Source organism: Nitrospiraceae bacterium (assembly GCA_035623075.1).
Taxonomy (GTDB): domain Bacteria; phylum Nitrospirota; class Nitrospiria; order Nitrospirales; family Nitrospiraceae; genus DASPUC01.
This window is the reverse complement of sequence record DASPUC010000027.1, coordinates 57,672-140,861: the sequence shown is the minus strand read 5'-3', so window position 1 is coordinate 140,861 and position 83,190 is coordinate 57,672. Positions and strand designations below refer to the sequence as shown.

Genomic DNA, 83,190 nt, shown 5'->3' with positions numbered 1-83,190 from the left:
CCGGCATTGCGGCCATCACCTCGGCCATTCCTGCGCTGTTTCCCCATCGGACCGCGCTCGGAGTCTTTGCCATTTTGATCGTGTTGCTCGTCAACTTACGGGGAGTTCGTGAGTCGGGAAAGGTGTTTGCTGTACCAACTTATCTGTTTATCGGCTCGCTCCTAGTGATGCTGGGGGTCGGAGCCTATCAATTCCTGTCCGGCCGGGTGAATCCGGTCACTCCACAGAATGTCGTGACGCAGGCCGGAGTTGAAACCGTCTCGTTGTTTCTCCTGCTGAGGGCGTTCTCCTCCGGTTGTACGGCGCTCACTGGGGTAGAGGTCATCTCGAACGGAGTCACGGCCTTCCGTCCACCGGAATCGAAGAACGCCGCTCTCACGATGGCCGGCATGGCAACCATCTTGGCGACCCTCTTCCTAGGCATCAGCATCATGGCGTACTCTCTGGGTGTCATCCCGAAAGAAGATGAAACCGTCGTCTCACAGATTGCTCGAGCCACTTTTGGGGAAGGATTCCTCTACTACTTGGTGCAGGGATCGACCATGTTGATCTTGATCCTGGCCGCCAATAGCGCATTTGCCGGATTTCCCCGGCTTGCGTCCTTGCTCGCCCGCGACGGCTTCATGCCCCATCAGATGGCCATGATGGGCGACCGGCTCGTGTTCTCGAACGGGATCATTATCCTGGGAGCGTCATCGGGTCTCCTGATTGTGCTCTTCGAAAGCGACACCCATGCCCTCATTCCACTGTATGCCGTCGGGGTGTTCCTTTCGTTCACCCTTTCCCAAGCCGGCATGGTGAGGCGCTGGCTGGTCAAGCGCGGGCCCCATTGGAGGGAGAAACTTGTGATTAACGGGATCGGCGCGGTCACCACGGCCATTGCGACGACAATCATCGCCAGCACGAAATTCGTGCATGGCGCCTGGATCGTGGTCGTCCTTATCCCGTTCTTCATCATGATGTTCCGAGGGGTCCGTTCTCACTATCAGGCGGTGACCGAACAAGTCACTCTTAGCCGCGGCCACCGCCCCCCCCTCCCTAGGCGAAACATCGTCCTCATCCCCATCGGTGGCGTGAACCGAGCCGTGATCCGCGCCGTGGACTATGCGCGCAGCCGGCCTGGTGAGATTCGCGCCGTCCTCGTAGATACCGAATCGGAAGAGACGGCCAAGCTGGAGATGCAGTGGGCGCAATGGGGTTGCGGAGTTAATTTGGTTGTCCTTCCTTCGCCCTATCGGTCGATTCTCGGGTCCCTCCTCGACTACATCGAAGAGATACTAGAGAAGGAACCCGAGAGTTGGATCACCGTCGTGATCCCGGAAATTCTGCCGGCCCGCTGGTGGCAGAACATCTTGCACAATCAGCGCGCGCTAATGTTAAAGGCGGCGCTCCTGTTCAAAGATCGCGTAATTCTCACGGACGTGCCGTTCCACCTGACGAGGTGACCATGAAAAGCAACCACAGGTTGCAAGTCGAAACGACAAAGCTCGCGGTCCACCGAATCTCGCTCGCACTTGCAAACCTTCTCACTTTCGCTCTTGTCACAAGCTTGCCCGTAGAAAAGGCGTTCGCATTCAAAATTACGGAACCGGTAACCGGAGCCAAACTCACGGCGGGACAAACCGTCACCGCCCATGTGGACTTGGGCAACGACATCGGCATCGTCACGGTGCGGTACTACTGGTATCGGGAGCAGGACGAAACCCTGGTACAGCAGGAGGAAAGCGAGTCGGGCCCGTCGAAATCAGGAGCCAAGATCTCTGTGGACAAGTTTCTCCACAAGGACACCGTGGTGGGAGGCTCGGTCGTCTCGTCGCCGGTGCTTGTCTCGACGGGAGAGCAGGATCCCGCGTTCGGCGGCCCCCTGAAGGTTCCGTTGGAAGCGATCGGCCCCATGCGGCTGCTCGCTGTGGCCGAAATCTCACGAGGGCGACTGGGAACCAGAACTGTCTTCGATGAGATCGTTGTCAATGCGGAGCCTCAGGCAGAGCTCCAGAACATTGACTTCGAAACCGATAAGCCCTTGCTGCTGGGACGAGAGGGTCAGCTGGCCACCTATGGCCAGGTGGATGTGTTGGGCAAGATCTTTGAACTTCCTGTTGTTGGTGATTTCGCTGACGGCGTTTCGAGACCTCTGACGGCCCCAACGAGCGGCACCAACTACCAGTCATCGAATGAGAAGGTCATTCAGGTGCTGTCGGATGGGATGCTCAAGATCGTGGGGAACGGGAAAACCGTGATCACGGTGAAGAACAGAGGGAAACAGGCTTCGCTGGACGTGAACGTCGCCGTCGGTGACGAACCGAATGAACCGCCGGTCGCCGTGGCCGGAGCCAATCGTACCGTCAGCTCCGGCACCAAGGTTGAGTTGAATGGACTGAGCAGCCGGGATCCGGAGGGAGAAGCGCTTTTCTATTCTTGGAGCCAGGTTCGTGGCGCGAAGGTGCCGCTCTTGGATCTCAACATGCCGAAAGCCTCGTTCGTGGCCCCGTCCGTGTCGGAGCCAAAACTCTTCCGCTTTAAGCTGCGGGTAACGGACAAAAAAGGAGCAGATTCGTTGCCGGCGTTTGTGGATGTTGTTGTTGAACCCTAGCACGTTTCACATGATGTCATGCTCGACTCAATCGCACCGGTCCGTAGGTTTGGCGGGCCTTCTTCAATTCCTCGACATGCCGGCGGAGGGAGGGGCCGAACTTCGATCGAAGAACCGCCTTTCTATGGGGCATGATCTTGCCTCCAACCTTCGTGATCGCTTGTGCCAGTTGCCCAACCAGTCGCCGGCCTGAGCCGGTGAGCCAGCCTAAATGTCGGTCGGCATATTCCAAGTCTTGAATCGAATAGCGAACTGATTCCAACTCTTCAAGACAGCGAAAATGGGCGCGCAAGACCTGCGCTTTCGTCAGTGGGATTAGACTCTCCTTTCGATTTGACCTCTTCTTACCTCTCGCCCCTCGCCTCACGCCTCTCGCCCCCCACGTTGACAGCCGTTCAAAGAGTATCGCTCCCATTGTGAAGGTAAAGGTCGCGTGGAGAATGCCTCTCAGCGGGCGCAGGCTTCGCCGCCAGGGTGAATAAAATATCTGTTGATTATGGTCGCCAAGAAATAAGACATGCTTCCTCAGGAGCAGATTCAAATGGTGATGGCTGTTTTCATGGATGAGGTCGTCGATGAGGTCCAGATCGTCCCGATCAAAACAGTTGATGAAGGACAGACCGGGCCGATGCCGATAACTGAAACTCACGACGCCTTTCGCCCTGAGCGGAATGATTCGGGAGGTGAACAGTGTGAGGATCCACTGTTCCTCGGGCCAGGCCTGCCGGATGGTTCCCCATGCTCGATTGATTCGTTGCACCTGTTTGAGATCAGTTCGATCGACGCTCTGTGGTTGCCTGTCTTTTCCATAGACCAGTGTCGGTCCTACCGTCACAGGCTTTGTCCTCCGCTGTGTGAGAATGATCGTTGGTCGATAGGCCCAGTGCCACATCACTTCACGATTTCTCATGACATATAAAGGTTCACGAGTGCGCCTCACCAGAATGGACATGCCGTCCGGTTCGACAACAAAGATGCATCGCCCCTTCGATTCGGCCAATCGTTTCTTGGAGGCTGCTGACCCTTCGACCCAATCGCCGGCGATCCCCACTGCAATGGCGCCTTCCGGTTCCGCCCGCTCATAGTTGCAGCCGAGGTTTCCCTCGACGCACCATGCCGATCGTTTCTGCTTGCTGACCCACTCGCTCGGCAGCCCCGGCACTAAGAACAGCGCTTCCTGCCTGACTTCTTGGGAAAGCCGCACGCACAGTCGATGAAGCCGGCTCTCCAGTCCTGCAAGCTGGGGTACGCCACGGGGAAAGAGCTCGTCGATGTAGCTGTTTTCGAAGAATTTATTCTGACATTCGACCAATAGCTGCTCGGCGAATTCTCGGCGATCGAATTCGACCCGATATTGCTGGAGCAGATCGACAAAGTAGACAAGATCGTTGAGCGCTTCGACCCAGCCGACTACTTTCCAGTGATCATACTGGTCTTGTTCGATCACTTGCCCGAGAAATCGGAAGTAGCCTACCGGCAATGATAATGATTGAGCGATCTTCGTATATTGCTGATCCAGATCCTGACAGAGCGCGGCCAAGAGCGCCTTCATCGAAAGACGAAATTCAGCCTGCACGCGAGCCAAGGCTGCGGAATCAAACAACGACATTGCGCGATGCCCTATGCGTTCAGGCCGCGACTGTACCGGAGGAAGGAGGAGGCTGCAAGCAGACGACTACGAGGATTTCATCGGCAGGTATCCGAGTTCGTCTAGCCCGAGCTCTTGAACGTGGTCTCTCAGATGGTTCGCGAGGCTGGTCTGCACGGTCGCTTCGAGGGGAGGCTTTGTACCCTTCGTGACTGTAAATGGCAATTCATCTTTCCAGAGCAGATGGCCGTCGTGGTCGAGCAGATACAAGAAGAGACGCCGTCGTTCTTCCTCCTTCCATCCCCAGTCGCTCGGATGCGAAGGAGCCTCGGCAACACGACCGATCAAGACGGTATCGACGTTGAGCTCCTGTGTCACGGCTTTCGCGAGAGATGTGCGAGCCGCGTCATCGGTCCTAGAAATGAGAGAACCGGTCGAGGACATGTCAACTGGTGTTCGATCCGGCCCCTCGACACGGAGCGAGGTCTCTTGTTGCAGGACCTCCGCAAGGCGGGTTCCCATTTCAGCATCTCCCTCAAACGGGAGGACCGCCACACTGCTGACTTTGACATGAGGTTCAGAGACGGCTCCCGTCTCCTGTGGCGCAACCCACGATTGTTCAAACGGCCAGAACGTCAAGTCGCTTGTCCTGAGTGAGTCGAATCCGACAACCGCAACCCACGCCACGGCAAGACAGCCCTGTAGTGACACCATTCCGCCGGCAAGGACACATAGCATACCGGCCTGTAGCCAGCGCGAACGATCGCCTATCCAGCATAACTTCATTTTCATCTCCGGAATTGTGTTGGGCTAATCCTGCTTCTCTTTACCAATAGACCAGCAAGAGGAGTGCCCTTGGACTAAGCCTCCCATGGAATCCGTAACTAGTCGAGTTTCTTAGCGAAATGAACAAGAGTGTGCGAAGGATGTCGGGCGAGTGTAGGAAACTGTTCCAGCCCTGCACAGTCACGAACAGTGCACAGAGGCTAGCTAGGCAACTGCTTTAAGGGGCTTTCGGGAGGTCAGCCCTGACGGGTGCGCTTTCAACAACCGTGTCGACCCGGCACGTTGAATCATCCGATGACGGAGAATCAGGCGATCGACGATGTTGCCGCAGGCTATACATCGCCATCCTTTCATCCACATGGGGATGCTGCTTTCCTTTATATCAATGAGATGATCGCTCACCATAAGACCTTCACACTTGGTACATCGCATCGGACCCTCCCCGATCGGAGTTGGATATCCCCTGCCCACTACTGAATAAAGCAAGGGCAATGCCATCGCGTTTACTGCTCGTCTTGCAGGTTTTTGCAGTGAATCGTAGAGTGTCTCCGCCTGCACGATAAACAGGAATGAGCGCTGTGTGACCGAATTGGTCCCGTGCGGCGGAGTCGACGTGAATTACTTAGGTGCTGGCACGAAGCGTTTATCCGCACATCCATCGGCAGCTTGCAGGTCTGTTTCTGCAAGGGATGGCCGATTAAGAGACATTTCGTGGCACTAAGCGCTCGGGAAATCACAGCGGTTCTTGAGGAAGTTGCTCCTGTGCTCACAGGAGGGTGGATTCAGAAAATCCATCAGCCCGCCGCGCTCACGATTGTGTTGGAAATTCGAACACCAGGACTGACCCATCGTCTGCTGATCTCTTGCTTCCCTGAGACGGCTCGCCTGCACCTGATCACCGCATCCAGGCAGAACCCGGTGTCTCCTCCTCCCTTCTGCCAGTTCCTGCGCGCCCATCTCCAAGGTGCACACATCGATGCTATTACCCAGATTCAAGATGATCGGATCGTTCGGATCGATTTAACTACAAAGGCAGGGACTCGCGCACTCGTAGCAGAACTCACGGGAAAAACCGCGAATCTATTCGTTCTCGATGGCGATGAGCGGCTCGTGAGAGAACTGAAAGGATCCAGAGATCGGCAGGGACAACCCTACAAACCGCCGGCCCTTGCGCCGCACTCGCGACGTATCCCCTCTTCCATATCTGTCGCTCATTCGGTGTCGGACGCTCGTTTCCCTCTGTCTGCTGCGATTGAGGCCACGTATCAAGATAGGGACGCCGCTGCGTCGCTGGACGAAGCCCGAGCCGCCAAGCTTGGAACCCTGAAGAAATCGATCAAGAAGCTACAGCGCCGCATCGATGCCTGGCACGATGACCTGACGAAAGCGGCGAAGTATCGTACCTATGGCCGATATGGCGAGCTGCTCAAGGCCAATCTCAATCTGATCAAGAGAGGACAGCGAGAAGTAACTGTCGTCGATTATTTCGAGGACTCACTGCCAAGCCTGACGATTCCGCTCGATCCCACGAAAACTCCGCAAGGCAACATGGACGACTATTTTCGGAAGCACCGAAAATATTTGGCATCGGAGCGGGAGCTTCATCCCAGGATCGAGGCTGGGCGCGCAGAGCTGGCGGCCATGCATCGCGAGCTCGATACCATCAAGCTGGGAACCTGGCGACCACCAGCCATCCTCTCAGCAGGGCGCTCCAAAGGCCGAGGTCCTGCGGACAATCGTACGAAGCCGGGCTTGCAGACTCGCCGGGGGCCGTTCCGGCGCTTTACCTCGGCGGATGGGCTTCCCATTTTCGTTGGAAGAAATGCCCGGGAGAATGACGACCTCACATTCAGGTTTGCGAGCAGCGACGATCTCTGGCTCCATGCGCGCGGAGTGCCGGGATCTCACGTGGTTGTGCGACTCGCCAAGGGACAAGACATTCCTCAGGAAACATTACGAGACGCCGCAACACTCGCCTTGTTGTACAGCGACTTCAAGAAGAGCGGAAAGGGCGACGTGATCTATACCAGGAGGAAATGGGTGAGAAAGGCAAAAGGTCACTCGGCTGGAGCCGTGACAGTGACTCACGACCAATCACTGGTCGTCACGCTGGACCGAGTCAGACTTGAGAGGCTCAAGACGGACTCCGGCTGATTTCCCGATCTCAACATGTTCTTCCCTTTCGTCACGGGCAAATTGCGCCGTCGTTCGCCTGAGGGACAATTGCGAAAACCGCAATACTTCTAGCCAACCCGACTGTGTTTCATTACGCTAGAATCATTCGACCGGAACACGTACTACCGACACTCTCATGTCTACGCCTACGTCAACGGAGCGGACGGTACTTGTCGTCGACGACGAACCAGCGGTGCTGGGAGTCGTCTCGAAGATGCTTGCACAAGAGGGGTTTCACGTTTTGCAGGCCGGCGGCAGCTCGGATGCGCTCAGACTCTGCAAGACTCATCAGGGGAGAATCGATCTGCTGGTCACGGATCTGGTTTTGCCCCCTCCCGGCTTTTCGTTCGCCTCCGATGCAAATGAGTTTCCTCATGTCCACGGCCACGACCTGGCCCTCCGTGCACTCCATATGCGAAAAGACCTTCGTGTCGTCCTGATTTCAGGCAACATGGACAAGGACCTGGCAGGGTATGGCATCCGCCAAGGCGTCCTTCCATTCGTAGAAAAGCCGCTCCAATCTCAGGCGTTTCTGAAGCTTGTCAAAGAAGTTCTCCAAGGTCCTCCGCCTTCCTTGGAGTCTCTCACTGAAACCCACAAAAATGCCGCTACTGATGACAACGAGTGGGTGGATTAGCTCACCTCCTTCTATTCGTGATTTTTGCAATTAATCCACGAGTCCTCTGAGGGGTTGAGCCGTTGATGTCTAAACCACTGAGCCGATCGTTCTCACTTGGCCTTTGATAAAAACAAAGGGGCTGCCACCTTTCGGTGACAGCCCCCCCATGAACGGATACCCGTATAGCTTACCAGCGATCGCGCTTTCCGCCGCCACCGCTGCGACCAGGACCACCGAAACCGCCACGGCCACCATTGCGCGGTTCCTGTGGACGTGCTTCATTGACCGTTAAAGTCCGGCCGCCCATTTCCGCACCATTCAGCGCGGTAATGGCTGCCTGCGCTTCCTGGTCCGTAGACATTTCCACGAAGCCGAATCCACGCGACTGTCCCGTGAACTTATCCGTGATGATCCGCGCCGAAGCAACACCACCGTGTTGTCCGAACAGATCGCTCAACTGCTGCTCAGTCGCCGAATACGGCAACCCACCGACATAAATCTTTGAACCCATCTGGGGTTCCTCCTTTGAGTATGATGATATTGTCTTGAACTCGAGGGACGGGGAAGGAGCGGGCCGAAGACGCGAGCTATGCAGCGACTTAGGTCTGACTTCCGACGAAATTCCCGGGCTAAGGCAACATCCACGTTGCAGGCCTGCACGTAACTGACCGCCCCACCGCCAGGCCCATGCGATGAAGCGCTTTTACCCTAACATAGGGTCAGTTGGATTACAACCTCACTCTCCGACTCGAACCAGCAGTCCTTCTTCCTTACAATAGGCGAACGTCCGATGGAACCATGCAATAACAGCAATGAGAAGCAGGACGTTCAGCCCGCTCGCCCATGCCAAGTTCACGACCGGATGGATTGAAGTACTGAGCACCGCTCGCATGCCTTCGAATATATGCGCTGCCGGGTTGGCCCAGGCAATCGCCTTGAGCCAACCAGGTAGCACATCTAGCGGATAGAACACACATGAGATGGGCTGGAACAAAAACACCATACTCCAGGCCAGCACTTCGGCCTCTTGACCGAACCGCATGATCAGTGACGTCGTAAAGACCCCTACGATCCAACCAGTCACGACCAAATTCAACACAAACGGAAACAGCCAGAGGCCGATCATAAAAATGTTGTATGAATAAAAGAGCGCGGCGCACAGCGCCATGACTATCGACACACACATCACCTTGAAGATACTCATGACCATGGTGGCGGCGAGGAATTCACTGGGCTTGAGCGGGCTTGCGAAGAGATTCATCAGATTTCTTGCCCAGATTTCTTCGAGAAAGGAGATGGTAATCCCTTGTTGGGATCGGAACAGAATGTCCCAGAGGATGAGTGCCCCCAGAAAAAACGTTACAAACCCCGGAGTCTGGCCCGGAAAGCGAGAGAGATAGAGCGTGATGAACCCCCAAATGACGAGGTCGAGGAACGGCCAATAAAAAATTTCCATGATCCGGGGCAGGCTTCGTCGATAAAGATAGAGATGACGGGACACCAGGGCCATGATCCGATGCATCTTCATGCTTGATCCTCGTGATGGTGATGTTCCTCGCCGCAGCCACCGCAATCATGGTGTCGGCCGAGGATCGTATCCATCATGGCCTGTGTTCCTCCAACCAGTCGGCCTACGACACGGGTTCCGTCTGGCAGCGTTCGCATTCCTAGGATCACCCCGACCACGGGCAAGACACTCACACCGGCGGCGAAAGGAAGAGAGCCAAGACGTCCTGGATCGATGGTCCAAAGTACGACACCCAAGAGCACTCCTGGCGCCAGCGCGGCGGTGAGGCTCGCCTGGACTACCCTCCAGTCACAGGTACGTCGCGCGAAACCCGCGGACGCCATGACGCACCAAAACACGCCCCAGCTGGTGCTCAGCCCGAGTCCACCAATCATCACGCCGAGTAGAACTGAGAGTACGTCGTCCATACGATTCGATGGCGCCCCTGCTTATGACTGCTCACGGGCCAACTTCAAGAACACGTCTTCCAGGTCCGACTGGCCGAATCTCGAGACAATCTCGGAAGCCGTCCCTTCTGCCACAATCTTGCCTCGCTGCAAAAAGATAATTCGATCCGACATCGCCTCCATCTCCCTCATATTGTGCGAGGTGTACAGAATACTGAGTCCCGACGCACGCTGCTCTTCTTTCAGGAGACGTCGAATCTTGTGTGCGATGTCGGGGTCGAGACTGGCCGTCGGCTCATCCAGAAACAAGATCTTCGGCTGGGTGAGAAATGCTTTCGCCAGCGTAAGCCTCGTCATCTGTCCTGAGGACAGTTTTCTGGTGATCTTGGAACGAAACTCCTCCATTTCCAGCCTTTTCACCATGTCGTCGATGCGGCGCTCGACCTGTGTCAGACCGTAGAGCTTCGCGACCACCCGCAAATTTTCTTCGACCGTGAGCGAATACGGCATTGATATGTAGGTTGAAGAAAAGTTGACTTGTTCAAGAATTTCCTCTCGGTGGGTCGCCAGATCCAAGCCAAAGACACGAATCGAACCGGCTGTGGGCGTCACCAATCCCAATAACATCTGGATTGTGGTGGTTTTCCCGGCCCCGTTCGGCCCGAGCAATCCCAGAATTTCTCCTGGCCGGATCTCGAACGAAATGTTGTCGACAGCGGTGAAGCTGCCGAACCGCTTTGTGAGATGCTGGGCAGAGAGAACAGATGCTGCCATGGGTGGACGGTGTTAGTTGAACAGCAGCGAGTTGCTGATCTTCTCCGGAATATGGCACGTCTCGCACTTGCGGCTCATGACTTTGCCTTGATGTTCTGCCTTGCCGTCATGGCATCGAAAGCAATCGGCTAAGGCTCTCGTGCGCAAGTGTGAGCCCTCCGGGTGATCGGGAAGCCAGGGTTGGCTGTCCGCTGCGACATGCCCGCGTGGGATGACGATCGGGTAGCCTTTGATCGGGCGATCATGCACGACCCCCGAATGACAGGTCGTACACCCTTCCCCTTGGCCCCTCGTCAGGAACGCTTCAATATGTTTTCGATGGCTCATCACCAGCCCCACTTCCTTCACCGGCGGCGGGAGATCGCGCGGCGCCACCTCGGACATACGAAGAATGTTCCGATGGCAGCCGAGGCACACATTGGAGTCGACTCGAGCTTTAAGATTGTGGGGACCGGTCGGGGTCCCAAAGAGGTAAATAGCCACGTCCTTCATGCCGTTCCATGCTTTGTCATGTACCCACCCTGCAAGACCAGGTCGCACGTGACAGGCAACACAGGTGACTTCCTTGTGGGATGATTTCACCCAGCTTTCGTAGGACGGTGCAATGTTGTGGCAACTGGCACAAAATTTCGGGTGGCTGGTGAGAGGAATGGCGACGCCGCCCAGCGTCATCGCACCGGCAATCAGGCCCAGTACGACGACGGCCTTAGGCTTCCAGCTCATGCGCAGCGCGCGGATGCCGCTTAGGGAACTTCGTCATGATCAAGGCAGCCACGCCGACGACATCGTTGATGTCGAACACGGGAACTGGAAGATCGACGGGTTTATCGGAGACCACTGCCAGCAGTCCTTCCTGTGAAACCGGCACTTCCCCCAGTTGTTCTCGGACAATGACGATTTTAGGATAGCCCTCGCTCTTCCAGCCTTCGGCGATGATCAGATCATAGGAATCGTCCAGAAACCGATCACGCACGTCCGTCACATGCATTTGATCGGAGACATCGGCAAACATGGCCATGCTACCTTTGGAGATCACCACAACACTGCTGGCGCCGGCCCGTTTGTGCCGCCAGCTGTCCTTTCCTTCGGTGTCGAGATCAAATCCGTGCCCGGTATGTTTGACCGTTGCAACTTTATAGCCGACCCGGACCAATTCTGGGATCACGCGTTCGATCATCGTGGTTTTTCCGCTGTTGGACCGTCCCACGAAACAGACAATAGGTATAGCCATGAGCTGATGTGCTTTCCGCCTCAACAACAAGACAGGCGATGAGACCCGCTCTGGCTGTGGTCTGCGTGGCTCGACCCAGCTTCGCCACCTAAGAGCTGAACGGTCACGAGATCGCCGGGATTCAGCCGCTCAACTTCGACCGGCACATCGATCAAACAGTTGGCCTTGACCATTGAGGTGAGAATGCCCGATCCTTGATCGCCGGTCGTGCGGACTTTGAAGACGCCGTCTTCCCGCGTCAGGACCCCGCGCAAAAAATGACGACGATCCGTCCGCTTGGAAAACTTTTCTTGGAAGACCGCCTGAACCAGAGGACGGCCGTAGCTCCGGTGCCCGCTCATTTTCAGCATCGCGGGCCGCACCAACTGCTCGAACGTGATCATCGAGGAAACGGGGTTTCCCGGAAGACCGAATGCCAACTTGCCCTGAATCTTTCCAAAAGCCAGCGGTTGCCCCGGTTTGATGGCGAGTTTCCAGAAATTCATCTCGGCTCCAAGGTCGTGAAACACCGCCTTGGTAAAGTCGTAGTCGCCCATAGAGACCCCCCCCGACAACACCAGAATATCCGCTGTCAAACCATGGGAGATCTTTTCCTTCAGGGCGGCAGGATTGTCCCGCGCGATGCCGAGTAGAAATGGGACCCCACCGGCATCCTGCACGGCAGCGGCAATCCCATAGCTGTTCGAATTGATGATTTTCTCATCGCTGAACCGCTCGTCCAAGTCCGCGAGTTCATCTCCGGTGGAGAGAATCGCGACGCGCGGACGTTGATAGACAAAGACGAACGATTTCGCCAGAATCGCCAGCATCCCGGCTTCTCCCGGTCGAATCTGTGTGCCCTTTGTAATGATGCGCTCGCCTTTCCTGACATCCTCGCCCTGCGGCCGGATGTTCGACCCTTTCTGCTCCGGTTTGAAGACCCGCACGGACTCCGGCGTGTGTTCGGTATCTTCGACCTTCAACACCGTGTCCGCACCTTTCGGAATAGGAGCTCCCGTCATGATTCGAATCGCCTGTCCAGACCCGACCGTCTTCGACGGCATCTTTCCTGCGGGGACATCTTCGATGATCGACAGCGTCACGGGTTTCTGAATCGCGTGTCCCTGTTTGATATCCTCCCACCGCACGGCAAATCCGTCCATCGCCGAGTTGTCCCACGGTGGATTATCGCGCTCTGCCACGATGTCTTCTCCCAACACCCGACCGAGGGCATCGAGGATAGGGATCTTCTCCACGCCAAGGACCGGCGTGGCATCCAGGACGACCTTCTGCGCCTCAGTCAACGGCGTGAGGTCCTGTGTCGCGTCTTTCGGCTTCACCTTGATCCTTTCGTCAATGACCATGCCGCGGAGCGACTTTCACGAGCGACCCGCTCTTTCTACAAAACGCTTCTACCTTGTTCGCGATCTCGTGGTACGCCTCGGCCGTCGGCGTGTCCGAGTAGAACATCGCAAACGGCTCGCCCGCATCAGATTGAGTCACGACGTCGGGATCGAGCGGAATCCGACCGAGAAACGGCACACCCATGTCGCCTGCGGAAGCTTCACCGCCGCCCTTCCGGAACACCTCGATATGATTGTGGCAATGCGGGCATTCCAAGCCGCTCATGTTTTCGACGATACCGATGATCGGCACCTCGCTGTCTTTGCAAAACGTGACGGACTTGCGGGAATCGAGGAGCGCTACTTCTTGGGGCGTCGTGACGATCACCGCACCGCTCACGTTGCCGAGCAGGTCGATGGTGGTGACTGATTCGTTGCCGGTGCCTGGAGGTAAGTCGATGAGCAGAAAGTTCAGATCCTGCCATTCGACACCACCCAACAGTTGATTGATGAATTCGTACTTGTAGGCATCCCGCCAGATAATCGGATCGTCCGGGTTTTGGAGCAAGAAGGACATCGATGCGATCTTGAGGTTATAGGCCTGGAACGGAATGATTCCGCCCGACGTGCTGATCTTCAGCTTCTGGCCTTCTGCCCCCACCATCTTCGGAATGTTCGGACCATGGATATCCATGTCGCAGATGCCAACATGCCACCCCTTGAGGGCCAGACTCACCGCCAGGTTAGTGGTGCAGGTACTCTTCCCCACGCCACCCTTATTGCTCATGATGAGGACTTTATACTCGATCCGCTCCATCCGTTTGGCGACAAGCCAGCGACTATGTCCTTCCTTATCCTTCTGGCATGATTCATTTTCATCGCAAATGGCACAGGCCCACATATACGTGCAGGCATCACCATTACCGGACCCATGAGGTTGAATGATATTTAGTTCACGTGCCATGGATGATCACGAGTCCTTACCTAGCCGATCGATTAGTCCATCACTCTCATCGCCGCGGGCCTCCTGACGGTACGCCGACGTACTCCCCCTCCACCGCACCGGGAACCCGTGGGGACACCGACTTGCCGCTGATACCAGCCGCGACGGCCTGCACGGCAGTCTCTTCTGCCTTCGGCTTCCTCTTATGAAAGAAGCCTGCACTCACGATCCCGACTTCATAAAAGATATACATCGGCAAGGCCATCAAACACTGGTTGAAGGGGTCCGGGGTCGGCGTCAGAATGGCCGCGACAATGAAGGCGCCTAACAGCGCCCATTTGCGATACCGTTTCAGGAATGGTGCATCAACCCATCCCAGTTTGGCCATGAGCGTAATCGCCAGGGGTACTTCGAAGATCAGTCCGAACACGAGCAAGAACCACAGAGCAAACCCCACGTACTGGGCGATCGACAGCTGCGGAATAAACCCCGCGTTCACCCCGTAGGCGATCAGAAAGTTCAGAGCAAACGGCAGCACAAAGAAAAACGAGAACCCGACGCCGGCGTAAAATGCCACCGTGCTCAAAAGTACGAATGGACCCACGAAACGGCGCTCTTGCGAATGGAGGCCGGGCACGACGAATTGCCAGATCTCCCACAAGATATACGGCATCGCCAGCACAAGGGCAAAGAGTCCGGCGACCTTGACGTTTTGCCAGAGTGCTTCAGCCGGTGCCAGAAAGACGAATGGGATGGCAGGAAGATCAGTCGGTACCCAGGACAGCGAACCCGGTACAAACATGTTCTGCAACGGAACACGGAGCCATTTCACAAGGGTATCGGCATAGAAGAAGGTGCCGACGAACACGACAGCCGTCACAATGACCGCCCGGGTCAGGCGCACCTGGAACTCCACCAGGTGCTCCATGACCGGCATTTTTTTGTCTTCCAGCGGCTTGAAGATCGTGTCTTGCAGCCACCGGTTGAACTTGTTCAAGCCATCAGCCATATCGCAATGCCTTCGCTTAGCAGCTATCAGCCATCAGATCAGAAGTCCTATGCTAATCACCGATGGCTGTAGCCTGGCGGCTCTTTATTTTGGATTCACCGCCACGAATAAATTATTGCCCTGCCGGCTGAGGAGCAGAACAGCCAATTCATCTTTTTTGATCTTATTCGCCGCCTTCTGATAGTCGTCAAGACTTTTCACGACTTCGTGATTCACCTCTTGAATCACGTCGCCCCGCTGCAAACCGGCCGCTTCCGCTGAGCTGCCTGCTTCCACCGACGTGATCATGACCCCGGTTGTCTTTCCAGGGATATTCATCTGACTCATCATCGCCGGGTCGAGGGCTTGAATTCGAAGCGCGGCCAGTACATTATCGGGTGGTTTGATCGTCTCAGCCGGTTCCTTCGGAGCCGGCTCTCGCTTGGCCAGCATCTCATCGGACGGTCGTTCCGCGACCTTCACATTCAGAGTCTGTTCCCTTCCATCGCGGAGAATCTTGACCTGGGCATCCTTGCCAACTATCGTTCGTGCGACGAGATTCCGCAACTGGCTGACGCTCTGGACGTCTTTCCCATTGAACGCGATCACCACATCTCCCCGCTTGATTCCAGCCTCATAGGAGGGTCCGTTCTCGTTCACGTCGCTGATGAGGACGCCCTTCCGTTGCTCGGGAAGTTTAAATGACTTTGCAAGCGCAGGAGTGATCTCTTGAATCGCCACTCCCATCCATCCTCGTACGACTTTGCCGGTTTTCTGGAGACTCTCAACGATATCGAGCGCAATACTGCTGGGGATGGCGAAGCCGATCCCCTCTGATCCGCCGGTTCGAGAAAAGATCGCGGTATTGATGCCGATGAGGTCCCCGTTCATGTTGATCAACGCCCCTCCGGAATTACCCGGATTGATCGCGGCATCAGTCTGAATGAAATCTTCATAATCGGCGATTCCGACGTTGCCGCGACCCAGCGCACTGATAATCCCCAGCGTCACCGTGGAACTGAGGCCAAACGGGCTGCCGATGGCGAGAACGAGGTCGCCCACTTGGAGTTTCTCGTACTCCGCCCATTTCAGAGCAGGAAGGTCTTTTACCTCAATCTTAATGACGGCCAAGTCCGTCTTCGGATCGGTCCCGATGACCTTAGCGGAAAATTCACGGCGATCACTCAATGTGACGGTAATCTGCGTGGCACCTTCAACGACGTGGTTGTTGGTGACGATGTAACCGTTAGAGTCAAGGATGACGCCTGAACCGGCACTTTGATCGGGACGACCGTGAGGACCAGGCGGCATGGGCGGCGGCGTCGGTAGCTCACCCCCCGGCGGTTCTTCACCAGGAGGCCCGCCAAACGGCCCAGGAGGTAAGGGACGACGTCCTCGGCCTCCCCCTTCCCCTCCGCCAGTAACGGCGATGTTGACCACCGCGGGCGTCACTTTTTTCACGATCTCGGAAAAGCCCTGCGCCATGGATGGCGGTACCCCCGCAGCCGACGCCATCGAACCAGACGGCAAAGTACTGCATGCAACCGCCACCACACACAAACAGACCAGGGCAAACAGCGCATTCTTTTCCCGACCCCACATGACCATAACAGCGTTCCTCCAGAAAAAAAGGTGGCACGAACCGGAAGCCGAAGGATCTATTTTACACCATCTGTTCAGAGGCCTTCAAAGACTAAAAGTCCCCTTCGGACCATGGGACAGGCCCGAAGGGGACGAGGGTTCGCCGCAAGACTGCTATATCCGCAGCAAGCTTATGAACTGGCTCTCCGCATGGCTGCGTCTGCCTCTAACTGACCGAGCCAGGAGTTCTGTAACCTGAAAGTGAGGCGCTTGGCGGCATCGTTGAACGAAACCACCCGAAGGGTATTCGGTGCACCCTCATAGGTCGGAGGCCAAATTCGCCGTTCGGGATCTTGTGGCCGGAGATAGATCACCGGATACCATTGGTCAATGCCGGGAGCTGAAGGGCGATCCAACGTCGCCCAGCCTCGAGCTTCCGCCCGCATCAATGTCCGGTTATGCTTCAAATCCAGCAATGCGAATTCCAGCAGAGAGTAGTTGTCACGACGGTACCCCGGCTGTGCATGGGTCGTCCAGCCCAGGAAGAGCGTCATCGGATATTCCTGCTCCGTGCTGGATAAAACGACAACCACCAAATAATCGAGCTTATGGGCTCTACCGATCTCGCCAAACTGAGTCCAGTCTCCGCTTGGCTGCGGGCGGATCCCTTCAGCCGAAAGCACCTCGGTTACGGTTACTGGTAACACTCGACTGACTTCTTGCTTTAACTGTTCGCCCAAACGGACAAAGGCTTCATCTGGCAGATTCGGCGCTGCGCCTGGAGCAGAGGTATCCGATACCAACACCAACCCCGCCTTCAGCGGCCGTTGTTCTATTTGCGTGAGGTCTTCGGAGGCGGTCTTCGTTTCCGGGGACAGATAGCTGTCCAGACGATTTGGCGGAAAAGCCGTCGCACAACCCATAAGAACGATCAGACCGAGCAGGACACCGATTCCCTTCGTGAAATCGCGCATAACCCACCTCCCGGCTGAATTCCTGACACCTATCGTCACTACGCTCCCTTTGTCTACACCTTCGCTCCCGATTCCTAGATCTGTCAAGGCCCTCCGCCTTCCTTCTCCCTTGCAATTCTGCATATTGCTCAGCTACCGTAGCTCACCCCCGCTGCTCGTGTGGTTTCAAGGCTGTTGATCGATTACAGGGGACAATCACCTGTGCCGTCACGCGGTGCTCTCGCTTCTCTCGATATCTCTGTTATCATCCCGGCGTATAACGAAGCCGCGCGGATTCTTCCCTACCTTCACGCGATCACCTCACACCTACAGCGCCAGCGGCGAACCTGTGAAGTGCTCGTGGTCGATGACGGGAGCACAGATACCACGGCGACTGTCGTCACATCGTTCGCCCGCACTGCACCCGATGTTCACTTGATTCAGATCCCGTCAAGCCAGGGAAAGGGAGCGGCGGTCCGGCGAGGTATGCAGTCAGCTGTCGGAAACCTCCAACTCTTTGCGGATGCGGATGGAGCGACGCCGATTCAAGAACTCGACAGACTTGAAAAAGCTATCGTGGACGGAGCGGATCTGGCCATTGGGTCACGGACTCTTGCTAGTCGGCTGCCAGGCTTCACCGTGCAGGCTCGATTGCACCGTATTCTTCTCGGCATGGTGTTTAATTCAGCCGTCCGGCAGAGCGGCATCAGAGGAATCGCGGATACCCAGTGCGGGTTCAAACTGTTCCGTCGCAACGTGGCTCAAGATCTATTCTCAGTTGCCTCGATCGACGGGTATGGATTCGACTTGGAGTTACTGTACGTGGCTCAACAGCGGGGGTATCGCATCGCAGAGGTGCCGGTCAATTGGGCAGACCAGCCCGGCTCAAAGGTCCGTATCCTTCGTGATGGCTTCGCGATGCTGCGCGAATTGGCCAATATTAAGCAGAACGGGGTCAAGGGACTCTATGACTCTCAACCCATCTCATATCCAATCCATCCGGTCACCGTCGAACAGCTTGATCTTCCTCCTCGATAATATCTCAGATTGGACGACCTCTTGCTCACACTGGCGCGCGAACATAGATCGCGACCTTGGCATCGTCGTATGTTCTTGTCCATGTCGTCTGCTGCGCCAACGCCCGATCTAGCACCGTGTTTCGACGCACGATCGCCCAGTCGACCGCGTACTTATCGAAAACCGCGAGCATGGGAGGATCCGTCAGAGCCACGGCAGCATAATCCCTCACAATCCATCGATCCCCTATGCGCCAGGCCGGCATGCGGCCATCGATAAAGATCTTTTCTTCAGGAAGCCACCAGAGAAGAAAGCCGCCATGGACGTACTCATTAAACAAGCGGCGTCCAACCTGATCCCGGTGGTTGCGCAGCCATTGGATCGCCTCAATCGGATATGAGGTCTCCTTGTAGTACTGCTCGGGCTGGAGCCCGGCTTGAGCGATGTGCCGAAGATGATCGGGGCCCAACCGTACGAGAAACAGCCCTGCGACCAGCGTCAATCCCAGAAGACCGAGTCGGGCCTGTCGAAGACTCGGCTCGATCCAGCCGGAGAATCGGGCTACGCCCGCCTCAAGCATTTCCGCGACCAGCGGGAGGCTCACGATAAGAAAGAGAGGAACGTTCCGCAGATGGCGAAGCGAGAGGACCAAAAAGACGGCCAACACCGTCCACCGGATCGGTTCAACTCGTCGATATCCCAGAAGCATCGCAGCCACGAGTGCGACCAAGTAGATCACAAAGCCTCGTCCCGCATGGGTCGCCAACGACACCGACTGCCATTCCTGTAAGAAATCGAGCATGAACTGGTTCAAGAGGTCATCGAAAATTTCTCTGTGTAACATCCATCCGTACGGATTCACCAACGTGGCGACTGCCGCTGCTCCTGACGCGATCACAAGTTGACGCAGTTGCAACCATGACAGAACTCTTTCGTCTATCCGATCGGTCAGGTTTGGCCACCATAGGCATCCGGCCCGAATAAGCATCGATGTGATCACAACCAACCCGAGCAAGAAGAGGCCCGCCGTAAATCCGCCGTGAAGATTGGCCCAGAGAAGAAACAGAGGAGGAATCGTCCAAGGAACCCACCGGTGACCATCACGGAACCGTTCTAGCAGGAATATGAGTGCCGCGAGACCCACTAAGGTCACCATCTGAGTTCTCGCCCCGAGAAATGGGAGCGCAACCCACAGCGACAGGGCACTAGCCATTAGTGCATAGAAGGCCTGACGTTTCCCCGAGCAACTTGCGATGATCCAGGCCCCGGCTACGACGATACCGAACAGTACGATCACGCCTAACAGGCCAAATCCTCTATAACTGGTTGCGATGAAGATGTCCGTTAACCACGCATGTTCGATCCAGGCCCAATCCGACATCGTGTGGGAATAGGGATCCAGCCTGGGTACGGCCCAGCCCTGCCCGAGCATGTCCAGCCCCGCCCGTAGATGCCAGCCAAAGTCTGGTTCCGTCACAGGCTGAAGGGTAAAATTTGCGATGAACACCACCAGAAGCATGTTAAGGGCTATTGTCGGTACCGTGAGTGAGAGTCGGGGTTCTGGCGCGCGATTGGCTGTCATTCCCAACGACTTATAATGAACGAGCGCCCTTCGATCGTGAGGCGGGATAATTCCCTAAAACAAGCCATTCGACTTCAGTGCGGAGAATGCAATCACCACTGACCAGCCGGGACTTTTTTGTACCACCTACCACGTTAGTCCTCAACTCGCAAGCTGGATCGTTTCGGGGCAGGTGGCTGCCCCGCCGAGACCGGGGAGGTCTCAGGCCAAGGAGCACCTTTCGTTGGCTCTGTTTAACCAAAAGCGGAATTTCATTTCGATCTCCCAATTATGCTTCTGCGATATAGTACTGTGTCCACAGGAGCCAACTGAAACGGCTGTGCTTCAATTTTAGCTCAAGAAAGTTTTCGAGCCGTAAACCAAATTCCCCTAGAAACTCGGCGATTAATGGCAAATACATCCCGGACGTAAACCGCTCGCGGATACGGAAACCGGCCGCCTGCAATTGGCCGGTAACTTCTTTTTCAGTCATGAGATTGATGTGGCCTGTCTCAATAACTGGTTCGCGATATATAGCCTTAACTACATCGATAATGCCTGGCATAAGAGCAACTTTCGCCGTTAACTCCAGCGGACTCCATCGTTGTGGTGTAGACAAGACGAGAATACCACCAGGCTTGAGCAGCCGATGCATCGCAGCTATCGCAGGTGCTGAATCTGCAAGGTGCTCGACAACTTCCGTACAGAGAATGAGATCGAAATGTTTCTCCGGTAAGTTCGTACGTGTAATATCGTCAAATATGACATTTAGATTTGGGTGGCTGGCCTTAAGAACGTGAGAAAGACGAAGATGAGCATCTTCTATCTCACTGGCAATCACTTCCCGATACAGCTCTGATAACACCGGAAGATACACACCGGAACCAAACCCAACTTCTAGTGCCCGCTCATGTCTTCCATTGGAACCGGACCTTTTCATCGCATCGATTATCAAGGCACGCCTGTTACAATGCAGCCAACGCCGTGTAGGATTACCTGAGGTATACAAGGTGCGCTGTAGTTTAACCACTTCAGATTCTAAAACCACGTATATTTTCCTCCTACTCTGCAGTCGGCACGCGCAACCGTTTGTGATCGAGCCCATCTGCAAAAGACACGAGAATGAAAGCTTGTCGCCTCGTCATGCCACGTCGACCGACCTGCCAGTATTTCCACGGGACCGCCGCTGCGTCCAGGTCGCGGAGCTGCACTCCCGCGGCCTTCAGACAGTAACGAATCGCGGACACCGAAAATGCGGTAGCATGTTTGACTCGGACGAACCGTTCTTCTTCGGCGGCGGCGATGACCCGACCATCGGCCACAATCGCCGCAGCGGCATCCCGCATGTTGGAGAGTCCCAGCGTAAGCATAGGGGGAAGAATAATCGTCCCCTCGTCAAGCTGCAAGAAGGGAACTCGTCCAATTGCTTTCTTCCCTGCTTTTCCGGTACCGTGATCGCGTGAAGATCATCCGTGGGCTTGTACCGTCGGAGTCGCGCACAATGCGGAGTTTCTGGGACCTTCGCCATCGTTTTCTCTCCATCAGTGCAGCCATCTGTACGTTGCTAACGGCCGGATGTGCGCCACGGCTGGAACTTCCCCCGATGGGACCGTTACTCCCCTACGCAGCGCGGTTGGAACTATCTCCTTCAGTCACCACCCCTACATTCCAGTACGTGGACGGCTGCGGACATATCCGGGAGATCCAAATTGGGTCCGTGTTGGAACAAGCCATAACCGAAGCAACCTACAGGACCTTTCAGGCGGTGATCACAGGATCGTCCAAGACGAAGGAACCGTTCCCAGAAATCACAGTCCGCGTGGAGCTCGTTCAGCAAAAGTTGGAGCTCACACAAGACAACGTTTACGACCGGATTCCGGCCTATGTGCAACTCAGTGCCCTGGCCAGGTTTTATGATGCAAGCGGAAAACTCTTGCGGGAATCGGACATTAAGGTCGATCGGACCGAGCGCTTGCTTCTCGAAAGGCTTGCCAAGGACTGCGATTACGTTATCGACCCTTTTATTCATGACACGGCGGTTGATCTGGCGAGCAAATTCATGCAGGAGGCTCGCGTGGCAGTCGGCAGCGGCAGCCAGGTCGCTGCAGCTCCTACGGCGAGTGGAAATGCTGGGGCAACGGCTGCTCTTCCTCCCTCAAAGCTCGGCCAACCAGGCTCCAGCCAGGTGCTCACTCCCGCCGTGCCTCCCATGACGTCTTCCTTGCGATTCAAGGTGACCGTACTCGACGAAAACAGCAACTTGGTGTTCGAAGGAGGAGAACGCATACGGGTCCGAGTCGATCTCGTGAATACCGGTGACCAGGAGATCCAAGGGGCCACGGCATCGCTATCAGGGACTCCTTCGCTTCTGTCACAATTTCCCGTCTCAAGCCTCGCCGTTGGGCGACTCCAACCGGGCCAGTCCCGTTCGATCGAGTTTGTTGCGACGTTGCCTCAGTCCGTCCAAAGTCAAAAGACGGAGATTCAGGTGACCGTGTCCGATCCTGCTGGAACGGCTCCACCGCCCCAGACTGTGTCCCTCGCAATCCAACCGGCCAGCGTCAACACTGACGATGTGGATCAGATCCCCGCCGTTGCGGACGGTTTTCGCCGTCCTCACACTTACTTGATCTCCATCGGCATTGGATCCTATCGCGACCAGCACCTTTCGACCAGAAAGTTTGCGTCGCTCGATGCTGAGATGATGGCGTCGTATTTTCAGTCTCTTGGCGGTCTTCCTGCGGCCAACGTACGACTCCTCCAGGATTGGAAGGCGTTGCGACCAGACATTGATGAGGCCTTGTTGGATTGGCTTCCACCCCACATGAACAAGGAGGCGATCGTCATCGTCTACTTTGCCGGCATGGCAATGGTCTCTTCGACGGGAGACACCTTCCTTGTGCCCTATGAGGGAAGCGCTTCATCGACCTCGCGACTCTATCCACTCAAGGACCTGGAAGCGGGGCTCACCAGATTGAAGGCCAAACAAACCGTGTTCATCTTCGACGGTTTGGTATCGCGCCTCGGACCCGAAACCAAAACCAAGGTGACGAATCCTCAGTGGGGTGCGGGAGGGTCATCGACTGTTTACCTTATCAGCCCCAGCGGCTTGGGGAATGGGTTGGAAGACGAGCGCCATCGGCACGGGCTCTTCACCTATTATCTCTTGCGGGGGTTACGGGGGGATGCTGACGTCAACCGCGATGGAGACATTACGATTGGAGAGGTGATTCAATTTGTCAGCCAGAAGGTGGCTTGGGCCGCGAGGGCCCGGTTCAACCGTGAGCAGCGGGTGCTTTCTGTTCCGTCCTTAAGGCCCTCGGACAAAACGGCCGAGATCATTCTCACGAAGGTGGCGTCGATCCAGGGAGCCGAAGCTCGATAACGATGCCTTTCAATCGAGGACAAAAAAAGAGGGTGAAGGAAACTTCCTCCACCCTCTCCTCGCTCGTCGCTCAGCGATGAGCTTACTCGTCGCCTTTGCAGAAGCTCCGCTCGTAGTTGATGATGGTCCAGGCTTCCTCTTCGTTAATGGCAGCCGGGATCAAAGAAACCATGCCCGTTCCGGCGCTCCCGTTCTTAATAACCCAGAATAGCTCGCCGTCTTTCCGCTTCTTGTGGAACTTGCAGTTCGTGAAGTTCCGTGGGCTCGGGTTGAGAATAGCGCCCGCAGGCCCATCCCCTTTCCCTTCCTTGCCATGACAATTGAAGCAGGTGCCCTTCCCCTCGAACAACGCCTTGCCCTTAGCAATGTTCTCTGGAGTATTGGCCACCGGATTCTTCATCTGCTTGGCTTCAGCGATCTGATCCGGGGGAACACGTGGCTTGAGCGGATCGCGCTCCTCCGCACCCACCACTGTTGCAGACAAGAGCATTAGCGCTGCACTGACACACAAAACCTTAGAAAAATACCGCATCACACTTCCTCCTTTTGTTGAGCCCATCGCACATGACCACTCGCCCATTTGCAAGGTCACCGACCGACAGATGTTCGCACAAAGAAGCCCGTAAAACGGCGGGACTATAGCAACGGGCTTTTGTCGTTGTCAAGCAAACCGTGCCCGATTCTCCTTCTCGGGTTTTAGGTCTCCTTGCCGGTCAACTTCGACGACGGCCGCGCCTCTGAGTTCATGGCAACGGCCACCTCATTGCGCGCTTCGTCCACTTTGATCGATGACGAATCAAAGCTCATGCCACACGAGATTAATGTCGGAAACAGATATTCCGGCGAGTTAGCACGAAATATTAAAGGACACTCCACAGGCTCGTGAGCCTGGAGACACCTTTGTGCCCCATGCACGCTTGGACGCCCCACTCGGTCAACGCGCATTGAAGAAAAGAATGTGTTCGGCGGGAGGTAGGGTCGACGAGCGAGACAAGGGAGGTGAAGGTGAAGGGAATGAGTTGAGAGAGGCCGTCAGCGTTTCAGTACGATATCCCGAGCGACCTTTCCACTCGGTCCAAACGGCTTTTGCGGCTTGCCGTTGAGTTCCGCCTTCACTCCGCCGGCATTGCCGAGGGTCAGTATAAACTGATCCTGGCCTTTCCATTTCGCTTTTTCACCCGGACGGAGCAAGGCTTCCTGCGGGCTTCCTCCGTCGATCTGGACGACGACCCAGCTCAATTCCGTCGCTTCAAGATCGAGCACCAGTTGCCCTTCGGTTGTTGCAGAGCCTTCGAGTGAAATCCCTCCAAGGGGACCATCGCTCCCGAGCGACGGAGGAACAGGCAGCGCAGCCTCCGGCGTGACTGCGGCCACCGCCGACTCCGACGCTCCCTGATTTTCTGCAGTCTCAGTTACCGGCTTGGTCGAGGTCGGACTCGGAACATTTGCCTTCGCTCCGGACGGAGACGTCGGCGGCTCCTGATGGGCGCTGGGTTCCGGGGGTACCGGCGCCGTCCGTTTAGCCGATGTCGGCAGATCCGACGCAGACCGACGAACGAGGACGGAAGACTGTTCACGGCTCAGCAGAAACACCAAGGTGAGAATGGCAATGCCGATCGCCACGGCAACAGCTTTGCGATTGGCTTGCCTTTTTCGCTCTTCCTCGGCTTGCCGAACCCTCAGGCGTTCTCGCTCATCTTGCTTCTCGTAGAAGGCCCCCGCGGACTGCGTAAACCGATGGATCGCATCTTCTTCATCGAGTCCCAACGATCGCGCATACGACCGCACAAATCCCCTGGCGAACACCTGATCGGGCAGCTTGGCAAAGTTGCCTTCTTCAAGCGCCTTCACGAAATCCGTGCGGATACGGGTTTTTGAGGCGACTTCGTCGACCGTCAACCCTTTCGTTTCACGGACCTGTTTGAAAAATTCCCCGATTGATTCCATGTCGAATGGTCTCTTACTTCAATTTCGCCAGCAATTCTTTCGCCGCCGCCCCATATTCACCATTCTTGTCCAGCGTCGTCACTTTGGTGAGCATCTCTTTCGCTCGCCGTTCAAACCCCAGTTTGTAATATACACGCCCCAGTTCCAAATGGGTGAGCTCCGGACGCACATGGGGAGGATTGACCGTGATGGCGTCTTCGAGAGCCTCCATGGCGCCTTGATAGTCTCCCTCATGGGCCAGGGCACGCCCGAGGTGATAACGCGCCAGATCCGGCGTCGCATAGAGTGGATTCGTCAACGCCTGGCGATATTCCCGGATGGCCTCAGGCCAGCGGTCCTGACCTTCGAGCACCTTTCCGAGAAATGTATGTGCCTCGGAATACTCCGGATCGATGCTCAGTGCCGCACGGAAGTGTTCCTCCGCTTGCGCCCACTTTCTCTGGTCGGCAAGCAGATAGCCGAGTCCATAGTGGGCTTCTTTATTCTGCGGATTGACTTGGAGCGCTTTCTGGAACGACACATAGGATTTCTGTTTGTCCGAATCCAACGACGCGATGCCCTCTTGGTAATAGCCTTGAGATTTCTTGACCGTCTCTTCTGGCGTCGCGCAGCCTTGCACCATCCAGGCGAGTGGAACCGTCACGACAAGCCCATAGAGCCACGACCGAATCATCGTTCCGACAAGAGAAGAATGCGTCACGCAATGTCCTCGAAATGGGTCAACCGTTTGAACGCTCGAAAGCGCTCGTGAATCTCTTTGTAATCCAGGATTCGCAAACGGTCAAGACTAAAGGATTCTACGGTAAATGACGCCATGACGCTGCCGAAGATGATGGCTTGTTTGATCGCCTCGTTCGTCCGATTCCCTGTCGCCGCCAGATACCCGAGAAACCCACCGGCAAAGGTATCGCCGGCACCGGTCGGATCCCGAACATCTTCGAGAGGGAAGGCCGGGGCGCCGAAGACCTGCTTCTCATTAAACATCAAGACTCCGTACTCACCTCGCTTGATGATGAGATGTTTCGGTCCCCGCGCCAGCACCGTCTGCGCCACCTTGACCAGATTAGGGCTCCCTCCCAGGGCTCGGGCCTCCCCATCATTGACGATGAGAATGTCGACTTTCTCCAACACGCGCCACAAGGCCTCTCGCTTCCCGTTGATCCAGAAATTCATCGTGTCGCAGGCCACCAACGGAGGGCGAGGCAGCTTCTCCAACACATCCAGTTGAAGTTCCGGATCGATGTTCCCCAAGAACAACACCTCCGGTGACCGATAGGCGTCGGGGATCTTCGGACGGAACGTTTCAAAGACATTGAGTTTCGTGTCGAGTGTGTGGGCTTCGTTCAACTGGTGCGTATACTCGCCCTGCCATCGAAACGTCGCGCCGGGTCGTCGCTCGAGGCCGGTCAGATCAATACCCCGGCTTTTCAGAAACGCGACGTGCTGCGGAGGAAAATCATCCCCCACCACCGCGATCAGATCGACGGTCGTAAAGAAACTCGCCGCCGTGGAGAAAAAAGTCGCCGAGCCGCCCAGCACCTCGGCCACTTCTCCGAACGGAGTCTTGACGGTATCCAAAGCTACGGAACCGACCACCAGCAATTTTCCCATCGCTCATCGACCCCTTGTTGGTAAAGGCATCGCTCGATCGAGCAACAGCCCCAGTTTACGATGGATCCCCGCCGGTATCCGATCGGGGGCTGTGACCACGGCATTCTGTAATGCTCGCTGGCAGTCACAGGCCTCGACCGTGGCAGCTGGCTTCATGCTGACCCGAAGGAGTTGCTTCGCCAAAGTCACGTTTTTACGCAACGTAGCCAGAATGCCCTCGACGGTGACCGGCTCTTCCGTCTCATGCCAGCAATCATAGTCAGTCACCAGCGCAACCGTGGCGTAACAGAGCTCTGCTTCGCGAGCGAGTTTCGCCTCCGGCATATTCGTCATACCGATCACGCTGACACCCCATTGACGATACAGACGCGACTCCGCCTTAGTCGAAAACTGCGGGCCTTCAATGCAGACATAGACTCCGCCACGGTGAACCGACGCACCGACCGCCTGTGCTTCCTCGAAGAGCGAAGCACTCAAGCTCCGACACACCGGCTCCGCAAATCCCACATGGGCGACAACGCCCCCCTCGAAGAAGGTGGAGACCCGCCGTTTCGTGAGATCGATAAACTGGTCCGGAAGAACGACATCGCCCGGCTTGATCGATTCCTTCATGCTGCCGACGGCGCTGACAGAAATGATTCGCTGGATTCCGAGGGATTTCAAGGCGTAGATATTCGCCCGGTAATTGATTTCCGCCGGACTGATTCGATGCCCAACACCGTGGCGCGAAAGAAAGGCGATACGAACTCCGTCCAATTCACCCAGCACGATCGCGTCGGACGGAGGTCCGAACGGTGTGCGAACCGTTACGCGTCTGACGTTTCGAAGTCCTTCGATCTCATACAACCCGCTTCCGCCAATGATGCCGATATCCGCACGAGTCTTCACATTCCGCCGAGCCGTTCCCACCCTATTCCTCCTGTACGTTGCCCAATGTCGGCCCAAATCACCGGATACAATGCCCGCTACCCGAGGCTCGCGAGGAACGCGTCGATCTGTTGGAGAATACGGTCCGTCGTGAGCGCAACCGGCTCCGACTCTTCAATCATCATCCAATGGATACCTGATTCTTTGCGAAACCAGGTCATCTGCCGCTTGGCAAAACGACGGGTATCTCGCTTAAAGCGGGCGACCATCTCCTCGGCGTCGTACTCCCCGACAAGATAGCTGGACACATGGCGATAACCGAGTCCCTTCAGGGCGGAGAGGTCTCGACTGTAGCCACGAGCCAGCAACCGTTTCGTTTCGTCGACTAATCCGTTCGCGAACTGCCAATCGATCCGCTGTTCGATCCGTCGATACAGCGCTTCGCGCCCGCGGTTGAGTCCGATCACCAAGGACGTAAAAGGTCCCTCGGTAAATCCATGCTTTTGTTGGAACTCCACCATCGGCCGGCCGGACAACCGATGCACTTCCAAGGCGCGCAGCACCTTGGATTGGTCGTGCGGATGTAAGCGTGCCGCAGTCACCGGATCACACGCGACAAGTTGGGCATAGAGATAGTCCCGTCCATGCTTCTGCGCATCGCGCCGAAGCGAGGCCCGCAGGATCGGATCGGCCGGTGGAGCCTCACACAAGCCTTTGAGCAATGTCCGTATATAGAGGCCCGAACCACCGACGACCAGCGGGAGACGGCGGCCATGGTATAGATCTTCGATCGCCTGGACCGCGTACCGTCGGTAAAGGCCCGTGTTGAATGGTTGGTCCGGTTCGACCAGATCGATCAACCGATGAGTGACTTCCTTCAGCTGATCCGCCGGCGGCTTGTCGGTCCCGATATCCATCCCACGGTAGACTTGCCGGGAGTCCGCGGTCAGAATGTCGGTCTCGAACGCCTTCGCGATTTCGAGGGCGATGCGGCTCTTGCCGACCGCCGTCGGCCCGACGATGACGACTACGGGCCGCAACCGGACTTGTGCCTCAGACAACCGCCGCATGCCACAGACAGACGTTGTCGTCATGACCATCCGGTACGGCCGAACATTTTATCGAGTTCATCCGTTGACAGACGAAACGCGGTCCGTCGTCCGTGCGGACAGGTCATGATCAGACCTTCGTCCATCCAATCCCGAATCAAGTCTCGAATCTCCGGCAGTGCCATGGCACGGCCGGCCCGCACGGCACCATGACAGGCCAGCGACGCCAACACCGGACGGACCCGCAGGTCCAGGGACGAGACGGTATCCCATTCCCTCAGATCATCGAGAAGATCTTGGACCAACGCGACGGCGTCGACTTTGCCGATCCCGGTCGGCACCCCACAAATCGCGACCGCAGAGGTACCGAACGGCTCAATCATCAAACCGACTCGTTCGAGTTCGCCCAGATATTTGCGCAAAAGCGTCCCGTGTTGCGCTGAGAGTTCAATCGGTTCTGGAATCAGCAGCGGCTGCGAGGGAATCTCCCGCCCCTGCCAATTCCGCCAGAGTCGCTCGAACAGGACCCGTTCATGCGCCGTATGCTGATCGATAACATGCAGCTCATGCCCAACTTGAGCCACCAAATAGGTGCGACGGAGTTGTCCGAGGGGAACGATTTCAGCCTCCGCGACGCGCTCGTACGGAACAGCGTTGCTCTCTGCCATCACCAGCTGAGATCCTTCTATGGAACCGACTTCGGATGAAAGGCCCGAACGTGATTCGAGGACGCCACGACCCGTCTCCGTTCCAACGGCTGCCGACAGCCTCTTCGAAATCGCAGCGGAATCGTCGAGATCGGCGGACACGCGTGAACCTGCCGGTTGACTCATGCCGAGAACCGTCTTTTGTTCCTCGCCGCTGAGCGCGTGGCGAATCGCGTGCCGGATCAGCCGGTGGACCGCTTCGGTCTCGGCGAAACGAATTTCCTTCTTCGTCGGATGGACGTTCACATCGATCCGATCGGGAGCGGCGTCCACAAAGAGAACAAAGGTCGGATAGCGGCCCTTTGGAAGAAATGATCCGTACCCATCCGTGACGGCGTGAAAGACGGTCGCGTTCCGAACCGGCCGGCGGTTCACGAACAGGTCCTGTGGCTGCCTCGACGTTCGGGCATACACCGGGTCGATCACATAGCCGCTTACCGCCAGCCCGGAAATCCGACCTCGTATCTCGACGGTATGATCGACAAAAGCCGAGCCATACACTTGTAGGATACGGTCGCGATCCGACATCGCAGCTGGATAGTTGAGCACGTCCTGTCCGTTATGGATCAGTCGGAAGTGAACGGACGGCCACGCTATGGCCGCTTGCTGGATAACATGACTGATGTGAGAAAACTCCGTCACGGGCGACTTAAGGAATTTTTTCCGCGCGGGCTGATGATGAAACAGCTCTGTCACCTCGATCCGTGTGCCAGGCACCGCCGGTGCATCCACAACCGACTGAGCGATTCCGCCTCGAAGAGCGAGCTGCGCACCGACCGTATCCTGCCTCGTCGAGGTCGTCACGATCACGTTCGAAACGGAGGCGATGCTCGGTAACGCTTCACCCCGAAACCCCATGGTGGTGATGGAGACAAGGTCGTGATCCGACCGTAATTTGCTCGTCGCATGACGTTCAAATGCCAGCGGGAGATCGAGGCGGCTCATCCCCTCGCCGTCGTCGGTAACGCGGATCAGTCCGAGTCCGCTCTCCTTGATGTCGACGGTAATGTGGCCGCTTCCGGCATCCACGCTGTTGTCGATCAACTCCTTGACGACAGCGGCCGGGCGTTCGATGACCTCTCCCGCGGCAATGCGGCTGATGACGTCTCCCGGCAGGACGTGGATCTTGGTCGCGCAACCGGTAGCGGACATGAAACTAGACTCCTCGGAGGGCACGCGACGGGATTTGTGTCTGGGTCCGTCGCGTCTTGCTGGCAGTCATCGGATTTCAGCCAATCTGTTCTTCGCTAACTTGGCCTCGTCCGATGTCGGGAACTCTTCGATCACGCGCTTGAGATTCTTCTTGGACTTGGGAACGTCTCCTGTCTCAGCGGCGGCTAACCCTAGCTTGTAAATTGCAGCTGGTACTTTCTCGTTCCCCGGATATTCAGTCGCAACGTATTCGAACGTTTGCATCGCCCTGACATAGTCCTTCTGCTGGTAATAGGATTCCCCCAACCAATAGTAGGCATTCGGCGTCAGCGAGGTCCCGGGAAAATCCTTCACAAAGCGCTGAAAACCAGCCACGGCCAGGTCGTACTTGCCGTTCAAATAATCGTTGTACGCCAGGTTGAAGGCAGAGGTGGGGGTGATCGCCGGAACCCCGGGCACGATGGTTTGCGCATCGCTCGCAGTCCCCGGCTTTTGCGGTTTCACTGGACGACCTTGCTCGACAGGAGCCGGCTCGACCCTGGCCATCGTCTGTCCCTGCCCCTCTTCCAGCTTCGCCAACCGGTTTTCCAGTTTCTGAAGGCGTGCGCTTACTTCATCGAGTCGTGGCTTGACCGGTTCCACATCTTTCACCCGCTCAACGGATTCTAAGCGTCGCTGCATCGCATCGAGACGCTGATGATCCTGATCCTGAGTTTTTGACACGGTGGCCAGATGATCACGCAGGTCGACAAAGTCCGCGTGCCTGGCACATCCGGTCGCGAGAAAACCGATTACGACGAGAACGCCAACAGCCCGTTGAGCACCCATATCGTTCTGCCTCACAGTTATCGAGACTCTTTTATCATCTGAGTGAGTTTATCGGAGGCTTTTCCAGCTTCTGGACTCTTCGGATAGAGAGTCACAACTTGTTTGAACGCTGACGAAGCCCGCTTCTTATCTTTCAGCGCTAGATAGGCATACCCCTTCTTGAGCAAAGCTGCCGGAACTTTCTCGCTCTTCGGATAATCCAGTTCCACCCGGTCGTATGAACTAATGGCTTCCCTATAATCCTTCTGACCGTATTGTGCTTCTCCGAGCCAGTAGCGCGCGTTGGGAGCCAGGTCGGAATTCGGATAGTCGGCCAGGAATGCAGCAAACCCCTGCTGTGCCCCGACAAGATAGCCGTCCTTGAACATCCCCAACAGCCGTTCATACTCGGCCTTATCAGGGCGCACCGATTCCACGCTGGCTTGAGATTTCGCCTCATCACCGGTCTCATCCGGGGCCGCGATGACTTGAGCCAATCGCACTGGCTCTGAAACTGCCTGAGGCTGCGCCTCCGCCTGTTCCGGCTCGCCTTGAGGTTCGGATTTCTGCGGCTCTGCCTGTGGAGGACTTGCCGAACGGTGTGCTGGCTTGGACGGAGACTGACGCGCCCCACCTTTGCCTCCCGCACGGGCATGAACATCCTGGGCAACCTGATCCACCGACTTCGCCAAGATTTCGAGACGGTGATCTTGCTCATCGATGCGTGCAGCCAATTTCTGCGTGGCGGCGGCCACGCTCGTCACGCTCTTATTGACATCGCCCAAATGCCCGGACACTGTTTTGTTCATGTCATTGACGTAGGCGGTCGACGCTTTCGCGTCCGCATCAATTTTGGCCATAAACGTTTTCGTCGTCTGCTCGTCTTGGGCAACTCGTTCGCTGAGCCCCGACAGCGACTCTCGAAATGTGGTCAATGATTGATTGAACTGCGTGAACTTCGCCGCCAGTTGTTCCGCTCGATTCTGGTTTTCAGCGGTTGCCTTGCGTTGCTCTTCGAGACGGGCATCGAGGTTTTTCACCAGCGCACTATTTGTCTTTTGCACCGCTTCGATAATGTCTTTTCGCAGCAGCTCCATTTGTTTGTTCACATCGTCAAGCCGCGCATTGACTTCTGTCCGGAGCAGATCACGGTCTTCTTTGTTCTTGAGGTCCTGGGTTTCGAGACTCTTCTGTATCCACGCATAGCGGGTGGTCGTATCGTTCTCCAGCTTGGCCGCCAACTGTTCGAGCTTCTTGGTCTGTTGCTCGATCTGCATCGATCGCTGTTTCAAGTCGTCTTGCTTCGCCTGGAGCTCACGAGCTTGTTGCTGAGCTCGCTCAAGCTCGCCACGAAGCTGGGGCAACTCCTGCTCGCGCAAGACGGCCAGCTCCTGTCTCTGCTGGGCGCCTCGCTGGGCGAGTTCGTCGCTCGATTGCTTGATGCGGGTTTGAAGATTCTGTTCGGTTTTTTTCAGATCGGCCTGCTGAGCCATGCAGCCGACCATCACAAGGATAAGCACGGACCAGCCTGATATCCAGATCGATCGAACCCGCGAATCAGTTGTCATCGCTGGCTTCATGGTACGCCTCCCGTGTTCTCCTTGCACGCAAGATGCCCCTACAGTCCGAGGGCTCGTGGCGCTTACTTGGCCGTCTTGACGACAAGATGGCCCCGGCGATTCTGCTGGTAGCAGGATTCCGCGCGTTCTTCGCAGAAGGGTCGCTCTTTGCCATAGGACACAACCGAGAGCCGGCTGGCACTGATCCCGAGTTCGACAAGGTAGTTTCGAACGGACTTCGCCCGCTTTTCACCGAGCACGAGATTGTATGCGGACGTCCCGCGCTCGTCGCAATGCCCTTCGATTTTGATGGCTGCAGCTAGGTTCGTCTTGAGCCAGTCAGCATCCCGTACTAAGGCTTGCCGGCCCTCTTCGCTGATGGTCCAGCTGTCGTACCCGAAATACACGTCGCGCAACCCGGCAGCCGCTGAAGCGGCTTGCTCTGCACGGACATCTTCCAATTGTCGTCCGGCGCTGCCGGATGAGTCGGCTTTCGCCATGAGCATCCCGCCGCCACCCGCACCTAGCCGCTCCTCGGACGGGTTTTTGTCGAGCCCCATCAGACCACTCGAACTTCCAGACTGCATGCTCGTATCGGGGAAATTCGACCCGACACCCGATTGAGCACCATCCGAACTTGCGCCCCCAGTTCCACCTTTCATCATCGCGCCCTGCTGCGCCGATTGTGCCTCACCGCCTGCTTGCAGAGACTTCTTGCCGCAGCCGCCGGCGGTCAACACCGCCACGCTCCCGACCAAGACCATCGCTGCCGTACAGATGAATTTCCCCATGGGTTGATCTCCTCTCATCCTGAGTGATGCGTTCGTGGTTGGTCATGATTGAGATGCCTGGACCGCCCTTACGAGGCTGGAGACCACGCCGGCGCGCTGTTATGCGTCCCCTCGAACGTGAGCCGCTCCAGGTCTTTGCCATCCGCATTGATCATATAAATATGACTTTTCCCCTCCGCCGTCGAACTGAACACAAGATGTCGCCCGTCCGGCGACCAGGACGGGGAATCGTCCACCCCCGGCCCTGTCGTCAGTTGCATACGCTTCTGTCCGTCCGGGCTCATCACGCACAATTTATACTCTTTTCTCGGCGTCCGACAAACATAGGCAATCCAGTTTCCTCGCGGGGACCAAGCCGGTGCGGCATTATAGTCACCTTCAAAGGTCAGGCGCCGAACGTTGGTACCATCCGAACTCATCAGGAAAATTTGCGGCCCCCCTCCACGATCGGAAGTAAAAGCAAGTTCTCTGCCCGTTGGCGACCAGGAAGGAGACAGATCCCCTGAGGGATTGACGGTCAGTCGCTGAACCGCCTTAGTTCTCGTGTCCAACCGATACAGCTCGGAGTTCCCCTCGTAGCTCGACGCGAATGCGAGGAAGTTACCGTCCGGCGATAGAGCCGGCGTAATATTCAAGCCGCCATAGGAGATGAGAGTCCACCGTTTTCCCGTTGCCAGTTCGATCATGTCGATGTCCTGGGAGTTGCGATTTCGATAGGCGGTAAACACGATGAACCGGCGATCCGGCGACCACCGAGGCATCAAATTCAGAAAGCCGTCGGCAGTCAGCTGACGTGGATCGTAACCGTCGTAATCCATGACGTACAGCTCACGGGCGGCCCCCTGTTCCCCGACATACGCAATCTTCGTGCGGGCGATTCCTGGCTCGCCTGTGTACCGAAAAACTAATTCGTCCGCGAAGCGATGCGCCATCAAGCGGATGACCGAAGACGAACCTGCATAGCGTTTCCCGCCGACGACCTCGTCGCTGCTGCTATCGTAGACAAACCCTTCCATCGTCGCGTCGGCTTCCTTGCCGGTTTCCTTGAGACTCGCCTTCCCCCATACGAGCAGAGACACGCCATTATCGGCCGCCTGTTTAAAGATGGCTGTGGCTCCGTTGCTGACCTCCCGAACTTTAATCCCAAGACTGGGCAAGTCGACGAGATCGAACACCAAGGACCGCTTCACATCCTTCTTGAGCACCTCTTCAATTCGCCCCCCCAGCCAATCCGGTCCACCAGCGTTTTGAATTCCCACCACACCCAATGAAATCTTTTGGAAGTCTGGACGCGTGGCTTCAAGGAACACATCCGCAGCTCCGGATTCGAGAATGCCCACAGCTCCCGCGAGCAAGAGCAACCCACCGAGCGTGACCCCTAGGAATGTCCTGTGCGTCATCCCGCCGGCTCTCCTACTCTGAATACCATTTCCACATCCTTATATCCCTCGGTCATATCGGGCGGAAACGGTGGTAACTGACGCGGCCGAAGGACTGCCCGCTGGCCCGCCATGTCGTAATAATTATTACCGGAAGTCTTCTGAATCGTCACGTCTTTGATCGTGCCATCGCGTTGCAGGCGAAACTTGATGGTCACAGTATAGGTTTGTCCTGAGACATCGATCGGAGGCGGCTCCCAATTGCTGCTGATCACAGCCTGAACCCGTGCCCAGTATGGATTTGAGCCGGACGAGCCAGAAATTTTGAGTGTGGTCTCCGGAGTCTGGACCGTCGGGACTTTGGCTTCCTGCTGCGCAACCGGCTTCATTGACTGATCGGGCGCTTTGACTTCTTTCGGAATCTCAAGTTTAGCCGCCGGAGTGAATTGTTTTACCTTCTTCAGCTCCTCCTCAAGTTCCCGATCCACATCATCGCTCAGCTTCGATGGTTGAGAAACCGTGGCGGTCGGCTCCTGGATTGGATCAGGAACACGAGGAAGGTCCGGCACTTTCACCTTAGCTTCCTGCTGAGGCACCGCCACCGATTTCGCAGGAGCCAGATCGCCGAACTTGGGCGCATCCGGCGGCAATTGGAGGTCCCGGAGCACGTCACGCGCCACATGCCCCGCCGGAGGTACCGGCACGCGGGCCGGACTCGTATCTTTGACGACGGGGGCGGGAGCAGACTTCGATGCCGGTTGTTTGGGCTGGGCCACGGGTTGCACCGGTTCAGGCTGTTTCACCGGGGCGGGAGTCGACATGCTGACGAGCGACACTTCGACTGCAGCAAGCGGTCGCTCGCCGCGCTGCGGCAGCCGAAGAACCGTAACGACCAGCAGGATGATGAGATGCGCGACAAACGAGAGGAGGAGTGCCCGTTTCAGCCGGCGGAAGAACTGCACCTGATCTTCGTGATCGAACCACAGCGCCGATTGGACGTATGCCTGAGAGGCCATAAGACTCGTGTTCTCTCTCTCCGATTCGACTCGCTAACTCTTTCGAGACGGTGTATGGATCAACTGGGGAGCGCTGACACGTTCGGCACCAACCTGTTCAGTCACCATGCCGATCTTTTCGATGCCGGCCTTTTTTACTCCGTCCATCACTTGTACGACGATGCCGTAGGGCACCTCACGATCAGCGCGCAAGTACAGCGAGACATCCCGATGCTGCAGCTTCAGCAGTTTCAGTTTCTGCTCCAGCTGCGCCACACCCACCGGGTCCTTGTCCAAGTACAGCCGTTGATCCTTCTCGATCGTGAGGACGGTGCGCATTTCTGGCTTGATCGTGTTGGTCGCAGATTTCGGCAAATTGATGTCCATACCGCGGTACAGCATCGGCGCGGTGACCATAAAAATCACCAGGAGCACGAGTACGACGTCGACCAGCGGAATGACGTTGATCTCCGCCAAGAATCGTCGTTGTCTGGATTCGAACGCCGTCATGCTTGCATCACCACCGGAGTTGGTTTCGCCTTCGTGCTGGTGGAAGCCGGGAGCCAGGCCAGTAGTTCGATGGTGACCGTATCCATTCGTGCGGCAGTTCGTCGAATCCTGGTGAGGAAGTAGTTGTACGCGATGACGGCCGGAATTGCGGTGAACAAGCCGGCTGCGGTGGCGATCAACGCCTCTGAGACCCCGGGAGCGACCGCAGCGATACTCGCCGTCCCTTGCGCACCGATCTCACGGAAGGCATCGATGATCCCCAGCACCGTCCCCAGCAGGCCGACAAACGGCGCGATGTTTCCGGTGGTGGCGAGAAAAGGAAGATAGGCTTCCAACCGCGAGAGTTGGCTATGAGAAAGATGTGCCGCCGTCCGTTCGATCAGATGCCGATCAATCGGTGCGGAACCGGTCCCGTCTTTTCCGTCGACGCTTGCGACTCCCATGCGTTCGACCGTTCCTTCGAACAGACTTCCACAGGGGCTTTCCTCCATCTTTCTGATCTGACGATAGAGGTCGCCGAGATCTTTGGTTTTGGCCAAGAGCGCCATGAAGCGCTGATCCCCGCGGTCGGCCGCGCGAAACACACGCCACTTGAACAGTATGATGGCCCAGGAGATCACCGAGAACAGGAACAACAAGACGAGCACGCTCTTCGACACCAGACCGAGTGACCCCACCAGCTCTACGGTACTCGTTTGAAACATGCGGCTACGACCTTTCCCGCATCAGCGGATAATGTGTAGTGTTGCATAGGGAGTTTAGCAAACATTGAGGAACAGGGAGAGGCCGACAGAAGCTGTTCCACCCTCCAACTGTTAGCTCGGCCCTGAAGCCTGCCTCCCTAACCGCTGCAGCTGGTGGCCGGTCCTCTTGTACGTTCCTCACGAAAGGGGGCACAACCCCTTCAGTACGACATGTTGCGGGCTCATGGCCCCAACACGTTCATTGAGAAAAAAATGGCGGGGCCGACGGGAATTGAACCGCGCTCCGTCGCTGGCTCGGCCCCGAAGCCTGCCTCGCCAGCTTCCACGGAGGGGGCCAGCCCCCTCGTATGCTCCCCACGAAGGGGACATACCCCCTTCGAAACCCCCGGTCGCGCGTTCAACGCCTGCAACGTGAACACGGGGACAGAAAAAATGGCGGGGCCGACGGGATTTGAACCCGCGACCTCCAGATTGACAATCTGGCGTCCTAAACCAGGCTGAACGACGGCCCCTCGTGACTCTACCTATAGCGGAAATTCGGAGCGACAAGACTATAACTAGCGGGTGGTCTCGTCTGAAATTTTCATCCGTCTTTACAATGCTGGCCTGTTCCGAATCACCAACACCATCCGGCTGGTAGGCGGAACAGGGATCGAACCTGTGACCTCTGCCTTGTAAGGGCAGCGCTCTTCCAACTGAGCTATCCGCCCGATTTTCCTAGCAACCTTGGCGGATGCTACCAAGTCCACCGACCCTTGTCAATCCAATCTCGCACCCTTCTTGCAGAATATCGAGAGTGTGGCCACTTTACTGTGGACCTCTGATAGCAGACCTCTTGCCCATTCCCGCTCGACGATGTTTGCGCGGGAAAAATCGATCGTGCACGTGCTTGAGTCGTTCCCGCTCGACGTGCGTATAGATTTGGGTGGTGGCGATGGTCGCGTGTCCGAGCATGGCTTGGACAGATCGGAGATCGGCCCCTCCCTCGAGCAAATGCGTCGCGAACGAATGTCGCAACATATGCGGTGAAATGGTCTTCGTGATGCCGGCGCGTCGCACGCGTCGACGCAACAATTTCCAAAAGGCCTGCCTCGTCATGGGAGTTCCACGGGTCGTCACGAACAGAAACCTCGAGGTCCGTTGCTTCAACAGTCGTGGACGCACCTCGTGGAGGTAGTGGCGCACTGCCTCTCGCGCGTGATCGTTCATCGGTACGACTCGCTCCTTCGACCCCTTGCCGGTGACGAAAAGATAGCCGACATCGAGATTGATCTTTCCAACTTCCACCGAAACAAGTTCCGACACCCGCAATCCGGTCGCATAGAGCAGTTCCACCATCGCCCGGTCGCGAGAGTCCTCACGCGTGTTCTGGGTCGGTAGATCCAGCAACGCTGTCACTTCATGCTGAGACAAGGTTTTCGGCAGTTTGAGGCCACGACGACTCGACGTCAATCCGACGGCAGGATCTACATCGATCACATGCTCCTGCCTGAGAAACCGGAGCCAGCCGCGGATAGCGGACAAGCAGCGGGCTGAAGAGGTGTGCGACATCCGAGCGTCTCTCAAAGAGCGAAGAAACTCCATGACCGTGTTGGAGGTCATCTGTGCGGGCAACGACACACCAGCCCGATGCGCGTAGGCTTGAAATTTGAGCAGGTCCCGTCGATAGGCCTCCAGCGTGTTGACCGACAGCCCTCCTTCGATGCGGAGGTGAGTCAAGTATAGTTCAACCATCGGATGCAACAGCATGATTCGATGATAGCGAATCGCTCCGATGAAGACAACGAACTGCGCGGAGATTGCCTTGACACCCCACAGGGTTTCCGATAGTAGTCACGTGAACACAAATTCCAGAACCTTCCACAGGAATCCATGATCAATCGCATCGTCGCGTTGTTTGGTTTGCCGACTCGCAGGAGTCGCGCGCTGTTGAGTCTTCTCGGCATCGTCGGCCTCATCTCAGCAGGCATCAGCCCATCGGCCGAATGGTGGGAGAGTCGACCGGTATATGCCGAAACAGCGAAAGGTACACCGGAATCGCATCCCGCGCTGACCCAAGCCAAACGTCTTCTCGACGCCGGCCAAGCGGAGGAAGCGACCACCATCCTGCGCCGCTTTCTGACCACGTCGCCCAAGCCCGAACTGTTGGACGACGCCTATCTCTTGCTCGGAGCCGCCCTCTACGAAACAAAAGAATTCCCGGAAGCCTTGAAGTACCTCCAGCAATTGCAAGTCGAGTTTCCCGATTCAGAGCTCTCCGACCGGGGCAAGTTAATGTTGGCCCGTGTCCATGCCGCGATGGGGAACGTCGACCTTGCCTTGCCGATCCTTGTCAACCTCCGCACACTCTCGAAAGACGATACGGCCAAACTGGAGGCCATGCACCTGAGCGGCGAGCTGTATTTGAAAAAAAAGGAGCCGGTGCGAGCGATTCAAGCGTGGCTGGATGAAATGGCGCTCGCCCCGGACGATCAAGCTGAGGAAATTCATACTCGTATCAGTGAACTGATCAACGGCCAACTGGACAGGAAAACACTGGACCGGATCCAAGAACTCTATTCGCGAACGTTTCCCGGCGACCTTGCTTCGATTCGTCTGATCGAGTTCTACGTCGCGCGGGGTGAAGATCACCAGGCGACCCGTCAGATTCAGCAGTTTCTGAATCGCTTCCCGACCCACCCCTACGCGACGAAAGCGTCCGATCTCTTGAGCACGCTGCAAGTCAGACTCAAAACTTATCAGTATGTGCTGGCCGCCGTGCTGCCGCTGTCCGGAAAAGTCGCGCCCTTTTCCAACGATGTGTTGGCCGGGATCCAGCTGGCCGTTGAACTCAATAAGGACCACGTCACGGGTACCTCGGTCGGGCTGATCGTGAAAGACTATGAATCCGAGCGGCCCACGTTCCTCGATGACCTGTCCCGGCTGTTGACAGATGATCATCCGGTTGCCGTCATCGGCCCGCTCTTGTCGAAGAGCCTGCCGGTCATGGCCGAATTGGCCGAACGGACCAAGACTCCTCTGATCACGCCGACCGCGACGATCCCGAACGTCCGCCGATTGGGTGGCTATGTGTTCAGCACCGCCCTCACCTATGGGATGCAGGCGAAACGCATTGCATCCTACGCCATTGTCGAGCAGGGATACCGCCGTTTTTGCATTCTCTATCCGGAGACGACCTACGGCCGCGAACTCGCACGGCTCTTTGCCCAGGAGATCCAACAACACGACGGCGAAATCATTGCGATGGAGTCGTATAAGGAAGGCGAGACTGACTTCAACGCGCAACTCAAACGGATGAAGGCGGAGGATTTGAAGAAGTACGGTCTCTCCGTGCCCGTGGATCCGACGAAGATGACCGGGAAACAGACGAAGCTCGACAAGAAAGTGCTCTATACCCCTGGGTTTGACGCGATCTTCGTCCCGGGCCGTGCCCAGGAAGCCGGTCTCATCGCCGCCCAGCTGAATTTTCACGACATGAAGGTGCCATTCCTCGGCACCAACGGATGGAATTCACCGGACTTTGCCCGAACCGCCGACCAGTCGATCGACGGCGCGATCTTTGTGGATGGATTCTTCGTGGACAGCCCCAATCCAAACGTGCAAGACTTCGTCGATCGGTACAAGAAGCGGTTCCAGGCAACCCCGACATTGTTTGCCATGCAGGGCTATGACGCTGCACGACTCGTTCTTGAAGCCATCAGGAAGGGCGCCTCTTCCGGTGAAGCAGTGCGCGACTATCTCATGACCCAACGAGATCTCCCGACGATGGTCGGTCCCACTTCGTTCGGCTCGGACGGGACGCTGAACCGATCCCTGTTCCTGATCCAAGTGAAGCGCGGTCGATTCACACAACTCGATTGAGACGCCACACCAATGGATGCACTAGCTGAAATCCTTCACAAAATGTCCTACATGGGCTTGCCGCTTCTGTTCGCCATGGTCCTCCATGAGTACGCGCACGGCTGGGTTGCCTATCGATGCGGGGACCCGACGGCCAAACTGCAAGGCCGCCTCACGATGAATCCGCTGGCCCACATCGATCCATTCGGCACGGTCATTCTGCCGTTGCTCTGTCTCCTGATGCCGGGTGGATTCTTTCTCGGATGGGCGAAACCGGTTCCGGTCGATCCTCGCCTCATGCATCAGCCAAGACGGGACATGGCGCTCGTGGCCGCGGCGGGGCCCGGGATGAATCTGATCCTCGCGATCGGAAGCGCACTACTCTTTACCAGTCTGCTGTCCCTCGACGCTTCCGTTGCGCAGTATTGGTCTTCCAATGATGAAACTCCAGCGCCGCGGTCGTTCCAGACGATGATCACGCTTCCTCTCGCAGTAATGGCGGTCTATTCGCTCTTAATCAACGTGCTCCTGATGCTCTTCAATCTGATTCCCATTCCCCCACTCGACGGAGGACGCATTCTGACTTGCCTGCTTCCCTCGAAGCCCGCCCTTGCGCTCATGCGCCTCGAGCCGTACGGCATGTTCATCCTGGTGGCACTCATCATGTTCGACCCGCAAATCCGACTCATTCACACCGTCACCACCACCTTGACGCATGCTGTGTCGGGCGGCATCTTGTCAGCGGCAATGGGCCTGGGAGCGGACGCGACGCCATGACCAAGAAGCGGGTCCTGAGCGGTATGCAGCCCAGCGGGTTGCTCCATCTCGGCAACTATCTAGGGGCGTTGGAGAATTGGAAGGGGCTCCAGAACGAGTTCGACTGTTATTTCTTCGTGGCCGACTGGCATGCTCTGTCGACAAACTACGCCGACACGAGTCGGATCCGCGAATTCGTGCGTGAGCTGCTCATCGATTGGCTGGCAGCCGAGATCGATCCGTCAAAGGCCACGGTCTTCGTCCAATCCCGCATCCCCGAGCACGCGATCCTGCACTTACTGTTGTCGATGATCGTCCCGGTGCCCTGGTTGGAGCGCAACCCGACCTACAAGGAAAAACAAGAGGAGATCAAGGAACGCGACCTGAGTACGTATGGGTTCTTGGGCTACCCCGTCCTCCAGGCTGCGGACATTCTATTGTACAGACCGGACTTCGTCCCGGTTGGTAAGGACCAACTCCCTCATTTGGAACTCACCCGCGAGATCGCACGTCGGTTCAACAGCCTTTACAAACCGGTTTTCCCTGAACCGATGGAACACCTCACTAAATTTCCTAAGGTCCTCGGGACTGATGGCAGGAAGATGAGCAAGAGCTATGGGAATACGATCAATCTCTCCGACACGGAACCGGTCGTTCGCCAGAAATTGAAGACCATGGTCACAGACCCGGCGCGGATCCGGCGCAACGACCCGGGCAATCCGGACATCTGTCCCGTCTACGATTTCCATAAGATCTTCTCCACGCCTGCCGTCCAACAGCAGATCAACAAGGAATGCCGGACGGCAGCGATCGGGTGCATCGACTGTAAAAAGCTCGTCGCCGACCGCATCGTGGAACGGATGACCCCGATGTGGGAGGCTCGCGCCGCCCTTATTAAGAATCCAGCCCGCCTGGACGACATCGTCGAAGACGGCAGCAAACGAGCCGGTCAGGTGGCACACCAGACGCTTCAGGATGTCAATGACGCGATAAAGATTTAGATTGTGTGCGCAACATGAATGGGCATTCAGGCAGGCGACTCAGCATGAAAATTGTGATGGCATTGGGGTTGCTGCCTGCGCTTGGCGGAACGGTTGCGCTCGGAGCCGATCCACCCTGCGACAAATATCCGCCGGCTAAGCAGGCTCGATGCACGGAGGTATGGAAGGAACTGAACAAAGAGGACGGCCCGTCAATCGCGACCTTCGGGCTCGCTCAGCAGAAGCGGCGCGACGAGGGCAAAATCAACGCCGAACAGCATCTCGCAGAAAACATGGCCTTCATCAAACAGTCGACGGAAAAGCGCCTCGCGCGATTGCACGAGCGCATGGCGAAGGAGTAAGGGATCAGAGGTCCTCGGTTTTCGACTTTTCGAGCACCCGACCGGCTGAATTGAGAAGATCCCGTCCTACGAGAATCGGCGCCTTGAAGTGCACGGCGAGCGCGATCGAATCCGACGATCGACTGTCGAAGACCTTCACGTCGTCCCGAAATGCCACCGTCAGCGCCCCGTAGTAGGTGCCTCCCTTCAACGTAATCACGGTTTGTGTGACTTTTCCTCCATACGTCCGAAGAATCTGGGACATCAAGTCGTGCGACATCGGACGATCCAGTTTGTCGCCGATCAAGGCGGCTTGAATCGACAGGGCCACCGTCAGGTCGACGAAAATCGGAATCGCCTTCCCTTCCGCCTGTAACAGCACCACCGGTCCGTGGTCGGTCACCCGCACTTTGACTTCGGCGATGGTCACGAGGTCCGTCGGGGTCGTCGCTGCGGTCTCCGCTGCGACCGGTCTGTCTGACGACATGACACCAAGGAGCAGCAGCCCCACGCACAGGAGATGACGGCACGTGTTCATGGTCCCCTCCTCTTGCCTAGTCAGGCCCGCACGAATTGATTGGTCTCTTTTTCAAGCCCAATCGCGGTTTCCGGCCCATGCCCGGTTACCACGACCGTCGAGTCTGCGAGATTATAGAGTCGCTCGCGAATAGATTGTTCAATGGCGTCGAAGTCGCCTCCCCAGAGATCCGTCCGGCCGATACTCCCGCGAAACAACGTGTCACCGGCCAACACCAATTGTTCGGCCGGCAGGTAGAGACTCAGCGAGCCGGGCGTGTGTCCTGGTGTATGGAGGGCGATCGCTTCGATTCCACCGATATGGAGCTTCTCTTCGTCGGCCAACCAATGCTCGGGTAGCGGCGCCGAGATGTACGGCACCCCGAACAGACGGCATTGTACCTCAAGCATCTTCCAGAGTCCCAAGTCGTCCGGATGCAGGCAGAGAGGCGCTCCCGTCGCCTTCTGGATTTCGCCTGAGGCGAGAAAGTGATCAAAATGAGCGTGGGTATGCACGATGTGCGTGACGGTCAGACCCAGCTGCCGCACTTCATGCAGAATGCGCTCGTGTGCTCCGCCCGGGTCGATTATAATCGTGTGTTTGGTCACGGGATCACCCAGGATCGAACAATTGCATCCTAACGGAGGAACGGAGAACGTTTTGCGAATCAAGGTCGGCATGACTGCACGATCCTCTATGATCCTGGTGCACGTCGTTACAGCGGCTGCCCGATGTTAACGAAGCTCCGCGGCCTCCTCCGGCGCACGAATGCTCCATAAGACCTCGGTGTCGATGATAGACCAGTCGGCCGCCTGTCGCGCGAACCACACGAGGAATCCGGCACCGGTGCCATCGGGTCGGTGCTGTTCCACATAGAGCAAAGCCTGATCCGAACGCAGGGTGTAGGCCACACGAGAAAAGACCAATCGGCCGAGGAACGAGAGGTCCTGCGTTAACCCAACCGGTGGCCAGGCAGCAGGGACGGACAGAGATACCTCCGGTTCCTCGGTTCCTTCCGGAGCGACGAAGCGATAGCGCACGCCAAAGTTGAACTGCGCGCTGAACCGCGCCGGCTGACGATTCTTGAAGACGAACTCCCGCACCAGGTCAGGTGGAAGCCTATGATCGAACAGATCGCGCTCATCAAACAAGGCGATCGTCGTGGGGTTCTCCTGATCCGGATACAATCGCGAAACGGTCAGCCGCTCGATGAGCACGAGTCTCGTCTCATTCGTCAGAAACTTACTCGTCACCACTCGGTCGTACAGAGCATAGTCCTCGACCGGAACAACGGCCGGTTCCTGCAATTGGGCCAGGGCCGGGCCGTCGGCTAGGACAAGGCACAGGAGACAGATCAGCCCGCCCGCCGCTCGTGCGCGCTTAAACATCACGTCAGCATACCCGCTCGAACTTTTTCAGGTCAAACCGGTGTGACCGCACAATCTTCATGGACAAGCGTGGGCGAAGCATGGATAATCGGCCCACCTTGCATCAATCGATGGAGATGAGCTGAACGATGGCGAGACGAGCGTGGTCCCTGGTGTGTGCCGGCATGTTGCTTGTGGCAACCGGGTGTAAACAGGACGAGTCACCCTTCAAGGCAGAAAACGACTCGCTCCGCAAGCAACTGGCCAAACAGGAATCCGTGGTCACTTCGTTGCAAGATGGCAACAAGGTGATGCAACAGCAGATCGATTTGCTGAATCAAGAATTGCGTGACGCCAAGAAGGCCGTCGACAGCACCAAGGCAGAAGCAAAGGCGGCGCTCGACTCCATGGAGAGCCAACTGAACCAGGCTAAGCGGCTCACCGTCGAAGCGCAAAAGACCGCCGCGGCGCAGACAGCACAGAGTATCCAGGTCGAAGGGAAAGGGGCTCAGGCCGACGATATTCCCCGTCCCCTCGCCACCGTCGCCAAAGTCGTCGAGGAAGCCCTCGGCCGCAACGGCTACCAGCTGCGGGTCAGCATCAAGACTGAACAGAAAGCCGTGTACGTGACCGATCGTAAGGTCTCGAACCCGACATCGCTCGAAGTCTCCGGCTTCCGCAACCAGTATGTCATTTCCGTCCAGGCGGTCCCGGGGAACGTGACCCGGCTGATCGTCAAGGCGGATTTTGAAAAGCTTGCGCAGGGTGGAAAGATCCTCAGCGTCAGTGCCGAAGAAATCACCGAGATTGAGCGCCGCCTGATTGCCGAAGTGAATAAGGCGCTCGCCGCATCCAGTAAAACCTAATGCAGCGCGCCATCGGCTCCACTCTCGGGACGATCCTCTGGCTCGTCACGGCACTCATCCCACACGCGGCGACCGCGGCATCGAAGCCCTCGACAGAGTTGGCCCGCCATCTTACATCGATTGCCTCGCTTGCCACATCGTCACCCATGCAGACAATTCCCGCCGGCGAGTTTGTACTCGGCAGCAAGCGCATCGACGACGACCCCTACGGCCTGCGGACACAATTCGACGATACAGAACTCCCTCAGAATCGGGTCTGGCTGGATGTCTACGCAATGGATCGAGACGAAGTGAGTCTCGGTGAGTACCTGAAATTCCTCCAACAGCGGAAACAACACCCGCCTGACGAACTCCAAAAACTGATTTGGCACGTCATTACGGTGCACTCCGTCTCTGACCAGACTCTGACCCGTTGGCCGGCTCTCTATGTCACATGGCCAGAGGCAAAGGAATTCTGCCAGGCACGAGAAAAGCGACTGCCGACGGAAGCGGAGTGGGAGAAAGCCGCGCGAGGAACCGACGGCCGCCTGTTCCCCTGGGGAGAAGAGACGCCGGAATCCAGACTTGCCATGTTTGGGCAACATCACGTTCACGAGATTCCGATTCTCGCAGCAGTGGATTCACACGATGACGGCAGAAGCCCCTACGGCCTCCATCACATGGCTGGCAATGTCGCGGAATGGGTGCAAGACTGGTTCGGGTTCGACTATTACGCCTATATGCCGGAACGGAACCCGCCCGGCCCGACGAGCGGGCGCTACAAGAGCGTGCGCGGCGGCTCGTGGAAAAGCAACCCTATCATGCTTCGCACGGCCACGCGCGGTGGCTCGCCGCCAGACCAACGATCTGCCACGATCGGCTTTCGCTGCGCCCGGTCCCTCCCCACCAACGTCATACCGCCCGGCACGAAATAGTCGTTTGCTTGGTCAGTCCCATCCCCCGTGATAGCCTATCTTCGTTTGGCCGCACAATCGAGAGAAGCAAGATGCCATCCACTATGTCACGTGTGGTTTTTATCGGGTTCATCATCGCCATCGTCACGTTGGTAGGCTGTACCAGCACCGCCCCGGAACAACGGCAATCTCAAAAAATCGAAGGAGCCCGCTGCTGTCAACGCGTTGAGGCGACGCCGCGCCGCGCATCAATTGTCCGCACGGCTGCGCGATTGGTGGGGGCTCGCACGATCGACGTCAACGGAAGGCACATTACGTACGACTGCGCGGGCGTCACCAGAGCGATTTATCTCGAACATGGCATCGATCTGTACGACGGCGGGTCAGTGGATGAGAAGGCAAACGGAGTTCGACTCATCTATGCCCACGTGAGGCAGCACGGGAGACTCCATCAAGGACCGGTCGTGTATCCCGGGGATCTCGTGTTCTTTGACAACACCTGGGACTTCAACGGGGACGGGTTACTCAATGATCCCCTCACGCATGTGGGGGTGGTGGAGCAAGTCGAATCCGACGGCACCGTCGTCTTTATTAGTCGAGTCGCCGACGCCATCGAACGATATCGGATGAATCTCGCCCTGCCCCACATCCACGAAACCGTCGATGGCCGTGTCCTCAACGATTACATCCGCCGCAAACGTGCCGACGATCCTAAAGAAATCGGCCACCTCACCGGCGAGCTGTTTGCCTTCTACGGAACCCGCCTCGACCGCTGACCGTTAGTTCCTCTCGCGCACAGGGAGCAGGCGGCGCGTGAGGCCTTTCGCCTTGTTCTGCTGAAATCTCGCGACGAACATCTCGCCAGAGGCCTGTGCGTGCTCTTCGGCCTCCGCGCGCGTCGGGAAACGATTCTCGCCTACCTGCCACCACACGCTGTGGCTCATGGTCTCGCCGAGCAATTCCGTGACGGAAACCCGTAACACCTTCGCTAAACGCACCAGTGTGCTGAGCGCCGGGTTGTGCTGCCCCAGTTCCAGCTTCGACAGATAGATACGGGAGAGGCCGGCCTTCACCGCCAGCTGGTCCTGCGTGAGATCCCGGCTGGTACGGAGGCGTTGGAGCTGTGCGCCGAAACGTTGGATCGCCCGCATGGTGAGCCTCGAAACGATAAGAGGAGAGAACGGGGGGAGTCTACACCTGTTCTATGTGTGGACGGAAGGAGGGAGGGAACGAGTGCTTACTGGCGCAGCAAGTCTCGTTGCAACTGTTCCAACTGTTTGCCCAACCGTTCCAGTTCATTGCGAGTATGCTCCAGACGGTCCTCCTCCGACGCAGCCGGACTCGCCTGTTCGAGATGCCCGACATGTTCCTGTAACCGCCGGCTCTCGGCCACCAGGACATCCGTCAGGTGGCGGGTGAACTCTTCGCTCGCCTCAGATAAATCCCGTTCCAGTCCGCTCCTCTGCGCCGCCTCTGCCCTGAAGACTCTCACGGCACGACCGAGATCCTGGGTTCGCTCCAGAAGCTCCCGTCTGAGTTGATCGGTCAGTTGGGTCAGCCGTTGCGCCAGAAGCTTATACGCCACGATCAGCACCCCCAGCGCCAAAAAGGTGATCGCGCCAAAGATCCGGTTGGTCAAGGCAATCGATTGCGGAATCAGCGGTGGAGACAGTATATAGCCGATAAACACCAGGATCGTGCAGACCACGGCCGTGACAAGAGGAGCGTACAGGTAAGAAGCCCAGTACGTCAGTCCGAGAGGAATCACGTAGAGCAGCCATGGGGTGAACCCCAGGCCTGTTCGGACGTCGATCAGGAAGATCGCGCCGAGCAGAGCCGCAACGCCGAGAGACAGACCCAGCTGTTCGGGTTTCATTTACTAAGGCTCAACTGAGAGTTGAAGACTGAGCACGTCTTGCAAGAGAGCTTGTCTCGTAATCGCCAGGCCACAGGTCGCACAGGTCAAGAAACCTCCGTTTGATTCCAAACCCGTGTCCTTACACTGAGGACAGGCTGGCGTCCCGAGTACACAAGCGGGTCGAGTCGTCGTCTGCAGATCAGACATACAAGATATAACCGAACGAGTTGTATCTTTCCAACCGGGCGCGGCGACTGTCTGCTGACTATAAAAAACGGGAAGGAGCGCGGAATACGGGAAGATGAAAGCGAGCAAGGGGAAGAAAATTTTTGCCCATTGTACAGATTCAGACGGATTTGTCAAAAATTATTTAGGAGGGTAACCCGTTGGTCTCCTCGTGCTCGCGCAACGCGCGCTCTCAAAAGGGAGTTTGCGAGACGGCTGGTGTGGTCTCTGTGCTCGCCGACCCCGCGCACCAGACTATTCAGACCATTTAGATTGCGGGCGGCGCTCGGTCGATGCGCGCAATGGAGACCACACCGGCCGTCTCGCTTGCTGCAGGCGAGTGCTCGTTCTCCTTTGACGCGCGCAATTGAGGATCGACCAGGCCGCCCCACGGAGAGAGGTACGAGCGAGCTTGGGAATGGCGCGCTGACGCTCAACTTAGAGAATGGTGAGACCGGATTACATTGTAGAATCGAGTCTGCACTACCAGGCGTAGGCTTCCGGTGCCGGTCCTCCCGGCCCTGGAAAGATCTCATCCAGTCGTTTGAATGTTTCCTGGCTCAATGTGAGGCTCAGCACTCGCATGGAGCCGTTCAATTGTTCCATCGTGCGGGGCCCGATGATTGGAGCAGTGACGGCCTTTTGATGCAGCAGCCAGGCCAATGCGACGTCGGCCGGTCGCTCGCCAAGTTGTTTGCACAGGGCGTCATAGGCTTCCAAGCGCGGACGATATTTCACGATATCCTTCTTCAAATCTTCATCCGCGCGTCGACCGACCTTCGCCGGTTCCAACGCCCCGGCCAACAGGCCACGCGCCAGGGGACTCCAGGGAATCAGGCCGATGCCATAGGCTTCGCAAGCGGGAATCACTTCCAGTTCGATCGTCCGCTCGTTGAGATTGTACAGGCTTTGCTCGGACACAAGGCCGAGAAAGTGGCGGCTGTGGGCCAACTCCTGGGCCTTGGCCAAATGCCAGCCGGCGAAATTGCTGCTGCCGACGTACAGAATTTTGCCTTCCCGGACCAATTGCTCCATGGCCTGCCAGATTTCATCCCAGGGCGTCTCCCGATCCACGTGATGCATTTGATAGAGGTCGATACAGTCCGTGTTGAGGCGCTGCAAGCTCTCTTCGCAGGCCCGCTTGATGTGTAGGGCAGACAGGCGCGACTGATTCGGCCACTCGCCCATGCGACCGAAGACTTTCGTCGCCAGGACGACTTTCTCTCGTCGCCCTCCACCTTGTGTAAACCAGCGGCCGACGATCTGCTCTGTCCACCCCTCGCCGACTTTCCACCCGTAGACATTGGCCGTGTCGAAAAAATTGAGCCCCAGCTCCAGGGCCCGATCCATGATGGCGAAACTCTCCGCCTCGCTCGTTTCAGGCCCGAAATTCATCGTGCCGAGACAGAGCCGGCTGACCCTCACCCCGGAACGACCGAGATGGACGTATTGCATAGGACCGTTATAGTGCCACCAAGATCATGTTGTCGAGCAGGATCATCGAGGAAATAGCGGGGTGACGAGCGGACTCTACATGGATGACGTACATTTGGATTATAAAAGCCAGGCTCCTGCTATTCTGATAGGCTCCAACTGGAAAAGATTCCGATCGGCCCTCGAGCGGAGGCCTATGGCTACGCACCGTTCTTGTAACATGAGCCTCATCGCGTTGGTCCTTCTTGTGGCACCTGCGCTCGCGCAACAAGAGACCGACGATATCGTTGACATTAGCATGAGAATGGTGGCCTTCGAGCGAACCGGGAACTATGCCGAAGCCCTGCCGTTGGCTCAGCGCGCTGTCGAGTTATCGGAGGAGGCAGTGGGCTTCGAGCATATGAGCACGGCTATCTACATCGACCATTTAGCGGTCCTATATCACAAGATGGGTAATCCTCAGAGGGCCGAGCCCTTGTTTCAACAGGCTATGACCATCCAGGAGAAAGTGGCGGGCACCGATAGTCCGGCGGTGGCCACGACTCTCACGCACCTGGCAAAGCTATATCTCACGACCGGAAGAGCGGGAAAAGCCGAGGGGTTGCTCCTGCGGGCTGTGGCCATCCGGGAGAAGGCCTTGGGACCCGAGCATGTGTCCGTCGCGACTCTGCTGAATGATCTGGCCGTGCTGTACGAGGTGGAGGGAAACTACGACAAGGCAGCGCCTCTCTTCCGACGAAGTTTGGCCATCCAAGAGAAGACGATCGGGCCCACGCACCCCAGCGTGGCCATCACCTTGGACAACTATGCCAGACTCTTGCGCAACACTCATCACCCCGACGAAGCGGTCCAATTGGAGGCCCGCGCCAAGTCGATCCGTGACAAGGCTTCCTCTAATGGTGCCGATCGCCCTCTGAAAACGCCATGACGAACAACGGGATGGGTTTGTCTGGTTGATCTGGTTTGTCTGGTACATTTGGTTGTCTTGTTCGAAAACGTAATAAACGAGACAAACGAAACGAACCAAATGGACATTGCTGCCGATGTCCCCTCCCCTTGCGGCCCGTAGGAGGAGTACAATAAGTTATCCTTCCGTTTGCTGGAGGGGCGTCGATGACGATCCGACTGGCACTTCTCATGGCCTCAAGCGCATGGCTCGTGCTTGGGGGAGCAATCGCAGAGGCACAAGTCAGTATCTTTCAGAGCAGTGACGGAACCAGCGGGACGATCACCCACCTGGGTGATTCATATTCGATCTACTCCGATTCGCACGGCAACAGTGGCACGATCACAAACCTGGGCGGGGGATTCCAGTCTTACTCTTTCACCAATCCACAAGGCGGGACGACGACGGGAACCATCACGACGTTCGGCTCACCGGAGCCGCCGAACAACCTCACGCCGGCGCCGGTGCTGCCTTTTACTCTCAACGGATCGCTGATGCCTCAGTCACGCGCCGCACCGGCTGTCCCATTCTCCTCAGGAGGCACGTCACCATTCGGGTCCTCTGGTGGCGGAGGCCGGTTCGGTCGCTAGGCCTTCTCTCTTTTACACCTGCTGCCTCATTCGGACAGAGATTTCCCGAGAGGGTAAGTCTATCCCTGTGATCTCCGTCGAAATTTTCTCATCTCCAAGCGAATTTCCGCGAACCTGCTAGAATAATTCGTATGAGGTCCCCCCACAGACAGATCACCCCACGGATGTCGGATCCCCGCCGGCAGATTCTCATGGATATTCGACGAGGCCTGTTAGGGCTCCACAAGGCGCTCATCGTCGCGGAACAGGTGACCTACGAGCGGATTAACGGACGAGTCGGTTCCACGGGCAAATTGTTACAACTGGTGCTGAATGACCCATGGTTCACCTGGCTGCATCCTTTGTCGCAAATGGTGGTACGGATCGACGAACTCCTGGAGGATGACACGGAACTGACGGACGTCGAGGTCGCCCACTTCCTGACGGAAGTTCGGGCGTTGATTCGCCCTTCCGAACAAGGTGATGGATTTGAACGGAGCTATTATGAAGCGCTCCAACGGGAACCTGATGTTATTTTCGCGCATGTCGAAGTCAAGAAGCTTCTGACGAAGATCGCCGCCTAGCGAACTGTTCAGTACCTACAACTCTTTCGCGCAGAGGGAGAAATGAAAGGGCGGCCGGCTCTCTAAGCCGGCCGCCCTTCTGATTTCACTCGAACGTGGGCAACGCGAAACGGCGTTACTGCTTATTTTCCTTCTCCTTTTCGTGCTTCCTCTTTCCATGGCCCTTGCCTTTGCCTTTATGCTCTCCCTTCTCCTCTTTCTTGTTCTCAGCCTTCGGCGTTTCCATTGACGGAGCCGATGGTTGCGCCGGAGCTGGAGCTGCCGGGGCCGGTGCGGGCGCCGGAGCCGGTGCTTGAGCCATGACACTCGTGAATGCAAAAAGAACTGCGCTCGCGGTTAACATCGCTAAAGCTCTCTTCATATCGATCCTCCCATGGTTAAAGTTGCTCTGCTTTCAGCGAGACTTGCCCCGCCTTTTATCGTTTCTTGTTTACGCAAGCCGGATGCCACGGACAATGCAGGTTTTTACCATACCTTTCGAGAAATTGCGCGGACATCCCAAAGGGCTTGTTTCCGTACCCCTGGTGGTCTGTGGCGAAACGGCCTCTGTCGCAGCCATCCTGCCCCACGTTCACAGCTGGTCAGAGTCGCTCTTCGTCGAGTTCAATCACATCGGCCCACGTAGAAACAGGTGGAAGGGAACTGACCGGCACGCTGCGCTTTGCTGCGATGTCTTGGAGACGCCCCTGAAACCGCTGGCAGGCTGCATCATCTTTCGGACGAGACGACAGTAGAATGTGGTTCCATTGTTCGATCTCTTCCGACGTCCGCGTCTTCCCATGGGCCACAACCCACGCAAGGAATTCTTCATCCGTTCCTCCGGCCAACACCCGCTGCTCAAACGCCTTGGCGTCGATCCCGAGAAACTCGGTGAGATGCTTGTCAAATCCTGTCGTGATGTAGTTGTAATCTTGAATCTTGCCTTCGTTCCGTAAGCGAATCTTGTCAATAAACCGCCCGAGATGGGCAATGCCGCCAAGGAGGGCTTTGGGACTGCGAGGATACCTTGGCAAGATCATATTGAGCAGAAGAATACAGATACGAAAACCAAAAGTATAGCAGGCTTCCAACAGAATGATGACTGCCGGATCTCAACGGAAACGGACAACTTCCGTTCTTATTTGAATAACGCGGGTCCTGTCGCCGATCACCCCATCCGTCCTCACTTCACCCATCCCCCCGTGGGAGCGTTTCAATCTTCGTCACCCCGTTCGCTTTTCCGCGCTCGTTATCCTTCCCTCTGTCGAACCGCTGCTCTCCCCTTCCGTTGCGGGCGGACGGGGTCCTGATCGGCGTCACCCGCGAGAGAGTTGACATCCACTAAAAAAAATCAGGCGACGAGTCGCTCATAGACCCGTCGCCTTAATAAGAAATGCGGCCTTGGGATGCGGAAGAAGTGGGGAAACCGGCGTTACAGCACAATTCGAGAGAACGGCTCACCTGATTAGCATAGCCGTTCCTCACCTCAACTGCTAGCAGCTTCAGGAGCCTGCTGAGCAACTAGAGTCGATTCTTGATCTGGCTTGAGACGTAACGATTCCTCCAAGTCCGACAACGCATCCTTTACGTCATCGCGCAAGGCCTGGGCTTCTCGTTGAATTTCATCGGCACCAGTCCTTACCGCAGTCGCCTTTGTGTTTATGGTTTTGACCCTCCCGAGAGCAGTTCTAATCCTTTGGATCTGTGCTTGAGCCGCTGTGGCATCCAGAGTCGGGCTTACCGCCCGTTTCAGAGCAATAGCCCACTGGACGAGGAGAAAGCGTACCGCCGTTCCTAGGTGCTCGTCCGTGCATGCAACCCATGGACCTCGATCACAAACTCCCTCGGCCCATTCGCCGAGTTCCTGAGCAAGACCCTCCTGAGTACGGCTCAGATAGATAGCGTAAGTCGCGCCACGTTCTGCCATTGCAGCTGATAGGTATCAGATACGGCCTTCCTCCCTTTGGGTGACTCGCGGTCCCGGACCTCCACCACGAACAGACACTTCGATGAATCGTCTGCAGGACCGGTAGCCCTGATGGTGATGTCACCAGGCTTGTTATCCCCGCCAACGTGGTCTATCTCGGCACCTATTGTCTGGCCCCATGCCTGAAGGCGACCCAAAACCTCTTCTTCATATGGGGTTCCCTTTTCAGTTGTTTGTGCCAAGGCCTCCGCCGCCGCCTCTTTGCCACGCACTTCCTTGGCTAAAGAGTCTACCCGATCCGCAAGGGGTTTCACGGCGTCCCCGACAACATTTTTGACAGCCTGAGCGAGTACCCCGTCTCCCGTAGTCACTTCTTTTATTTTCGCAGCCAGAGTTCCTTGGATAGAATCAGTTCTGTTCGGATCAAGCAGATCTCGCAGAGTACGAAGAGCCTTGCCAAGGGTTGTATTCTCGTCACGAGGATCGATTTCCTGCGAGAGAAGATTCTTCACTTCTTGGATTTTATCGCTCGCGCCCCTTGACACCTCGGCCACCAAACTCTGGACCGGGGCCAGTACCTGCCCCTCACCCGTGCCGATTTTTGCCGCCATCGCCTTCTGGGTCTCCTCAGGGATCTTTTCCACTGTAGCCCGGACGGTACCGATCAGGGATTCCACCTGCCGTTTGACAAAGTCAAGATCCTGGCTTGTGCGGGCTCGCTGAAGGCAAAAGACCCCGACTTCGATCGCTTGAATTAGAGTCGCTTCCCGCTCTGGCTCAGGAACGCGGCTGAGGAAATCTGCTACGTCCTTCTTTGGGACCTCTAAGTCTTCGATTCGGACGCCAGTGTCAGATAGTTCTATCCGCGCGTCACCCATATTGCTCCTCCGTCTCTAATTGCCAGTCCTCGAGCCATCTTTAAACACGCTGAACACATCTTCATAAGTAGACCCCAATGGCAAATCCTATGCGCTTCCTCACTAATGAAGCAAGTACCTTGCGCTCGCTTCCATCTGAGCGGGGACAGACCAATTGGCGGCCTATTCCTGCCAACACTCTTTAACTGGAGCGGCTGGGCTGACGTGCGCCCGTTCAACATTCGATAGTCCCTCCAAGCTCGCTCGTACGTCTTTTCAGAGGGGTGGCCTGGTTGATCCTCGAGTGCGCGCCGCTTTTTCACCCGCCCAACCCTATGGCACGCCGAGACGTGCCATTCACCCAAGCGAGCACCGCCCGATTCAACGCCGCCTCAAAGCTTGATCATAAGCTCCCTCGGGAATGACACCTGTGTCGATCCTACTGCGCCCATGGAGGGAGCACCGCCCTTTATTCATAATCTAATTGATCTTGCGTGCGCACTCCGGGAGCAAAGGAGCGATACGGGTGTCATTCCAGTGTTTGTTGTGTGCCGCGTTCCGCGAGCACGAGGGATCGACCAGGCTGGCCCTAGATTGAATGAGAAAACTAGGAAGCTGACTTCTTTGCAGATTTTCCTGCTTGCAGATACTTATCGATCCCCGCCGCCATCTTTCGCCCTTCGGCGATGGCCCAGACGATCAGCGAGGCGCCGCGCTTCGTGTCGCCGCCGGCAAAGACGCCATCGAGGTTGGTCATAAAATTCTCGTCGACTGCGACCGCGCCGCGTTGATCGTACTTCACGCCAAGGCTGTCGAGCAGACCATTCTTGACCGGACCGGTGAACCCCATCGCCAGGAGCACGAGATCGACGTCCATGCCGAAGTCGGTGTTCGGTATCGGCGTGAACTTCCCGTTCTGGAACTCCACCCGATGAGCATGGAGCTTGGTCACGTGCCCGTTGTGCCCTGTGAACTTCGTTGTTGAAACGCTCCATTGGCGGTCGCAGCCTTCTTCGTGTGCGTGGGAGGTTCGCAACTGCATGGGCCAGAGCGGCCAAGGGGTCGAATCGGCTCGTTTCGGAGGCGGCTCCGGCAGTAACTCGAACTGGTGCACTTCCACGCAACCCTGCCGGTGCGTCGTTCCCAAACAGTCCGAGCCTGTGTCCCCGCCGCCGATGATGACGACACGCTTCCCCTTGGCGGTGATCGGCTCCTCCGTGATGGGAATGCCGGCCGTCCGCCTGTTCTGCTGCGTGAGATAGTCCATCGCCAGGTGAACCCCCTTGAGTTCACGGCCTGGAATCGGCAGTTCACGCGCCTGCTCGGCTCCGATGGTCAGGCCCACGGCATCGAACTGGGTCCGCAGCTGCTCACCCGTGATGTCCTTGCCGATGGTCACGCCGGTCTTGAACTCGACGCCTTCAGCCTTCATCTGCTCCAGCCGCCGGTCGATGACCCACTTTTCCATCTTGAAGTCGGGAATGCCGTAGCGGAGCAGTCCACCGATGCGATCGGCCTTTTCAAAGAGCGTGACGCTGTGGCCCGCGCGTGCGAGTTGCTGTGCCGCCGCTAAACCAGCCGGTCCTGAGCCGACGATCGCCACGGTCTTTCCCGTCTTCGTGACCGGCAGCACCGGTTCGACATAGCCTTCGTTGAATCCCCGGTCGATGATGTTCCATTCGATAATGCGAATCGAGACCGGATCTTCATTGATGCCGAGTACGCAAGCGCCCTCGCAGGGAGCGGGGCACAGGCGGCCGGTGAACTCTGGAAAGTTGTTGGTCGTATGTAGTGCCTTGAGCGCGTCCCTCCAACGGCCGCGGTAGACGAGATCGTTCCACTCGGGAATCAGGTTGACGACCGGACAGCCGGTGTTGCCCTGGCAGAACGGCACGCCGCAATCCATACAGCGGGCCCCCTGGAGCTTGAGCTTGTCTTCGGAGATGGGCTCGTACATCTCCTTCCAGTCGAGCACGCGCAGCTCGACTGGTTTTCGGTTAGGACCCTCGCGGGCATATTTCATGAAGCCTTTGGGATCACCCATTTCTTCTAGCTCTCGTTATGCGTGATGCGCCATGCCTCCGAATGCAGAAACTTTCTGTTTGTTCGCGTCACGCATCACGTGTCACGCCTCACGTCTTCGTGGCAGCTTTCCGCTTCCGCTCTTCGAGCACGCGCTTGTAGTCGACCGGCATGACCTTCACGAACTTCGGCAGCATCGCCTCCCATGAGTCTAGCACCTGTTTGGCCTTGCGGCTTCCCGTGAACATGAAATGCGACGTGATCATTTCGTGCAGGAGCTTCTTGTCTTCTTTCAGTTTCACCGGTTCCAATTCGACCATTCCGAGATTGCAGCGCGACTGGAATTTATCCTGTTCATCCAGCACAAAGGCCACACCGCCGGACATCCCCGCCGCAAAATTTCTCCCGGTCCGGCCGAGGACCACGACGACGCCACCGGTCATGTATTCGCATCCGTGGTCGCCGGTGCCCTCGATGACCGCGCGAGCGCCGCTGTTCCGCACAGCGAACCGTTCGCCCGCCATACCGTAGAAGTAGGCTTCGCCTTGCGTAGCCCCATACAGTGAGGTGTTGCCGATGAGGATCGTCTCTTCGGGATTGAAGATCGCCTGCTTCGGCGGGAAGACGATGATCTTGCCGCCGGACAAACCCTTCCCAAGATAATCGTTCGACTCACCCTCCAGGGTCAGCGTGATGCCACGAGACAAGAACGCGCCGAACGACTGACCGGCAGAGCCCGTGAACTTGATCGAGATCGTGTCGGGCGGGAGGCCTTCCAAACCGTACTTCCTGGCGATGCGACTCGACAACATCGTCCCCACGGTTCGATTCACGTTCCGGATCGGAAGATCGAGCGTAACTCTCTCGCCTTTTTCGAGCGCGCGCTTGCAGAGCTCGATGAGCTTGTTGTCGAGAATCTCGGCCAATCCGTGATCCTGCTTCTGCACGCAGTAGCGAGGAATCTCCGGCCCGACCTCCGGCATCTTGAGCAACGGGGTGAGGTCCAGGCCCTTCGCCTTCCAGTGATCGACCGCCTTCTGGATCTTCAGCTTGTCCACGCGGCCGACCATCTCGTTGATCGTGCGGAACCCGAGTTTCGCCATGATCTGGCGCAACTCCTCTGCCACGAAGAAAAAGAAATTCACGATGTGCTCCGGTTTCCCGGCGAACTTCTTCCGCAACTCCGGGTCCTGCGTGGCGATACCCACGGGACAGGTATTGAGATGGCACTTCCGCATCATGATGCAGCCTTCGACGATCAGCGGTGCGGTGGCAAACCCGTACTCTTCCGCTCCGAGCAGCGTGGCGATGGCCACGTCGCGGCCCGTCTTCATCTGACCGTCGGTCTCGACACGGATGCGTCCGCGCAAATCGTTCAGCACCAGCGTTTGATGCGTCTCCGCCAAGCCCAATTCCCACGGCACGCCGGCATATTTGATGGACGAGAGCGGAGAGGCCCCGGTCCCGCCCGAGTCGCCGCTGATCAATACCTTGTCTGCATGAGCCTTCGCGACTCCTGCCGCGACTGTGCCGACGCCGACTTCGGCCACGAGTTTCACGGACACGGCCGCATCCGGATTAGAATTCTTCAAATCGAAAATGAGCTGGGCCAAATCTTCGATCGAATAGATGTCGTGGTGCGGCGGCGGCGAAATCAATTGCACGCCCGGCGTCGCATAGCGCAGCCGCGCGATGATTTCATCCACCTTGTGCCCTGGCAACTGGCCGCCCTCGCCCGGCTTGGCGCCTTGCGCCATCTTGATCTGGAGCTCCTTGGCATTGATCAGATAATGGCTGGTCACACCGAATCGCGCCGACGCCACCTGTTTGATGTAGCTGTTCTTGGAATCGCCGTTCGGCAAAGGTTTGAACCGCTCCGGATCTTCCCCGCCCTCGCCGGTATTGCTCTTGGCGCCCAGGCGATTCATGGCGATGGCGAGGGTCTCGTGCGCTTCCTTGCTGATCGAGCCGTACGACATCGCGCCGGTCGTGAACCGTTTGACGATCTCTTTGGCCGGCTCAACCTCGTCGAGGGAAATCGGCTCCGGCAAAAATTTGAACTCAAGCAGGCCGCGCAGGTTGGACCGCCGCTTGCTCTCATCGTTGACGAGTTGCGAGAACTCCGTAAAGGTTTTGGGATCGTTCGCCTTCGTCGCGTGCTGGAGTTTATAGATCGTGTCCGGATTCCAATTATGGTGCTCGCCTTGAATCCGATAGTGAATCTCGCCGCCGAAATCGAGTTGTCTGATCGGTGCCGGCTCGTAGGCCAGCCGATGACGCCGCAAAGTTTCTTCGCCGATCTCGCGGATCCCGATCCCTTCGACCCGCGACGGCGTGCCGGTGAAGTATCGGTCAATCACCTCGTGGTTGAGCCCGATCGCTTCGAAGATCTGAGCGCCGCAATAGGACTGGACGGTGGAAATCCCCATCTTCGAGAAGATCTTGAGCAGCCCCTTGTTGATGGCCTTGATGAACTTGCCCTCGGCAGTTTGAGCATCCACGCCTTCCGGTAAGTATCCGTCCCGCTCCATGTCGACGAGCGACTCGAAGACCAGGTAGGGATTGACGGTGCCGGCTCCATAGCCGATCAAAGAAGCGAAGTGGTGCACGTCGCGCGGCTCGCCGGTTTCCAGTGTGAGCCCGACCTCTGTTCTCGTGCATTCGCGGACGAGGTGATGATGCACCGCCGCCACGCCTAGCAGGCTCGGAATCGGCGCCCACTCCTCGTTCACGCCGCGATCGCTCAGAATGAGGAACTTGTAGCCTTCCTTGATCGCTTGCGAAGCCTGCCGGCAAAGCTCATCGACGGCGGCGCCCAACCCCTCCGGACCTTCGGCAACGCGGAAGAGCATCTTGAGCGTCTTGCTCTTGAAATGAGGATCGGCGATCTCCCGAATCTTCTGCAGATCGGCATTGGTCAGAATCGGCTGCTTCACTCTGATCCGACGGCAGGACTCCGGATGCTCGTCCATCAGATTGGGCTTGGGCCCGATGCTGGTCGTGAGCGACATGACCAGTTCTTCGCGGATCGGATCGATCGGCGGGTTGGTTACCTGCGCAAAGAGTTGTTTAAAATATTTGAACAGCAATTGCGGACGGTCGGACAACACGGCCAACGGCGTGTCGGTACCCATTGAGGACACGGCTTCCTGCCCCTCGACCACCATGGGAGTGACGACCATTTTCAATTCTTCGACGGTGTAACCGAAGGCCTGTTGCCGCTGCCGGATCGTCGGATGGTCCGGCTGGGGCACGTTGATCGGCTCCGGCAGTTCGTCGAGCGAGATTCGATACTGCGTGACCCAGGACCGGTAGGGTTTCCGGCTCATGATCTCGGCCTTCACTTCTTCATCGTCGATGATGCGGCCCTGGACCGTATCCACCAGAAACATCCGTCCCGGCATCAACCGGCCTTTCTGCCGGATCTTCTGAATCTCCATCGGGAGCACGCCCGCTTCCGACGCGAGCACCACGAGGCCGTCCGTCGTCACCTGATAGCGGCAGGGGCGCAGACCGTTGCGATCCAGCGTCGCCCCGATCAATTTGCCGTCGGTGAAGCAGACCGCAGCGGGACCGTCCCAGGGCTCCTGCATGGCTGCATGGTATTCGTAGAAGCCGCGGCGATCGAGGTCCATCTGCGGATTCGCCACCCACGGCTCGGGAATCAACATCATCATCGCGTGCGGGAGCGAGCGGCCACCCATCGTGAGGAACTCGACGGCATTGTCCAGACAGGCCGAGTCGCTCTGCTGTTCGTAGACGATCGGGTACAGCTTGGCCAAATCTTTCCCGAACAATTCTGAGTTCAGCCGCCCTTGCCGCGCCCTCATCCAATTCACGTTGCCCTTGAGCGTATTGATTTCGCCGTTGTGGCAGATGTAGCGATAGGGATGGGCGAGCGGCCAGGTGGGGAACGTGTTGGTGCTGAAGCGCGAGTGGACGAGTGCAAGGGCACTCGTCAGGCTCGCATCGTTGAGGTCCTGATAGTAGGCCGGCATCTGGTGTGGCAACAGCAGGCCTTTGTAGACGATGGTGTTGGCCGAGAGGCTCGGGATGTAAAAATATTCCCGGCTACGAATAGCCGATTCTCGAACGGCTCCTTCGACCCGCTTCCGGATGACGTACAGTTTCCGCTCGAACTGCCCTTCATTGAGCACGTCCCGCGCAATGAACACCTGTCGCATGAAGGGTTCGGTTCGCCGCGCCACCTCACCGATCGCATCGCTCTTGACCGGCACGTCGCGCCAACCCAAGAGACGCGCCCCTTCTTCGGCAATGACTTTGGCGAAGAGGGTTTCGCACTGCTGCCGCGCATCCGCCTGCGGCGGCAGAAAGACCATTCCGACTCCGTACTCTCCTTCGTTCGGCAGATGGACTCCGACATCGCCGCCGGCCCGTTTTAAAAACGCGTGCGGGACTTGGAGGAGGATTCCCGCTCCATCACCGGTACAGGGGTCACAGCCCTGCGCTCCTCGATGGGTCAGATTTTCGAGGATCTTGAGTCCTTGCTCGACGATTTGATGTGATTGTTGTCCCTTGATGTTGACAACAAAGCCGATCCCGCACGAATCCTTTTCGTGCTGAGGGTCGTAGAGCCCTTGCTTCTGTGGAAGCCCTGGGAGTTCCATCCTTCGTATCTCGTGAAGAAGGCAGGTTTTTTCAGCTGGACGGAGGTCCTACCGAGAGGAACCAGGCACGCAGAATCCCGCCACTCTTGAGGCGATGTCCGCTCGCAAACCTTGCGCTCACATTAATAGAAGGGTGCTCGCCCTGTCAAGGAGAGGACGAGTGCCGGCAGGACGGCCATTGCCTTGACTTTGTTTCCTGCTCTGCCCTACCATCCGCCGCATGTCAAACGGGCCGATTACTTCGACAATTAACAGCATGGCGGACGTGTGGGAAGCGTACCGCGATGAGCTGGAAGGAGTCGAGGATCAGGTCAGAAGAAACCTCGATTCGAGCGTGACGCTCGTGAATACGGTCGCCGCCCATATCTTGAACAGCGGCGGCAAGCGCATCAGACCCTTGCTGCTCCTCCTCTGTGCCCGGCTCTGCGGCTATAGCGGTCGAAACCACCATCAACTCAGCAGCCTCGTTGAATTCATCCATACCGCTACCCTGTTGCACGACGATGTCGTGGATGATGCCGACCTCCGGCGCGGGCGCTCAACGGCCCGGAAAGTCTGGGGAAATCAGATCAGCATCCTCGTGGGAGACTACCTCTATTCTAAGGCCATGGCTCAGATCGTCGAATTCCGCAGCCAGGGGATCAATGAAGTGCTGGCCGAAGCCTGCACGAAGATGGCGGAAGGGGAAGTGCTACAGCTCTATTACAACGGCAATCCGGCCATGCCGGAAGCCGACTATCTCAAAATCGTGGAGCACAAAACAGCGGGCTTGATTGCCGCCACCTGCCGGATGGGAGCTATCATTGCCGATGCCCCGGAGGATCGATTGGATGCTCTCTTCCGTTTCGGACAGTACGTCGGTATCGCATTTCAGGTAGCTGATGATACCCTCGACTACACGGCCGATGGTGCGCGCTTAGGGAAGACGCTCGGGCAGGATCTCCGGCAAGGCAAGGCAACGCTGCCGCTCCTCCATCTGTTAGAACATTGCTCGGAAGCGGACCGGGGGGTCATCAAAGATAGGATGGAGACCCGCACGCTGACGGAAGATGATTTGAGCCGCATGATCCATCTCATGGAAGAAATGGGATCGATTGCCTACGCCATGGCTCGCGCACAGGCGTTTGTCGTGGCGGCTCAGCGAGAACTTGAGTTCTTTGAAGATTGTACGGCCAAGCGAGCCCTCATGGTTGCTGCCGATTACATGGTGACCCGCGACCGATAACCTGCTTTTCTGCGTGTTCTCACGTCAACTGCGTCGTGGGGACGGCACCGCGCGGAAGAACAGGATCCATCCTTTCCGGTAGTTGCTGCACGACTACCTCAACCATTTATGGAGTAGAGGGCTACACGATGTCTACGATCATTCCGTTTCACGGCACGGTCTATGAACCTAAGGTTGACATCGCCAAGACGGTCGCGCCCCCCTACGACATCATCGATGAAGCTGGGCAGGAGGCCCTCTATACCCGCCATTCGCACAACATCATTCGGCTGGAACTCGGACTCGATCAACCGGGTGACGGACCGACGAACAATCGCTATACGCGTGCAGCCAACACACTTCACGATTGGCTCCGGAGCGGAGTCCTCACACGCGATGCGCAGCCGGCCATCTACTACCATACGATCGAATACACGCCCTCCTATTCCCAGCCCGGAGCGCCTACGAAAGTCCTGAAGGGATTTCTCACAACCGTCAAACTCGAAGCGCTGGACTCCGGACACATCTACCCGCACGAAAATACGAGAGCTGCGGCAAAGACCGATCGATTGAACCTTTTGGAAGCCTGCCGATCCAATTTCAGCCCGATTTGGTCTTTGTACTCAGATCCCCAGAACACCGTGATCGGCATGCTGGAGGCATCGGTCAAGGGAAAGCCGGCACGAATCGATTTTCGAGACGACGACGGCTTCCGTCAGCAATTATGGGCCGTGACCGATCCCGCCGTTCTTCAGCAGGTGGTGGAAGCCATGCGCAGCAAGCCGCTGTTTATCGCGGACGGTCACCACCGCTACGAAACTGCCTTGAACTATCAGCGGCTGCGCCGGCAGCAAGCCGGAACGACGACCGGCTCTCAGCCGTACGACGGGGTGCTGATGCTCCTGGCCGCCCTCGAAGATCCCGGCCTCACCGTCCTTCCGACCCACAGAGTGATCACGACAAACTTGCCGCCATACGAGCAGGTCAAAGCCTCATTGGCTGGAAAATGTGACGTCCAGGAGTTTCCGTACAGCGCCTCGACTCAAGCGGCGGTGCGCGAGGAGTTTCTCGACGCATTAAAGGTGAATGGACGCACGGTCCCGGTGTTCGGCTTGGCTCTAAAGGGACAGGACCGTTATGCCGCCTTGACCGTCAAACCGGCGCACCGTCAGACCGCTCAGACCTCGCCGCGCGCCCGACTCGATGTGTCGCTGCTCCAGCATTTGGTCGTGACGACCCTCTGCCCCACACAATCCGAAAAAGAAGCCATTCTCTATACAAAGGATGATCATGAAGCGCTGGACTGGGTCGCACAGGGAAAAGGAACAGGAGCGTTGCTCCTGAACGCCACAAAGGTCAGCGAAGTCCAAGCCGTCGCGACGGCGGGAGAACGGATGCCGCACAAGTCGACGTATTTCTTCCCCAAACCGCTCACGGGGTTGGTGATTAATGTAATGGAGGGCTAGGGGCAAGCGCCTAGCAGCAAGAGGCAATGGGAAGAATGAGCAACCCCCTCGCCTCTGGCCTCGTGCCTCTTGCCTATGCGAAGCATGATGAACGCCAAGATTCTCATTGTTGATGACGATCCGGACATTGTCACGATGCTGGAGGACCGTCTCCACGCGACAGGCTATAGCACCGTCGTGGCGCGCGACGGCATACAGGCTCTGGAACAGATGGAGCAAGAAACGCCGAACTTGGTTCTCCTCGATCTCGACATGCCTCGACTCACTGGAATCGAAGTCCTGAAACGATTCGCGAAATTGAAACAGGCGGAAGATGTGCCGGTCATCGTCATGACGGCCCATGGATCGATTCAAACCGCCGTCGACGCGATGAAAGAAGGAGCCTACGATTTCCTCACCAAGCCTCTCGACAAGGATCATTTGCTGATCGTCATCCGAAAGGCCCTGGAGCGAGACTCGCTCAAACGCCGGCTCGCCTGCCTCAAATCTGAAGTGGACAGTCGTTACGCTTCCATTGTCGGCACCGGCGCGAAAATCCGGGCCGTCATGGAAGCGGCCCAGCGGGCAGCCAAATCAGACGTCGGCGTTTTGTTACTCGGGGAAAGCGGGACGGGGAAAGAATTGTTCGCCCGTTCGATTCACCAATGGAGTCCCCGCCAGTCCATGCCCTTAGTGGTCATCAACTGCGTGGCCTTGACGGAAACCTTGCTCGAAAACGAACTCTTCGGGCATGAACGAGGCGCCTTCACCGGCGCGGATCGCCTGCAGAAGGGCAAGCTGGAAATGGCCGACGGCGGCACGGTGTTTCTTGACGAAATCGGGGATATGTCCTTACCGCTCCAAGCGAAACTTCTCCGTGTGTTGCAAGACCGGGAATTTCAGCGTGTCGGAGGCACAAAAACCGTGTCTGTCAATATTCGCATCATCGCGGCCACCAACAAAGATCTGAGGCAGGCCGTCGCCAATGGAGAATTCCGAGAAGATCTGTTTTTCCGCCTGAATGTGATCAGCTTGGTGCTCCCACCGCTTCGCGAACGCCGTGACGACATCCCCGCACTCGCCAAATTCTTTCTGAATCGCCACGCGAAGGAAGCCAAACGGCCGGGCATGCTGTTCAGTGCCGCCGCGATGGAGGCCCTGACCCACTATGCCTGGCCGGGCAACATTCGCGAACTCGAGAACGTGATCGCCCGAGCCGTTGTGTTGAGCCACACGGAGACGATTGAGCCCGAGATACTCGCCCTGGACACTCAGAATCACGCCGGCTCGGGGCCCTCCCTGCCTTATCTTGATTTTCCCTATCACGAGTCGATGGAGGCCCATAGTCGCTATATCATCGGCCGTGCCTTAGACGACGCTGACGGCAACCAAACGAAGGCCGCGGATCGACTACGTCTCCAACGGACGTACCTGGCGCGCTTGATCAAGCAACAGAAAGAAAAATCGCAGAAGTCCTATCAGGAGTGAGGCTGAGGCACCGCGAGCCGGCGGGCTGAGAGATCGATGACGCCTGCGGCTGCATCATGCTCGACTTGCGCATATCGTTCCGGCGTGCCGACATCGGACCAATAGCCGTCAAAGTCATAGCCCAGAACCGCCTCGCCACGCTGGATGGCTGCCACGTAGGGGTCGATGATGGTCGAGACGACGCCTTTCGGAACTTCCCGCAGAAGACGCGGTTGGAGGATATGAACACCCGCGAACATTCGTGATTGCGTCGGTTGGGAGGTTGTCACTCCGCGGCCGGCAATGCGCAGAATGCGCTGATCAGCGCCCACTTCAACGAGGCCCCATCGTTCCGCTTCGGGATCCTTGCGCAGTACCAATGTTGCCGCCGCTTCCCGACGCCGATGGAAGGAGCACAGCGCTTCGAGATCCAGCTCAAACAGAGTATCCCCGTTGAGCACTAGTACCGGCTCTCCCGAAAAGTGCGGTTCGGCCTGTTTGATTCCGCCACCGGTTCCGAGAATGACCGGCTCGTGCGAATAGATGATTCTCATCCCATAGCGTGAGCCGTCGCCAAGTGCCTGCTGGATCATGGGACCGAGATGGTGGAGGTTGAGCACCACTTCGTGAAATCCGTACCGTTTGAGCAATAACAGATTCCAGACGACAAGAGGAGTGCCAGCGACAGGGAGGAGCGGCTTCGGAATCGTATTCGTCATGGGCCTGAGTCGGGTCCCCAGGCCAGCTGCGAGAATCATGGCTTTCATGGGGAACCGTGATGCGTGATGCGTGACGCGTGACGCGCGGGCAAAGCGCGTCTCCAACTTTCCGATCGCTTCACGTTTAACGTTTTACGTTTCACGTCCTACTGGAGCTCCGGCACATACGTCGCCAGGTGTTTTCGCAACGTGAATAACTCCGGGTACTTGTAAAGGTTTCGCCGCACATACCCAAGTGTCCGCGGGATATCCGCGAGGAATTTCGGATTGCCTTTGACCTGATCGATATAGACGAAGCGTCCGGCGGCTTTGAGGTTGCGTTGAATGCTCGTGAAGTCGAAGAGCCGTCGGAAAGCCTCTCGATTCGTCCACACCTGGCGCTGGGTTTCCAGCCGGTCCAGATAATACGCGATGAGCTCGTCGATGAGCGATTCATCCAGCGCGATGTACGCATCGCGGAGGAGCGACGCCAGATCGTAGGTCGCCGGCCCCATCAGCGCATCTTGAAAATCGAGGACTCCCAATCGTGTCTTGTCAACCATCAAATTCCGCGAGTGGTAGTCCCGATGGACGAACACGCGAGGTTGTTCTGCCAGCATCGTCGCAATTTTTTCACATTCTCCACGGATAACCCGTCGATCATCCTCCTGCATCGGTCTTCCCTGGCGGGCGACGATCCCGTATTCCAGGAAGTGATCGAACTCCCACATCAGTAACGGCACGTCGAAACTCCGATGAAAGGCCACGCACTGCGGATCGGCCGGTGACGTCGCCTTGACTTGTATCTGGACCAGGATGTCGATGGCCTGGCGGTAGCGGGCGCTCAGTTCCTCAGGCTTCGCGTCGCAGGACGCTTCCGACAGCGTGAGATCGCCGAAATCTTCGAGGTAGAGCAACCCCGCCCCTTGATCGTAGTGATAGAGCGTCGGGACGGATACGCCGGCCTTTGCCAGATGTGTGCGGACGTTGAGAAACGGCAGGTCGGTGATCGCATACTTGGCACCGCTGACCGCCTCTTCCGATTGCTTGAACGCTTCCGGCTCGGCCAACTGCATCAGAACAACGGAGCGCGGCAATCCACTCCCAAGTTCAATCCGGAAATAGCGCCGGTTGGACGCATCACCAGCGAGCGGGGTGAGTTTCTTGAAGGGCCCACAACCGGGAAGCTGTGACTGAACCGTGCCGGCGACCAACGCGGTGGAAGGAAGGGCCAGCGGTGCTTTGGGAGCGGCAGGACCGACAGTCGACATAACGGCGCGCATTATACTGGTGACACGGGACCTTGTCACGAAACCGGCGTAGTTCGATCGACGGGATGGTTGAATACCTGATCGCGCCGCCGTTGCTCGAGCCAATTCATCCCGCGCGCGCCGATGGCTGAACCAAGGGTGTCCGCAATCCAATCCAGCACGCTCGGCGTGCGCATAGGCACAAACGCCTGATGTACTTCGTCGGTGATGCCATAGACCGACCCTGCGACAATCGCCAAGAGGACTGCCGATGCCGCGATTCTCGGCCCAGACGCCCACCGAAAGGCCCGATACCACAGACCGCCGAGAACGCCGTACTCCACGAGGTGCAGGAACTTGTCGCTCAGATCGCGTACAAAATCCGGGAGCTGCTCATGCGGTTTCGGGAGCGAAGAGAAGTAAAATATCATCGCTGCATAGATGAGCACCGGCGCCCAATCGAGGAACACCTTCTCCCATGCTGCGTGACCAAGCGTCTGTCGAGTCGTATCCATAACGTTCTGTTGATTGCACAGCCTCCACCCCTATGACATACTTGCGTAGAAGCCCGCAAGAAACTTCGTCTATGAAGACAGCGCACGTCTGTTTTCTTTGGCACATGCATCAGCCGTACTACACGGACCCCGTGGCGGGGTTCGCGAGTATGCCCTGGGTTCGCCTCCATGCGACGAAAGCTTACTATGACATGGCATTCCTGCTGGAAAAGTTCCCGACGGTCAAGGCGACATTCAATTTCACCCCGTCCCTGCTGCTGCAGTTGCAGGAAATCGGAGCGGGCACCGTTCGCGACCTTTTTCAGGAACGTGCCCAACGACCAGCGGCTGACTTGACAGCCGAGGAGAACGCCTTTCTCATCCGCCATTTCTTTTCCGCCAATTGGGCGACGATGGTGCGGCCCTCTCCCCGGTATCACGAACTCTTGGTCAAGCGCGGAACGGAGGTGCAGGAACAAGATCTGGAACGAGTTGCCCGTCAATTTTCGACCCAGGACTTTCTCGATCTGCAGGTCTGGCACAACCTCGCGTGGTTTGGATATGGGACGACCCATCGGTACCCTCGGCTGGCGGCCCTGCGAACCAAGAATCGCAACTTCACCGAGGAGGATAAGCAAGAGGTGTTGGCCCTGCAGCGCGTCGCCGTTCAGGAGGTCGTCCCGATGTACCGACGGCTTCTCGACCGCGGACAGATTGAACTCACCACAAGTCCGTTTTTCCATCCGATTCTTCCCTTGGTCATCGATACCGACACGACGCGGCGGGCGAGGCCTGATCTTCCGCTTCCGCCCCGCTTCTCTGCACCGGAGGATGCCGAAGCACAACTGCGCCGTGCCGTGGAATTTCATACCGCGGCGTTCGGCCAAGCTCCGGCCGGTTTGTGGCCGTCGGAAGGGTCCGTCTGTCCGGAAATGATTCCAATGGTGACCCGCGCCGGTTTGCGCTGGTTGGCGACCGATGAAGGGATCCTCGCTCGCTCCCTGGAATCGGCGCAACAACCCTGGCACCGCCATCAAGACCTGTACCAACCCTATCGCGTCGGTCCTGATGGACAAGCTGCCACGATCGTCTTCCGCGACCGTGACTTGTCCGACGCATTTGGGTTCGTCTATCACAAAACGGCACCCGAATCGGCAGCGGAGGACGTCCTGCGCCGGTTGCGGAACATCACGCATGATGCCCCGCAAGAGCGGGCCCTTGTCGCCATCGTCCTCGACGGTGAAAATCCCTGGGAGCACTACCACGATGGCGGAGAGCGGTTCTTGTCGCTTCTGTACACGGCACTGTCCCACCGTGCCTTAGATCAGGAGGGGCTGCGCGTCTCGGTTGCCACCATTTCCGAAGCCCTCGCGGCAACCCCGGCTCCGACCCGATTGACTCAGCTGCATTCCGGATCCTGGATCAACCAGGATTATAAAATTTGGATCGGACATCAGGAAGACAACCGGGGATGGGAACTCCTCGGCCACACGAGAGCCCGGCTCACAGACCTGGCGCCGAACCTCCCGCCTGATCGGGCGCAGGCTGCATGGACCGAACTCTACGCGGCGGAAGGCAGCGATTGGTTCTGGTGGTACGGCGACGATTTCGACACCGCGTACAAAGAGGAGTTTGACCGTCTCTTCCGGACCCACCTTCGCAACGTCTGGATGCATATGGGGCTGACGCCGCCGGACATCCTCAACCAGCCCCTATGCATCATTGCGCGGAAGCCTGATGCGGATCGTGTCACTCAGCCGGTGGCGTTGCTCGCGCCGACAATCGATGGAGTGGTCACTGATTTCTTCGAGTGGCGAGGGGCCGGGTCCATCAACCCTCACCCGCCACTGGGTGCCATGTGGAAAACCGACGGCATCTTCTCCGCCATCTTCTTCGGCTGGAGCCTTGACCACCTGTACCTTCGACTCGATCCTGACACGGCTGCGCAAGACCGGCAGGACGGCATGATCGTGGAGATCTTGTTGCAATGCCCGCGACACACGTTCCGACTCTCCTTTTCACTCGCATCCTCGGGAGCAGACCATTTTACGTTGTTCCATGGATCGTCTCCGGATTCCTGGCGGGAGGTCGGCCCCTATCGTTCGATTGCGCGACGAACCGTCCTTGAACTCGGCGTGCCGATCAAAGACCTGGAGCTGGAGCAAGGACAGGAAGTCCGGTTGAGCCTGATCGTGCTGGAACAAAACCTGGAAGTGGCTCGGTATCCTTATCAGAACCCGGCCACTCTGGTCGTACCCGGTCCGGAGTTCGACGGCTCCGCATGGCGGGTATGAAGAGAAACAGTGCGGGTACTGAGTTATGAGTTGTGAATTTCTCCTTCGTTTGAGACACTACTTGCTCGTGCCTCGGCGCTCGACACTCTTGCGGTGGTCTGGGAGTCACCATGCCTGATCTGCGACGAGATCCCATTGTTGGTCGTTGGGTGATTATTTCGACCGAGCGCAGCGGCCGGCCGCACGAGTTTTCTCAGATGCAACCTGCGCGTCCCATTTCGACTGCTCTTTGTCCGTTTTGCCCTGGCCAAGAACGCCTGACGCCAAAAGAAATCATGGCCTACCGCTCACAACCTTCCGAGCCGAATTCGCCCAATTGGTCCATCCGCGTCGTGCCCAATAAGTTCCCTGCTCTCCAAGTCGAAGGCGACCTCGGCCGCGAAGGGCTTGGCCTCTACGACCGCATGAATGGGATCGGGGCACACGAGGTCATCATCGAAACGCCAGGCCACAAGGACGGCTTGGCCGACCTGCCGCCCAAGAAGATCGAGGACGTCCTCTGGGCCTACCGGGATCGGATGTTGGACCTCCGAAAGGATCTGCGCTTCCGCTACATCCTGATCTTCAAGAACCATGGGGCCGCTGCTGGTGCGACGCTCGAGCACAGCCACTCACAGCTCATCGCTCTGCCGATCATTCCCACCAGCGTCATGACGGAAATTGAAGGATGCCGCGCACACTATGAGCAAAAGGAGCGCTGCATCTACTGCGATATTCTGCGGCAGGATCTATCTGATGGGGACCGGGTCGTCGCCGAAAACCCCGAGTTCGCCTGCGTGACGCCCTTCGCCCCGCGATTCCCGTTCGAGATGTGGATTCTGCCGAAACGGCACGCCGGCTACTTCGAAGAAAGTCAGAAGCAGCAGTTCGAATTCCTGGCGCCTATTCTCTCTGAATCGTTGCGGCGGATGGACAAAGTCCTCGCCAGACCAGCCTATAATTTCATTCTTCACAGCTCGCCGCTCCACGAAAAGACGGGCGACTTCTACCACTGGCATGTGGAACTTATCCCGAAGCTGACGCAAGTCGCCGGTTTCGAATGGGGCACGGGATTTTACATCAATCCGGTGTCGCCGGAAGAATCCGCAAAATTTCTCCGGGAAGCGATAATGTGACGACGTTGGTCTGCCCGTGGAAAGCGCCACGGGCAGCCAAACCTGGTACGAACAGTTCTAGTTCGCGCGGGCTGAACCTACAAGCGGGTCTAACGCGACGGCGAGCCGTTCTGCAATGACCTCAGCCTTTTTCTCCATTCCGACCTTCGTTTCATGAGCGGCATCCAGAAAGTATGCAGGATCCCGCATCTTCGAGTAGAGATCGATCGACAAGAGTCGGTTGGTCGCGGCAAGTTCCTGCATGATCGAATTGTTTCGTGAGATTGCCGCCACGACCGCGCGGTAATACGCGTCCAGACCTTCCTCCTTCGCCGGGTTCACTGGCTCATTGAGTAACACCGGCACGGCGTTCATATTTCGACACAGGGCCACGAGCGTCTGAAGATTCCGACGAAAATATTTGCCATTGGCGGTTTCTATATGTTTCACCATTTCAGCGCCGTTCGCGACTGGATACTGGATCGCGCCTGCCATGTCGCCTGGGGAGAAGGTGTTCGACGATGTCCAATATCGCCCGATCAGCCGCACGAGATAACTTGCCCGCATAGCGCTCCCGAGACCTTGAGACAACGGCGTATAGTTCCAGGCATGTCGAAAGTACCGATTGTCGGCTCCGCCCTCCTCGGGATATCCCACTGCGAACGCGTCGTTGAGTCCGGTATGAATAAGCACGACATCCGGAGAGAGTTCCGGCAGGATCATCGCGGTAAGCCCAATCAGTTCGAAGGTCGTATAATTGGGAATGCCAGCGTTGATCACTTCGATCCGGTCGCCGTACTTTTGCCGCAGTTTCTCCTGCAATAGCGCTGGCCAGACGTTTTGATCGTACGTGAAATAGAGGCCATAGGTCGTACTGCCCCCGATCGCCACAATTCGGATATGGCCCGGTTTCTTCGGAACGCAACAGTGTTCGTCCCGAAATCCCCAGGCATTATGCGGCCGATATCCGTTGTCATAGGTGAACGTGGGATTCGCCACGTAATTGAGATACGGATGTGAGACAAAGCGCAGCACCGTATTGGTAGGAGCTTGCCGCAGTCCGATGGCCAGCTCGATCACGTCACGTTGCTGGGCTGGAATCTGGAAGTAATAGATGAGGGCGGCGCCCGTTTCCGCGAGACCGATGAGGCTCACGAACAAGAATACTCCCAGGAGGGCTCTCTTGGCGGGCGATGCAAGAGACCGTGGCGCAGGAATCGAGTCCGCCACAAGCCTCTCCATGGTTGCGTCCTTCATAAGGGATTCTCTCGCTACTTCTTCTCTTGCAGAGTAAGAAGGCCGCTGCTGACTGTCAACGAAAGACGCATTCTCGGCAGGAATTCAAACCGACAGGCTCCTCTTGTGCGACCCTTCCTAGCGACAATCTAATTCATTAGTTACTCTGCCTCCAACACGACCTGGTTCTCCAAAGAGATTCATGTTACCCTTCGCACCTCCCGGACACGGCTGGAGAATGACAAATCTTGGCAGGTAGGACTTTCTGTTTCGCGTAAAATAACTCTCATGAGAATGCCTCTCAGAAAAATGCAATGTTCTGCCATCCTCCTCTTTGTCTTGGTAGCACTCACGGCCCGCACGTTGGGCGCACAACCGGCGTCGCTTTCCGATGGAGCACAAGCTCTTGAGCGAGAGTTGCAGACTCTCCTTGCCGATCGGGCACCTGACTCCACAGACTCCCGGATTCTCGTGCGCCTTTCGGAAGTATATCTTGATCTGGGCGATAATGCGTACTCCGAGAAGACGAAGCGTCTGGCAGCATATGATGAAGGGGCGCGGGTTGCACGCCGAGCCATCGACCTCGATGAATCCAATGCACAGGCTCATTATCTATACGCAGCCAACCTCGGAAGCGCTGCCCAGCTCAAGGGAGTGATGGCTTCCGCGTTTACCATGAATGACCTCAAGAACCATACCCGGCGTGCGCTGGAGCTCAACCCTAACCATGCTCCATCTCTTCACATGATGGGGATGATGTTCGAAGAGCTGCCATGGATTCTCGGGGGTGATTCGGAGGCTGCGCTCACGTATCTGAACAAGGCAGTCACCGCCGATCCACGTTCCATCCACGCTCGTCTTGATCTCGGGAAAGCCTACATCAAACGACAGAATACGGACGCGGCGCGGCGCGAGTTCAACATCATTTTGAGCCAGGCACCACCTCGCGACCAGTCAGCGAGCGAGCAGCGCTACCGCCAGGAAGCCCGTCAGCTGCTTGCGTCTCTCACCCCTCAACAAAACACAACCGACTCGCACAAATAATGTGCTGAGGCACGAGTCGCGTTTTTGACTTCTCCTCCCAGCAGCCTGTAGAGTTCTTCAGGTCTCCTGATCATCTGATAAGAGTGATCGTCTATGGCTTTCGGTTACCTCAATGCGTTCGACATTCTGAAGGCTGCAACTTTAGGCCTGCTCGCTGTTCTTTTGTTCTCACTCGGCAGCGTGACCCGACCGACCTCGTTCGGCGCATACCTCTCGTTCTCTGCCATCATGGCCTTGCAGGGCATCGAAATGTTGGTGCCGGCCTTTTCCGAAAAGACAAGAAACCCAGCGCAACGTGTCCTCCTCTTACGGCTGAGCATCTTGCTTCAGCTCCTGTTGGCCAGCATGCTCGTGGCGGTAACGGACGGGAGCGGAAGCATTTACGAACTCGTGTATTTGCTGCCGATCATCTCGGCAGCCACCAAGTTACCGGGTCGAGACGTCGCGATCGTCGTGGGAGGATCGGTATTGGCGATGATCGGGTTCATTGTGACCGGAGAACAGTTGAACGCATCAATCATGAGCGTCAAGGAGTTCCAGGATTCCGTTGCAGCTGTGGTCTATTTCACCATGGCTGGCTTGCTGACCTACTTTTTCGCAAGGAGTGAACGAAATCAGCGGCTGCAGTATCAAAATCTCGCGGCCACCCTTGCCGACACCAATACAACACTTCGCGAGACACAAACACAGTTGACCGACCGTTTAGCCCAGGTCGCCATGATGGAGGAACGCATCCAACGAGTCAGCCAGATGGCCGCGCTGGGTGAACTTGCCGGTCAACTGGCACACGAAGTACGGAATCCTCTCGGGATTATCAGGGGAGCCGCCGAGATGCTCGCCGCTCGCGTGTCGGACCCTTCGACCTCCCGTCATATCACTGTCTTGATCGAGGAAGCGGATCGCCTTAACAAGGCAGTGGAGGGTGTTCTCCGTCTTGGCACGCCACTAAAAATGAAATTTGTGCGTCTGGACCTCGTTGAACTGCTAGAGGGGGTCGCCCAGATTTCCTCTGCGTCCTCTGTACCCGATGGTTCTTCCGTCAAGCTCACTGTCCCCTCGAGGCCACTGTGGATCCGTGGAGACCGTGACCTCTTGTATCAGGCCTTTACGAATCTCGCCCGCAACGCGTTTCAGGCCATGCCGGTCGGTGGTCCCATCACCATCACCGTCGAGTCCACGTCCGATGAGGATCATGTCGTGACATCTATCGCTGATGCCGGAACCGGTCTCGCCGAGGAAGACCTCAGAAGACTCGGCGAACCGTTTTTCTCCAAGCGACCTGGTGGAATCGGCCTCGGATTTTCACTCGCGCGACGCGTCGTGCTGGAGCATGGAGGATCGGTAACGGTCGGAAGTATTCTTGGACAGGGGACCACCGTGTCCATTCATCTGCCGACGCTAAAAGCGACCCGCGAGAGACAGCTGCCGGTAGAGTCGTTCACCGCTTAGCAAGGAATCGAAAACCACCTATGGCTACGATCCTAGTCGTTGATGATGAGAAAAATTACCTCTGGATGTTGAAGGAACTTCTTCAGGGAGAAGGGTATGACGTCGTCACATGCGACAAGGCGCTCGATGCTCTCGAGATTCTTCGAGAGTCGAAGATCGACTTGCTGCTCACAGACCTCCGAATGGGCGAGACGGATGGCATGACGCTGTTGGCACGAGCACGGGAGACTTCACCGACAACCACCACTATCTTGATGACAGCCTACGGGACGATCGAACGGGCGGTTGAAGCGATGCGGCTTGGGGCGTACGACTTTATTGTGAAGCCGTTCGAGAACGTGGACTTGCTCCGCTCCGTTGGAAAAGCGATCGAACACAATACTCTCGTTCGAGAGAATGTGCGCTTGTCTCAGTCACTGGCTCCTCACTATCACTTCGATAATTTGATTGGCCAAAGCATCGCCATGCGGGCCGTTTTCGACAAGATCAAGCGAGTCACCAACTCAAAGAGTACCGTGTTGTTATTTGGCGAAAGCGGAAGTGGAAAAGAACTGGTCGCGCGTGCCATTCATTTCAACGGACCGCGCTGTGGCCGACCGTTCCTGGCAGTCAATTGCGGAGCCATGACCGCCTCGTTGGCGGAAAGCGAACTCTTCGGACATGAGCGTGGGGCCTTCACGGGGGCCAATACGCGACATCAGGGGATGTTCGAACAGGCAAACACAGGAACCCTCTTTCTCGATGAGGTTGGAGAACTCCCGATTGATCTCCAGACGAAGCTCCTGAGGGTGCTCGACACGCAGGAGGTTCGCCGAGTGGGAAGCGAAAAGACGTTCCGCGTCGATGTGAGAATTCTCGCAGCCACCAATCGAGACTTGAAATCGGAAGTCAAACACGGCCGTTTCCGAGAAGACCTTTTTTTCCGCCTGAGCGTCGTGCGGATCGATATTCCTCCTCTCCGCGAACGAGGCGAGGACGTTCGATTATTGGCCGAAGCGTACTTACAAGAACTGGTGAAGGAAGGAAGCATGCACGGGAAGCGGTTCGTACCGGCCACCCTCGAACTCCTGAAGCGTTATCAGTGGCCAGGAAACGTGCGGGAGCTGCATAACGCCGTGGCGCATGCGGCGCTGATGGCCCAACAAGAAGAAATTCAGCCGGATGACTTTCCCTTGGAACTAGCAGCCAGCGGTGAATGGTTGCATGTCCTGGATCGGATCATTCCGTCCGATGCCCCCCTCGACCACACGCTCAAGGCGGTCGAGCACCACATGATCGATCGTGCGCTGAACCGTGCCGGTGGTGTTCAGGCCAAGGCTGCCGATTTGCTCAAGATCAGCCGAAGCCTGCTTCAGTATAAGTTAAAGACGTTCGGCACCAGCCCTGACCATGTCAAGTAAGGAATCCCCGCAGCCGTATAAGAATTTTGACGATAATCCAACTTTTTTGACAATCTCGTAGGCTCCTCTCAAACCACCCTCACCGTTTTCCCTGTAACTTCTTGAAATCATAATAGAGTCCCTGCCGACCGTGCCGTGGCCAGGTTCCTGCATTTTACTTGCTCGTTCGCCTGTTAGCCGATTCACCCCTGAGCTTGGTGACCAAAGGCGCACATCACGAATGAGGAGCATGAGGCTAGCCGTTGCCAGCGTTCTCTTCCTCGGAACTCTATCACTCTTCATCATCATCTTCGGCTCGAAGTTAAACGCCTCGGCTCCCGATATGCATCATCCAACGGACCAAGAGAGCCATCATCCGACCGTCCAAGGAGGCGCATTGCTCAAAGATCGCTCGGAAGATCCGGACATTGCCTATTCGCTGTTCATGCATCATAGCTCAGGCATCGCCCTGTTAGCCTTAGGGCTGCTCATACTCCTAGGCCGTCTGTCGCTCCTTCCCAGCGAACTTACCACGATACTGATCGGTTGCACGTGGGTAGCCTTCGGTATGTTCGTGTTCATCAAGAGCGATCCCGAAGGCTGGCCGATCGGCCCTGCTGGATTCCTTCAAAGCTTCAGCATGCCGACGACGGGTGAATGGATCCAGCACAAACTCCTCTCCCTGATTCCCATGCTGCTCGGAGTCTACTCCATTTCCGTCAGGCGCGTTCCATCAAGCATGAATGTAGCGTACTGGGCCGCCGGTGCCGCGCTGTTGGGAGGGATTGGACTGATGATCCACCAGCATTTGGGTCATCCGGACTTCGATCTGGTGAACCTCCAACACCGAATCTTTGCGCTCACCGCTTTTTTTATCGCCGGAGGATTACTTCTGGAGCGACGGGTGGTCGTCGCGTGGCGGTCGAAACCGTTTTTCGTGCCTCTCGGAATCATGATCTTGGGCCTCCAATTGACACTGTATGTGGAATAGGCTCGCGAGGTAACCGGTGTACGGACTTTCCCTTCTCGAGTGGGCTTGCCTGATTCCGGTCGTTGTCGGGTCGCTTTATTACCTTGCCTGCCTGGATTGTGTCCTGATCGCTCGAGGACGTGCTACAGCCCCTCCTCGAATCCCAAAACGTGGCTGGCCACCTGTCACGATTCTGAAACCAGTGCACGGACTCGAGAAGCATCTGGAAAAGAACCTCCGCAGCGCCTGCGCGCAAGACTATCCAAACTATCAAGTCGTCTTTTCTGTACAGAATGAGAATGACCCTGCGATTCCTCTTTTGAGAACCCTTCAATCTGAATACGGCTCAGAACGGGTCACCGTCGTCATTGACAATCGGCAAGTAGGAACCAACGGCAAGATCAATAATCTGATCGGCGGGGTGGCCCATGCGCGCCACGAGATTTTGGTGATCAGCGATAGCGATGTTCATGTAGGCCCCGACTACCTGATGGCGATCGTCGCCCCCCTGGATGATCCGGACGTTGGGTTCGTCTGCACGTTTTTTAAAGCGATGTCGGCGGGATCGTGGTTCGAAAAAATGGAACTGCTCACGATGAATGCCTGTTTCTTTCCTGACACGGTCTTTGCGTATGTGACCAAGACAGCAAAGTTTTGCATCGGGTCGTCGGTCGCCTTTCGACGTTCCATCTTGAAAAGCATCGGTGGTTTGGAAAGTCTCGCCGACTATTTGGTCGAAGATTATGAAATGGGGCGCCGCATATGGGAACAAGGCAAGAAAGCTGCGGTAGCGCCCTACGTGGTCGACACTGTGGTCGATCTGAAGTCTCCCTCTCAGTGGTGGAGTCATCAGGTCTACTGGGATCAAAACAGTTGCATCGTGAGACCCGGTGCTCTCACCTCGACGCTCATCATTCGCCCGATCCCTTTTGCGTTTCTCTTTGCCATCCTGAGATTGGCCGATCCACTCGGATTGCTCGTGCTCGGAGGAGCAGTCGCGTTGCGCCTGACAACGGCTGCCGGGATGCTTACATCCGGCCTCGGCGACCGTGAGGGTCTCAAGACCCTTCTGCTGCTTCCTCTCAGAGACATTGCAGGTCTGGTCTCATTGATCTTGGCGTTGACGCAAAAGACTGCGGTGTGGCGCGGCAAAAAGTACATTCTGACAAAGGATGGACGCATGATTCCTCAAGAGGCGTCCTTGTGAAAAAGCTCATCGTCAACGGAGACGATTTCGGGCTTGCCGTCCCGGTCAATGAAGCCATTGAGGAGGCCCATCGCAATGGCATCCTCACGTCGGCCAGTCTGATGGTTGGAGCCGAGGCCGCCAAGGATGCAATTGCACGAGCCAAACGGCTCGGTTCGTTAAGAGTCGGGCTGCATCTGGTGTTGGTGGATGGTCGCGCTGTACTCCCGAAACGGAACATTCCTGATCTTGTGGATGAGGAGGGTGAGTTCTTGCCGGACCCCGTTTTAGTTGGGTTGAAATATTTTTTCGAGAAGGACTTGCTTCGTCAGTTAGAAGCGGAAATCCGAGCGCAGTTTCAGGCGTTCCACGACACGGGGCTTCCTCTCGACCATGTGAATGGACACAACCATTTGCATCTTCATCCCACTGTCCTCGGACTAATCCTCAAGGTCGGACGAGAATTTGGCTTACGAGCGATGCGACTTCCCTATGAACCACCCCTGCCCTCGTGGCGCGCGTCCAGGCAGGGACTGTTGCGCAAGTTCGGAGGCTGGACGTTCCTTTTCCCCTGGATCGTACTCCTTAAAGCGAGGATGAAACTCGCCGGGATCCGCTGCAACGATTTTGTTTTTGGTCTGAACGATACAGGTCACCTCGATCGGGAACTCTTGCTGCGCATTCTGCGAGAGCTCCCGGACGGGGTCACGGAAATATATTGCCATCCGGCGACCAGGAGGTGTGCGGAGCTTGACCAGGCCATGCCTGGCTATTTGAACGAGCAGGAGTTTGAGGCACTCACGAGTCCGGCGGTGAAACAAGCAGTGGCAACCGCCGGATGTCAGCGGGTTGCGTTTGACGAGTTGTGAACGGAGAGGCTGTTCTTCGGATGATCGGCTGGGAGGGACGATGCGAACGTATTTGGTGACCGGCGGAGCAGGCTTTATCGGCTCGCATGTGACTGAGGCGCTTGTGAAGAGGGGCGAGCGCGTCAAAGTCTTGGACAACTTCTTTACCGGAAAACGGGAGAATCTTGCGCCTTTTGACCGTGACATCGAACTCATCGAAGGCGATGTCCGAGATGCTAGTCGGTATCCGGAGATTCTTGATGGAGTAGCCACGATCGTCCATTTGGCCGCTCTACATGAAGTGGTGCGCTCTGTCGAATGCCCGATGGAGACCCACGACGTGAACGTCACAGGGACCCTGAATCTGCTCCTTGGCGCGCGGCGGGCCGGAGTGAAAAAGTTTGTCTTCGCGTCATCGTCCGCGGTGTACGGGGAGAACCCCGCAATCCCTCGAATCGAAACCATGACCCCCGCTCCCAGCTCTTCTCCCTATGCCGCGACAAAACAAGCCGGCGAATACTACTGCCAGCTATTCTCAACCCTCTATGGGTTGGAGACGGTCTGTTTGAGGTTTTTTAATGTCTACGGCCCTCGTCAAGACGCCGCCTCAACCTATGCCGCTGTGATCCCGAAATTTATCTCCCTTCTCCTGGCAGAGACAGCTCCGACCATCTACGGAGATGGGGAGCAGTCGCGCGATTTCACCTTCATCGGTGATTGCGTGGCGGCCGTGCTGGCTGCCTGTGAGATTCCCGGCCTCTCGGGGCAAGCGCTCAACATCGGGACAGGCCGGTGTACGACAATCAATCAGCTCTATGCTCAACTTCAGATCTTGCTGGGTACAAACCTGTCCCCCCATTACGGGCCGCGTCAGCCGGGGGATCTGCCACACGATCAAGCGGATATCGGACAGGCGAAACGTTTTCTCCACTTCCAGCCTCGATACGGCCTGGCTCGCGGTCTCCAGGAAACCATCGCGTTCATGCGATGCGCTCACCTCAGTGAGCAGTCTGCCATCACAGGCACACGGGAACTTCGCGTCTGACAGAGGAGAGACCGATGAAGACGTTACTGCTTAATCCTCCTTCATTCGACATGTTCGACGGGGGAGCCAGTTCGCGCTATCAGGCCACCAGAGAGATTCCCTCATTCTGGTATCCGGTGTGGCTCGCCTATTCTGCCGGCATGATTCAAGACAGTCGACTGCTGGATGCTCCTTCGCACGGCGTGAGTCCCGAGGAGACGGTCGCAATCGCCAAGGACTACGAGTTTCTCGCACTTTTTACCAGCACGCCGGGGTTTAAGAGCGACATACGACTCGCTCAAATGATCAAAGAGGCGAACCCTAGGATCAAGATCGCCTTTGTCGGTCCTCATGTGACGATTCAACCGGAACAGAGCCTCAAGACCTCTCCTGCCATCGATTTTGTGGTTCGGCGGGAATTCGACTACCCCCTTGCAGAGTATGCCTCCGGCAGGAAGTTAGAAGAAATCGCCGGCATCAGCTACAGACAGGACGGACAGATTATTCATAATCCGGATCGTCCATCCATTGAAGATCTCGATGCCTTGCCGTTTGCCGTCGATGTCTACAAACGAGACCTGGACATTACTCGCTACAACATCCCTTACCTGAAGCATCCGTATGTCGCCTTCTACACTTCGCGTGGCTGCCCGGCCCTGTGTACATTTTGCCTCTGGCCGCAGACGATGAGCGGCCACCCTTGGCGGACCCGCAGCATTCCGAACGTAGTGGAGGAAGTCATGCGGTGTCTCGAATATTTCCCGCAGGCGAAGGAGATCTTTTTTGACGATGACACCTTCCCTTGGGCCAAGGACCGGACCATCGACTTATGCAAAGCATTGAAGCCGCTGAAGTTCACCTGGTCGTGCAATTCCAGGGTGACGGCGGGGTACGAGACCCTCAAGGCAATGAAGGAAGCAGGCTGCCGCTTGCTGATCGTCGGATTCGAATCAGGCAATGCGAATATCCTAACGAACATCAAGAAGGGCGCGACCGTCGAGCAGGCTCGGCAGTTCATGAAGCACTGCAAGGAATTAGGGCTTGTGGTGCACGGTGACTTTCAGGTCGGACTGCCAGGGGAGACGAAAGAGACGATCGAGCAAACCGTCCAATTCGCCATGGAGCTGGACCCGGAGACGATCCAGGTATCGATGTCTCACCCCTACCCCGGGACCGAGTTCGATACCTACTTAAAGAAGCACAACTATTCGGTCGACCACGTCATGACCGATGAGGAGGGACATCAGCTTCCCGTATTTCAGTATCCGGGCTTAAGCAGAAAAGAGATCATGCACGCGGTCGAGCAATTTTACGATCGGTACTACTTCCGGCCGCACGTCATTTTCCGAATTCTTCGTCGAGCCCTTTTTAATAGTCACGATCGGCGTCGCCTGTACGTCGAGGCCAAGGAATTTCTCAAGGTGCGCGCCAAGCGAAAGGGGTTTGTCCGCGCTCAGGTGAGCGCTGGATCCCCGGGGTCCTGAGTTTGCGGAGTGGCTCGGCTGAAAACACGAGAGGAAGCGTAGTTGAAAGGATGTTCGACGATGCGCACGTGGAGTGAGCGGACTGAAATCATCGCGCTTCTGGGGATCGCAATCGTGAGTCAAGCGATCGGCAACGTGCTCCTGAGCCAGGGGATGAAATCCATCTCAGAGGTGAGCCCCATAATCTGGAGCGACTGGATAGCGGTTCTCCTACGGATAGTCGACACTCCGTCGATTCCGTTCGGAGTGGGGTTCTTGATCATTTTTTTCGTGCTCTTCGCCACCACCCTGTCTCGCGCGGACCTCAGCTTCGTGCTGCCAGCTATCTCCTCCGAAGTCGTTGTGAATGTGGCATGTGCGAACTACTTCCTGCAGGAGACGGTCTCCGCGACTCGTTGGCTCGGAGTGGTCCTGATTTCAGTCGGCGTCGTGCTCGTCGTGAGGTCCTCCCCACGCACCTTCGGTATTGAACGTGGGCCTGTCGTGGCATGGGAGGAGGTCGACCGATGATCACGGCGTTAATGATT

General features: G+C 57.0%; 78 protein-coding genes and 2 tRNA genes (1 of these 80 cut by a window edge). 31 read left to right on the top strand and 49 right to left on the bottom strand.

All coding sequences use genetic code 11. The features are described from left to right. Window positions 1-1,445 (top strand): APC family permease (locus tag VEI50_10020; protein ID HXX75454.1); only part of this gene is annotated, 1,445 nt, incomplete at its 5' end. A gap of 2 nt (window positions 1,446-1,447) precedes the next feature. Beyond that, window positions 1,448-2,593, top strand: a complete 1,146-nt coding sequence (locus tag VEI50_10015) for a hypothetical protein (GenBank protein HXX75453.1) — start codon at window positions 1,448-1,450, stop codon at window positions 2,591-2,593. Window positions 2,594-2,609: 16 nt separating this feature from the next. Here VEI50_10015 and VEI50_10010 read toward each other — a convergent pair whose 3' ends face one another. The 3 genes from VEI50_10010 to VEI50_10000 form a co-directional block, all read right to left on the bottom strand. Continuing rightward, window positions 2,610-4,202 carry an HEXXH motif-containing putative peptide modification protein gene (locus tag VEI50_10010; GenBank protein HXX75452.1) on the bottom strand — a complete coding sequence of 531 codons (1,593 nt, stop codon included), beginning with the start codon at window positions 4,200-4,202 and terminating at the stop codon, window positions 2,610-2,612. A 66-nt stretch (window positions 4,203-4,268) separates the two neighbouring features. Next, window positions 4,269-4,967, bottom strand: coding sequence for a hypothetical protein (locus tag VEI50_10005; protein ID HXX75451.1), 699 nt, complete (start codon window positions 4,965-4,967; stop codon window positions 4,269-4,271). A gap of 204 nt (window positions 4,968-5,171) precedes the next feature. Then, window positions 5,172-5,399, bottom strand: a complete 228-nt coding sequence (locus tag VEI50_10000; protein HXX75450.1) for a hypothetical protein — start codon at window positions 5,397-5,399, stop codon at window positions 5,172-5,174. A 279-nt stretch (window positions 5,400-5,678) separates the two neighbouring features. Here VEI50_10000 and VEI50_09995 point away from each other — a divergent pair, with 279 nt between their 5' ends. Both VEI50_09995 and VEI50_09990 read left to right on the top strand, forming a co-directional pair. Then, a complete protein-coding gene (locus VEI50_09995; GenBank protein ID HXX75449.1) occupies window positions 5,679-7,121 on the top strand; it encodes an NFACT family protein in 1,443 nt (480 codons plus the stop codon). A gap of 157 nt (window positions 7,122-7,278) precedes the next feature. Then, window positions 7,279-7,779: a response regulator gene (locus VEI50_09990; GenBank protein ID HXX75448.1), complete on the top strand. Its 501-nt coding sequence runs from the start codon at window positions 7,279-7,281 to the stop codon at window positions 7,777-7,779. A 169-nt stretch (window positions 7,780-7,948) separates the two neighbouring features. Here the strand turns inward: VEI50_09990 and VEI50_09985 are convergent, their stop codons facing one another. From VEI50_09985 to VEI50_09935, 11 genes are all read right to left on the bottom strand, one after another. Next, window positions 7,949-8,272, bottom strand: a complete 324-nt coding sequence (locus VEI50_09985; protein ID HXX75447.1) for an RNA-binding protein — start codon at window positions 8,270-8,272, stop codon at window positions 7,949-7,951. 225 nt (window positions 8,273-8,497) lie between these two features. Further along, entirely contained in the window at window positions 8,498-9,289 is a 792-nt protein-coding gene (locus VEI50_09980) for an ABC transporter permease (protein ID HXX75446.1), read from the bottom strand. Continuing rightward, window positions 9,286-9,696 (bottom strand): hypothetical protein, encoded by a 411-nt coding sequence (locus VEI50_09975; GenBank protein ID HXX75445.1) that lies wholly within the window; start codon window positions 9,694-9,696, stop codon window positions 9,286-9,288. The genes VEI50_09980 and VEI50_09975 overlap by 4 nt, the downstream gene beginning before the upstream one ends. A gap of 21 nt (window positions 9,697-9,717) precedes the next feature. Beyond that, complete coding sequence (locus VEI50_09970; protein HXX75444.1) at window positions 9,718-10,449, bottom strand: ABC transporter ATP-binding protein; 732 nt, start codon at window positions 10,447-10,449, stop codon at window positions 9,718-9,720. A gap of 12 nt (window positions 10,450-10,461) precedes the next feature. Continuing rightward, the gene (locus tag VEI50_09965; GenBank protein ID HXX75443.1) at window positions 10,462-11,172 is read right to left on the bottom strand and encodes a NapC/NirT family cytochrome c; all 711 of its coding nucleotides are present in this window, start codon (window positions 11,170-11,172) and stop codon (window positions 10,462-10,464) included. Further along, entirely contained in the window at window positions 11,156-11,680 is a 525-nt protein-coding gene (gene mobB / locus VEI50_09960; GenBank protein ID HXX75442.1) for a molybdopterin-guanine dinucleotide biosynthesis protein B, read from the bottom strand. The genes VEI50_09965 and mobB overlap by 17 nt, the downstream gene beginning before the upstream one ends. A gap of 20 nt (window positions 11,681-11,700) precedes the next feature. Further along, window positions 11,701-12,999: a gephyrin-like molybdotransferase Glp gene (gene glp / locus VEI50_09955; GenBank protein HXX75441.1), complete on the bottom strand. Its 1,299-nt coding sequence runs from the start codon at window positions 12,997-12,999 to the stop codon at window positions 11,701-11,703. A gap of 13 nt (window positions 13,000-13,012) precedes the next feature. After that, window positions 13,013-13,966 (bottom strand): Mrp/NBP35 family ATP-binding protein, encoded by a 954-nt coding sequence (locus VEI50_09950; GenBank protein ID HXX75440.1) that lies wholly within the window; start codon window positions 13,964-13,966, stop codon window positions 13,013-13,015. 46 nt (window positions 13,967-14,012) lie between these two features. Further along, on the bottom strand, window positions 14,013-14,954 hold the full coding sequence (gene tatC / locus VEI50_09945; GenBank protein HXX75439.1) for a twin-arginine translocase subunit TatC: 942 nt from the start codon (window positions 14,952-14,954) through the stop codon (window positions 14,013-14,015). 84 nt (window positions 14,955-15,038) lie between these two features. After that, window positions 15,039-16,541, bottom strand: coding sequence for a Do family serine endopeptidase (locus VEI50_09940; GenBank protein HXX75438.1), 1,503 nt, complete (start codon window positions 16,539-16,541; stop codon window positions 15,039-15,041). A gap of 164 nt (window positions 16,542-16,705) precedes the next feature. After that, window positions 16,706-17,488: a hypothetical protein gene (locus tag VEI50_09935; GenBank protein HXX75437.1), complete on the bottom strand. Its 783-nt coding sequence runs from the start codon at window positions 17,486-17,488 to the stop codon at window positions 16,706-16,708. A 201-nt stretch (window positions 17,489-17,689) separates the two neighbouring features. Between VEI50_09935 and VEI50_09930 the strand changes: the two genes are divergently transcribed. Beyond that, window positions 17,690-18,505 carry a dolichyl-phosphate beta-glucosyltransferase gene (locus VEI50_09930; protein HXX75436.1) on the top strand — a complete coding sequence of 272 codons (816 nt, stop codon included), beginning with the start codon at window positions 17,690-17,692 and terminating at the stop codon, window positions 18,503-18,505. Window positions 18,506-18,530: 25 nt separating this feature from the next. Here VEI50_09930 and VEI50_09925 read toward each other — a convergent pair whose 3' ends face one another. The 3 genes from VEI50_09925 to VEI50_09915 all read right to left on the bottom strand — a co-directional run bounded on the left by VEI50_09925 (window position 18,531) and on the right by VEI50_09915 (window position 21,451). Further along, a complete protein-coding gene (locus VEI50_09925; protein ID HXX75435.1) occupies window positions 18,531-20,003 on the bottom strand; it encodes a hypothetical protein in 1,473 nt (490 codons plus the stop codon). Between the two features lie 331 nt (window positions 20,004-20,334). Then, window positions 20,335-21,093: a class I SAM-dependent methyltransferase gene (locus VEI50_09920; protein ID HXX75434.1), complete on the bottom strand. Its 759-nt coding sequence runs from the start codon at window positions 21,091-21,093 to the stop codon at window positions 20,335-20,337. Window positions 21,094-21,106: 13 nt separating this feature from the next. Then, a complete protein-coding gene (locus VEI50_09915; GenBank protein HXX75433.1) occupies window positions 21,107-21,451 on the bottom strand; it encodes a carbamoyltransferase N-terminal domain-containing protein in 345 nt (114 codons plus the stop codon). Between the two features lie 53 nt (window positions 21,452-21,504). Here VEI50_09915 and VEI50_09910 point away from each other — a divergent pair, with 53 nt between their 5' ends. Next, entirely contained in the window at window positions 21,505-23,430 is a 1,926-nt protein-coding gene (locus VEI50_09910; protein ID HXX75432.1) for a caspase family protein, read from the top strand. A gap of 82 nt (window positions 23,431-23,512) precedes the next feature. Here the strand turns inward: VEI50_09910 and VEI50_09905 are convergent, their stop codons facing one another. From VEI50_09905 to xerD, 17 genes are all read right to left on the bottom strand, one after another. Beyond that, complete coding sequence (locus tag VEI50_09905; GenBank protein HXX75431.1) at window positions 23,513-23,962, bottom strand: cytochrome c; 450 nt, start codon at window positions 23,960-23,962, stop codon at window positions 23,513-23,515. A gap of 500 nt (window positions 23,963-24,462) precedes the next feature. Then, entirely contained in the window at window positions 24,463-25,377 is a 915-nt protein-coding gene (locus tag VEI50_09900) for a RodZ domain-containing protein (GenBank protein HXX75430.1), read from the bottom strand. 13 nt (window positions 25,378-25,390) lie between these two features. Beyond that, entirely contained in the window at window positions 25,391-26,077 is a 687-nt protein-coding gene (locus tag VEI50_09895) for a tetratricopeptide repeat protein (protein HXX75429.1), read from the bottom strand. Then, window positions 26,074-26,988: a PfkB family carbohydrate kinase gene (locus VEI50_09890; protein ID HXX75428.1), complete on the bottom strand. Its 915-nt coding sequence runs from the start codon at window positions 26,986-26,988 to the stop codon at window positions 26,074-26,076. Before VEI50_09890 ends, VEI50_09895 begins: the two co-directional genes overlap by 4 nt. A 3-nt stretch (window positions 26,989-26,991) precedes the next feature. Next, entirely contained in the window at window positions 26,992-27,897 is a 906-nt protein-coding gene (gene mtnP / locus VEI50_09885; protein ID HXX75427.1) for an S-methyl-5'-thioadenosine phosphorylase, read from the bottom strand. A gap of 56 nt (window positions 27,898-27,953) precedes the next feature. Then, complete coding sequence (miaA, locus tag VEI50_09880; protein ID HXX75426.1) at window positions 27,954-28,949, bottom strand: tRNA (adenosine(37)-N6)-dimethylallyltransferase MiaA; 996 nt, start codon at window positions 28,947-28,949, stop codon at window positions 27,954-27,956. After that, on the bottom strand, window positions 28,946-30,763 hold the full coding sequence (gene mutL / locus VEI50_09875; GenBank protein ID HXX75425.1) for a DNA mismatch repair endonuclease MutL: 1,818 nt from the start codon (window positions 30,761-30,763) through the stop codon (window positions 28,946-28,948). The genes miaA and mutL overlap by 4 nt, the downstream gene beginning before the upstream one ends. A gap of 66 nt (window positions 30,764-30,829) precedes the next feature. Then, the gene (ybgF, locus tag VEI50_09870) at window positions 30,830-31,591 is read right to left on the bottom strand and encodes a tol-pal system protein YbgF (GenBank protein ID HXX75424.1); all 762 of its coding nucleotides are present in this window, start codon (window positions 31,589-31,591) and stop codon (window positions 30,830-30,832) included. 17 nt (window positions 31,592-31,608) lie between these two features. Next, entirely contained in the window at window positions 31,609-33,150 is a 1,542-nt protein-coding gene (gene ybgF / locus VEI50_09865; protein ID HXX75423.1) for a tol-pal system protein YbgF, read from the bottom strand. A gap of 62 nt (window positions 33,151-33,212) precedes the next feature. Next, a complete protein-coding gene (gene pal / locus VEI50_09860) occupies window positions 33,213-33,920 on the bottom strand; it encodes a peptidoglycan-associated lipoprotein Pal (protein ID HXX75422.1) in 708 nt (235 codons plus the stop codon). 68 nt (window positions 33,921-33,988) lie between these two features. Further along, window positions 33,989-35,320, bottom strand: coding sequence for a Tol-Pal system beta propeller repeat protein TolB (gene tolB / locus VEI50_09855; protein HXX75421.1), 1,332 nt, complete (start codon window positions 35,318-35,320; stop codon window positions 33,989-33,991). Further along, window positions 35,317-36,315 (bottom strand): TonB family protein, encoded by a 999-nt coding sequence (locus tag VEI50_09850; GenBank protein HXX75420.1) that lies wholly within the window; start codon window positions 36,313-36,315, stop codon window positions 35,317-35,319. The genes tolB and VEI50_09850 overlap by 4 nt, the downstream gene beginning before the upstream one ends. 33 nt (window positions 36,316-36,348) lie before the next feature. Then, window positions 36,349-36,804, bottom strand: a complete 456-nt coding sequence (locus VEI50_09845) for a biopolymer transporter ExbD (GenBank protein HXX75419.1) — start codon at window positions 36,802-36,804, stop codon at window positions 36,349-36,351. Beyond that, on the bottom strand, window positions 36,801-37,508 hold the full coding sequence (locus tag VEI50_09840) for a MotA/TolQ/ExbB proton channel family protein (GenBank protein ID HXX75418.1): 708 nt from the start codon (window positions 37,506-37,508) through the stop codon (window positions 36,801-36,803). The genes VEI50_09845 and VEI50_09840 overlap by 4 nt, the downstream gene beginning before the upstream one ends. 433 nt (window positions 37,509-37,941) lie before the next feature. Beyond that, a tRNA-Asp gene (locus VEI50_09835) sits at window positions 37,942-38,020 on the bottom strand. A gap of 122 nt (window positions 38,021-38,142) precedes the next feature. Further along, window positions 38,143-38,218 (bottom strand) — tRNA-Val (locus tag VEI50_09830). Window positions 38,219-38,315: 97 nt separating this feature from the next. Further along, window positions 38,316-39,257 (bottom strand): site-specific tyrosine recombinase XerD, encoded by a 942-nt coding sequence (gene xerD, locus VEI50_09825; GenBank protein ID HXX75417.1) that lies wholly within the window; start codon window positions 39,255-39,257, stop codon window positions 38,316-38,318. 123 nt (window positions 39,258-39,380) lie between these two features. Here xerD and VEI50_09820 point away from each other — a divergent pair, with 123 nt between their 5' ends. The 4 genes from VEI50_09820 to VEI50_09805 are packed head-to-tail and all read left to right on the top strand — an operon-like array spanning window position 39,381 to window position 43,446. Beyond that, window positions 39,381-41,369: a penicillin-binding protein activator gene (locus VEI50_09820; protein HXX75416.1), complete on the top strand. Its 1,989-nt coding sequence runs from the start codon at window positions 39,381-39,383 to the stop codon at window positions 41,367-41,369. A 42-nt stretch (window positions 41,370-41,411) separates the two neighbouring features. Continuing rightward, on the top strand, window positions 41,412-42,125 hold the full coding sequence (locus VEI50_09815) for a site-2 protease family protein (protein ID HXX75415.1): 714 nt from the start codon (window positions 41,412-41,414) through the stop codon (window positions 42,123-42,125). Beyond that, window positions 42,122-43,105: a tryptophan--tRNA ligase gene (trpS, locus tag VEI50_09810; GenBank protein HXX75414.1), complete on the top strand. Its 984-nt coding sequence runs from the start codon at window positions 42,122-42,124 to the stop codon at window positions 43,103-43,105. Before VEI50_09815 ends, trpS begins: the two co-directional genes overlap by 4 nt. Before the next feature lie 44 nt (window positions 43,106-43,149). Then, entirely contained in the window at window positions 43,150-43,446 is a 297-nt protein-coding gene (locus tag VEI50_09805) for a hypothetical protein (protein HXX75413.1), read from the top strand. 4 nt (window positions 43,447-43,450) lie between these two features. Here the strand turns inward: VEI50_09805 and VEI50_09800 are convergent, their stop codons facing one another. From VEI50_09800 to VEI50_09790, 3 genes are read right to left on the bottom strand one after another with little or no spacing between them, the layout of a single operon-like run. Next, window positions 43,451-43,963 (bottom strand): bifunctional nuclease family protein, encoded by a 513-nt coding sequence (locus tag VEI50_09800; GenBank protein HXX75412.1) that lies wholly within the window; start codon window positions 43,961-43,963, stop codon window positions 43,451-43,453. A 20-nt stretch (window positions 43,964-43,983) separates the two neighbouring features. Further along, window positions 43,984-44,622 carry an MBL fold metallo-hydrolase gene (locus tag VEI50_09795; protein HXX75411.1) on the bottom strand — a complete coding sequence of 213 codons (639 nt, stop codon included), beginning with the start codon at window positions 44,620-44,622 and terminating at the stop codon, window positions 43,984-43,986. A gap of 54 nt (window positions 44,623-44,676) precedes the next feature. Then, window positions 44,677-45,330, bottom strand: a complete 654-nt coding sequence (locus tag VEI50_09790) for a hypothetical protein (protein ID HXX75410.1) — start codon at window positions 45,328-45,330, stop codon at window positions 44,677-44,679. A gap of 128 nt (window positions 45,331-45,458) precedes the next feature. Here VEI50_09790 and VEI50_09785 point away from each other — a divergent pair, with 128 nt between their 5' ends. The 3 genes from VEI50_09785 to VEI50_09775 all read left to right on the top strand — a co-directional run bounded on the left by VEI50_09785 (window position 45,459) and on the right by VEI50_09775 (window position 47,844). Beyond that, complete coding sequence (locus tag VEI50_09785) at window positions 45,459-46,175, top strand: hypothetical protein (GenBank protein HXX75409.1); 717 nt, start codon at window positions 45,459-45,461, stop codon at window positions 46,173-46,175. Next, a complete protein-coding gene (locus tag VEI50_09780) occupies window positions 46,175-47,089 on the top strand; it encodes an SUMF1/EgtB/PvdO family nonheme iron enzyme (protein HXX75408.1) in 915 nt (304 codons plus the stop codon). The genes VEI50_09785 and VEI50_09780 overlap by 1 nt, the downstream gene beginning before the upstream one ends. Window positions 47,090-47,172: 83 nt before the next feature. Continuing rightward, on the top strand, window positions 47,173-47,844 hold the full coding sequence (locus VEI50_09775) for a CHAP domain-containing protein (protein ID HXX75407.1): 672 nt from the start codon (window positions 47,173-47,175) through the stop codon (window positions 47,842-47,844). A gap of 3 nt (window positions 47,845-47,847) precedes the next feature. Here the strand turns inward: VEI50_09775 and VEI50_09770 are convergent, their stop codons facing one another. From VEI50_09770 to VEI50_09760, 3 genes are all read right to left on the bottom strand, one after another. Next, window positions 47,848-48,219 (bottom strand): helix-turn-helix transcriptional regulator, encoded by a 372-nt coding sequence (locus VEI50_09770; protein ID HXX75406.1) that lies wholly within the window; start codon window positions 48,217-48,219, stop codon window positions 47,848-47,850. Between the two features lie 86 nt (window positions 48,220-48,305). After that, window positions 48,306-48,944 carry a hypothetical protein gene (locus VEI50_09765; protein HXX75405.1) on the bottom strand — a complete coding sequence of 213 codons (639 nt, stop codon included), beginning with the start codon at window positions 48,942-48,944 and terminating at the stop codon, window positions 48,306-48,308. Window positions 48,945-49,634: 690 nt separating this feature from the next. Continuing rightward, window positions 49,635-50,606 (bottom strand): aldo/keto reductase, encoded by a 972-nt coding sequence (locus VEI50_09760; GenBank protein HXX75404.1) that lies wholly within the window; start codon window positions 50,604-50,606, stop codon window positions 49,635-49,637. A 175-nt stretch (window positions 50,607-50,781) separates the two neighbouring features. Between VEI50_09760 and VEI50_09755 the strand changes: the two genes are divergently transcribed. The 3 genes from VEI50_09755 (at window position 50,782) to VEI50_09745 (ending at window position 52,684) form a co-directional block, all read left to right on the top strand. Then, window positions 50,782-51,513: a tetratricopeptide repeat protein gene (locus VEI50_09755; protein HXX75403.1), complete on the top strand. Its 732-nt coding sequence runs from the start codon at window positions 50,782-50,784 to the stop codon at window positions 51,511-51,513. A 185-nt stretch (window positions 51,514-51,698) separates the two neighbouring features. Further along, window positions 51,699-52,121, top strand: coding sequence for a hypothetical protein (locus VEI50_09750; GenBank protein ID HXX75402.1), 423 nt, complete (start codon window positions 51,699-51,701; stop codon window positions 52,119-52,121). 131 nt (window positions 52,122-52,252) lie between these two features. Next, complete coding sequence (locus tag VEI50_09745; protein ID HXX75401.1) at window positions 52,253-52,684, top strand: hypothetical protein; 432 nt, start codon at window positions 52,253-52,255, stop codon at window positions 52,682-52,684. A gap of 115 nt (window positions 52,685-52,799) precedes the next feature. Here VEI50_09745 and VEI50_09740 read toward each other — a convergent pair whose 3' ends face one another. The 5 genes from VEI50_09740 to gltB all read right to left on the bottom strand — a co-directional run bounded on the left by VEI50_09740 (window position 52,800) and on the right by gltB (window position 62,097). Further along, window positions 52,800-53,045, bottom strand: coding sequence for a hypothetical protein (locus VEI50_09740; protein HXX75400.1), 246 nt, complete (start codon window positions 53,043-53,045; stop codon window positions 52,800-52,802). Between the two features lie 220 nt (window positions 53,046-53,265). Further along, window positions 53,266-53,703, bottom strand: a complete 438-nt coding sequence (locus VEI50_09735; protein ID HXX75399.1) for a DUF5069 domain-containing protein — start codon at window positions 53,701-53,703, stop codon at window positions 53,266-53,268. 850 nt (window positions 53,704-54,553) lie between these two features. Beyond that, entirely contained in the window at window positions 54,554-55,468 is a 915-nt protein-coding gene (locus VEI50_09730; GenBank protein HXX75398.1) for a hypothetical protein, read from the bottom strand. Window positions 55,469-56,054: 586 nt separating this feature from the next. Further along, window positions 56,055-57,491 (bottom strand): glutamate synthase subunit beta, encoded by a 1,437-nt coding sequence (locus tag VEI50_09725; GenBank protein HXX75397.1) that lies wholly within the window; start codon window positions 57,489-57,491, stop codon window positions 56,055-56,057. A gap of 88 nt (window positions 57,492-57,579) precedes the next feature. Beyond that, entirely contained in the window at window positions 57,580-62,097 is a 4,518-nt protein-coding gene (gltB, locus tag VEI50_09720; protein ID HXX75396.1) for a glutamate synthase large subunit, read from the bottom strand. Between the two features lie 220 nt (window positions 62,098-62,317). Between gltB and VEI50_09715 the strand changes: the two genes are divergently transcribed. The 3 genes from VEI50_09715 (at window position 62,318) to VEI50_09705 (ending at window position 66,234) form a co-directional block, all read left to right on the top strand. Then, window positions 62,318-63,322: a polyprenyl synthetase family protein gene (locus VEI50_09715; protein ID HXX75395.1), complete on the top strand. Its 1,005-nt coding sequence runs from the start codon at window positions 62,318-62,320 to the stop codon at window positions 63,320-63,322. A 128-nt stretch (window positions 63,323-63,450) separates the two neighbouring features. After that, the gene (locus VEI50_09710) at window positions 63,451-64,767 is read left to right on the top strand and encodes a DUF1015 domain-containing protein (GenBank protein ID HXX75394.1); all 1,317 of its coding nucleotides are present in this window, start codon (window positions 63,451-63,453) and stop codon (window positions 64,765-64,767) included. A gap of 75 nt (window positions 64,768-64,842) precedes the next feature. Beyond that, entirely contained in the window at window positions 64,843-66,234 is a 1,392-nt protein-coding gene (locus VEI50_09705; protein HXX75393.1) for a sigma-54 dependent transcriptional regulator, read from the top strand. Here VEI50_09705 and VEI50_09700 read toward each other — a convergent pair. From VEI50_09700 to VEI50_09690, 3 genes are all read right to left on the bottom strand, one after another. Continuing rightward, window positions 66,225-66,980 (bottom strand): nucleotidyltransferase family protein, encoded by a 756-nt coding sequence (locus tag VEI50_09700; GenBank protein HXX75392.1) that lies wholly within the window; start codon window positions 66,978-66,980, stop codon window positions 66,225-66,227. The genes VEI50_09705 and VEI50_09700 overlap by 10 nt on opposite strands. A gap of 98 nt (window positions 66,981-67,078) precedes the next feature. After that, entirely contained in the window at window positions 67,079-68,182 is a 1,104-nt protein-coding gene (locus VEI50_09695) for a phosphotransferase (protein ID HXX75391.1), read from the bottom strand. A gap of 35 nt (window positions 68,183-68,217) precedes the next feature. After that, window positions 68,218-68,676, bottom strand: a complete 459-nt coding sequence (locus VEI50_09690; protein HXX75390.1) for a VanZ family protein — start codon at window positions 68,674-68,676, stop codon at window positions 68,218-68,220. 71 nt (window positions 68,677-68,747) lie between these two features. Here VEI50_09690 and VEI50_09685 point away from each other — a divergent pair, with 71 nt between their 5' ends. Then, the gene (locus VEI50_09685; GenBank protein ID HXX75389.1) at window positions 68,748-70,949 is read left to right on the top strand and encodes a glycoside hydrolase family 57 protein; all 2,202 of its coding nucleotides are present in this window, start codon (window positions 68,748-68,750) and stop codon (window positions 70,947-70,949) included. 110 nt (window positions 70,950-71,059) lie between these two features. Then, window positions 71,060-72,064 (top strand): galactose-1-phosphate uridylyltransferase, encoded by a 1,005-nt coding sequence (galT, locus tag VEI50_09680; protein ID HXX75388.1) that lies wholly within the window; start codon window positions 71,060-71,062, stop codon window positions 72,062-72,064. A 57-nt stretch (window positions 72,065-72,121) separates the two neighbouring features. On the opposite strand, the gene VEI50_09675 is transcribed toward galT, so the two are convergent. Further along, entirely contained in the window at window positions 72,122-73,300 is a 1,179-nt protein-coding gene (locus VEI50_09675) for an SGNH/GDSL hydrolase family protein (protein HXX75387.1), read from the bottom strand. A 267-nt stretch (window positions 73,301-73,567) separates the two neighbouring features. Between VEI50_09675 and VEI50_09670 the strand changes: the two genes are divergently transcribed. The 10 genes from VEI50_09670 to VEI50_09625 form a co-directional block, all read left to right on the top strand. Next, complete coding sequence (locus tag VEI50_09670) at window positions 73,568-74,323, top strand: tetratricopeptide repeat protein (GenBank protein ID HXX75386.1); 756 nt, start codon at window positions 73,568-73,570, stop codon at window positions 74,321-74,323. Window positions 74,324-74,416: 93 nt separating this feature from the next. Beyond that, complete coding sequence (locus VEI50_09665) at window positions 74,417-75,772, top strand: ATP-binding protein (GenBank protein HXX75385.1); 1,356 nt, start codon at window positions 74,417-74,419, stop codon at window positions 75,770-75,772. 20 nt (window positions 75,773-75,792) lie between these two features. Next, window positions 75,793-77,172, top strand: coding sequence for a sigma-54 dependent transcriptional regulator (locus VEI50_09660; protein HXX75384.1), 1,380 nt, complete (start codon window positions 75,793-75,795; stop codon window positions 77,170-77,172). Between the two features lie 229 nt (window positions 77,173-77,401). Beyond that, window positions 77,402-78,142 (top strand): hypothetical protein, encoded by a 741-nt coding sequence (locus VEI50_09655; GenBank protein HXX75383.1) that lies wholly within the window; start codon window positions 77,402-77,404, stop codon window positions 78,140-78,142. Window positions 78,143-78,158: 16 nt separating this feature from the next. Continuing rightward, a complete protein-coding gene (hpnI, locus tag VEI50_09650) occupies window positions 78,159-79,328 on the top strand; it encodes a bacteriohopanetetrol glucosamine biosynthesis glycosyltransferase HpnI (protein HXX75382.1) in 1,170 nt (389 codons plus the stop codon). Then, a complete protein-coding gene (hpnK, locus tag VEI50_09645; protein HXX75381.1) occupies window positions 79,325-80,176 on the top strand; it encodes a hopanoid biosynthesis-associated protein HpnK in 852 nt (283 codons plus the stop codon). The genes hpnI and hpnK overlap by 4 nt, the downstream gene beginning before the upstream one ends. Before the next feature lie 40 nt (window positions 80,177-80,216). After that, a complete protein-coding gene (locus tag VEI50_09640) occupies window positions 80,217-81,200 on the top strand; it encodes an SDR family oxidoreductase (GenBank protein ID HXX75380.1) in 984 nt (327 codons plus the stop codon). A gap of 14 nt (window positions 81,201-81,214) precedes the next feature. After that, window positions 81,215-82,663, top strand: a complete 1,449-nt coding sequence (gene hpnJ / locus VEI50_09635) for a hopanoid biosynthesis associated radical SAM protein HpnJ (protein ID HXX75379.1) — start codon at window positions 81,215-81,217, stop codon at window positions 82,661-82,663. Window positions 82,664-82,723: 60 nt separating this feature from the next. After that, window positions 82,724-83,173: an EamA family transporter gene (locus tag VEI50_09630; protein HXX75378.1), complete on the top strand. Its 450-nt coding sequence runs from the start codon at window positions 82,724-82,726 to the stop codon at window positions 83,171-83,173. Then, on the top strand, window positions 83,170-83,190 hold the start of the coding sequence (locus VEI50_09625) for a hypothetical protein (protein ID HXX75377.1). 348 nt of this gene lie beyond the right edge of the window; only the first 21 of its 369 coding nucleotides appear in the window; it begins with the start codon at window positions 83,170-83,172; the stop codon falls past the right edge of the window. The genes VEI50_09630 and VEI50_09625 overlap by 4 nt, the downstream gene beginning before the upstream one ends.

Excerpts from the sequence above, each read along its gene's own strand:
- VEI50_09630 (HXX75378.1), top strand. The coding sequence starts at position 82,724 with ATGCGCACGTGGAGTGAGCGGACTGAAATCATCGCGCTTCTGGGGATC.
- trpS (HXX75414.1), top strand. The coding sequence starts at position 42,122 with ATGACCAAGAAGCGGGTCCTGAGCGGTATGCAGCCCAGCGGGTTGCTC.
- pal (HXX75422.1), bottom strand. The coding sequence starts at position 33,920 with ATGGGGAAATTCATCTGTACGGCAGCGATGGTCTTGGTCGGGAGCGTG.
- VEI50_09770 (HXX75406.1), bottom strand. The coding sequence starts at position 48,219 with ATGCGGGCGATCCAACGTTTCGGCGCACAGCTCCAACGCCTCCGTACC.
- VEI50_09940 (HXX75438.1), bottom strand. The coding sequence starts at position 16,541 with ATGGTCATGTGGGGTCGGGAAAAGAATGCGCTGTTTGCCCTGGTCTGT.
- tatC (HXX75439.1), bottom strand. The coding sequence starts at position 14,954 with ATGGCTGATGGCTTGAACAAGTTCAACCGGTGGCTGCAAGACACGATC.
- ybgF (HXX75423.1), bottom strand. The coding sequence starts at position 33,150 with ATGAAGCCAGCGATGACAACTGATTCGCGGGTTCGATCGATCTGGATA.
- VEI50_09845 (HXX75419.1), bottom strand. The coding sequence starts at position 36,804 with ATGACGGCGTTCGAATCCAGACAACGACGATTCTTGGCGGAGATCAAC.
- VEI50_09740 (HXX75400.1), bottom strand. The coding sequence starts at position 53,045 with ATGAAGAGAGCTTTAGCGATGTTAACCGCGAGCGCAGTTCTTTTTGCA.
- tolB (HXX75421.1), bottom strand. The coding sequence starts at position 35,320 with ATGACGCACAGGACATTCCTAGGGGTCACGCTCGGTGGGTTGCTCTTG.
- VEI50_09950 (HXX75440.1), bottom strand. The coding sequence starts at position 13,966 with ATGGCACGTGAACTAAATATCATTCAACCTCATGGGTCCGGTAATGGT.
- VEI50_09745 (HXX75401.1), top strand. The coding sequence starts at position 52,253 with ATGAGGTCCCCCCACAGACAGATCACCCCACGGATGTCGGATCCCCGC.
- VEI50_10000 (HXX75450.1), bottom strand. The coding sequence starts at position 5,399 with ATGCGATGTACCAAGTGTGAAGGTCTTATGGTGAGCGATCATCTCATT.
- VEI50_09755 (HXX75403.1), top strand. The coding sequence starts at position 50,782 with ATGGCTACGCACCGTTCTTGTAACATGAGCCTCATCGCGTTGGTCCTT.
- gltB (HXX75396.1), bottom strand. The coding sequence starts at position 62,097 with ATGGAACTCCCAGGGCTTCCACAGAAGCAAGGGCTCTACGACCCTCAG.
- ybgF (HXX75424.1), bottom strand. The coding sequence starts at position 31,591 with ATGGGTGCTCAACGGGCTGTTGGCGTTCTCGTCGTAATCGGTTTTCTC.
- VEI50_09900 (HXX75430.1), bottom strand. The coding sequence starts at position 25,377 with ATGGAATCAATCGGGGAATTTTTCAAACAGGTCCGTGAAACGAAAGGG.
- VEI50_09665 (HXX75385.1), top strand. The coding sequence starts at position 74,417 with ATGGCTTTCGGTTACCTCAATGCGTTCGACATTCTGAAGGCTGCAACT.
- VEI50_09790 (HXX75410.1), bottom strand. The coding sequence starts at position 45,330 with ATGTTTAAGCGCGCACGAGCGGCGGGCGGGCTGATCTGTCTCCTGTGC.
- VEI50_09935 (HXX75437.1), bottom strand. The coding sequence starts at position 17,488 with ATGCGCGATTTCACGAAGGGAATCGGTGTCCTGCTCGGTCTGATCGTT.
- VEI50_09725 (HXX75397.1), bottom strand. The coding sequence starts at position 57,491 with ATGGGTGATCCCAAAGGCTTCATGAAATATGCCCGCGAGGGTCCTAAC.
- VEI50_09710 (HXX75394.1), top strand. The coding sequence starts at position 63,451 with ATGTCTACGATCATTCCGTTTCACGGCACGGTCTATGAACCTAAGGTT.
- VEI50_09715 (HXX75395.1), top strand. The coding sequence starts at position 62,318 with ATGTCAAACGGGCCGATTACTTCGACAATTAACAGCATGGCGGACGTG.
- VEI50_09890 (HXX75428.1), bottom strand. The coding sequence starts at position 26,988 with ATGGGAAAATTGCTGGTGGTCGGTTCCGTAGCTTTGGATACCGTCAAG.
- VEI50_09655 (HXX75383.1), top strand. The coding sequence starts at position 77,402 with ATGAGGCTAGCCGTTGCCAGCGTTCTCTTCCTCGGAACTCTATCACTC.
- VEI50_09690 (HXX75390.1), bottom strand. The coding sequence starts at position 68,676 with ATGGATACGACTCGACAGACGCTTGGTCACGCAGCATGGGAGAAGGTG.
- VEI50_09820 (HXX75416.1), top strand. The coding sequence starts at position 39,381 with ATGATCAATCGCATCGTCGCGTTGTTTGGTTTGCCGACTCGCAGGAGT.
- VEI50_09905 (HXX75431.1), bottom strand. The coding sequence starts at position 23,962 with ATGCGGTATTTTTCTAAGGTTTTGTGTGTCAGTGCAGCGCTAATGCTC.
- VEI50_09800 (HXX75412.1), bottom strand. The coding sequence starts at position 43,963 with ATGAACACGTGCCGTCATCTCCTGTGCGTGGGGCTGCTGCTCCTTGGT.
- VEI50_09925 (HXX75435.1), bottom strand. The coding sequence starts at position 20,003 with ATGCTTCTGGTGGTGTTCATCGCAAATTTTACCCTTCAGCCTGTGACG.
- VEI50_09705 (HXX75393.1), top strand. The coding sequence starts at position 64,843 with ATGCGAAGCATGATGAACGCCAAGATTCTCATTGTTGATGACGATCCG.
- VEI50_09965 (HXX75443.1), bottom strand. The coding sequence starts at position 11,172 with ATGAGCTGGAAGCCTAAGGCCGTCGTCGTACTGGGCCTGATTGCCGGT.
- VEI50_09795 (HXX75411.1), bottom strand. The coding sequence starts at position 44,622 with ATGCCGACCTTGATTCGCAAAACGTTCTCCGTTCCTCCGTTAGGATGC.
- VEI50_09970 (HXX75444.1), bottom strand. The coding sequence starts at position 10,449 with ATGGCAGCATCTGTTCTCTCTGCCCAGCATCTCACAAAGCGGTTCGGC.
- VEI50_09815 (HXX75415.1), top strand. The coding sequence starts at position 41,412 with ATGTCCTACATGGGCTTGCCGCTTCTGTTCGCCATGGTCCTCCATGAG.
- VEI50_10010 (HXX75452.1), bottom strand. The coding sequence starts at position 4,202 with ATGTCGTTGTTTGATTCCGCAGCCTTGGCTCGCGTGCAGGCTGAATTT.
- VEI50_09760 (HXX75404.1), bottom strand. The coding sequence starts at position 50,606 with ATGCAATACGTCCATCTCGGTCGTTCCGGGGTGAGGGTCAGCCGGCTC.
- VEI50_10015 (HXX75453.1), top strand. The coding sequence starts at position 1,448 with ATGAAAAGCAACCACAGGTTGCAAGTCGAAACGACAAAGCTCGCGGTC.
- VEI50_09775 (HXX75407.1), top strand. The coding sequence starts at position 47,173 with ATGTCACGTGTGGTTTTTATCGGGTTCATCATCGCCATCGTCACGTTG.
- mutL (HXX75425.1), bottom strand. The coding sequence starts at position 30,763 with ATGTCCGCTACCGGTTGCGCGACCAAGATCCACGTCCTGCCGGGAGAC.
- VEI50_09660 (HXX75384.1), top strand. The coding sequence starts at position 75,793 with ATGGCTACGATCCTAGTCGTTGATGATGAGAAAAATTACCTCTGGATG.
- VEI50_09840 (HXX75418.1), bottom strand. The coding sequence starts at position 37,508 with ATGTTTCAAACGAGTACCGTAGAGCTGGTGGGGTCACTCGGTCTGGTG.
- VEI50_09750 (HXX75402.1), top strand. The coding sequence starts at position 51,699 with ATGACGATCCGACTGGCACTTCTCATGGCCTCAAGCGCATGGCTCGTG.
- VEI50_09850 (HXX75420.1), bottom strand. The coding sequence starts at position 36,315 with ATGGCCTCTCAGGCATACGTCCAATCGGCGCTGTGGTTCGATCACGAA.
- VEI50_09685 (HXX75389.1), top strand. The coding sequence starts at position 68,748 with ATGAAGACAGCGCACGTCTGTTTTCTTTGGCACATGCATCAGCCGTAC.
- galT (HXX75388.1), top strand. The coding sequence starts at position 71,060 with ATGCCTGATCTGCGACGAGATCCCATTGTTGGTCGTTGGGTGATTATT.
- VEI50_09805 (HXX75413.1), top strand. The coding sequence starts at position 43,150 with ATGAAAATTGTGATGGCATTGGGGTTGCTGCCTGCGCTTGGCGGAACG.
- VEI50_09695 (HXX75391.1), bottom strand. The coding sequence starts at position 68,182 with ATGTCGACTGTCGGTCCTGCCGCTCCCAAAGCACCGCTGGCCCTTCCT.
- VEI50_09975 (HXX75445.1), bottom strand. The coding sequence starts at position 9,696 with ATGGACGACGTACTCTCAGTTCTACTCGGCGTGATGATTGGTGGACTC.
- VEI50_09735 (HXX75399.1), bottom strand. The coding sequence starts at position 53,703 with ATGATCTTGCCAAGGTATCCTCGCAGTCCCAAAGCCCTCCTTGGCGGC.
- VEI50_09985 (HXX75447.1), bottom strand. The coding sequence starts at position 8,272 with ATGGGTTCAAAGATTTATGTCGGTGGGTTGCCGTATTCGGCGACTGAG.
- VEI50_09700 (HXX75392.1), bottom strand. The coding sequence starts at position 66,980 with ATGAAAGCCATGATTCTCGCAGCTGGCCTGGGGACCCGACTCAGGCCC.
- mobB (HXX75442.1), bottom strand. The coding sequence starts at position 11,680 with ATGGCTATACCTATTGTCTGTTTCGTGGGACGGTCCAACAGCGGAAAA.
- VEI50_09640 (HXX75380.1), top strand. The coding sequence starts at position 80,217 with ATGCGAACGTATTTGGTGACCGGCGGAGCAGGCTTTATCGGCTCGCAT.
- VEI50_09765 (HXX75405.1), bottom strand. The coding sequence starts at position 48,944 with ATGAAACCCGAACAGCTGGGTCTGTCTCTCGGCGTTGCGGCTCTGCTC.
- VEI50_09785 (HXX75409.1), top strand. The coding sequence starts at position 45,459 with ATGGCGAGACGAGCGTGGTCCCTGGTGTGTGCCGGCATGTTGCTTGTG.
- xerD (HXX75417.1), bottom strand. The coding sequence starts at position 39,257 with ATGCTGTTGCATCCGATGGTTGAACTATACTTGACTCACCTCCGCATC.
- VEI50_10005 (HXX75451.1), bottom strand. The coding sequence starts at position 4,967 with ATGAAGTTATGCTGGATAGGCGATCGTTCGCGCTGGCTACAGGCCGGT.
- VEI50_09670 (HXX75386.1), top strand. The coding sequence starts at position 73,568 with ATGAGAATGCCTCTCAGAAAAATGCAATGTTCTGCCATCCTCCTCTTT.
- VEI50_09980 (HXX75446.1), bottom strand. The coding sequence starts at position 9,289 with ATGAAGATGCATCGGATCATGGCCCTGGTGTCCCGTCATCTCTATCTT.
- VEI50_09730 (HXX75398.1), bottom strand. The coding sequence starts at position 55,468 with ATGGGTGACGCGCGGATAGAACTATCTGACACTGGCGTCCGAATCGAA.
- VEI50_09675 (HXX75387.1), bottom strand. The coding sequence starts at position 73,300 with ATGAAGGACGCAACCATGGAGAGGCTTGTGGCGGACTCGATTCCTGCG.
- miaA (HXX75426.1), bottom strand. The coding sequence starts at position 28,949 with ATGACGACAACGTCTGTCTGTGGCATGCGGCGGTTGTCTGAGGCACAA.
- VEI50_09990 (HXX75448.1), top strand. The coding sequence starts at position 7,279 with ATGTCTACGCCTACGTCAACGGAGCGGACGGTACTTGTCGTCGACGAC.
- hpnJ (HXX75379.1), top strand. The coding sequence starts at position 81,215 with ATGAAGACGTTACTGCTTAATCCTCCTTCATTCGACATGTTCGACGGG.
- VEI50_09780 (HXX75408.1), top strand. The coding sequence starts at position 46,175 with ATGCAGCGCGCCATCGGCTCCACTCTCGGGACGATCCTCTGGCTCGTC.